This window comes from Rathayibacter tritici, from assembly GCF_001641005.1.
GTDB classification, from domain to species: Bacteria; Actinomycetota; Actinomycetes; order Actinomycetales; family Microbacteriaceae; genus Rathayibacter; species Rathayibacter tritici.
This window is the reverse complement of record NZ_CP015515.1, coordinates 966,200-1,079,453: the sequence shown is the minus strand read 5'-3', so window position 1 is coordinate 1,079,453 and position 113,254 is coordinate 966,200. Positions and strand designations below refer to the sequence as shown.

The following is a 113,254-nucleotide window of genomic DNA, read 5'->3' as shown; positions in this document are numbered from 1 at the left end:
CTCGGTTTCCTTGCGGGTGGCCACGTAGACCAGGCCCGGAGCCGTCCAGCTGCGCGCCTCCTCGACCACGGCCGCGCGCTTCTCGTTCTCGCTTTCGTGGCGGTGGACCACCAGGCGGATCTCGGGGCGGTCGACGCCATGCACCTGGATCTCGGGATCGGTCATCCGCAGCCGCTCGATGATCTCGTCGCGCACCGGCCCGGAGGCCGTAGCGGTCATCGCCAGCACCGGCGGGTCGCCGAGCTGGCCGCGCACGTCGGCCAGGCGGAGGTAGTCGGGCCGGAAATCGTGGCCCCAGGAGGAGAGGCAGTGCGCCTCGTCGACCACCAGGAGCGACACTCCCGCGGCGGCCAGACGGGCGACGTTCTCGGGCTTGGCCAGCTGCTCCGGAGCAAGCAGGACGTAGAGCGGACCGCCCTCGTCGATCCGCTCCCAGGCGCGGGCCACGGCAGCGGCGCCCTGGGCGGAGTTGATCGCGACAGCGGGCGGAGCAGCGGGCGCCGCCTCGATCGCGGCAAGCTGGTCTGCCTGGAGCGCCACGAGCGGAGAGACGACGAGGACCACTCCGCCACGCTCGGCTCCGGCGATCTGGTACACCGCGGACTTGCCGCCGCCCGTCGCCAGAACCAGCAGGGTGTCCCGGCCCGAGGCCGCCGACTCGATCGCCTCGCGCTGACCGGGGAGCAACGACGACCAGCCGAAATCCTCCCGCGCGATGCGGCTGACGGAATCGGTACGGGAGGAGTTCATAGCTCGACGCTACGACGCCTCAAGATCCGAGCGAGTCCGCTTGACAGCGTCGCGGAGCGCGGTGAAGGAGCACCGCGAGCACGCCGGCGCGGGCCCGTCGCCGCCCGCCGCCGCCCGCCGCCGTGCTGTCAATGCCCTGCCAACGGCGCTGCGTCGTGCTGGGCTGGACGCACCGACCGAGAGGAGCCGCTATGGCCGACCGCACCGTGAACCAGGACCTGCCCGGATCAGACGACGACACCGCCGCGAACACCGGCGGCGCGCAGACCGTGTTGCCCGGCGAGGATGCGGCGGACACCTCCGCTGCAGGCGCCGCTCCCGGCGGCACCGCGATCGACCGTGGCCTCGCCGACGCCATGACCGAGGGCGACAGCGGGGGCGACTCCGTCTCCGGAGACGCGGACCTGCCGGGCGAGACCGACGGCTCCGTGGCCAGCGACCCGGCGAGCGCCGGCTGACACCCCGCCCGCGCGACCTCGGGCTCGCGGAATCGCGTTCGGCTCGCGGAATCCGGTGATTTCCGCGAGCCGAACCCGGATTCACGCGCCCAAAGCCCCTCCGAGCCGGAGGGGGCCGGGCTCAGCGCCGTACGAGTACCGGGTTGAACAGTGTGCCGATCCCCTCGACGTCGACCGCGACGGTGTCACCGTTGGCGATCGGACCGACCCCCGCCGGCGTCCCGGTGAGGATCACATCGCCCGGGAGCAGCGTGAAGATGCGCGAGACGTAGGCCACGAGCTCGGGCACACCGTGGATCATGTCGCCGGTGCTGCCCGACTGCTGCACGCGGCCATTGACCCGCGTCTCGATCGCACTCTCGTTCCAGAGCAATTCGGTCTCGATCACCGGCCCGAGCGGGCAAAAGGTGTCGTAGCCCTTGGCGCGGGCCCACTGGCCGTCCGCGCGCTGGAGATCGCGGGCGGTGACGTCATTGGCGATCGTGTAGCCGAAGACCACGTCCTCGTAGTCCTCCGCGCGCACGTTGCGGGCGACGGCGCCGATCACGACCGCCAGCTCGCCCTCGAACTCCACCTGCTGGCTGTCCTCGGGCAGAACGATGGCCTCGTCCGGGCCGATCACTGACGTGTTGGGCTTGAGGAACACCAGCGGCTCGGCGGGAGCGTCACCGCCCATCTCGGCCGCGTGATCGGCGTAGTTCTTGCCGATCCCGACGACCTTCGAGCGCGGAATCACCGGCGCGAGGAGCTTCGCTTCCGCAATCGGAATCCGCTCGCCCGTGGTGTCGAACCCGGCGAACATCGGATCCCCGGCGAGCACGACCAGGTCGTCCTCGTCCACGATCCCGAAGTGGATCGCTCCCCCGTTGTCCCCGTCGCGCTGTGTGGCGAATCGTGCGATCTTCATGCGTCCAGCCTCGTCATCCATCCGTGCGTGTCCTCGCGGCGTCCGTACTGGATACCGGTCAGCTCCTCCCGGAGCGACATCGTCAGCTCGCCCGCCGGCGCGTCCTTCTGGCCGACCGTGAAGCCCTCGCCCGTGAGTTCGGCGATCGGAGTGATCACGGCCGCGGTCCCGCAGGCGAACACCTCGACGACGTCGCCCGAGGCGACTCCGTCCCGCCACTCGTCGATACTCACTCGACGGCGCTCGACGCGGTGCCCGCGGTCCTCGGCGAGCTGCAGCACGCTGTCGCGAGTGATCCCCTCGAGGATCGAGTCCGACTCCGGGGTGACGAGCGTGCCGTCCTTCTTCACCAGCACCACGTTCATCCCGCCGAGTTCCTCGATCCACTGCGACTCCTCGGAGTCGAGGAAGAGCACCTGCGCGCAGCCGTGGCGGTACGCCTCCTGCTGCGGCAGGAGCGAGGAGGCGTAGTTGCCGCCGGTCTTCGCCGCTCCGGTGCCGCCCTTGCCCGCCCGGGCGTAGGAGGTGGAGAGCCAGATCGACACGGGCGCGACGCCACCCGAGAAGTAGGCTCCGGCGGGGCTGGCGATCAGGTAGTAGCCGACGTCCTCGGCCGCGCGGACACCGAGGAACGCCTCCTGCGCGAACATGAACGGGCGCAGGTACAGGCTGGTTTCGGGCTCGGACGGCACCCAGCCGCCGTCCACCGCGATCAGCTGCCGCAGCGATGCGATGAAGAGCTCCGTCGGCAGCTCGGGCAGCGCGAGCCGACGGGCCGAGCGCTGGAGGCGGCGGGCGTTGGCTTCGGGGCGGAAGGTCCAGATCGAGCCGTCCTCGTGGCGGTAGGCCTTCATCCCCTCGAAGATCTCCTGCGCATAGTGCAGGACGGCAGCGGCCGGGTCGAGCGCGAGCGGGCCGTAGGGCTCGACGCGGGCGCTGTGCCACCCGTCGGCTCGGGTCCAGCGGAGCCCGACCATGTGGTCGGTGAAGTGCACGCCGAAACCGGGGTTGGCCAGGATGTGGGCGCGCTCCTGCTCGGAGCGGGGAGCGGGGGCCGGGGTCACCTCGAAGGCGAGGGCGGCGGGGGCGGAGTCGGCGGAGTCGGTACTCATCGTGGTGGTGTCCTTCTGCGGGGGATCAGCGGAGGCGGGCGACGACGGAGTCGCCAATCGCCTCCGTGGAGCGCGGAGTGCCGTCGCGCGACTCGATGTCGGCGGTCACGGCCGCGGTCACGCGGGCGGCCTCGTCGCTGCGGCCGAGGTGGTCGAGCAGCATCGCCGCCGACAGGATCGCAGCGGTCGGGTCGGCGAGCTGGCGTCCGGCGATGTCGGGCGCGGATCCGTGAACCGGCTCGAACATGCTGGGGAACGCGCCGTCGGGGTTGATGTTTCCCGAGGCCGCGAGTCCGATGCCGCCGCTGATCGCGCCGGCCAGATCGGTCAGGATGTCGCCGAAAAGGTTGTCGGTGACGATGACGTCGAACCTAGCAGGGTCGGTCACCAGGAAGATCGTCGCGGCGTCCACGTGAAGGTAGTCGACGGTCACGTCCTCGAAAGCGGCCCCCACCTCGTCGACGATCCGCCTCCAGAGCGAGCCGGCGAAGACGAGCACGTTCGTCTTGTGCACGAGCGTGAGCCGGGAGCGCCGCGTGCGGGCGACCTCGAAGGCGTAGCGCACGACCCGCTCAACCCCGTAGGCCGTGTTGACCGAGACCTCGTTCGCGACCTCCTGCGGGGTGCCCGGCCGGATCACTCCGCCGGTACCGACGTAGGGCCCCTCAGTCCCCTCGCGCACGACCACGAAGTCGACCTCTCCGGGGGCCGCGAGCGGTGACGGCACACCCGCGTAGAGGCGGGTGGGCCGCAGGTTGACGTACTGGTCGAGCTCGAAGCGCAGGCGCAGCAGCAGCCCGCGCTCGATGCTCGCGTCCTTCAGGCGCGGGTCGCCCGGTGCCCCGCCGACGGCGCCCAGGAGGATCGCGTCGTGCTGCGCGATCGCGGCAAGGTCATCGTCGGTGAGGACCTCGCCGGACTCGAGGTACCGGGCGGCGCCGACCGAGAACGTGGTCGTCTCCAGCACCAGGTCGGAATCGGCGGTGACGGCGGCGAGGACCTTGACGGCCTCAGCGGTCACCTCGGGACCGATTCCGTCTCCGGGGATGACGGCGAGCTTCACGGTTCGGGGCATGGCGGTCCTCAGGCGTACGGGGGTGGAGTCCCCCCAGCGTACTCGCGGCCCCTCCCCCGCCCCCGCCGCGAGATGCCACTTGCGCGGGCGACACGCCGAGGAACGCGCGCATAAGTGGCATCTCGCGGGAGGCAGCAGGGGAGCTTCAGCTTCGTCGGAGGCGCCAGGCGGCGACGGCAGCTGCGGCCAGCACGAGGACGACGCCGAGCCACGCCGACCAGCCGACGCCCGCGTCGAACGCCGAGCCCGCCGAGGCGAGCAGGCTCGCGGCGGAGTCGGCGGGCAGCTCGCCCGCGACCGACACCGCACCGCCGAGGGTCTCGCCGGCCCGCTGCACCTGCGCGGCGTCGAGGCCCTCCGGCAACACCACTCCCCCGCGGTACACCGCGGTGAGGACAGTACCGAGCGTCGCTGTGCCGAGCACGGCGCCCAGCTCGTACGCGGTCTCGGAGACGGCGGAGGCGGCTCCGGCCTTATCGGCGGGGGCGTTCGCCAGGATCAGCTCATTCGAGACCGTCTCCGCCGCGCCGATGCCCAGTCCGAGGAACGCGAAGGCGACAGCCACGGTCAGCGCCGACGCGCCGCCGGGGGCCGCGCTGCCGACGGCGAGCAGAACGTAGCCGACCGCGGAGATCAGCAGCCCGGCCGGTACGACGAGGCGCGGAGCGACGCGGCGCGCGATCGGCACCACGCCCAGCCCCGCCACGATCATCACCGCCAGGCCCGGCACCAGCACGAGACCCGCCTCCAGCGGCGACAGCCCGACCACCAGCTGCAGATGCTGCGAGAGGAAGAAGAGCCCGCCGACGAGCGCCGTCACGCTGAGCAGGTTGACCACGATCGCCGCACTGAACGAGCCGCGGCCAAAGAGCGAGAGGTCCAGCATCGGCGACGTCCGCCGCCGCTGGCGACGCACGAAGAGCACGCCCGAGACGACACCGACGACAAGCGCCGCGACCCCGACCACATCGACCCCGTGCTCGGCGAACGACTTCACCGCGTAGACGACGGGCGCCATCGTCGCCAGCGACAGGAGAATGCTGAGCACGTCGACCGGCCCGGGCCGCGGGTCGCGCGACTCCGGCACCAGGATCGGCACCAGCACCACCAGCGGCAGTAGCACCGGCACCGCGAGCAGGAACACCGACCCCCAGGCGAAGTGTTCGAGCAGCACGCCGCCGACCAGCGGGCCGATGGCAGAGCCGACCGCGAATCCGGTCGCCCAGATCGCGATCGCGAGGCGGCGCTGATCACGGTTCGGGAAGAGGCTGCGCAGGAGGGAGAGGGTCGAGGGCATCAGCATCGCGCCGAAGAAGCCCAGCGCCGCGCGGGCACCGATCAGCGCACCGGCGGTGGGGGCGAACGCGGCCACGACTGAGACGGCCGCGAAGCCGATCGCGCCGATCAGCAGGAGGCGTCGCCGCCCGACGCGGTCGCCGAGACTGCCCATCGCCACCAGCAGTCCGGCGAGCACCAGGGGGTACGCGTCCACGATCCAGAGCAGCTCGGTGCCGGAGGGGCCCAGCCCCTCGGCGATCGAGGGCAGCGCGAAGTTCAGCACGGTGTTGTCGACCGAGACGAGCAGCACCGGCAGCATCAGCACCGCGAGCGCGACCCAGGCGCGTCGCCCGACCCGGTCGGCGGCGCCGGCGGAGTCGAGGGTGGGGATGGGAGCGGTGCGCGCGGACACGGGGACGACCTTTCGAGACGGGAACGCAGCGAGTATACCGTCCAGCCGGTACAGTCCGCAGGAATCCGCCCTAGGATGGACGCCGTGCCTGCAGCCCCCGCCCGCGACCGCGTCCTCGACGCGTTCGAGCAGCTCCTGATCGAGCAGGGCGAGCGCGCCGCGACCCTCGATGCCGTCGCTCGTCGAGCCGGCGTCTCCAAGGGCGGCCTGCTCTACCACTTCCCCTCCAAGGACGCCCTCGTCGACGGCCTGCTCCTGCGCCTGGACGCGCGGCGCGAGGAGGACGTCGCGCGGAGTCTCGCCGCTCCGGAGGGAGTGGTCGCCTACCTCCTCCGCACCTCCTTCGCCGCCGACTCGGCCTTCGACCGCACCGTCCTCGCCGTCTCGCGGATCGCGCAGGGACACGACGAACGCGCCAGCGGCGGCCTCGCGCGGATCCACGACAGCTGGAACGAGGTCGTCGCCGATGCGGTGGGCGACCCACTCATCGCCCGCGCGATCGTCCTGATGAGCGACGGCCTCTACTACAACTCCGCGCTACTTCCCACTGGCCAGGAGTCGCGCGGCGAGGCCGAGGACGTCCTCGCGGTCGTCGAGCGCCTCCTCGGCAGCTGAGCCCGAGTCAGAGCCGCGTCACCAGCCGCTCCCGGTCGAAGCGCCGCACCACGGCGAAGAACAGGGCCAGGTCGACCAGCACGAGCACGACCGCGCCGACCCCGGCGACGGCGAGGTTGAAGAGCGAGAGCCCCGCCGTCTGCGCGACGACCAGCCCCACCAGCGGAAGCACCAGGAAGGCGGCGGTGCCCTGCGCGCCCTGCACCGTCGTCGCTCGCTGCGACACCGCCACGATCAGGCAGATCGCGAGGAAGGCGATCAGCGGAGCGAGTACGAATGCCGAGACGAGCCAAGTGGCGGTCGGGAAGACGAGCCCGCCGAACAGCGGGTAGCCCACCAGATTCACGACGAGGCCGTAGAGCAGGAACGCCGCCCAGGTGATGAGCACCGCGGGGATCAGCGAGACGAGGATCTTCGCCAGCACCAGTTCACTGTTGGTCAGCGGCGTGTAGAGCAGCCCCTCGATCGTCCGCTTCTCCTTCTCGCCCACGAAGCTCGCGCTCGCCGTGACGCTGGCCACCATCACCGGGATAAGGAGGAAGATCGGCGCGAAGAAGTAGATCACCATCGCGTAGGCGGTGGACTGCGCCAGGTCGTAGTCGGCGGGGACGATGCCTGCGGGCAGGTTCGCGAGGAACTGCTGCATTCCGTTGATCGACGCCATCAGCGTCTGGTTGCTCCCGAGGAGGAGCACGAGCACCGGGAGCACCGTGACGAAAAGGATCGGCACGACGATGATCGGGGCGAGTGCCTGCTTGTTGCGCAGGATCTCGCGGAAGTCCTTCTGGACGAGGGCGGTGACGCGGCGGCGGTTCATCGTTCTGCTCCGATGGTCGTGAAGTAGTACTCCTCGATGGTGTGGCGCCGAGGGAGGATCGAGGTGAGGCGGACGCCTCCGCCGACGAGCGCCTGCACCAGGGCGGGGATGTCGGCCTCGGACCGCACGCGCAGGGTCAGGACGCCGTCGTCGGAGGTGGGCGGTGCGGAGGCGGCGCGCGCGATGATCGCGAGGGCGGCGGCCGGGTCCCCGTCCACAGTGAGCTGCACCGTGGTGTCCGGCCAGCGCTGCTCGAGGAGCTGCGCGACGGGGCCCGAGGCGACCAGTCGGCCGCGGTCGAGGATCCCGATGCTGTCGCACAGCGTCTCCAGGCCCTGCAGCTGGTGAGTGCAGATCACGACCGCGACCTCGCTCGACGCGGTCAGCGACGAGAGGTGGCCGATCAGGTCGGCGGCGGCCTCGGGGTCCAGCCCTGAGGTGGGCTCGTCCAGGAACAGCACATCGGGCTCGTGCAGCATCGCCCGGGCGATCGCCACCTTCTGCCGCATGCCCTTGCTGAACGAGCCGAGCACGTCGTCCGCCCGGTCCGAGAGGCCGAACAGCTCGAGCACCTCGTCGATGCGCGCGATCCGGCGGGCCGTCGACATCCCGAACAGCTCGCCCCAGGCCGTGAGGTTGTCGCGGACGGTGAGCAGGTCGTAGAGGTTGCCGTCGGTCTGCACGCCGATCCGGTGGCGGAGGCGGTCAGCCGACTCCGCTGTGAGCGCCTCGCCGAACAGCTCCACGGAGCCGGCGGTCGGAGTGAGCAGCCCCGTCAGCAGGCGGACCGTCGTGGTCTTGCCCGCGCCGTTGGGTCCGAGCAGGCCGAACGCGGATCCGCGCCGCAGCGAGAAGGACACGTCGTCGACCACGGTCCTTGCGCCGAGGGTCTTGGTGAGGCCGTGCACGCCGATCAGCTCCTCGGAGCGGTGCGCGGTCGGCGTCTGGGTCGCTGTCTCGATCATGTGCTTCGATGTCCGTTCGATCGGATGCGGATGAGGAGGACGCTCGCGATCGCGACGGTCAGGACCGCGAGCGAGACGAGAACGGCGCCCCACTGGTCGGGCCCGTCACCGGCGATCAGGCCGGAGGGCGAGAGCAGGGCGGTCGGGGACCACTGCTGGAACCCCTCCGCGCCGGCGAAGAGCCCACCGAGGAAGACGACGGCCGCGACGGCGATCGCGGAGAGGAAGGGAGCGTTCGTCCAGCACGCCAGGACTCCGGCCAGGAGGACGAACACGACGAGCGCGCCGGCCTGCAGGGCGAGCCCTCCGACGAGGAGTCCCCCGTCGAGGTCGGGGTGCAGGACCACCGTCTCGTACCCCGCCATCAGCGCGCCGGCGAGTGCCCCGATCGAGGCGACGATCGCCGAGACCGCGAGCCGCGGGCCGAAAATCTGCCACGGACCCGTCGCCCGCGAGCGGTAGAACAGGCGCAGGCGCTCATCCGGCCCGAGCGCGCAGGCCCAGCCGACCAGGTAGCCCGAGAGCAGCAGGGCGAGCTGCGACGAGTTCTTGAAGTAGGAGTCGACGAGGTTCTGCCAGGTGGGCGCCGAGACGGTGATGGTCACGGTCTCGGTCGCCCCCAGCGCGCCGAAGATGTCGGCGCTGTACTCGGCGATGAGCGGCGACGTGATGCCGGAGAAGAGGAACAGGAGTGCCACGACCAGCAACCTCCGCGTGCGATTCCAGCGCTTGAACTCGACGGAGAGGCTCACGACCGCTCCCCCGCCCCGGCCTCGGCGAGCGCGCCGATCCGGTTCATGAACGCCTGCTGCAGCGAGTTCTCGCCGAAACTGATCGAGCGGATGTCGCCGCTGCTGCGCGCGATCACCGCGAGCAGCGGCTCGACCGACCCCATCGGCACGAGCAGCTCGCGGACGGAGCCGAGGGCCGGCTCCGACGCCACCCCTGCCGTCGCGAGGCGGGCACGGAAGGCCGACGCGTCCTCGAACGAGGACACGACGATGCTCGAGCGCACCGAGGCGGATTCGATGAACGCACCCTTGTCCCCCGCGAAGACGAGGTGTCCGTGGTCCAGGACCACGAGTCGATCGGCCACCGAGTCGACGTCGGTGAGGATGTGGCTGGAGATCACGACGCACATCTCGCGGCCGAGGCGGCGCACGATCTCGAGGATCGCCTCGCGCCCGACCGGATCGAGGGCGCTCGTGGGCTCGTCGAGGATGAGCAGCGAGGGTCGGCGCACCAGCGCGGCGGCGATCCCGAGCCGCTGCTTCATCCCGCGCGAGAACCCGCCCACCCGGCGCCGCGCGGCGTCCTGCAGCCCGACCCGCGCCAACAGGTCCCGGATCGCGCGCCGCGTGGCGACTCCGCTCGCAGGCGCGCCGAGCCGCGCCGACTGCGCCATCACCTCGAGCGGCGTGAGGAACGGCTCGAAGCTGGGGGTGTCGGGGCAGTAGGCGATCTCGCCGGAGCCGCGCTCGATCCGCCCGGAAGTGACCGGAATCAACCCCAGCAGCGCGTGGATGAGCGTCGTCTTCCCCGCGCCGTTCACTCCGATCAGGCCGTGCACACCGGTCCCCGCGAACGAGCAGTCGACGCCGTCCAGCGCCGTGAACGAGCCGAACCGTACCGTGGCACCATCGGCGCGGACCAGCACGCTGCTCCTGGGCCGCACCTCGGTCCCGCTCTGCACCTCGCTACTGGGCTGCACGCTGCTCGGTCCGGCCGAAGATAAGGTAGAGGATTCCGCCCAGGGGGATCGAGATCGCGCAGATGATCGCCCACGCCCACTTCGGCAGGTACCGGGTGCCCGCGCTGCGAATCAGATCGACGTAGCAGTAGATCAGGAACGCCAGACCGAGCAGCAGGACGGGGAGCAGGATTTCGATCTTCATGACATCACCTTCGGTCTCAGGGCTTCACTGATCTGCTGGAGGTCGTCGAGGGCCGCCTCGTCGCCGTGCACCGTGGCCACCGCCGTCGGGTTGACGACCACCTCGTCGATGCCGTGCCCGCCGATGTCGCGGATCTGCTCCGCGACCTCCTGCGCGTCGCCGACGACGAAGACGTTCCGGCGCACGAGCTCGCGCGCGCCGGAGGCGATGTCGGAGGGGTGCGCGTCGATCCCGGCGCGGCGGAGCATGTCGGAGTAGTGGAAGCGCGCCAGGTGGTTCGAGCAGCCGGCCTGCGCGAGCAGGTTCGGGGAGCGTCCCGGCCCGGTGAGGGCCACGTGCACGTTGGTCACCACCCGTGCCCGGGAGCCGTCCGCGCGCGTCAGGCGCGGCAGGAGGACGTCGCGCACGTAGGTCCGCGGCGTCATCCAGGTCACGACGAAGTCGACCAGATCGCGCGACCGCGACGCCATCCCGGGCCGCAACACCCCGGTCCCCACCTCGACCGGTCCCGTCTCGAACGCGGGGAGCCGCGCCTCACGGGCCTCCAGGCCGGGCTCGACGCTCGTCACGGAGCGTCCGGCGAGCAGGTCGCGGACCATGCCCGCGTAAGCGGCGGTGTAGCTGGCCGGGCGCTCCAGCGGAGCCCCCCTGGTCGCCATCACGAAGTCCGGGTCGGAGGCGCCATAGGCCACTGCGACGGGGCGGCCGAGGACCGCTGCGAGCGAACGCGCCTGGAGCGCAGCGTCATACGGCGTGCGCAGCGGAGCCAGCGCGGTACCGATCCCGACCGGGACCGCGTCCTCCGTCCCGCCGAGGCCGGCGAGGGCCATGTGGCTCTCGATCTGGAAGGACTGGCCCGTCCACAGGCGCGCATAACGACCCTCCCGGACGGCCCGGGCGTAGCGCCGGACGATCCCCGGACCGCTCGGCTGATGCGGGCAGAGCAGCGAGATCTCGCTCACGCGGCACGATCCCCACTCGCGCCGGGCGCGAGGTTGCGGGCGACGTCATCCGGATCGATGCCGGCCTCGACGAGCGCGTCGCGGAGGTGTTCGACCAGGGAGCCGCCCGCGGTCACGGCGGCGGCGACTCCGACGGCCAGTGCGGCGCACCGGCTCTCACCGAAGCTCTGCTCTCGCCCGGAGCGGAGCGGATCCGCGGCGACCCGCAGCCCCGGGACGACCTCTGCGCACAGCGGCGACCCGCTCGTCTCGGCTCCCGAGGATGCCACGAGAGCGCTCAGCGCCGCGGCGACCGCGTCCGCGTCGACCGAGGAGTAGTAGACGAGGGAGTCGTTGCGCGGGAACGCGTCCGGCCGCGAGAGCATCTTGGTGCGGAACGAGAGGCCGAGCCGCACGAGCTCGTGCACACTGGCGGCCCAGAACGCGAGAGCCTCGTCCGGGTCTTCGACCCGCACGTAGTGACGCAGCATCGATCCGGGGGCCGCCGGCCGGTCGGCGCGCTCGTGCACGAACATGAAGAAACCCGGAGTGAGATTCGGGCGCAGGCACGAGACGCGCGCGTGTCGGGCTCCCAGCGACTCGGTCAGCTCCTCGTCGTCGAACCGCACGCGCACACGGTGCAGCTCGACGACGCCTGCGACAGCGGCGGTTCCGAGCGGGGCCTCTACGGGCACGCTGACGCCTGGATCCGGCAGGGCCGCTCGGATCTCCTCCTCGAAGGCCTCGTCGGGAAGCAGCGACGTCGTCGCGAACACGTCCGGGTTGCCCGCGTGCAGCGTGGCGTAGAGCCAGGTCGACAGTCCGCGCCGGGGATCCAGGGCGTCGAGGTCGAGGCGCGCGTCGCCGAGCATCAGCACCCCGCGATCGGCATCCAACTCGAGGAGCCCGGCGAGTTCGGCCGCCGAGGGCCCCGCGGCGCTCATGCGCTCACCTCGCCTAGGAGGAGAGCGGCGCTGCCCGGCTCGAGCATCGCCTGGCGGCCGATGCCGGCCAGCGCTCGGTCCGAGGCCGACATCGCGTACGAGAGCATCGATCGCGCAATGACGCGCTCGATCACGTACCAGCCGACGCCCCGGGCGATCTCGTCGCGATCCAGGTCCTGGTCGGAACGGCTGCGGTATCCCGCGAGGATCGCGGCGGCCACCGGCCGCGCCCGGTCGAGCATCGTCTCGCCGCGCTCGAGCAGAAGATTGTGGAAGTCCAGCGGCGAGCTCTCCGGCGAATCGACTCCGGTGAAAGCGCGCGCGATCGCGTCGAAGAGCACCGCCCCGAGCAGCCCCGCGACATCGCGGTGCGCGGGAGCGACGGTGAACTCCTCCCAGTCGATCAGGACCGGCTCATCGTCGGCTCCGACGAGGAACTGATCCGGGCGCAGATCGCCGTGCGAGGGCACCACCTCGAATCGGCGCTGACCCGTCGTCCAGGTGCGGACGGCCTCGACCAGCTCGGCGTCGTGCTGGAACAGCCGCCAGCACTCGAGCTCGCCGCCGCTTGCCCGGGCGTAGGCGTCTGGGCTCAGCCAGTCGAACCCGTGCAACGGCTCGTCCTCCGAGCCGTCGGTGTCGAGGGAGGGATGCAGCCCCGTGATCGAGTGCAGCTCGCCGAGGATCGCGCCGGCCCGGCCGAAGAGGCGCTCGGCCTCGTCCGTGTCCTGGGCGCTGTCGAGCACCTGCTGGAGCGAGCGCGCCTCGAGCAGATAGGGGAAGACGACCGTCCGCGCCTCGGCGTCGCTCGAGAGCATCGCCGGCGAGAACGTCAGCTCCCGCGCGCGACGGACCTCTTCCCAGTGCAGGGTGTTGCGGAAGCGCCGGTCGGCGTCGGCCCGCTCACCTGAGAACACTTTGCGGAAAACCAGGCCCTCCGCAGACGTGACAACCGTGGAGCGGTTGCGCCCCACCAGCCTGTCCGTGATCGCCTCGGTCAGCATCAGATCCCCCTCGTTCCGTCGCTCCGCGACATGTCCCCCGTCGAGAGCACCGCCTCGGCACACGCGAATGCATAGACTTCCTCGATCGCGCCGAGCGGCTGATCTCCATTCAAGCAGAAAGTCAGTCCTTTCACCGAATCGGGAGTCACGAGCAGCCAGGAGCCGGCGAGCACGCCGGGTGCGGAGCCGCCTTTGAACTGAATGATCGGAGCGGTTTCCCATCGATTCTCCGTCAGCCACGGAGTCCACGGCCGCTCGGACAGGCGACGCATCACGCTGTCGATCGACTCGGGCGTCACGAAGTAGTCCAGCCCGTCCGGGTATCGGATGTCCTCGAGAGCATTCGCGCGCAGGAGGGCGTCGACAGTAGCATGATCGGCCGCGGGATCCGCTGCCGCACCCCAGGCGCGACGGTAGTAGTCCCTGGTCGAGAGCAGTGGAGTATTCAGCGCGCGAGACAGGCCGTGCGACTCGGCTGTCGCGAGTATTCTCTCCGCGCCGAGAATGCGGAGAAGAATGTCCGCCGCACTGTTGTCGGATCGCAGGACCATCAGCGAGCAGAGGTCACGGAGCGACACCGACCTGCCGATATGCGCCGGAGTCAGGCCGCTGCTGAGATACGAGATGTCCGATGCCCGGATGACGCAGTCGGTGGCGAGAGAGAACTCGCCGGACTCGACGGCACCCAGCGCCGCGTCGAGGAGGAACAGCTTCATCAACGACGATCCGGCGACGACCTCGGCACCCGAGCGGTCGAGCCGGGCCCCGTCGCGGATCAGCACCGAGACCGTTCCCGCCACGTCCGACAGCGCGCCGCGAAGGTCGTCCGCGTCGGCGAGCGGGGGAACCGCAGCGACCAGCCGGAGGCCCTCGAGGCGGCCCTCCGCGGTCTCCTGCACGTAGACGATCCCCGCGATTCCGGCCTCGGACTCGACGTGGACGGCGGTCAGCTGGTCGGATTCGCGCGTCGAGCGCACGACTCGTGGCCGGCTGAGGCGGATCGCCTGGACGGTCTGGAGCACGGCCGAGGCCGGGCCGATCCGGTGCGCAGGGCTCAGGCGGCGGTCGATGTCGTCCTGCGAGACCGGCTCGCTGGACGTGATCAGGTCGATCGCCGCGGCCGTCGTCGGGCTGGTCGTCATCACCGGAGGCCTCGCAGTTCCTGTCGTGTTTTCGGGCGGTGAGGTCTGGATGGCGCGGTGGCGGTCACCTCCCTCGGGGAAGCGCACACTGTCCGCCTCTCGCTTCTCCTTCCTCAGAGAAGGGCAGGAGAAAGGAGGCGGGTGGGAAAGAATGCTCCTCGAAGAAGCGAGTCACGAGAAGTCAGCGCCGAGCCGCCCCGGGGACGGCTCGGCGCCGATCAGGAACCCGTCCTCAGACGGATCAGGTCCAGGACCAGGACCAGGAGAACGACAGCGAGTAGCTCACGCTGACGCTGAGGCTGACCGACGTTCCCACGTCACCCAGCTCTGCGTCGTTGAGCACGATGCTCTGGATCTCCGTCGGCGATGCGTAAGCGGTGTAACCGCTCAGCAGGCTCCGTTCCATGGCTTCCCCCTTGCTTGTTTGTGAATAGGAATGCCCACTAGTTCCGACGCTTTCGCCACCCTCCCCAGCAAGCTCTCGCACACTAGCAGTACGTGACATCATCAGGTCAAGACCCGAATGGAGTAATACTTATGCGCTCACTGATCGCTACTGCTCTCTTGACAGGATTCGACACAGAGGGCATACGCGCGCTTCGCGCGCGCGCGGTGAGAAATGCCCAGGACTCGGCCGGAGAAGTCATCGTCTTCGTCGATCGCGCACTCCTCTCGGGCCCCGGGCCGACCTACGTTCTCGACACGCTCACGCGAGAACAGATCCCGACGTCGGTGCACCCGGTGAGCGGCTTTCCGACCATCGATGCCGTTCTCGAAGATGCACGCTTGCTACGAGGTTTCTCAGCTGTGTTAGCGTTGGGCGGGGGTTCGGTGATCGACCGGGCGAAGCTGGCACGAGCAGCGGCGGAGGGGGCCGACCTGCAGGCGGCGACGTCGATGGCTCCGGGACACGCTGTGCTCGAGACCGCGCGCTCACGTCTGCCGTTGATCGCGATGCCGACCACGCTCGGCACCGGATCCGAGCGCAACAGCAACGCCGTCCTCGCCGCGGGAGATCGCCGCTTCCTGGTGTCAGGATCGGTCCTGCTTCCGGAGGCAGCCGTGCTCGAGCCCGCACTGACCCGCTCCCTCAGCGCCGCCGCAGTACTCTCCGGCGTCTTCGAGGCCCTCGCGCGGACGCTCGAGCCCTACGCGAGCCCGACAACGCAGGCCGGTGCTGACCAGCTCGCGCTCGCCACCGCCGGCCGGCTCGCTGTCCTGGGCGACGCCGTCGCCTCCGGTCCGAGCGGACCAGCGGCCGAGGAGACTCGGCTCGAGATCGCCCGTCTGAGCGGCCTCAGCCACGCCCCTGCGATGCATGCGGGCCGCGCAGCGTTCGCGTTCCCCGGCTGGTTCCTGGCGCACGAGCTCGCCTCTGTCACCGGAGTGTCCAAAGTCGGCTGCCTGGCCGCCCTGCTGCCGGCGATCGACCGGCGCGCCCGGGCCGACGCGCGGGTCTGGGGAGCGCCTCGCCGCCGTGCCGCCGCGTCGATGGCGGTCCTGAGCGCACTCGGCCTCCCGTCCGGAGACGAATCGGCACTGGCCGTCCTCGCCCAGCGCTGGTCGCTGGTCGTCCCCCTGGGCGACATCGACGTCGAGGCTCTAGCCACCCGGATCCTGTCGGCGTGGGGACCGCCGTCACCGCACCTCGCCCGCGTCGGTCGAGACGAGCTCGTCGCCGTGCTGACGGAGGCGACGGACGCCACCCGTGCGCCGATCGCTCCCCGCGCGCCAATCTCTCCCCGCGCGGCTGAAGGATCAGCCACGGACGGCCGAGGACCGCGCCCGTCTTAAAGGAGCACGACCCCGTCGATCCGCGTCACCGTCGCGCCACCGACCCCGATCTCGCCGCCCGCGCGCTCGACGCGTGCCGACCTCCGGGAGGAACGCCCGCACCTCGATCGCGCACTCCGCCATCGCCGCATCCGCGATGCCGTCGCCGTCGACGACCACCGCCACCGGGTTGCCGCGGAACGGCTCGACGCCGACGACGTCGACCTAGGCGAAGCGCCGCGTGCTCACTGCTCGGTGATGTCGATCTCCTGCATGAGGTCGGCGTCGATCGCGATGCGGACCTTCTCGAGCAGGCCCTCAGGGGCGGGCGAGTCGATGGTGATCACCGAGAGGGCCTTGCCGCCCGCCTCGGTGCGCGCGATCTGCATGCCGGCGATGTTGACCGCCGCGTCGCCGAACTCGCGGCCGTAGACCGCGACGATGCCCGGTCGGTCGACGTAGCTCATCACGACAAGGTGCTTCGCGAGGGGCACTTCGACGTCGTAACCGTTGATCGCGACGATCTTCTCGACCTGCTTCGTGCCGGTCAGCGTGCCCGAGACCGAGATCTGCGAGCCGTCCGAGAGCGCCCCGCGCAGCGTGATCACGTTGCGGTACTCGTCCGAGACCGCGTCGGTGATCAGGCGCACCTCGATCCCGCGCTGCTCCGCGAGCACCGGCGCGTTGACGTAGGACACCGTCTCCGAGACCACGTTGCTGAACACGCCCTTGAGCGCCGCGAGCTTGAGCACCTTCACGTCGTAACCGGCGAGCTCGCCGCGCACCTCCACGTCGATCGACGTGACCGGCGAGTCCGCAAGACCCGAGAAGACCTGGCCGAGCTTCTCGATCAGTGGGATGCCCGGGCGCACGTACGCATCGATCACCCCGCCGGCGACGTTCACCGCGTCGGGCACGAGCTCGCCCGAGAGCGCGAGGCGCACCGAGCGGGCGACCGAGACTCCGGCCTTCTCCTGGGCCTCGTCGGTCGAGGCCCCGAGGTGCGGAGTGACGACCACGTTCTCGAGGGCGAGCAGCGGTGAGTCGGTCGGCGGCTCCTTCACGAACACGTCGAGCCCGGCGCCGGCGATGGCCTTCGCGACCAAAGCACGGTGCAGGGCGTCCTCGTCGATCAGCCCGCCGCGTGCGACATTGACGAGGAACGCCGTCGGCTTCATCAGCGCCAGCTGCTCGTCCGAGATCATGCCGGTCGTCTCGGGAGTCTTGGGCATGTGGATGGTGATGAAATCGCTCTGCGCGAGTAGCTCCTCCAGCCCCAGGAGCGTGACGCCGAGCTGCTGTGCGCGGGCGCTGGTCACGTAGGGGTCGTAGGCGACGACGGTCACGCCGAAGGCCTGCAGGCGCGCGGTGATCAGAGCACCGATGCGACCGAGGCCGATGATGCCGACGGTCTTCTCGTACAGCTCGACGCCGGTGTACGTCGAACGCTTCCAGAGGCCTTGCGCGAGCGCGCTGTGGGCGGCGGGGATGTGGCGGGCAAGGCTCAGGATGTGCCCGACGGTCAGCTCGGCGGCCGAGATGATGTTCGAGGTCGGCGCGTTCACGACCATCACCCCCGCGGCGGTCGCGGCGGCGATGTCGACGTTGTCCAGGCCCACGCCGGCACGGGCGATCACCTGGAGCGAGGGAGCGGCGGCGATCGCCTCGGCGTCGACCTGCGTCGCCGAGCGCACGAGAATCGCGTGCGCCGTGGCGAGAGCGTCGAGGAGCGCCGGACGGTCGGTGCCGTCGACGGAGCGGACCTCGAAGTCGGGACCGAGCGCGTCCACGGTGGCGGGCGAGAGTTCTTCGGCGATCAGGACGACCGGCTGTGTCACGAGAGGCGCTTCCTTCGGAGAGGGGACGGAGTGGGCACCGAGGCGGGAGCGTCGGCAGCCCCCCGTCACTGTAGCGGAGGGGTGCAGGCGTCCCGCGCCGGATGACGCGCGGAGAGTCAGCTCAGCGATGCGGACGGTCAGACCAGGGAGACCAGGCTCTCGACTCCCAGGATCAGCTGCACGTCGAGCGAGAGCACGGCCGAGAGGCAGAGCGCCGCGGCCAGCAGACCCGCCCTCGCGGCGAGGCCGCGCCGGCGACCGAGCACGAGAGCGACGACGAAGCAGACCACCGGCAGCACCAGAGCGAGCAGCAGCACGGTCCAGCCGGTCGGAGTCAGGTCGGTGTCCAGTAGCGCCGCGTAGCTGCGCAGACCGATCAGGTTGCCGATCGCCTCCCAGACGTCCCAGGCGAAGAAGAGCGCGAAGGCGACGGCGATGAGCACGGAGGCGACGAGGCGCCCGCCCCTCCGGTCGCCGCGGCCGGTCCCGCCGAGAGTGGCCCGGGTCGAGTCGGTCATCACGCCCCCTTCAGGAACGGCAGCGGAGCGAGCAGAACGAGCCCGGCAACGAGCCAGAGCACGCGGGCACGCACTCGGGAGTCGCGGGTGACGAGCAGCACGACGGCGAACCACACCGGCGGTGCCGCGACCGCGAGCCACAGTCCGAGCGTGTACATCCCCTGACCCAGCCCGTCGCCCGGCTCGAACCGCTGGACGACGGTCGGCCCCTGCCGCGTCGCCGTGATCGCCCAGGCGATGGCGTACAGGAGGTAGAGCCCGGCGGCGATGCCCGAGGCGATCAGCAGAGCGGAGGAGGAGGCCGCGTCGTCCGCGGAATCGTCGTCCCCGGAGTCGTCCCCCTCGTCGTTAGCCGCGCTGTCGCCCGCGCGGTTCGCTGAGGAGCCCGCCGCCCGCTGCGCCCGGCGCGCTCGCGCCTCGCCCGCAGCGAGGGTCGGATCCGCGCCCTCACCCGCCCACTCCAGCGCCTCGTCGTCCTCGTCCTCCATGCTCGGGACGGGTGTCTCGCCCCGGGTCGCCGGGTCTTCGTCCTCCGGGGAGCGGCCCGGTCCACCATCGATCACCGCAACACCCTAGCCGCGCGCAGCTCGCAGGAGGCTCGGAGCCCGCCGCCTCCCCGACGCCCGTCGGACACCCGGCGTTCTCCCCCGGCAGAGAGGCTGAGCGGATGGACGACCGCCGCCGCCGCTTCGTCGCCCTCGGTGACTCCTTCACGGAGGGAGTCGGCGACCCGCACCCGCGCCTGCCGAACGGTGTGCGCGGCTGGGCCGATCGCGTCGCCGAGCGCCTGGCGAAGGCCGAGCCCGGCTGGGAATACGCGAACCTCGCCATCCGCTCCAAGCGCCTCGCGCAGATCATCGACGACCAGCTCGCCCCGGCCCTCGCTCTGCGTCCCACCCTGGTCACGCTCTACGCGGGCGGCAATGACATCCTCGACCTCGGCACTGACACCGCCGAACTGATCGCCCGCTACGAAACGCTGGTCGACGCCCTCGCGACGACCGGCGCCTCCCTCGTCCTCTTCACCGGCGTCGACATCCCGGGCCTGCCCGCTCCGAAAATGTTCGTGCGCCGCAATCACCTCTACAACAGCGCCGTGCGCAGGATCGCCCGCGAGCGGGGCGCGGTCCTCGTCGACTACTGGGCGATGCAAGAGTTCCACTCCCCCATGCTGTGGTCGGCGGACCGGATGCACCTCTCCAAGCGGGGCCACCGCGTCCTCGCGGGCCGCGTGCTCGACACGCTCGGCGTCCCGCATACGATCTCGACCGGTCCGTGGAAGGCGCCCGAGCCGCTCCCCCTCCGCGAACGCCTGCGCGAGCAGCGCCGGTGGGCCGCCGACTGGGTCCTCCCCCTCGTCGGCCGCAAGCTCCGCCGGGTCACCCTCGGCGACCACCTCTCTCCCCGCTGGCCCGACCCCGTCCTCGTGCCCCCCAAGGGCGGCCTCCGCCGCCTCCCCCACCCCGCCCCCACCCCCCTCTGAACGCGAGGGAACCCCGGCCCGTCGAGGGATCCCGCAAGTGCGGGTTCCTTCGACGGACCGAGGTTCCCTCGATCGCGGCGGAGTGGCTAGCGAGTGGCTAGCGCGCGACGCTGCCGTCCGTGTAGTCCTCGTCGGTCTGCTTCCAGGCGAAGAGCTTGCGCAGCTCGCGGCCGGTCTCCTCGATCGGGTGCTTCTCGCCGCGGGCACGCAGCTCCTGGAACTCGGGCGCGCCGGCGTCCTGGTCGGCGATGAAGCGCTTGGCGAAGGCACCGCTCTGGATGTCGCCGAGGACCGCCTTCATGTTCTCTTTCACGCGCGGATCGATGACGCGCGGGCCCGAGACGTAATCGCCGTACTCAGCGGTGTCCGAGACACTCCAGCGCTGTTTGGCGATGCCGCCCTCCCACATCAGGTCGACGATCAGCTTGAGCTCGTGCAGCACCTCGAAGTAGGCGATCTCGGGCTGGTAGCCCGCCTCGACGAGGGTCTCGAATCCGTACTGGACGAGCTGCGAGGTGCCGCCGCAGAGCACGGCCTGCTCGCCGAACAGGTCGGTCTCGGTCTCCTCAGTGAAGGTCGTCGTGATGACGCCGGCGCGGGTGCCGCCGATGGCCTTCGCGTAGGACTTCGCAGTCTCCCAGGCGGTGCCGGACGCGTCGTTCTCGACAGCGATGATGTCCGGAATGCCGCGACCGGCGACGAACTCGCGGCGCACGGTGTGGCCCGGGGCCTTCGGCGCGATCAGGATGACGTCCACTCCGGCGGGCGCTTCGATGTAGCCGAAGCGGATGTTGAAACCGTGCGCGAACGCCAGCGTCTTGCCCTCCGTCAGCCTGGAGGCGATCTGCTCGCTGTAGATCGCGCGCTGGTGCTGGTCCGGCGCCAGGATCATGATCAGGTCGGCCCACTCGGCGGCGTCGGCGACACTCTTGACCTCGAAGCCGTCGTCCTCGGCCTTGGCCCTGGACTTCGACTCCTCCTTCAGCGCGACGACGACCTGCACGCCGGAGTCGCGGAGGTTCTGCGCGTGCGCGTGGCCCTGCGAGCCGTAGCCGACGATCGCGACCTTCTTGGACTGGATGATGGAGAGGTCGGCGTCGGCGTCGTAGATGAGCTCGGTCACGTGGTGAGTCCTTTTCTGTAGTGGAGTGTTCGCGTTCTGTAGTGGGAAGAGTTCGCAGTCAGTTCTTGAAGACGCGTTCGGTGATCGACTTCGAGCCGCGCCCGATGGCGAGCAGGCCCGATTGCGCGATCTCCTTGATGCCGTAGGGCTCGATCACCCTCAGGAACGCGTTGGTCTTGCCCGTGTCGCCGGTGACCTCGATCACCAGGGCGTCCGTCGCGACGTCGACCACGCGGGCGCGGAAGAGCGTCACGGCCTCGAGCACCTGCGAGCGGGTGACGTTGTCGACACGAACCTTGACGAGCAGGTGCTCGCGCTGGACCGACTGGTCGGTGTCGAGCTCGACGATTTTAATCACGTTGATCAGCTTGTTGAGCTGCTTCGTGACCTGCTCGAGCGGCAGGTCCTCCACATCGACGGCGACCGTGATGCGCGAGAGTCCGTCCAGTTCGGTCGGCCCGACCGCCAGCGACTCGATGTTGAAGCCTCGGCGGGCGAAGAGTCCGGCGACACGGGTGAGAAGTCCCGGCTTGTCCTCGACGAGCAGGGAGAGAACGTGGTGCGTCATGCGGATCTACTCCTCGTCGTCCCAGGTCGGGCTGTGGTCTTTGGCGTACTGGACGTAGCTGTTCGACACGCCCTGCGGGACCATCGGCCAGACCATCGAGTCGCGGCTGACGACGAAGTCGATCACCACGGGCCGGTCGTTGGTGGCGATGGCGAGGCGGATGGCGTCGTCGATCTCCTCCGGCTTGGTGACCCGGATACCGAGGGCGCCGTACGCCTCGGCGAGCTTCACGAAGTCCGGCACCCGGACGGTGTCGTGGCCCGTGTTGAGGTCGGTGTTGGAGTAGCGGCCCTCGTAGAACAGGGTCTGCCACTGGCGCACCATGCCGAGCGAGGAGTTGTTGATCACCGCGACCTTGATCGGGATCTCGTTGATCGTGCAGGTGGCCAGCTCCTGATTGGTCATCTGGAAGCAGCCGTCGCCGTCGATCGCCCACACGGTGCGATCGGGCTCGCCGACCTTCGCGCCCATCGCCGCGGGCACGGAGTAGCCCATCGTGCCGGCCCCGCCGGAGTTCAGCCACGAGTTGGGCCGCTCGTACTGGATGAACTGCGCCGCCCACATCTGGTGCTGGCCGACTCCGGAGGCGAACACGCCCTCGGGGCCGGTGATCTCACCGATGCGCTTGATCACATACTGCGGAGAGAGCAGGCCGTCCTCGGGCTCGGTATAGCCGAGCGGGAACTCGGCCTGCAGGCCCGTGAGGTAGCTCCACCACTCTGCGGTGTCGGCACGTCCCTCGGCGGAGGCCTTGGCAAACGCCTCGGTGAGATCCGGGAGGACGTCCTTGAGGTCGCCCACGATCGGCACGTCGGCAACCCGGATCTTCGAGATCTCTGCCGGATCGATGTCGACGTGCACGACCTTGGCGTGGGGCGCGAAGAGCGCGGCCTTCCCGGTCACCCGGTCGTCGAAGCGCGAGCCCAGCGCGAGGATCAGGTCGGCCTCCTGCAGTGCGAGCACCGCGGGAACGGTGCCGTGCATCCCCGGCATGCCGAGGTGCTGCTCGTGCGAGTCGGGGAACGCCCCGCGCGCCATCAGCGTGGTCACCACGGGGGCCCCGCACGCCTCGGCGAACGCCTTCAGCTCGGCAGCCGCGCGGGCGCGGATGATGCCGCCACCCACGTACAGCACCGGCTTCTTCGCCTCCGTCAGCAGGTGCGCGGCGGCCTGGATCTGCTTGCCGTGAGCCTTGGTGACCGGCCGGTAGCCGGGCAGGTCGATCTTCGGCGGCCAGAGGAAGGGCGCCTGCTCCTGCTGCGCGTCCTTCGTGATATCGACCAGCACCGGTCCGGGTCGGCCGGTGGTCGCGATCAGCGCGGCGGAGGCGAGGGCCGAGGGAATGTCCTCGGGGCGCGTGACCAGGATCGAGTGCTTGGTGATCGGCATGGTGATGCCGACGATGTCCGCCTCCTGGAACGCGTCGGTGCCCATCAGCGTCGAGAACACCTGACCGGTGATCGCGAGCATCGGAACCGAGTCCATATAGGCGTCCGCGATCGCGGTGACGAGGTTCGTCGCTCCGGGGCCGGAGGTCGCGATGCAGACGCCGAGCTTGCCGGTCGCCGAGGCGTAGCCCTCGGCGGCGTGGCCAGCGCCCTGCTCGTGGCGGACCAGGATGTGCCGGACCTTCGAGGAGTCCATCAGCGGGTCGTAGACCGGGAGGATCGCGCCGCCGGGCAAGCCGAAGACGTCCTCGATCCCGAGCATCTCGAGCGAGCGGACGACCGCCTGCGCTCCGGTAAGGACCTCGGCCGCGGGCGCGGCCCCCGGGGCAGGAGCGGGACGGGGCGGCTGGGGCGTCGGTGCGGGCTGCACGGCGGACGGATCCGGAGTCATGCGGGTGTCTGTTCCTTCACGAGGTGGTGCGGCGGCGAGCAGGGGCCGGAGGCGAGTGCCCGGGAGACGCGGATGCGGGGCCGGCCGGAGCGGGCCGGGTCACCCGGTGACGGCGCCCTCGGCTGCCGAGCGGACGAGCTTGGCGTACTTGGCGAGAACACCGCGGGTGTAGCGCGGGGGAAGGGGGGCCCAGCCTTCTCGGCGGGCGGCGAGCTCGGACTCGTCGACGAGTAGGTCGATCGAGCGAGCGGCGATGTCGACCCGAATCGGGTCTCCGTCACGAACGAATGCGATCGGACCTGCGTCCACCGATTCGGGAGCTATATGGCCGATGCACAGGCCGGTTGTGCCGCCTGAAAATCGCCCGTCCGTCAACAGTAGTACATCTTTTCCGAGCCCGGCCCCCTTGATGGCGGCGGTGATGGCGAGCATCTCGCGCATACCGGGGCCGCCCTTGGGACCCTCGTAGCGGATGACCACCACGTCGCCCTTCTCGATCCGGCCCTCGGTCAACGCGTCCATCGCGCCGCGCTCGCGCTCGAACACGCGGGCCGGGCCCTCGAAGACGGAGGCGTCGAAGCCCGCGGTCTTGACGACCGCTCCCTCCGGCGCGAGCGAGCCCTTGAGGATGGTCAGGCCGCCGGTCGCGTGGATCGGATTGTCGAGGGTGCGGATGACCTCGCCGTCCAACGGCGCGATGTCCATCTCGGCGAGGTTCTCGGCGACGGTCTTCCCGGTGACGGTGAGGCAGTCGCCGTGCAGGAGCCCCGCGTCCAGCAGCGCCTTCATCACGGCGGGGACGCCGCCGTGGCGGTCGACGTCGTTCATCACGTACGTGCCGAAGGGCTTGAGGTCGCCGATGTGCGGGATCGTGTCGCCGATGCGGTTGAAGTCGTCGATCGTGAGGTCGACCTCGGCCTCGTTGGCGATCGCGAGCAGGTGCAGGATGACGTTGGTCGAGCCGCCGAACGCCATCGCCACGGCGATCGCATTCTCGAACGCCTCCTTGGTGAGGATGTCGCGCGCCGTGGTGCCGGCACGCAGCAGTTCGACGACCGCCTCGCCGGACTTGCGAGCGAAGTAGTCGCGGCGGCGGTCGGCCGCGGCGGGCGAGGCGGAGCCGGGGAGGCTCATCCCGAGCGCCTCGGCGACGCTGGCCATCGTGTTGGCGGTGTACATCCCGCCGCACGAGCCCTCACCCGGGGCGAACGCGCACTCGATCCGCTTGGCGTCCTCCGCCGACATGATGCCGGCCTTGACGCCACCAACCGCCTCGAACGAATCGATGATCGTGATGTCCTTCTCGGTGCCGTCCGAGAGCTTGACCCAGCCCGGCGCGATCGAGCCGGCGTAGACGAAAACGGCGGCCAGGTCGAGGCGGGCCGCGGCCATGAGCATGCCGGGCAGCGACTTGTCGCAGCCGGCGAGCATGACGGTCCCGTCGAGACGCTCGGCCATCATCACGGTCTCGACGGAGTCGGCGATGACCTCGCGGGACACGAGCGAGAAGTGCATGCCCTCGTGGCCCATCGAGATGCCGTCCGAGACCGAGATGGTGCCGAACTGGAGCGGGTAGCCGCCGCCGGAGTGCACGCCCTCCTTCGCGGAGCGCGCGAGACGCTCGAGCGAGAGGTTGCAGGGGGTGATCTCGTTCCAGGAGGACGCGATGCCGATCTGGGGCTTCTCCCAGTCGTCATCGCCCATCCCGACCGCCCGCAGCATCCCGCGCGACGTCGTGGCCTCGATGCCGTCCGTGACGGTGCGCGAGCGAGGCTTCCAATCGATTTCCGGCATGCGACGAGGCTACCGCCTCGCGCTCCGTCCCCCTGGACATCCGGTCGGGCCGGGGAGGTCCGGGTTACGTCGAGCGCAGGTCGGCGAGCAGGCGCAGGGCGTGAGCTATCTGCTCGGGGCCGCGGACCCGGTAGGCGGCGGCGGTGGTGCCCTCGCCGCTCTTGATACCGACGTCGCCGGGGCCGAGGACGGCGAAGGCGTCCTCGTCCGTCACGTCGTCGCCGGCGTAGAGCACGGCGGTCGCGCCGGTGTAGCGGCGCAGGTGCTGCACGGCCTCGCCCTTGGTGGTGGAGCGGACCGAGAACTCCAGGACGTTCTTGCCCTCGCGCACCGTGACTCCCCGCACCTCGGCGCGCGCCTCGGAGAGGGCGACGACGTGGGCGACGCGGCTGTGGCGCTCGGTCGCGAGGCGGGTGTGCAGGGCGAAACCGGCGGGCTTGTCCTCGATCCAGACGTTGTCGATCCCGCGGGCAATGCCCTTCAGCACGTCCTCGAGCACGCCGACCTTCTCGCGCTCGTCGTCGTCGAGGCGGACCGCGTCCTCCTCCGGGTCCAGGCGGATCTCGATGCCGTGCGAGCCCACTAGCAGCGCCTCGTCCGGCAGCTGCGAGACCTCCTCCAGACTCCCGAGCGCCCGGCCCGAGACCAGGGCGACCCGGGTGGCGGGCAGGGCGAGCAGCCGCAACACGGCCTCGCGCGCCTCCGGGAGAGCCCGGGCCCGGGCGGGGTCGTCGACCTCGGGCGCGAGGGTGCCGTCGAAGTCGAGGGCGACCAGGAGCCGCTCGGTCGCTGCGAGCCCGCGCAACGCGGCGGAGAGCCGCTCGGGCACTCCCTCGCTCACCGTGCACCGCCGTCGAGCTCGCGGTCGTCGGCCGCCTCACGCTCGAGCTCGGACGCCTCGCCGTGCGCCGCGTCGTCGCGATGCTCCGCCTCCTGACCGTGTGGGGCCTCCGGGCCGCGAGCGGCGGGCCGCACGGCGAGCTGCTGACCGGCGGCGTGCTCGGCAAGCGCCGCGAGGAACGACTCCGACCACCGCGTCACGTCGTTCTCGAGCACGCGCCGCCGGAGCGCCCGCATGCGCCGCATGCGCTCGACGCGCGGCATCCGCGCCGACGCCTCCATCGCATCCTTGAGGCCCGAGATGTCGTGCGGGTTCACCTGCACGGCCTGCTTGAGCTCGTCCGCCGCTCCGGCGAACTCGCTCAGCACCAGGACACCGTCGTTGTCGAAGCGGGAGGCGACGTACTCCTTCGCGACGAGATTCATCCCGTCGCGCAGGGCCGTGACGAGCATCACGTCGGCGGCCAAGTAGAGCGCCACCATCTCCTCGCGCGGGTAACCGTGGTGCAGGTAGCTGATTGCGGGATGCCCGAGCGTGCTGTAGTCGCCGTTGATCCTGCCGACCTGCAACTCGATGTCATCGCGCAGCTGGCGGTAGGTGTCCACGCGCTCGCGGCTCGGGCTCGCGACCTGCACCAGCACCGCGTCCTCGGAGGTGAGGCGGCCGTCGGCGAGCAGCTCGCCGAACGCCTTCAGGCGGTGGCCGATCCCCTTGGTGTAGTCGAGGCGATCGACGCCGAGCATGATCGTCGCGGGGTTCCCCAGCTCGGCGCGGATCTCGGCGGCCCGCGCCTGGATCCCGGGGGTCCGCGCCATCGCCTCGAAGGAGGCCGAGTCGATCGAGATCGGGAAGTGCCGGGCAACGACCGGGCGCACGCTCGCCCCGCGCCGGGAGCGGTTCACTCGGCGGGTACCGCCGACGGCGTCCTCCTCGACCGGGACCTCGACGACCGTGCTGCGGGTGTCGTAGCCGAGCAGGCGCCGGACCGCGCGCAGGAAGCTGCCCGCGTCGCCCTGGCGCTGGAAGCCGATCACGTCAGCGCCGAGCAGGCCCTCGACGATCTGCCGGCGCCACGGAAGCTGCGCGAAGATCCCGTAGGGCGGGAACGGGATGTGGTTGAAGAAGCCGATCGTGATGTCGGGGCGCAGCTCCCGGAGCATCTTCGGGACGAGCTGGAGTTGGTAGTCCTGCACCCAGACGACTCCGTTGTGCTCCGTCACGGCCGCGGCTGCCTCGGCGAAGCGCTGGTTGACCCGAACGTAGGCGTCCCACCACTCACGGTGATAGGTGGGCGGCGCGATCACGTCGTGGTAGAGCGGCCACAGCGTGTCGTTGGAGAAGCCCTCGTAGTAGTCCTCGAGCTCCTGAGCGCTGAGGGCGACGGGCACGATCTGCACGCCGTTGTCGACGAACGGAGCGACCTCCTCGTCGGCGACACCGGGCCAGCCGACCCATGCGCCCTCGTTCGCTCGCATCACCGGTTCGAGCGCCGTGACGAGCCCGCCGGGCGAGGTCTTCCAGGAGGCGGTGCCGTCCTCGGCCACGACGCGGTCCACCGGGAGGCGGTTCGAGACGACCACGAACGAGTTGCGCTCGGTCCCTCCCGAGGCCTCGGCATCGATCCCGTCAGCGGAGGAGGAAGAGGAAGCGGAGTGCGGAGGAATGGTGGTCCCAATCGTCGGTCGAGCCGTCGTCGTGCCCGTCGAGGCTACCAGCCCGCCCCCGACGGGGGCCGGAATCAGCCCTGCACGAGGGCGAGCGCGAGCGTCGCTCCGCCGACCGTCGGGACGACCGCGACCAGGCCCAGCAGCGCGTACTGGCGCCACGAGATGTGCACGCCCAGCGCGGTCAGCCGCTGATGCCAGAGCAGGGTCGCGAGCGAGGCCCACGGTGTGATCAGCGGTCCGGCGTTCACGCCGATCAGCAGGGCGACCAGCCGCAGCGGATCCGCGGCGACCGGCTCGAGGGCAAGGTACGCGGGCAGGTTGTCGACCAGGTTCGAAGCGACCGCTCCTGAGCCGGCCAGGCGCAGCAGGTCGAGCGTCCCGCTCCCCTCGCCCGCGACCACGGCGAGCGCCGCGCCCAACCCGAGCTGGTGCGCCGCCTCCATCGCCACGAAGAGGCCCGCCGCGAAGACGACGAGCTGCCAGGGTAGGAGCGAAGCCTTCAGCGCAGAGGGTCGACGCATCGCGAAGAGCACGATCAGCGCCAGCGCGGCGACGGTCGCCGGGATCCACACCTCCAGACCCGAGACGAGCGCGGGCAGGAGCAGAGCCACCACGGTCCCTGCGCCGACGAGCAGCACCCGGTCCGCGACCGGCGTCCGCTCCCCCGGCGTGTAGCGCCCGGCGAGTTCGCGCCGGTAGCGCACCGCGAGGATCAGCACGGGCACAGCGGCCGCGACGAGCGCGGGCACAGCGGTCAGCGCGGCGAAGGCGAAGGGGCCCTCGACCCCCAGGCGCCGCTGGGCGAGCAGGTTGGTGAGGTTCGATACGGGCAGGAGGAGAGAGGCGCAGTTCGCCAGCCAGACCGTGGCCATCGCGAACGGCAGCGGTGAGACCCGCACGTGCGCCGCGAGCAGCACCACGACCGGAGTCAGGAGCACCGCGGTCGTGTCGAGCGAGAGGAAGACCGTGCTCACCAGTGCCATCGCTACGACCAGCAGCCACAGCACCGCGGTGCGCCCGCGCCCCCATACGGCAGAGCGCTCGGCGACCACCGTGAACACCCCCGCCTCGGAGGCGAGTTCGGCGACCACCGTCACCGCGACAACGAAGCCCAGGATCGGCGCCGTCCGCTCGACCAGCTCTCCCAGCGCGTCCATCGGGAGGACCCCGGCGATAACGGCCGCCGCTCCGACGACGAGCAGTACTGCTCCGATCACAGCCGTGCGCATGTCGTTCCCGTTCTCTTCGGCGAGCCCCGGCACGAGGACTCAGGTCCCGGCGGCGGTCCACCGTAGCGGGAGAACCCCTCCGTACTGTCAAGCGTTCCTCTGAGAGGTTCCGCACCCGCTAGCGTCGGAGTGGAACACGGGAGGCACACGCATGCGCAAATTCATCTTCAACTCCAGCGTCATCAGCGCGATCGTCGGCGGGTGGTCGATCCTGCAGACCACGCGCAAGGGGCCGCGGGACTGGCGTCTGGCCCTGCAGTGGGTCAGCTGGGTCATCTCGGTCACCGTCGCCCTCGGCTCCGTCTCCTACGACTCGAAGGAGATCGTCAAGGAGGAGCGCGGCAAGAAGCGCGACCGCTAGGCCCCCTCCTGGCACGTCGCCTCCCCGCGGGGCGGCGTGTCAGCCGCTCGTCAAGCGTGCTCACGGCGACACTGGTCGCAGTCGCTGCTTGCACGGGAAACGGGGTTCGTCATGAGGTTTCGTCTGAGGCGCCGCCAGCCGGCCCCCGAGGTCGTCGCGGTGGCCCCCGTACTCAGTCAGGACGAGCTCTTCGCCGTGGTGCACGAGCGCCTCGCCGCGTTCGTCGGCTCCGAGGGCTCCTGGGTCGTCACGCGTCGCAGCCACGACGACCGCGACCCGATTTTCCACGGCATGCTCGCGCGATCGCTCGCCCACGAGCTCTCTGCCGCGATCCAGGAGGAGCAGCTGCGCGCCGGCGCCGAGCGGACCTCATCCCCGCTCACTGCGGCGATCCCGGCGATGCGCGCCGCCACACCGCCGGTCGAGCCGGCCGCGCTCACCTGGGATCCGCAGCCGATCGCCGTCTGGGCCGAGCCGTCCGCCGCCGACCTCGCGGCCGACACCCCCGTCGCGACCCGCCCCTGACCCTTTTCCCGCGATCGAGGGGTCGGCAGTGTCCGCCGACCCGCGATCCCGTGTCACACCGTCGGCCACCCCTCGGGCCCGTCGCTGCCGGCCGGGTACTCGTCGAGCGGCACCGCGTCGGCGTGCCAGGCGTCGATCGCCGGCTGCACGATCCGCCAGCACTCCTCCGCCGCGTCGCCGCGCACCGAGAGCGACGGATCGTCGTCGAGAATCCCCGAGATGACCTCGCCGTACGCCAGCAGCTCGCCCGCGCCGAAGACGGCCTCCAGCGAGGCGCGCTCGAGGGTGTACGGATCTCCGGGGCCATTGATGCTGAGTTCGAGCGCCATCTTGTCGGGCGCGAGGAACAACCGCAGCACCGACGGCTCCTCCGCGCCGTGGAAGCCGCGGGGCAGATGCGGCACCGGCTTGAAGCGGATGACCACCTCGCGTCGCCGCTCCCCGAGCGCCTTCCCGGAGCGGAGCGTGAACGGCACGCCCGCCCAGCGCCAGGTGTCGATCTCGACGACGAGCTCGGCCAGCGTCTCGGTCGTGCGCGCCGGATCGACACCCTTCTCGTCCGCGTAGGACGGCAGCTCCCGCCCATCGATCGTCCCCGCCGTGTACCGGGCGCGACGCGAGCTCGATGCGGCGTCATCGCCGTGCAGGCGTGTGGCGCGCAGGACGATCGACTTCGCATCGCGCAGGTCGGCCGCGTCGAGCGTCGACGGCGGCTCCATCGCGATCACCGCGAGCACCTGCAGCAGATGACTCTGGATCATGTCGGTCAGCGCGCCCGCTGTGTCGTAGTAGCTCGCCCGTCCCTCCAGGGCCAGCTGCTCGTCGTAGACGATCTCGACGCTCGCGATGTGCTCGGCCGACCACAGCGGCTCCAGGATCCGGTTCGCGAAGCGTAGTCCGAGCACGTTCATCACCGTCGCGCGGCCGAGGAAGTGGTCGACGCGGTGGATGCGGTCCTCGGGGACGAGCGCGGCGAGGCGCTCGTTCAGTGCGTGGGCGCTGGGCTGGTCGGTGCCGAACGGCTTCTCGAGCGCCAGCACGGTGCCCTCGGGCAGGTCGTGGGCGGCGAGCGCCTCACAGGCCTTCGCCGCGATTGCCGGCGGCAGCGCGAAGTAGACCGCGACGGGCCCCTCGCAGCTCGCGAGCAGCGCGGCGAGCGCCTCCGGATCCGTCACGTCGACCTGCTGGTAGCGCGTGCCGGAGCGAAGCGCGTCCACCCCCGCACCGGTCGCCTCGACGGTGGCGAAGGAGCTGGTCAGCACCTCGCGCCAGTGCTCCTGGGTCCAGTCCTCGCGCCCGGCACCGACGAGATGCACGCGCCGGTCGCTCTCGCGGGCCAGAAGCTGGCCGACGGCGGGCAGGAGCAGCCGCGAGGACAGGTCTCCCGTCGCTCCGAGGATGAGCAGGGTCGAGACAGTCTGTACCATGCGGCTCACCCTACGGCGGCGCCGAAGAGCTCCGCTCCGCCTTGACTGGGAGAGGACAGGGGAACCTGAGAGGATCACCGCATGGTCTCCCCCATTGAGGACTACGCCGTCCTCTCCGACTGCCGCACGGCCGCTCTCGTCTCCTGCGACGGGGGGATCGACTGGCTGTGTCTGCCCCGCTTCGACTCCGCCTCCGTCTTCGGCGCCCTCCTCGGTGGTGACGACCAGGGTCGCTGGTCGCTGCGGCCCGTGGACGGCCGGGCGACGAGCGAGCGCCACTACCTCGGCGACACTCTGGCGCTGGTCACCCGCTGGACGACTCCGACCGGGGTGGTCGAGGTGGTCGACGTGATGCCGCTGCGCGACGAGCGCGCCGAACTGGTGCGCCGGGTACGCGGAGTCTCGGGAACGGTCCGGATGCGGCAGGAGCTGCGGATCCGCTTCGACTATGCCCGCACCATGCCGTGGATGCGGCAGGAGGGGACCGACGAGGACCCGCTGCTCGTCGCCGTCGCCGGCCCCGACGCGGTCGTCGTGCGCGGGGTCCGCCTGAAGGCCGTCGATCACGCCCACAGTGCCGAGTTCGAGGTCGCATCCGACGCGGTCATCGACCTCTCGATGGCCTGGTTCCCCTCGCACCAGCGCGCGCCGAAGCGCCTCGACGTGGACCGCGCGCTCGAGCGGACTCTGGCCTGGTGGTCCGAATGGGCGTCGGCGATCAGCTACGACGGCCCGCACCGCGACGCCGTCGTCCGCTCGCTGCTGACCCTCCGGGCTCTTACCGACGATGAGACCGGCGGTATCGTCGCCGCCGCGACCACCTCGCTCCCCGAGCAGTTCGGCGGCGGCCGCAACTGGGATTACCGCTACGTCTGGCTCCGCGACGCCTCGCTCACCCTGCAGGCGCTGCTCGCGCACGGGTTCGAGCGGGAGGCGCAGAAGTGGCGGGCCTGGCTGCTGCGGGCGGTGGCCGGCTCACCGGAGGACGTGCAGATCATGTACGGCCTCGCGGGTGAACGAAACCTGCCCGAGCGCGAGATGCCGAGCCTGCCCGGCTACGACGGCGCGTCCCCGGTGCGGATCGGCAACGCCGCCGTCGACCAGTACCAGGCCGACGTGATCGGCGAAGTGATGGTCGCTCTGCACGAGGCGCGCATGGCCGGAGTGGACGAGACCGAATTCTCCTGGCCGCTCCAGCGCGCCCTGCTGGGCTTCGTCGAGACCAACTGGCAGCGTCCGGACAACGGCATCTGGGAGATCCGGGGCGAGCCGCGGCACTTCACGCACTCGCGGGTGATGATCTGGGCGGCGCTGGACCGCGGCGTCCGTGCCGTGCGCGAGAGCGGCCTGCCGGGCCCAGTCGAAACCTGGGAGCGCCTGCGCGAGGAGGTGCGCGCCGAGATCGAGGCGCAGGGCTACGACGCCGAACGCGGCCACTTCGTGCAGTCCTACGGCTCTCCGGAGGTCGACGCGTCACTCCTGGTCCTGCCGATGGTTGGCTTCGTCGCGGCCGACGACCCGCGGATGCTGGGCACCGTCGCCGAGCTGGAGCGCGCGCTCCTGCAGGACGGCCTGCTGCACCGCTACCGCACCGAGTCCTCGGTCGACGGCCTCGCCGGCGGTGAGCACCCGTTCCTCGCCTGCTCCTTCTGGCTGGTGCGGCAGTACGCCGACTCCGGCCGGATCGACGACGCGCGGACGCTGATGGACCGCCTGGTCGGACTCTGCAACGACGTCGGCCTGCTCGCGGAGGAGTACGACGTCGAGGGCCGCCGGCACGCGGGCAACACTCCGCAGGCCCTCTCGCACCTCGCCCTCGTGCAGGCGGCGGATGCGATCGCGGCAGCGGGATGAGGCGTCGGCGGGTCGTGCATCGGCCATGAGGAGGCGGACGCCCACCTCGCGGACGCTCTCCTGAACTTCAGCCGCGAGCTCGGCTGAAAAGAACGGCCCCGCTTGACCTCGAGCGCACTCGACGTCGTAGGTTGACGCCATGTCCACCGCCACCGCCGCCCCGGCCGAGCCGGAGGCGCTGTCGATCTCGCAGGTCGCCGCCGTCACTGGTCTCACCGTGCACACCCTGCGCTACTACGAGCGCGCCGGCCTGATGCTCGACCCGGTCGAGCGCGCCGCGTCGCAGCACCGCCGCTACCGGCCGGCCGACGTCGGCTGGGTCGACTTCCTCACCAAGCTCCGCTCGACCGGCATGCCGATCGCGCGGATCCGGGAGTACGCCCGGCTCCTCCGGGTCGGGCCCGACACGGAGCCGGAGCGCCTCGCGCTGCTCCGGAGGCACCGCGAGGAGGTCGAGGCGCAGCTCGCCCGGACACACACCAGCCTCGCCGCGATCGACATCAAGATCGCGGCGTATCAGGAGAGGACCACCACCTAGATGAAGACGATCACCCTCGGATCCGACGTCGCCGCCCTCGAGGTCTCGCGCCTCGGCCTCGGCGCGATGGGCATGTCGGCGTTCTACACCGGCGCCGGCACCGACGACGCGGAGTCGATCCGTACCGTGCACCGCGCCCTCGAGCTCGGCGTCACGTTCCTGGACACCGCCGAGATCTACGGCCCGTATACGAATGAGGAGCTGCTGGGCCGAGCGCTAGCCGGCCGCCGCGACCAGGTCGTGCTGGCGAGCAAGTTCGGCATGATCCAGCACCGCGGCGACGGGAGCCGCGGGCTCGATGGCTCCCCCGAGAACCTGCGGCTCGCCGTCGAGGGCTCGCTGCAGCGCCTCGGCACCGACCGCATCGACCTCTACTACCAGCACCGCATGGACCCCGGCGTCCCCGTCGAGGAGACCGCCGGAGCCTTCGCCGAGCTGATCCAGGAGGGCAAGCTGCGCGGCTACGGCCTCTCGGAGGCGGCGCCCGCGACCATCCGCCGCGCGCACGCCGTGCACCCGGTCACTGCGGTGCAGTCCGAGTACTCGCTCTGGACCCGCGACCCCGAGGCGGAGGTGCTGCCGGTGCTCCGCGAACTCGGCATCGGCTTCGTGCCGTACTCGCCGCTGGGCCGCGGCTTCCTCACCGGCAGCATCCGCTCGGTCGACGAACTGGGCAGCGACGACTTCCGCCGCGACAATCCGCGCTTCGCCGACGAAGCACTGGAGGCGAACCTCCGGATCGTCGAGGCCGTCGACCGCGTGGCGGCCGAGGCGGACGCGACTCCCGCCCTGGTGGCGCTCGCCTGGTTGCTCGCGCAGGGTGAGGACATCGCTCCGATCCCCGGCACCAAACGGGTCTCGCGCATCGAGGAGAACGCCGCCGCCGACGCCCTTGTGCTCACTCCGCAGCAGCTGGACACCCTCGACTCGCTCGAGGCCCCCGTCGGCGATCGGTACGCCGACATGAGCTCCGTCAACCGCTGAGCTCCCCTCCCGCGAGATGCCACCTATGACGCGCGCCCCCGGCGTGTCGTTCTCATAGGTGGCATCTCGCGGGAGTTAGTCGCGCTTCGGAGTGTCGCGCAGGTCGATCAGACCGGTGAAGAGCGCGGCCCGCTCGTTCGAGCGCTCGTCGCCCGAGAACAGATTGTCGGGAGCCGAGGAGGAGTGTCGGCGCGGGGTCGCGGTCGGCGCGGGCTCCCGCTCCATCTCGACGCGCTGGCGTGGCAGGGCGACCGGGTCACTCTCGTGCAGCCACGAAACGAGCCGCTCCCGCACATAGCAGCGCAGGTCGAAGAGCGTGGGCGCGTCCTTCGCGGTGACCAGCACCCGGATGCGCACGAAGCCGCCCGTCGCATCGGTGACCTGCAGGACGCTGGTGCGCCCGTCCCACAGCTCGGTCTCCGCCAGCAGGCGGTGCAGCTCGTCGCGCATCTGCTCGGGGCTCACCCGCCAATCGAGGTCGAGCTCGACCGCACCGAGCAACTCGGAACCGGTGCGGGTCCAGTTCTGGAACGGCTGGGTCGTGAAGTAGTTCGTGGGCAGCACCAGCCGGCGGTCGTCCCAGAGGTGGACGACGACGTAGGTCAGCGTGATCTCCTCGATCCGACCCCATTCGTTCTCGACGATCACCACGTCGTCCAGCCGGATCGCATCACTGAAGGCGAGTTGCATCCCGGCGAAGATGTTGGTGAGGCTCGACTGGGCCGCGAGGCCCGCCACGATCGACAGCACGCCCGCCGACGCCAGCAGGCTTGCGCCGGCGGTCCGCGCCTCCGGGAAGGTCAGCAGCGAGGCTCCGATCGCGATGACGACGACGGCCGCCACAGCGACCCTCCGGATGATCGTCATCTGCGTGCGGAGGCGACGGGCGCGCCGGTTGTCGGCCGTATCGGTCCGATAGCGCTCGGCACCCAGATCCTCGAGGAACACGAACAGCGCCCCGATCACCCACGCTGCCGCCCCGATGGTCGCGATCTGGAACGTTCGTTCAATGAGCCCCGGCCAGACGTCGCCTGAGACCGTCGCGGCCAGGGCCGTCCAGACGGCAATCGTCACCAGGAGGACCCGCAGGGGGACCCGTATTCGGCGGATGAGCAGGCGCGCCCAGGTCTTGCGTCTGCCGATCGAGCGGAGGACGAGAGCGGCGAGGGCGGTCGCTACGACGGCAATCACGATCGCGATCACCACGGCGAACGCGATCGAACCGATCTCGGGGAGGACGTCTTCAGGCACAGGTGTCCTTTCGTTGGCGGGAGACAAGCGCGCACCATCGAGCGGATCGAACACATAAGCCTTCCACGAATCCGGAAGCCCGTCCGGTTCCCCTCCCCAATGCTGCGCCAACGTCCAGACCCGGAACCTGGCCCCGTGAGATGCCTCTTGGGTGCAGCTTTGTCGGCGTCTCGCTTACCCCACTGGTACCTCGCGGCGGTCGTCGTCGCGCGCCGGACGAGGCGCCTGTCGTCGCGCGCCTGCTAGCGTCCCAGCATCGAACGCGAGGGCGAATCATGTTAACGTCATCCACGATTGCCGCGCTGATCGCGGCCACCGCCGTCCTCACGGGCCGTTCCGGAGCAGGAGGCCAGACTCCGGCGGAGACTCCCTCCCCCTCGTTCTCGTTCCCGGCCGCACCAACGGCCACGGATTCGGCGAGCCAGCGCTTCGCGGGAACGGACGGGGCGGGCCTCCACGACCCGGCCACACTCGAGGGAGTCGCCGCCGCGCTCGCGGGTACCAGCGCCCTCACCTTCGACGCCGGCGCCGCCCTCTCCTCCGAGAACACGCCGAACTGGGACACCGACACGGCAGCACTCTCATCGGCCGGCCTCCAGGCGGACACCTCGAGTACGAATCCCGCGAAGGGCTACCGGACTTTCCGCAACGACGCGGGAAGGACGATCATGATCATCCAGCAGCGCGTGAAGGACAACGATCCGCGGGTCAGTGATGAGGCCGCGAGCCAGCATGTGATCGATATCTCGGGTCCTCAGGGGGAGGTGCAGCACGTCTCCCTGGCCGTGAAGGGCGGCGGAACGATCGACGCTCTGCGCGCCGCGCTGTCCCCCGCGGAGACGACGCGCTCGATCTCGCGGTCCGGTCGACCACCGTCGGATTCCACGGCGTGCTGCCCCTCGTGGGTGGCCCCACCCCCGCCCCGAGCGACCACTGACCGAGCACCACCGTCCGAGCACCACACCAAGGGAGAGCCATGACCATCCGACCCCTGTCCCGCACACTTGTGGTCGTGGCCACCGTCCTCGCCCTCGCGAGCTGCGCGAGCCCGGGGACCGCCAGCCCGGGAGACGAGACCGCCGCGGAGACTGCCGTCACGCCGTCGTTCTCCTTCCCTGCCGCGCCAGCAGCACCCGACCCGAGCGCTTCCTCAGCCACCGACGGAGCCGCCGACACCTCAACCGGCACTAACCCCACCACTTTCACCGATGGAGCCGCAGTGCATGCCACAGGCGAACCGTTCTGGACCATGAAGATGTCAATCCTGAGCGAGCACGGCTTCGAACTCGACGCCCGGGATGGCTTGCGAAGCAGTTCTTTGCGTTGCGTTTCGGCACTCACGCCGTACTCATCGCAGCCGTGAAACACGTGTTCACCGACCCGTGGCCGATGACGGCCTGGCCGAAAGACCACTTCATCGAAGTTCGCAATCCAGGCACATCGGCACCGAAATTCAGTCCCTCGGCCACAATCCTCGCCAGCGAACTCAACGACGTCGCCGAAGGCTTCGCAGATGCCGTCACTGCAGCAATGAGCTGGACGGAACGCTGAATCGGGATTCAGGCAGGAATCGGGGAACAGGCAGGAATCGGGGAACAAGGAGGCTTATGCAAAATACGATTGATCGAGATGGATTTGCGCGTGTCGGTCACGAATAACACCGGCTAATCCGCTTTGATTGAAGAGCAGCCTCTAACAGAAACTCTTCGCAAAGGAACCAGCCGGTGCGCACACAGTCTACTACGGGAATGACGGCCGAGCACTACGCGATCCTCGCCGAACGGATCGAGAACGAGTTCATGTGGCGTCGGCGGCGAGGACGTCCGCGCAGACTTTCCCTCGAGGGAGCATTGCGGGTCACTCTTCTCTATTATCGCCAGAATGTGACCGAGCAGTTGATCGCTGATGTGGTCGGTGTCAGTCAGTCGACCGTGTCGCGAACGATCGCGTCGGTTGAGGCGATGCTCAATGTCGTGATAGACGACGAGCAACCGGACGTCGAGGCCGCGCTCCGCGGGACAACGGCCGTCATCGACGGCACGCTCCTGCCGTGCTGGTCCTGGTCGGACGCGCCAGAGCTGTACTCCGGGAAACACATGACCACGGGGCACAACTGCCAGGTCCTCGCCGATCTCTCCGGTCGGTTGATCCACATTTCGGATCCGATCGCGGGCAAGCATCACGATGCCCACGCGTTTCGAGAAACCGGGTTGGCCGACACCGTTAACCTCTCGAACACGCTGGCCGACAAAGGCTATCAAGGCACCGGAATGGTCACACCAATAAAGAAGAGGCCAAGCGAAGAACATCTGCCAAATTACGCCAAACACCACAATCGCTTCGTGAACACCCACCGCTACGTGATCGAGAGAACAATTGCTAGCATCAAGACCTGGCGGATATTCCACACCGACTACCGGCGGCCACTGCGCACCTTCCGAGATGCCTTCAACGCCGTCCGCGGACTCATCTTTTTCACTCGGCAAAAAACCAATTTTGCATAAGCCTCAAGCATGAAGCGAGAGCAATCGCCCGGGCGAGATCGTTCGTCAACGTACGCTGCCGCGGCCGTATCAACGATGCTCTTTTCCACTTTCCTGCAGCTCGATGCGATTCGTGGATGGCGACCATGCGGAGGGATGCATGTCGGAGCAATTCTAGGCGAGTCAGCCGTCGCGGCTGCTCTGACGCTCATTTCCTGTTTTCTATGGCTGTGGGTCACGCGACGAGCCGAAAAGTCGTACGAAAATGTTCGGGGAGCGACATCGGCGGCGCTAGTCATTGCCGCCTTCTTGGTCGGATCCGCCTTCTTTCTCGGTGTAGTCCTGTTGTCCCCGGGAATCTCCGGCGAGTACGACACGTGCGGATTCGACCTGGGTACGGCCGTCGTTCGGGCAGTTCCCGTACTCGCGCCCCTGATCGCATTAGCCGTTGCAGTGACGACGACGCCCCGACGAAGGCGGGTGACACTACGAGGTGCTGCATGGTTCGGAGCGATCGTTCTCGGGGCGTGGGTTGGATTCGGGACTGCCGTGCTCGTGACCGTCTCAGCCTCGTGCTGCGGTAGTCGCGCCGGCTGCTGAAGAACGGCTCTTTGCGAGGCAGGGCGTATTCCGGACGGTCGCCGTTTTGGTGACGGAAGCGAACGGAGATCTTGCCACGCGAACGGGGGCCCTGCCGCATTCTGCGCCGGACGCCGTGCGGATGCTCAGGCACCTGTTAGCGTCTCAGCACCGAAGCCGAGGGAGAGTCATGTCCATCCGTTCCACCTCCGTTCCCGTGGTCGCCGTCGCCGTCGCTCTGGCGCTCGCGGGCTGCACCGCGGCGGGAGTCGACCCGTCGCCGTCCGCGTCGCCCACCCCCTCGGCAGCGCCCACGTCCGCAGCAGCCCAGTTCAGCAGTGATCCGGGCTCGGACCTGAACGACCCGGAGACGCTCAAGAAGATCGCCGGCGTGCTCGCCGGGGCGAGCGCCTTCACCTTCGAGGCGGGCGCAGCGTTCTCCCCCGACAACACCGCCTACTGGAATCTGGACCAGGCCGCGCTCACGGCGGCCGGATTCCGGGCGGTCGACTCGGGTACCGACCCGTCCACCGGACACTGGCTCTTCCGCGACGACGCGGGAACGACGCTCCTGGTCGTTCAGCAGCGCGTCCGGGACAACGACCCTGCGGTGAGCGACGAAGACGCGACCCGGCACGCCATCGAGACGTCCCGACCTCTGGGCGACATCCAGCCGGCGTCACTGACCTTCGACGGCGGCGGCACCGTCGACGCGCTGCGCGCCGACATCGCCTCGGACGACGACCTCGCCTGGACCACCGTCGCGCGAACCTTCACGCAGACGGGAATTGCGCTGAGCCTGATCGCCGCCGCCGAGGACCAGGCCGAAGCCTCCGCCGCGCTCGACGTCGGAATCCGATCGACGACCGTCGACTTCCGAGGCGTTCTGCCGCTGGTCGGTGCGTCGTCCACCACGCCGCCCACCGAGTGACCGCGATGACGTCCCTCCGTTTCACCGCCGCCCCACTCGTCGCCGTCATCACCGCCCTGGCCCTCGCGGGCTGCTCCGCAACACAGGACGGAGGCAACGCCGTGCCCTCGCCCTCCTTCTCCTTCGCGACGTCTGCACCGAATGGAGTCGGATCCACCGAAACGTCTGCGCCGACGGACGACGAGATTGCGGCCGCCGCCGACGCTCTCACCGGTTCCGGCACGATGAGCTTCGCGGCGGGAGACGATCTCGCTGCCGAGGACGTACTCTTCTGGCACATCTCGACCTCGAGTCTCGCGGATCACGGTTTCACGTTCGACCCGGACCGGAGCGACATCGCCAACGGCTGCTGGGTGTTCCAGGCGGCCGACCACACCCGCATCACTGCGCGCCAGCTGCGGCTGACCGATACGGACCGGAGTGTCGGCGACGAGAAAGCGACACGCACGGCCCTGACGACCTCCGACGTGGTCGGGGAACTGCGGCCGGCGACGCTCCCCCGGCTCGATGGCGGCACGATCGAGGCTCTGACCGCCGACCTGGTCGCCGATCCGGACGGCTCCCCCTAGCGGATTGTCGCGCGCAACCTCGCGCGACCCGCCATCTCGCTCTCGATCCTCGTCGGAGCACCGAATCACTCCCGACTGGACGACGCCCTCGCCGCCGCCACGGAAGGCCTCCAGATCGATAGCGAACGGGCCGGCCAGTAACGACCCGCCCGACCCGCCCTGCGTCGACGAACGACGGCGAGAGGCCGGAGCACTGCTCCCACAAACGACGAAGCCCCGCACCTCACGAGGAGGTGCGGGGCTGATCGTGCACCCCCTCGGACTTGAACCGAGAACCCACTGATTAAGAGTCAGTTGCTCTGCCGATTGAGCTAGAGGTGCGTTCCGGTCAGCTGATCGTGCGAGCCGAACCGAGGGATCACACTACCAGCGAGTCCCCCCGTCCCGTCAAATCGAGAGCCTCGGGGCCCCTCGTGAGCGGCGGGCCACCGGTATCGTGGGCGTGTGACCCCGCAGAGCGCTGACCCGAGCTTCGACGACGACCTCCGCCTCGCCCTCCGCCTCGCGGACGCCGCGGATGCCATCTCGCGGGACCGGTTCGGCGCTCTCGACCTCGTCGTGGACACCAAACTCGACCGCACCCCCGTCACCGACGCCGACCGAGCCGTCGAGGAGGCGATTCGCTCGCTCCTCGCGGCCGAACGTCCGGCCGATGCGATCCTCGGCGAGGAGTTCGGTACCTCGGGCGAAGCCTCGCGGCAGTGGATCCTCGACCCCATCGACGGCACGGCCCACTTCCTGCGCGGCGTGCCGATCTGGGCGACCCTGATCGCGCTCGCGGTCGACGGCGTCCCCGTGGTCGGCGTGGTCTCCGCTCCCGCTCTCGGCACGCGCTGGTGGGCCGCAAAGGGCTCCGGGGCGTGGGCCGTCGAGCTGGGCGCCGACGTCGAGCCGCGCCCGCTCCACGTCTCGGGCATCGATTCCCTCTCCTCCGCGACCTTCAGCTACAACAGCATCCAGCAGTGGGACGGCGCGGGCCGGCTCCCGCAGCTGCTCGAACTCGCCGGAGCCGTCTGGCGGGATCGGGCCTATGGAGACGCGTGGCCCTACATGCTCGTCGCCGAGGGCCTCCTCGACGGTGCGGGCGAGTTCGACGTGAAGCCCTACGACCTCGCCGCCCTGGTGCCGATCGTGCAGGAGGCGGGTGGGCGCTTCAGCTCCGCCGACGGCGAGGACGGTCCGTGGCACGGCAGCGCCGTCGCGACCAACGGTCTGCTGCACGACGCGGTGCTCGCGATCGTGGCGCGGCGATGAGGAGTCGGACGGCGGCACTTGCCGGTGCGGCGCTCCTCCTGCTCCTGTCCGGCTGCTCCTCGGTCGTCGGCCCCGACGGTCCGGAGGCGGTCCGCGACGAGGGCGGGACGGTGACCGTGGCCGGTGTCACCGACGTGTTCTCCCTCCGACGCGGCGACTGCCTCGACGACCCCGGCGACAACCGGATCGCTGACGTCGACGTCGTCCCGTGCTCCGAGGAGCACGCGCTCGAGATCTTCCACTCGTTCGCGCAGCCGGGCGAGCGCTACACCGGCCGCACCACGCTGCTCGCGCAGGCCGATGCGAGCTGCGAGCCCGAGTTCGGTGCGGTGATCGGCATCGCCTACGGCGACTCCGCTCTGGAGTACCGCTCGATGGTCCCGTCCGAGGTCGGCTGGCGCCACGGCGACCGCAGTGTCGTCTGCGCCGTCTTCGACCCGGACGACGACTCCACCACCGGCAGCCTCTTCGGCTCCGCGCGCTCACCCGGCCTGCCTGGGTAGCCGTTCAGCAGATTGACAGGCGGCTTGCGCGAGTGCACTCTGAGGGACGACCGGTGGCGCAACGGGGCGCAGACACCGGCGGCTCAGGAGTCGACATGCAGGACCAGCACGACCAGGAACCCCTCGAGCGCTGTCGCACGGCCGAGCGGCGCTGGGGCCCCGCGGACAGCCTGTTGCCGCGCCTCGACCGGCAGCGCGCGCTACTCGCAGCGGCGGACGCCCTGGCCGACGGGAAGAGCCACGTGTGGTCGCGGCTCCTCCGCGACTACACCCGCACCTCCGACCGGGTCGTCTCGGTGCACGGGGACGCCGAGGCGGCGACCCTCGGCTGGCTGAAGCCGCGCGGAGTCGTCTCGCTGCTGGTCACGGAGCGCTGTGACGACGACACCGCCGCCGAGCACCTGGTGGCCGCACTCGCAGCGATGAACGCCGTGACTCTCACCGTGGACGACGCGCGTGCCACACGGCTGCGCCCACTGCTCGATGTGCTGCACCAGCACCTGCCCGATGCCTTCGCCGAGCTGGCGGTGGATCGCCGTGCGCCCTACCCGGCGGGGGCCGCCGTAGCCGTCCTCGCTCCGGGCACCTTCTACCGCGCCTGGGCACCCCCGCTGGCCCTCGCCCCCGTGCACGATGACGACGACCGCCTCGCGCTGCTCACGCTCTACGGCAGGGTCCGGCAGCTCGACGTGCGCCCTTCGTAGGCGGGACGGACCACAACTCCCAATGTGCGACGACGACCGATGGTGGAGATGGGGGGAATCGAACCCCCGTCCATCGCTGTGATTCTGCGCCTTCTACGGGTGTAGCCGATGAGAGCGTTCTGCTCGGCCCCGACCGTTACCACCGGCGCATCGGTCGACGGGCCCAGCCCGAGTTCGAGTCCCGCGTCGCCCTCAGGCGTAACGACGCAGCAAGTCCTCTTAATGACGCCAGGATCCGGGGCGAGGACGCACCCACGGGCTGACGGACTATCTACTCTGGCTTAGGCAGCGAGAGCGAAGTCGGTGCGCTTCTGTTCGGCACCTGTGTTTTCCAGAGATCGTTAACGAGATAACCCTGGATCCTCGACCCGCTTCTCGCAGTTTCGCAGGCAATGTCGAAACCGATCATCCCCGCGAGCACTCGGCGGCCGGAGGGCCACTGGAGTGGGTCGTTCGTCGCACACTGTGGAGTTACGAGTTCAGTCTACCTCAGCTCCGCGGGCGCTCACCCGGAGCCGGCGCAGATCGATCAGACCGAGTACCAGGGCGAGGGCGATCAGTCCGAGCGTGACGATGTAGCCGTTGCGGAAGGCGTCGTGGTACCGGTCCAGGCCCTCGGCCATCCCCTGCTCACTGGCCAGCGTCGCGAAGAAGACGGCCGAGGCGCAGGCGGTGCCGACCGCAGTGCCTACCCGCTGGCCGAGCTGGCCGACGGAGCCGGCGACGCCGCCCTGCGCTGGCGGGATCTCGGCGAGAGTGAGCGTCTGATTCGGCGACACCACGAAACCGCCGCCGGCTCCCGCGACCAGCATGGCGGCGCCCATGCCGTAGGCCGCGGTCTCGGCCGGTAGGAGCTCGGCGGCGAGCAGCACCAGCGTGAATCCGATGACCACCAGCACAATGCCCAGCACCACCAGTGCACGTCCGTAGCGCTGCACCAGCTTGCCGCCGTACCAGGCGGTCACCGCCGAGGTCAGCGCGAACGGGATACTCACCATGCCCGCGAACACTGGCTCGAGCCCGAGCCCCTGCTGCAGGAAGAGCGTCGTGAGGAGGAAGGTCGCCGGGATCGCGGCGAAGTAGGAGGTCGCGACCAGGATGCCGTTCCGATACGAGCTGGTCCGGAAGATCCGGAAGTCGATGACCGGCGTCCGCCCCGACGCCGCGTAGTGCGACTCCCAGCGCACGAAGACGGCAGCGGCCACCGCGGCGAGAACCAGCCAGAACCAGCGGAACGGCGAGTCGCTCGAGGAGCCGGTCGTGAGAAGGAACGGCAGCATGAACGCAAAGATCGCGACCGCGAGCAGGAGCAGCCCGATCGGATCCAGAGACCTGTCGCCTTCCGGCGCCGAGCGCTTCGTCGGGATGAGCTTCCACGCGAAGACGAGGGCCGCGATCCCCAGCGGGATGTTCATCCAGAAGAGCAGGCGCCAGCCGTCCTGCTCACCGCCGATCGCGATCAGGAGACCGCCGAGCGTCGGGCCGAAAGCGGTCGAGAGGCCGATAGTCGCGCCGAAGACCCCGAAGGCCCGGGCGCGCTCGGCCCCGGTGAACATCTGCTGCACCAGCCCGAGCACCTGCGGCATCTGGATGCCCGCGGCGACGCCCTGCAGAAAGCGCGCCACGACGAGCATCTCGATCGAGGGGGCGACCGCGCAGAGCAGGCTCGTGATGGTGAACGCGCTCAACCCGATCAGGAACAGGAGCCGCCGCGAGCGGATATCACCGAGCCGACCGGCCGGCACGAGGGCCAGGCCGAAGGCGAGCGCGTAGCCCGCGACGATCAGCTGCAGCTGGCTGGCGTCCGCGCCGAGCGAGCGCTCGATCGACGGCAGGCCGACGTTGACCTTCGAGAGGTCGAGGATCGTGATCGCCGCCACGCCGACGCTGACCGCGAAGGCGCGCCAGCGGGTCTTCTCGTCGGCTGCGCTCAGGGCGGCGGGGGCACTGATTTCGGGAGGACACACGAAATCCAGTGTCTCAAAGAGACAGGCGCAACGGAGAGGCTTGCGCCACACCCGTCGGACATCGTCCGGACGGCGCCCCTAGTCGCCGAGGCGGCGGCGGGTCGCCATCGCGCGATCCGCCTCGCGGCGGTCCTGGCGCTCGCGGAGCACCTGGCGCTTGTCGTAGTCCTTCTTGCCCTTGGCCACGGCCAGCTCGACCTTGGCCTTGCCGTCACTGAAGTAGAGCGAGAGCGGGATCAGCGTGTACCCGCCCTCCTTCACCTTGTTGTGGATCTTGAGGATCTGCGCCTTGTGCAGCAGCAACTTGCGCTTGCGGCGCGGCGGATGGTTCGTCCAGGTGCCCTGCGCCCACTCGTTGATGTGCACGGCGTCGAGCCAGGCCTCTCCCCCGTCGACGAACGCGTAGCCGTCGACGAGCGAGGCGCGGCCGGCCCGGAGAGACTTCACCTCGGTGCCGGTGAGCACGAGGCCTGCCTCGTAGGTGTCCTCGATGAGGTAGTCGTGCCGCGCCTTGCGGTTGGTTGCGACGACCTTCTGTCCCTGTTCTCTGGGCACGGCTGCTCCTCGGGTCGCGAGCGGATGAAGTGGGGCGGGCATCATCGGGGTGATGCACCGGTGGGCCGCCCCGAACGGGACAGCCCACCAGTATACGTCCCGAGGCGGATCAGACCCGCAGATACCGCGCGATCGCCACGTTCGCCGAGACGGCAGCCAGGATGATCCCGACCACGATCAGGATCGGCACGACGACGAGCGCATCGTCCAGACCCACGAACGAGGTGAGCGGGATCCGGTACGCGAGGAAGCCCTGCACGAAGAACTGCACGATCCCGACCACCGCGACCCCCGCGAGGACCGAACCGACCAGTGCGGCGAAGACCCCCTCGAGGATGAACGGGGTTTGGATGAATCGGTTCGAGGCCCCCACGAGCCGCATAATGCCCAGCTCCCGTCTCCGCGAGAACGCCGAGAGGCGGATCGTGGTGGCGATGAGCAGCACGGCCGCGACAAGCATCAGCACCGCGATGCCGATCGCGGTGTAGCTGGCCGCATTGAGGATCGAGAAGATCTGGTCGAGGTACCGCCGCTGATCGGTGACGCTCTCGACTCCGGAGACGCTGGAGAGGCTCTCGACGATCACCTCCGACTGGGTCGGGTCCTTCAGGTTCACCCAGAACGTCTGGTTGAGCAGGTCGGGAGTGACGTATTCCGCGACCGGATTGCCCGCGAACTGCTGCTGGAAGTTCGCGTAGGCCTGGTCGTGGTTCTCGAAGTAGGAACGGTCGATGTACGGGGCGAGTGTCGGTCCCTCGAGCTGGCTCTGCACCGAGTCGATCTGCTCCTGGGTGGCGTCGGAGCCGCTGCAGTTCGAGCCGCCCGAGGTAGCGGTGCACAGATAGACCGCGACCTGTGCCTTGTCGTACCAGAAGTTCTTCATCTGGCCGATCTGCATCTGCAGCAGGATCGCCGTGCCGACGAAGGTGAGGGAGATGAAGGTCACCAGGATCACCGAAACGACCATGGAAATGTTGCGACGGAGGCCGCTCGCGACCTCCGACCAGATCAGTGCGAATCTCACTTGACGGGTCCTACGTTCTGCTGGTCGTCGCCGGTCTCGTCGCCCTCGCCCGCGTGTGCGCGGAGGCCCAGGCGCGCGGCCAGTGACTCCTCGGGCAGGGCGCCGGTGTCGGCGGGGAGGAAGATCGGACCGGTCTGGCTCTGCAGCTCGACCACGCGGGCAGTGGTCGGGCTCTCCTGAGCGGGCTCCGGCTCGTGCTCGGGCTCTGCCGGGACGGCGGCTGAGCGGCGACCCTCGGGGACGCGGGGCTGCGCGGCGGTCTGCGAGAGGTAGGCCGGCTCCGGCGCCGCGACGGGCGCCTCCTGACGCAGGTCGAGCTCGGGGACCTCGGTAGGCGCGAGCTCGCTGTCGATGATCGCCGGGGGCGACGGGTGCTCGGGGACCGCGTGGTCGTCGGCCGCCACGACCACGACGCCGTCGTGGACGACCGTGATGCTCTCGGTCTGACCGTAGCCACCCTTGCTCTCGTCGCGGACGATGCTGCCGGCCGAGAGCTCGATCACGCGGCGCTTCATCTGATCGACGATGCCGGCCTCGTGGGTGGCCATGATCACGGTGGTGCCGCCGGCGTTGATCCGCTCGAGGAGCGCCATGATGCCGGCGCTCGTGGTGGGGTCGAGGTTTCCGGTGGGCTCATCGGCCAGGAGGACCGCCGGCTTGTTGACGACGGCGCGGGCGATCGCCACGCGCTGCTGCTCACCGCCGGAGAGCTCGTGCGGCAGACGCGACGCCTTGCCGGCGAGGCCGACCATTTTGAGCGTGTCGGGGACGGCCTCCTGGATGTAGCCCTTGGACTTGCCGATCACCTGGAGGCTGAACGCGACATTGTCGAAGACGGACTTGTTGGGCAGAAGCCGGAAGTCCTGGAACACCACGCCCATGTTGCGGCGGAAGTAGGGCACCTTGCGGCTCGAAATCTTGCCGAGGTTCTGCCCGAGCACGTGGATCGACCCGGTGGAGGGGCGCTCCTCCTTGAGGATCAGGCGGAGGCAGCTGGACTTGCCGGAGCCGGAGGCGCCGACGAGGAAGACGAACTCGCCCCGGAGGATCTCGAGATCGATGGCGTTGAGGGCGGGTCTCGTGCCGCCCCGATACTGCTTGGAGACGTTGTCGAAGCGAATCATGTCGGTACGAGGGTAAGCGACGATCCCGAAGAGTCCGCCGAGAGCGCGTGCGGCGCGTCGATGCAGACGCGCACGTGGCGCGCTACGCCGATTTGCGCCAGCGAATCCCCGCGGCGATGAAGCCGTCGAGGTCCCCGTCGAACACGTGCGAGGGGTTGCCGACTTCGTGGTCAGTGCGCAGATCCTTGACCATCTGGTAGGGAGCGAGCACGTAGCTGCGCATCTGGTCGCCCCAGCTCGCGGTGATGGTGCCGGCCAGCTCCTTCTTGGTGGCCGCCTCCTGCTCCTTCTGCAACAGCAGCAACCGCGACTGGAGCACGCGCATCGCCGCCGCGCGGTTCTGGATCTGGCTCTTCTCGTTCTGCATCGACACCACGGTGCCGGTGGGTAGGTGGGTGAGGCGCACGGCGGAGTCGGTGGTGTTCACCGACTGGCCGCCAGGGCCGGAGGAGCGGAAGACGTCGACGCGAATGTCGTTGTCCGGGATCTCGATCGCCTCGGTCTCCTCCATGAGCGGGATGACCTCGACGGCAGCGAAGGAAGTCTGGCGCTTGCCTGCGGCACCGAAGGGGCTCATCCGCACCAGGCGGTGGGTGCCGGCCTCGACCGAGAGCGTGCCGAAGGCGTACGGCGCGTCGATCTGGAAGGTGGCCGACTTGATGCCCGCCTCCTCCGCATAGCTGGCGTCCATCACGGTCGCGGCGTACTTGTGCTTCTCGGCCCAGCGCAGATACATCCGCATGAGCATCTCGGCGAAGTCGGAGGCGTCCACGCCGCCCGCTCCCGCGCGGATGGTGACGACGGCCGGGCGGTCGTCGTACTCGCCGTCGAGCAGGGTCTGCACCTCGAGCTCGCCCATGACCTTCTGGAGCGACGCGAGCTCGGCGATCGCCTCCTGCTCGGATTCCGCATCCTCCGCCTCGTTCGCCATCTCGACGAGCACCTCGAGGTCGTCCAGGCGCCGGTCGATCGCGGTGATCCGCGCGAGCTCGGACTGACGGTGGCTGAGCGCGCTCGTCACTTTCTGCGCGTTGTCCGTGTCGTCCCAGAGGTCGGGGACGCCCGCCTGCTCGCTCAGCTCGGCGATCTTCGAGCGCAGGCCCTCCACATCGATGACGGCGCGGATGTCGGCGAAAGTGGAGCGGAGAGCAGTGATCTTCTCGGTGAAATCGTTGTCCAGCATGGTGAGCCCAGACTACCGGGGGCCGGCGGCCGCCCTGAGGCTCGGGCGTACGCTGAGGACGGTGACCAGCACCGCTTCGCTCCCCTTCCCGTGGGGCCGCTGCTGCTGTCGACCTTCCTGCCCACCCTGCTGTTCTCGATCGGCGAGGGCGCGATCATCCCGCTGCTGCCGGCCGCCGCCGGCGACCTCGGCGCGACGCTAGCACTGGCCGGCCTCGTGGCGGGGCCAGCCCTGAACGCCCCCGCGAGTGCGCTCAGCGCGCGGGCGCGGTGGCTGATCGGGCCATTCCTCTCGGCGGGAGCGATACACCTCACCGGATCCGTCGAGTCGGTGTTCTGGGTGCACCTCCTCTGCTGCGTCGCGGCCGTCGTGGTGCTGCTGCTGGTGCCGGACCCGGTGACGGTGCTGCGGCGGGCGCAGCGCGAGCACCGCGGGGTCCTCGCGCGGATGGGCTCCGGTGCTGCCGTGATCGGGGCGCTGCGGGCAAGCCGCACGCTGATCCTTCCGCTCTGGGCGGTGAGCATCGGGCTCGCCGACACTGGCATCGCGATCATCGTCGGCATCGCTGGCGCCCTCGACTTCGCCCTGTTCTTCTTCGGCGGGCAGCTGATGGACAGCTTCGGCCGGGCCGCCACCGCGATCCCCTCGATGATCGGGTCGGGGTTGGGACACCTGGCGCTCGCCGCCTCGCTGCTCGCCGCCGATCCGGCTCCGTTCCTCGGCGCGTTCCGGTTCACGGGTGACGCAGGGAACGCCGCCGCTCCGATCGTGGTCTCGGCCCTCACGGCCCTGGTGTCACTCCCCTTCGCCGCCGTCGCGATGGGCGTGCTCGGACTCGGCGGGGCCGGTGTTCTTGCCCGCGGGATCCCGCGCTCTCTGCCGCCGACCACCCCTCGCGGCTGAGGCGCTGCGACCTCTCTCCTACACTGGAGCCCGCACGCGGGAGTGGTGGAATGGCAGACACGCAGGATTTAGGTTCCTGTGCCGAGAGGCGTGAGGGTTCGAGTCCCTCCTTCCGCACGGGATCGGCCGGTACGCTGAGCGCGCTCGCGTGACCGCCCACCGGCCACCGGCACCTGTCGACTGGAGATCCGTTGAACCACGCCGCCCTCGTCCCCTGGCTCGATCCGGAGACGATCCTGACCTCCTTCGGCCCCTGGGGCGTGCTCGTGGTCTGCCTCATCGTCTTCGCCGAGACCGGGCTGCTGATCGGCTTCCTCTTCCCGGGCGACACGCTGCTGATCATCACGGGCCTGTTAGCTCACGAGAATGCGTCCAAGGGCGGCCTCGGCGTCCCGATCTGGCTGATCTGCCTCGCCATCGGCTTCTCGGCCTTCGTCGGCGGAGAGGTCGGCTACCTGATCGGGCACAAGGCCGGCCCGCGAATCTTCGAGCGCAAGGAGTCGGGCTTCTTCAGCATCGAGAATGTGAAGCGGACCAACGCGTTCTTCGAGCGCTTCGGCGGCCTGGCCGTGATCCTCGCGCGCTTCGTGCCGGTCGTGCGTACTTTCGCGCCGATCGCGGCGGGCGTGGCGCACATGAATTACCGCAAGTACAGCGTCTACAACCTGATCGGCGCCCTGATCTGGGGCAGCGGTGTGACCCTGGTCGGCTGGCTGCTCGCCTTCATCCCGCCGGTCGCCGACTTCGTCTCGCACTACATCGACGTGATCCTGATCGGCGCGGTCGCGCTCGCGCTGGTGCCCGCGCTCGGCCACTTCTTCCTGCAGCGGCGCAGAGCCGCATCGGCCACCGACCCCGAGACCGACGCGACCGAGGCGGCCGCCTACGTCCTCGACGCCGACACCCTCGACGAGCACCCGAAGCCCTGAGCTCCGCTCCCGCGAGATGCCACTTCGGTAGGCGACACGCCGACGGAGGCCTACCCAAGTGGCATCTCGCGGCGTGGGTCAGGGCGTTAGAGGCGGGTGGAGAGGGGGGTTAGTTCGGGGCGCAGGGCCCTGAAGGCGCGGGCGCGGTGGCTGCGGGCGTTCTTCTGCTCGGGAGCGAGTTCGGCGGCGGTGAGCGCACCCGCCTCCGGGACGAAGACCGGATCGTAGCCGTGGCCGTTCGTGCCGCGGGGAGCCGTCGCGATCACTCCGTCCCAGCGACCCTCGACCACCGTTTCCCGTCCCCCGGGGAGCACCGAATCGGGCACGACGAGCGCGATGGTGCAGCTGAAGTGCGCGCCGCGGTGCTCGGCCTTCACATCGTGCAGCTGCGCCAGGAGGAGCTGAAGATTGGCACTCGCGTCGTGCGCGCGCCCCGACCAGCGGGCCGAGAAGATGCCGGGGGCGCCGCCGAGCACGTCGACGCAGATCCCGGAGTCGTCCGCCAGCGCGACGAGGCCGGTGTGCACCGCCGCCGCGCGCGCCTTGATCAGCGCGTTCTCCGCGAAGCTCACACCGTCTTCGACCGGTTCGGGACCGTCGTAGGCGCGGACGCCCACTCCGGGGAGGGCGCCGGCCAGCATCGCGCGGAACTCCTCCACCTTGCCCGCGTTGTGCGTAGCGAGGACGACGTCCAGGCTCACGCGCCGGGCTCCGCGGCGAGCGCCTCGGCCTGAATGCGCGCGAGATCGGAGGCACCGGCGACGGCGAGATCGAGCAGCGCGTCGAGTTCGCGGCGGTCGAACGGGGCCCCCTCGGCGGTGCCCTGCACCTCGACGAACAGGCCACGGCCGGTGACGACGACGTTCATGTCGGTCTCGGCGCGGACGTCCTCGACGTAGGCCAGATCGAGCATGGGCACACCGTCGATGATGCCGACGGACACCGCCGAGAGGCTGTCGATCAGCGGCTGCGCCTTCTGCCCCACGTACTTCTTGCCGCGGGCCCACTCGATCGCATCAGCCATCGCCACGTAAGCGCCGGTGATCGCCGCGGTGCGGGTGCCCCCGTCGGCCTGGAGGACGTCGCAGTCGAGGACGAGGGTGTTCTCGCCAAGCGCCTTCGTGTCGACCACGGCGCGCAGGCTCCGGCCGATCAGCCGCGAGATCTCGTGGGTGCGCCCACCGACCTTGCCCTTGACGGACTCGCGATCCATCCGAGAGTTGGTGGAGCGGGGCAGCATCGCGTACTCCGCGGTGACCCAGCCCTTGCCCTTGCCCTGCAGCCAGCGCGGCACACCGGAGGTGAAGGAGGCGGTGCAGAGCACCTTCGTGTTCCCGAACGAGATCAGCGCCGAGCCCTCGGCCTGGGTGCTCCAGCCGCGCTCGATCGTCACGGTGCGCAGCTCGTCGGGCGCGCGCCCGTCCTTGCGCGTGGCCTTCGATGCGGTGCTGTCGCTCACTCGGGTCTCCCTCGATCGTGCGGGAGCGCGGCCCGGTCGAGCTCGCGCAGGTTGATGGTGCCGGTCTCGACGAGATGGACGCTCGAGACCTCCGGGCCGAGGAAGCGGCGGGCGAGGCGGACGAAGTCACTCGACCCCGTCTCCTCCCACCGGTATGCGGGCAGCTCGGCCGAGGTGCGCTGCAGGCCGTGCGCCACGAGCGTGCGGTAGACGTCGAGCGCGGTCTCCTCGGCGCTCGAGACGAGCCGGACGTCGGGCCCCATCACGTAGGCGATCGCGCCGCGGAGCAGTGGGTAGTGGGTGCAGCCGAGGACGAGGGTGTCGACTCCCGCGGCCTTCAGCGGCGCGAGGTACTCCTCTGCGACGGCGAGCAGCTCGTCACTCCAGGTGACTCCCGCCTCGACGAACTCGACGAATCTCGGGCAGGCGGCGGTGAACAGCTGCAGGTCGGGGGCGGCGACGAAGGCGTCGTCGTAGGCGCGGGAGCGGATGGTGCCGACCGTCCCGATCACGCCGACGCGGCGGTTGCGGGTGTCGCGCACGGCGCTGCGCACGGCGGGCTGGATGACCTCGATCACGGGGATGCCACGGCCCAGCGTGTAGCGCTCGCGCGCGTCGCGCATCATCGCGGCGGAGGCGGTGTTGCAGGCGATGACCAACAGCTTCGCCCCCTGATCGACCAGCGTGTCGAGCGTGTCGAGGGCGTAGGCGCGGACGTCGGCGAGCGGCTTGGGGCCGTAGGGCGAGTGCGCGGTGTCGCCGAGGTAGACGATCGACTCGTTCTGCAACTGATCGATCACGGAGCGGGCGACGGTGAGCCCGCCGACTCCGGAGTCGAAGATGCCCAGCGGTGCGTCCGTCACGGGGGAACAGCCTACCCGCGCCCCGGGCGACCGGCTCGGGGCGACACCGGCGAATCGTCGGCCGGGCACGCGCAGGCCCCCCTCCTCCGACCGCCGTCGTCGTGGAACACTGTCCGGATGGATTCGACGGCCTTCCTCACCGACCGCTACGAGCTCACGATGGTTGAGGGCGCCCTTGGCAGCGGCACCGCCGATCGCCGCTGCATGTTCGACGTGTTCGCCAGAAGCCTCCCGCCCGGACGCCGCTACGGCGTGCTCGCCGGCACCGGACGCCTCCTGGAACTGATCTCCCGCTTCCGCTTCGGCGACGAGGAGCTGTCCTGGCTCCGGGAGAACCGCGTCGTCGACTCCCGCACGCTCGACTGGCTGGCCGACTACCGCTTCCGCGGCGATGTCTGGGGATACCGCGAGGGCGAGGTCTACCTGCCGGGCTCCCCCGTCCTGATCGTCGAGGCGCCCTTCGCCGACGGCGTCCTGCTGGAGACCCTGGCGCTCAGCGTCCTCAACCACGACAGCGCCGTGGCGAGCGCCGCAGCCCGGATGGTCTCGGCCGCCGACGGCCGCCCGCTCGCCGAGATGGGCTCGCGCCGCGCCGGCGAGCGCTCGGCCGTGGCCGCGGCCCGCGCCGCGTACATCGCCGGGTTCAGCGCCTCCTCGAACCTGGAGGCGGGCCGCAGCTTCGGCGTGCCCACGATGGGCACCTCGGCGCACTCCTTCACCCTCCTGCACGACTCGGAGGAGGAGGCGTTCCGCGCGCAGGTCGCGGCGCTCGGCCCCGGCACAACCCTCCTGGTCGACACCTACGACGTGACAGCCGCCGTCGACCTGGCCGTTCGCGTGGCGGGCACCGGCCTCGGTGCAGTGCGGATCGACTCCGGCGACCTCCCGCAGCAAGTGGCCGCCGTCCGGCAGCAGCTCGACGCCCTCGGCGCGACCGGCACTCGCATCACCGTCACCAACGACCTGGACGAGCACGGGATCGCCGCGCTCGCCGCCTCCCCGGTCGACTCCTACGGAGTGGGCACCTCGGTCGCGACCGGCTCCGGCCACCCGACAGCGGGCATGGTCTACAAGCTGGTCGCGCACGAGGACGACGCGGGCGACTGGGTCGCGGTGGCCAAGAAGTCGGTCTCGAAGGCGTCGATCGGCGGGCGGAAGGTCGCGGGCCGCCTCCTCTCGGAGGACGGCGTCGCCGAGGCCGAGGTCGTGCACGTCGGAGCTGGCCCCGAGGGTGCTCTCGGCGAGCGCGAGCGGGCGCTGCTCGTCCCGCTGATCGAGGACGGCGTGATCCGCCCCGAGCACCTCGGTCGTGAGGGAGTGGCGGCCGCCCGGGAGCACCACGCGAACGCGGTCCTCGAACTGCCGCTCGATGCGCTCCGGCTCGGCCGCGGCGAGCCCGTCATCCCGACCCGCTACGAGTGAGCGCGAAGGAACGTCACTTCATCGTCGCGTAGATCTCCTTGCAGGCCGGGCACACCGGGAACTTCTCCGGGTCGCGGCCCGGGAGCCACTTCTTGCCGCACAGCGCTCGGACGGGCTTGCCGGTGATCGCGCTCTCGAGGATCTTGTCCTTCGGCACATAGTGGGAGAAGCGCTCGTGGTCGCCCGGCTCGATGGTGTCCTGATGGAGGAGTTCCTCGAGCTCGCGGTCGAGGGTGGCGGTTCCTCCGCCTCCCTCGAGGGGATCGGTGCTGCTGTTCTCGGCGCGCAGAATCATGCCGTCGATCCTACGCGTGGACGCTAGCGTCGATGCAGCGGAGCAGAAGGAGAACCGATGAACGTACTCTTCGTGCACGGCGCGCTGGTGCGCGACGGCGACTGGTGGTGGCGGCGAGCCGCCGCCCTGCTCGAGGAACGGACCGGCATCAGCAGCCGGGCCCTGGCGCTCCCCTCCTGCGCCGAGTCGACCGGCGACGGGGAACCCGGCCTCACCGCCGACGCCGCAGCACTGCGGGAGGCGCTGGACGGAGGCGACACGACGGTGCTCGTCGGTCACTCCTACGGCGGCACCGTCATCGCCGAGGCGGGCCGCCATCCCGCCGTCGCCGGGCTGCTGCTGATCTCCTCCTACACTCCCGAGCCCGGCCTCTCTCAGGGAGCGATCATGAGTGGCGAGCCGGATCCGGTGCGCATCGGACTGCTGCCCGACGGCTCACTGCAGATCACCGGCTACGACGCGCGGTCCTTCGCCGACCGCTTCCTCCAGGACGGCGACGAGGAGGACCGCGCGGGCGCGTGGCAGCGGGTCGGCGCGCAGGCGGCAGCCGCTTTCTCCACTCCGACCACCCGGGCGGGATGGCAGGGCGTGGACTCGACGTACCTGGTCTGCACCGAGGATCGGAGCACGAGCGTCAGGCTCCAGCGCTCCCACGCGGAGCGCGCAACACGCTCGGTGGACGTGCCGACCGGCCACCATCCGTTCCTCACCCGTCCCGACCTGGTGGTCGTCGAGCTCGAGGCGCTCGTGGGCCGCTAGTAGCGGCTGGTGAAGGCGACCAGCTCGGTCGCGCGGCGCTCGAACAGCCATCCGCCGAGCAGCACGCCGAGGGCGAAGACGACCGCCGCGCTGCCCAGGCCGACGAGCACGGCGCCGCCGGCCGTCTCCGGGTCGACGAAGAGCGCCCGGATACCGAGCACCACCGCCGGCGCCGAGAGCAGCAGGCCCAGACCGAACGCGAGCGACTGCGGTCCGGCGCCGCTGGATCCGGGCGCCTGCGGCTGCACGAACGCGCTGTCCCCCGGGCGCGGCGCCGGATAGGCGAGCCACGCCGAGATCGCGCTGGCGACTCCGGCGGGTACGAGCAGGAGGCAGAAGTTCACCGCGAGCACGACGGGCAGCGCCTCGGGCAGCCCCGCGGTCGCGCTGCTGATCAGCGAGCCGAACACCACCACCGGGACGCCGAGCAGGAGCGTCGGGAAGGCGCGGCCGAGCCGGTCGGACCAGCCGCGGACGCCGGCCGCGACGTGCAGCCAGAACGCGGATCCGTCGTAAGCGACATCGTTGTGCAGGAACCAGCCGAGGAACAGCGCGACCAACGGCACCGGGAGCAGCGAGAGCACCGGGAAGGGCACGCCGACAACGGCGAGCAGAAGCAGGGCCGCAACCGGTAACACCGGAACCGCGATGAGCGACGCCTGGTAGCGGGGGTCCCGCAGCCAGTAGGTGATGCTGCGCGCCGCGATCGCTCCGGTTCGGGTCGAGGCGAGCAGGTCGAACCAGCCCAGGCGCAGTCCGCGCGGCGGTCGGTGCGTACGCTCGGGGCGCCCGGTCAGCGTGCGGACGACGAGCCACCACAGCGCGCCGGCGGCCACGAGCGTGAGCAGGGCGAGCAGAAGCGCACCGAGCGGGTCGCCGGTCTGGGCGGCCGGCGCGAGCGCCCAGGCGGCGCCGAACGGAGTGGTTCCCATCATCGCACCCCAGCGCTCGAGCACCGGGGTGTCCCCCGTATCGAGCAGCGCTGCGGCAGCGAGGGAGGCGGGGCCGCCGAGTAGCAGCACTAGGCCGAGCACGGCGAGCAGCTCACGGGCGGTCCGGGAGGGTACGAGCGCGGCGGAGGCGGCGAGGCCGATCCGCGCGAGCAGCGACGTCGTCGCCACCGCGAGCAGCGGACCGATCACGGCGAAGGCGCCGGCGCTGGGGAACAGAGCGGCAGTGGCCAGCCCGACCACCAGCAGAGCGAGCGTCGGCACCGAGACCAGACCGGCCAGGGCGAGCGCGCCCGCCAGCCGCAGCGGCGGCAGCGAAAAGAGACGGAAGGCGCGCGGATCCATCGGGTCGAGCGGGCCGAGCAGGAAGGGCAGCACCAGGAAGCCGACCGTCACCAGCCCGCCGGCCGTCACCACGGCGCCGCCGGCCGTGTCGGAGGAGCGCAGCGCACCGAGCGCCCCGAGCAGCAGCGCCGTCACCGCGACGACCACGAGCACGCCGAGCACCGCCCCTGCCGAGCGCGCGGGTCCGGAGCGGAACGCGCCGCGGAGGACGTCGATCCTCAGCCGGAGAAGTCGTGCAACCACTGCAGCCCCTCGGCGATCTGCTTGCCTCCCGCGAGCTCGAGGAAGCGCTCCTCCAGCGTCGCGGTGCCCGCGACCTCGGCGACCGGCCCGGAGGCGAGCACCCGCCCACCGACGATCACGGCCACGTCGTCGCAGACGCGCTCGATGAAGTCGAGGCCGTGGCTGGAGAGGACCACGGTGCCCCCGCCCTCGACGAAGCGGCGCAGCACGGTGATCACGGCGGCCGAGGAGACCGGGTCGACCGACTCGAACGGCTCGTCGAGGACCAGCACGCGCGGGGCGTGGATCATCGCCCCGGCGAGGGCCACCTTCTTCGCCATGCCGGCGGAGTAGTCCGAGATCAGGCGCTCCAGTGCGTCGGTGAGGCTCAGCGCTTCGGCCAGCGCTGTCGTGCGCTGCTTCGCGGTGGCGAGGTCGATGCCGCGCAACGCCGCCGAGTAGGCGAGGAATTGCGCGCCGGTGAGCCGGTCGAACAGGCGGAGGCGGTCGGGCAGGACCCCGATCAACGGCTTCGCGGCCCTCGGGTCCTTCCAGACGTCGACGCCGTGCACGAGCACGCGTCCGGTGTCGGGGCGCAGCAGACCCGTCATCATCGACAGCGTGGTCGTCTTGCCCGCGCCGTTCGGGCCGATGATGCCGTAGAAGGTTCCCGCGCGCACGGCCAGGTCGATGCGGTCCACCGCGACCGTCCGCCCGAAGGTGCGGGTCACCTGGTGCAGCTCGAAGACGACGGGCGAGGAGCCGTCCGGATCCGCGATGCCCTGCGCGGGCTCGGCGTTCGTCGCGGACGTCATCCGGCTACGGTACCAACTCACTCGCGGCCCGCCGCCGCCGCGCCGACCGCCGACGACACGTCGAAAGGTCAACCACCCGAGCCCCGGAAGGCGGGAACAGTACACTAAGTCTCTAACCGAGGAGTCGATCCGGCCGCGACGCAGCGGTGAAATCGAGGGGAACAGATGATGGTGCACACAGGTTCGACGAGCAACACCCCCGCCACCGTCGTCATCCTCGCCGCGGGGATGGGCAGCCGGCTCGGCCGCTCCCTCCCTAAGCCGCTCACTCCGCTGAACGACGGCCGCTCGATCATGCAGCAGCAGTTCGACAACATTCACCACGCCTTCGGCACGACGATCCCGGTGAGCATCGTCGTCGGCTACAAACTCGAGCACATCATCGAGGCTTTTCCCTCGGCGACGTTCGTCTACAACGAGCAGTACGACCAGACCAACACCTCCAAGAGCCTGCTTCGCGCGCTGCACTCCGGCGGCCACGGCGGTGTGCTCTGGATGAATGGCGACGTCGTCTTCGACCCGCGCATCCTCGATCGCGCGGCCGGCCTCATCGCGAAGGACGTCTCTTTCGTCACCGTCAACACGGCGAAGGTGTCGGACGAGGAGATCAAGTACACGACGAGCGCGGAGGGCTATATCCAGGAGTTGTCCAAGACGGTGCGAGGCGGCCTCGGCGAGGCAGTCGGGATCAACTATGTGTCCGCCGCCGATAAGGCCGCGCTGGTGCGTCAGCTCGCCCGAGTCGACGCCCAGGACTACTTCGAGCGTGGCATAGAGTTGGCGATCGAGCAGGACAGAATGCTTGTCGAGCCGATGGACATCTCCGATCTTTACGCCGTCGAAGTGGACTTCGCCGAGGACCTCGAGCGGGCGAACCTCTTCGTCTGACGCTCACGGCTCCTCTGCGGCTCGGTCGGAGCCGGTCGGGAGGAGTCGCGCAGTGAGCACGGCCGATAGTCTCGCGAGCGAGCCGGAGCTGCGACACCGCCGCTCCGGAGCCTGGCGCTACCGCCACTCCCTCTGGCTGCTCACCAAGCGCGACCTCACCGTCCGCTACGCGACGAGCGCGCTCGGCTACGTCTGGTCGGTACTCGACCCGCTCGTGATGTCGGGGATCTACTTCTTCGTCTTCACCGTCGTGTTTCAGCGGACCGTCGGCGAGGACCCGTACATTGTCTTCCTGCTCGCCGGGCTCCTCCCGTGGATGTGGTTCAACCAGGCGACCTCCGACGCCACCCGCGCGTTCCTCCGCGAGGCGAAGCTGGTGCGCTCGACGTCGATTCCGCGCACGATCTGGGTGGGGCGGATCGTGCTCTCGAAGGGCATCGAGTTCGTGGCAAGCCTGCCGGTGCTGGCGCTGTTCGCCGTGATCGCCGGTGCCCAGCTGACCTGGGCGGTGCTGCTGTTCCCCGTGGCGATCCTGCTCCAGGCAGTGCTCACCGTCGGGGTGGGCCTGCTCGTCGCTCCGCTCGTGGTGTTCTTCCGCGACCTGGAGCGGGCGGTGAAGCTCCTGCTGCGATTCCTCTTCTACGCGTCGCCGATCATCTACTCCACCGCTGATCTGCCCGAGCAGATCCGACCGCTCGCCGCGCTCAACCCACTCAGCGGGATCGTCGCGCTCTACCGCTCCGCCTTCTTCGACAGCGAACTGGACATTCCGCTCATCCTCGCCTCGGCGGGGATCTCGATCCTCATGCTGGCACTGGGCCTGGTCGTCTTCCGCCGCTGCGAACGCGCAATGCTGAAGGAGCTGTGATGACCGACACTCCCGTGGTGATCGAGTGCCGCGGCCTCGGAATCCGCTTCCGTCGCAACCGGCGGGGCCGCCGCTCCTTCAAGGACCTCTTCGCCGGGCGCTCCCGCCGCTCCCGGCCGGGCGAGTTCTGGGCGTTGCGCGGCCTCGACCTGCAGGTGCGCGCCGGCGAGGCGATCGGCGTCGTGGGCCGGAACGGGCAGGGTAAGTCGACGCTGCTCAAGCTGGTTGCCGGAGTGGTCCTGCCGGACGAGGGCGCGGTGCAGGTGCGCGGTGGCGTCGCTCCGCTCATCGAGATCACCGGCGGTTTCGTCGCGGACCTCAGCGTCCGCGAGAACGTCTACCTCACCGCCGGGCTGCACGGGATGTCCAAGCGCGAGGTCGACGCGCGCTTCGACTCGATCATCGAGTTCGCCGAGATCGGCGACTTCGTGGACACCCCCTACAAGCACCTCTCCAGCGGGATGAAGGTGCGCATCGCGTTCTCAGTTGTCTCCCGGCTCGAGGAGCCGATCATCCTCGTCGACGAGGTGCTCGCGGTCGGCGACAAAGCCTTCCGCGAGAAGTGCTACGCGCGGATCGAGGAGATGCTCGCCTCCGGCCGCACCCTCTTCTTCGTCTCGCACAACGAGCGGGACCTGCGCCGTTTCTGTAGCCGCGGCCTCTACCTCGACAAGGGCCGCCTGGTGCTGGACGCGCCGATCGAGGAGGTGCTCACGCGTTACGCTGAGGACTACGCGCCGACACCGCGGAGCAGCGCGGCGCCGGCCGAGGACCTGCCCGTCCAGGGCACTGTGTCCGTCTCCGTCTCCGACGACTGACCACTCCCGCGCTCGGCACCCGAGGACGCAGGAGTGCAGGACATGGCCCAGAAGGACCGCAAACGCGAGCGCGCCGTCGAGAGGGCCGGCGGACTCGAGCCGACCGACGGATCCGAGAACGCACAGCTCGCGAAGATGCTCGACCGGCTCCTTTCGGTACAGCGCCCCGCCGTGCTGGCGAACATCCGCTTGCTGCGTCGGCGACGGCCCGGGGCGACACCGGAGCAGATCATCACGTCGCTCGAACGGCAGTACCTCTCGAGCGTGGCCGCGGGCGGCGCGGCGATCGGAGCGACGGCCGTCGTCCCCGGCATCGGCACGGCCGCCTCGGTGGCCCTCTCCGGCGCGGGAGCCGCGGGTTTCCTGGAGGCGAGCGCCCTCTTCGCACAGTCGGTGACGGAGGTGCACGGCATCCCGCTCGAGGATCCCGACCGCGCACGGGCCCTCGTCCTCACGCTGATGATGGGGTCCTCCGGCAGCGAGATGGTGCGACAGGTGGCAGGTCAGGCCGTCGGCGGGGGCACCGGCCTCAACCAGTATTGGGGCTCGGTGGTGACCAAGGGGCTGCCGTCGTTCCTGGTGGGCGAGCTGGCCGACCGAGCGAAGAAGTCATTCACCAAGCACTTCCTGGCGCAGCAGGGCGCGGGGCTGGTCGGCCGAGCGATGCCCTTCGGGATCGGGGCGGCGCTGGGCGGAGTCGGCAACGCGATGCTCGGCCGCAAGGTGATCCAGAGCGCGCGCGACGCGTTCGGGCCCGCACCGCAGGCGTTCGGCAACACGCTCGTGCTCGAACCGACGCGCGCCGAGCGCACGGCGCTGGCTGCGGCACCGACAGAACCGCTTGCGCTCTTCGTCCGCGACTACGGCGGAACGGGCGAGCGGGTCGCGCTCCTGCTGCACGGGCTCGGCGCCGACTCCCGGATCTGGTACGCCCTGGTGCCCACGCTGCACGAGCACGGCTATCGCGTGCTGGCGCCCGACCTCGCGGGCCACGGCGGGTCCCCGATGTCGCCGGTGTACTCGCCGCAGCGCTGGGCCGCAGACGTGCGAGCCTCGGTGCTGCAGACCCCCGACCTGATCATCGGACACGGTCTCGGCGCCGTCGTCGCCGCCCGGCTCGCTCCGGAGTACCGCGCCGACCGGCTGATCCTGCTCGACCCCGCCTTCTCGGACGCGCGCGGCGTGACCCGAGCTCTGCACCGCGCTGGCTCGGTCGCGCATGTCGAGAAGGGCGACGCCGACTCCCTCCGCCACCGCCATCCGATCTGGACCGACGAGCAGATCGAGCTCGATGTGTCGGCGTACGCGCTCTGGGATCAGGACTCCGCCGACGGGCTCACGGCGCGCGGCGCGGCTGACGCGCCCGACACCTTCCCGGTGCCCACTCTCGCGGTGCTGCCGGAGGACCCGCTGGGTCACGGCTCGCTGGGCGCTGTGGTGGCGGGCCGCGGCGCCGAGGTGCGGAGCGTGCCGGGCGGCGGCGCGTCGATCCTGCGCGAGGACCGCGCGGCGCTGATCGCGGCACTAAACGATCGGCTCTAGCGTTCCAGGCCTGCACAACGAAGGCTGAGCGAGAGGATCTGCGCCCTGGGGCGCGATTTCGGGCGCTCAGCCTTCATAATGACGGCTCGCGGCTCTTCGGCGCGGGGTAGTACTGCATCACGACGGGGTCGCCGAGCAGATCCGCCATCAGGGGGAGGTCCGCGTCGGTCATCTCGCGAAAGCGCAGCCGGGCGGTGGCGGAGGGGAGCATCCGCAGCAGGCTACCCGCCGGCGGTCGCGGGCCCGCTCGGAGGGCGTCCATCACTGAGGTCGAACGCTCAATTTCCCGCCCTCGGTGCTGGAAACATGACGCTCGACCTCGGTCCGATACCGGCTGCCGGTCCTGCACCGGCCGGTGCCGAGATCGCGGCCTCCGTCACGGCGCGCGCCGGTCGTCATCCCGACGCGGCCGGCCCTCTTTCTTCGCCGCAGCCGTGGCCTTCGCGGCCTGCTTGGTCGCGCGGACCTTCGTCAGCGACTCCGGCGAGACGATGTCGGCGACCGAGCGGAACGAGCCCTCCTCCCCGTAGGCACCGGCGGCCTCGCGCCAGCCCTCCCCCGTGAAGCCGCGCTGCTTGCCGAGCAGGGCGAGGAAGATCCGCGCTTTCTGCTCACCGAAGCCAGGCAGCGCCTTCAGGCGGGCGAGGACGGTGCGGCCGTCCGGGTCGTCGCGGGTCCAGAGGGCCGACGCGTCGCCGTCCCAGTCGTCGACGAGCGCCCGGCACAGCGCCTGGACGCGGCCCGCCATGTTCGACGGGTACCGGTGCACGGCGGGCGGAGTGCGGCAGAGCTCCGAGAACGCATCCTCGTCGACGCCGGCGATGGACGCGGCGTCGAAGGAGGAGCCGGCCGCCTCCAGACGCTCCTCGATCTTGCGCGGCCCCGAGAACGCTGTCTCCATCGCGACCTGCTGGTCGAGGAGCATCCCGATCAGCAGGGCGAGCGGGTCGCGGCTCAGCAGGGCGTCGGCATCGGGATCATCGGTGATGTGCAGGGCGGAGTCTCGGGTCATCCTTCAGAAATACCACGGACAGAAATACCACGGACAGAAATACCACGGACAGAAATACCACGGACGACCAGCGACCCGCGGTGCACGGCGCCGAGCCAGCCGACCGCACGCGAGCGGGCGAGCCGCTACTTCGCGTCCTGACGCGGGAAGACGACCTTCTGCACGACGATGATCACCGAGGCGGCGACCGGGATCGCGACCAGCGCGCCGAGCACGCCCGCGATCGTGCCGCCCCCGACCGCAGCGATCACGACGACAGCGCCGGGCACTGAAACGGCCCGGTTCATGATCCGCGGGCTGAGGATGTACGCCTCGACCTGCATGTAGACGAGGTAATAGATCGCGGCGATCAGCGCGGTCAGCGGTGAGGCGAGCAGGCAGGCGAGCGAGATGATCACCGCAGCCGAGAGGGTGCCGACCAGCGGGATCAGCGAGCCGAGGAACGCGACGCAGGCCAGCAGCGCCGGCACCGGCCCGCCGATCACGAGCAGCAGGATGAAGGTCAGCACGCCGTTCACGCCGGCGAGGGAGACCTGGCCGACCACGTAGCGGCCGACCGCGCCCGTGATCTCGTCCCCGACCTCGTGCGCCTTCGCCCGGTGCGAGGCGGGGGCGAAGCGGTATGCGACGGCCTTCATCGAGCGCAGGGAAGCGAGGAAGTAGAGCGTCAGGATCAGCACGATGGCGGCGCCCGTGACACCAGTGGCGATGCCGGTCCCCACGGCGATCAGGCCGCCGCCCAGTGAGAGCAGGTTGTTGGGATTGCCGATGAAGGTCTGGACGCTCCGGATCAGCTCGTCGATGTCGACTACGCCGCGCAGCTGCTGCTCGAGGTCGAGCACCCACTTCTGGGAGGCGATGTCGGTGACAATCTGCGGGGCGCTCGTGACGAACAGCGTCAGCTGCTCGACCAGGATCGGGATGATGTAGACCAGGAGCCCGGCGAAGAGCAGCACCACCGCGGCGAACACCGCGGTGATCGCCAGCGGCCGGGGCAGACGCTTGCTCTCGAGCCAGGAGACGAGCGGATCGAGGCCGAGCGCGAAGAACACCGCCACGAAGATGTAGGTCAGCACCGTACCCAGCTGCACGAGGAGCCCGCCGAGCACGAGCGCCGCCAGAACGCCGAGCGCGCCGAAGAAGCCGATGCGGAACGAGCGAATGGTGAAGACCGGCTTCTCTCGGTCGGCGGAGACCACGATGTCCGGCTCGACCGCGGGATGAGCGGCAACCGACCGGCGCCGGCGGGAGCGGGCGAAGGCGCGCGGTGTGATCATGGATCGAGCGTAGCGGGACGCTCGCAGGCCTCCTGGCGACGACGCCGGCCCTTGACGCGGCGGCGCGGGAGTAGCGCTCCCGACGACATCAGCCGTCCGGATCGTGGTCGTCGACCGCCGCATCGCTCCGGTGCAGGGCGGCGTGCCGCTGCCACTGCTCGAGCAGATGCTCGATCGCCGCGTGGAAGCGACGCGTCGACGCTCCCGGGGATGTGTCGCCGAAGGAGCGGCGCACCCAGCGTTCCAGCCGCTCGACCGCTTCCGGGTCGTGCTCGGCTCTGTCGATCCGCGAGACGATCGCCGCGGCGTCCTCTGCGCGCAGCCACTCCGCATCGCCCAGGTAGCCGCTCTCGTCGACCTCGGCCCAGGGGCTCGCCGGGCGGGTGACCAGCAGCGGCCGACCGGTGGCGAGCCGGTCGTAGACCATCGCCGAGACGTCCACGATCGCGAGGTCGGCGGCGGCGAGCTGCCAGCCCAGCTCGGCGCCGGTGTCGTGGACATGGCCGGCGCGCGCATCGGCGGCGTTGGCCGCGGTGATCATCGCGATGATCGCGCGGTCCGCCGCTGCGTACTCGGCGTCGACCGCCCCGCTCCGCGGGTGCGGCCGGTAGATGAGCCGGAACCGAGGATCGGCCAGCAGGCCCCGCACGAGTGCGACGCCGTGGCTCCGGATCGAGCCGTAACCGGCGGCCGGACGATCGCCCTCCCAGGTCGGCGCGTAGAGCACGACCCGGCGCTCGTCGGGGGTGAATGGCACGGCTGCGGCGAAGTGGTCGGCCTGCGGGCGCCCGATCGCGAGGGCACGCTTGTCGAAGTCGTAGTCCCAGAGCACGCGGTGCAGTCGGGCGAGCGCGGCGTCCCCGGCGATCAGGCTGTAGTCGTACGCCTTGAACTGGTTCGTCGTCATGTACATCTTGTCGCTCTCGCCGTGGTTGACGAAGACGTGCCAGCGGCGCCCGTAGCGCATCATCTGGAAGTTGCGGGCGTTCTGGTTCACATAGAGCACGATCTGCAGCGGCTGGCTCGCAATGGTGCTCTCGAGATCGGCGACCGAGCGGACGTAGGCGACCGGCACCGGGCTCTCGCGCAGCAGCACCTCGGCCGCGCTCGCGTTGCGGCTGAGCAGTACCACCGGATGCGTCTGCGCCAGCTCGGCGAGCGGCCGGTACCACTGCCGCAGCTGGTACAGGTTGATGTCGCCGTCCGCGAAGTAGACGCCGATCTCGAAGCGGCCCTCCGGCAGCGCGCCGCGCTCGGTGAGCAGGCGGGTCACCGCGCGACGGGCTCGGCGGGCCGCGAGCAGCTCACCGCCGACCGTCCGCGTGAGTCGCGCGTCGGTGCGAAGGCGAGCGAGCAGGGCACGGGGAGCGGGAGTCATCCGCTCCAGGGTAGCGGCGACCACCCCCGGACCGGGGGGTGTCGCCGACCGCGGATCAGGCGGCGGACACCCGCAGCCAGAGGAACTGCAGCGGAGCGAGCCACAAGCCCTCGCGAAGGTCGACCGCGATCTCGGTCACCAGATCGACCGCGTCCGCCGCGAAGGCACCGAACCGCTCAGCCGCGACCTCCTGCACCTCGTCGGACACGTTGGCGAGCACGAGCACCGCCTCCCCGTCGCCGGGGCGCTGGTAGCCCAACACCTGGTTGTTCACCGGGTCGAAGACGCACAGCTCGGTGCCCGCGAACAGCGCAGTGGCCTTGCGCACGGCGATCAGGTGCAGCAGCCCCCCGAAGACCTCACTCGCGGCGGTACCCGGCAGCTCCCGCTCGTCGTAGCGCTCCGTGGGGCGGCGCGGCCGGTTCACCCAGCGCGAGTCGCCGGCCGTCGTCGGATCGTCCAGGTACCCGTGGTCGTTGAGCTGTGCGACCTCGTCGCCGAGGTAGAGCAGCGGCAGCCCGCCGGTACTCAGCGCGATGGAGTGTGCAAGCAGCACCCGGTCGATGCCGTAGGGGTCGCCGGCCTCGACGCCCGCGAGCGAGGCGGTCGTGCCCGAGACTCGGCGGTCGCCGGTGCGCGGGTTCTCCTGGAACGGCACTCCGCGGGCGAACGTGCCGTCGAAGTGGCCGGTGTAGAAGTCGTTGAGGAAGCGGCGGTGGCCGGCCGCGTCGATGCCCAGTTCGGCCGCGTCCTCGTCGGCGAAGGTCCAGCCGATGTCGTCGTGCCCGCGCACATAGTTCACCCAGGCCGTCCCCTTCGGCAGCGCATGGCGGCGCTCCAGCGCCTGCGCGAGGAGGCGGACATCGCGGGTGGCGAGCGCCTCCCAGGTGAGCGCCATCTGCAGGGGGTTGTACGAGAGCTGGCACTCCTGGACGTCGATGTACTCGATCACCTCGTCGGGATGCACGATTGCCTCGGACGTGAACAGCAGCGCCGGAGCAGCCAGGCGGCAGACCTCATTGAACGCGCGCACCAGCAGGTGCGCCTCCGGCTGCGACTCGCAGCTCGTACCCAGCTCCTTCCAGATGAACGCGACCGCGTCCATCCGGAGGGCGTCGACGCCCTGATTGGCGAGGAAGAGCATCTCGCCCGTCATGGCACGGAAGACCTCGGGGTTGGCGTAGTTGAGGTCCCACTGATAGCGGTGGAAGGTCGCCCAGACCCAGCGGCCGTCCTCCAGCTGCACGAAGGAGCCGGGGTGGTCGTCGGGGAAGATCTCGCGGGTGGTGCGCTCGAACGCATCGGGCTGCTCCCGGTCGGGGTAGATCCAGTAGTAGTCCTCGAAGCGGTGCTCGCCGGCGAGAGCCCGCTTCGCCCACTCGTGCTCGTTCGAGGTGTGGTTGAAGACGAAGTCCACCATGAGCGCAATGCCGTGCTCGTGCAGCTCCGAGGCGAGAGTGCGCAGCTGCTCCATGTCGCCCAGGTCCGGGCGTACGCGCCGGTAGCTCGATACCGCATAGCCACCGTCCGACTCCCCCTCCGGGGCGTCGAAGAGCGGCATCAGGTGCAGGTAGTTCAGTCCGATGTCACGGAAGTACGGGATCTCGGCGCGCAGGCCCTCGAGGTCGCCGGCGAAGCGGTCGACGTAGCAGACGCCTCCGAGGGCCTTGTTCGAGAGGAACCAGGTCGGGTGCTGCTCCCGAGTGCGGTCGAGTGCGCGCAGCTCCTCGGGTCGCTCCTCCCACGAGGCGGCAGCCACCTCGACGATCGCGACGAGCTGATCGACGAGGTCGGCGCGGCCGGCGTACACCGTGGACAGCAGCTCCACGAGTCGCGGGAGGTGCGCGTCGAGGCGCTCGGCGAACTCGTCGTCGACGGCGCAGAGGCGCCCGCGGACCGTCGCGAGGAGGTCCGGCCCGGCGGGCGGCGACTCCGCCTCAACGCGCTCGGGCGGGGAGAGCTGGGTCGAATCGAACACCGTCGTCCTTTCGGGGCCCCGGCGGGGGCGGATTCCCCGATGCTAGACGATCGGCGGGCGCCCGGCGAACGCCATCCGGAGCACCGTGCGGGGCGAGAGGACGCGGCGGCCTCCTGGATCCCGGCGCCAGCCCTCCCGCCAGCCGGCGAACCAGGCACGCAGGGCGACGGGGTCGCCGCGCCAGCGGAGGCACTGGATCGCGCTCCAGGAGGCCACGTAGGCGACGGCCAGAGGCACGGCGAGGTTCCGCCGCGCGAGCCAGACGCGGTTGCGCGCGTTCAACCGGTAGTAGTCGGCGTGGCGGGTCGGCTGGATCACCGGGTGCTGCGCCACCAACTCGCCCGCGTACCAGACGGCGCGACCGGTGTCCCATACTCGCCAGGCCAGCTCGATGCCCTCATGGGCGTAGAAGAAGGGAGCGGCCCAGCCGCCCGCCCGCGTGAACACGTCGCGGCGCAGCACGACCGCTCCCTCCCAGACCGAGAAGACCGGGCCGGAGCGGCGCGGGTCGCCCTTGAGGATGCGCGGGATCCAGCGCCGCGGGCTCGGCGAGCCGTCGGTGCTGTCGACCCGGGGCTGCACCAGCCCGATGCGGCGGTTCGAGGAGAGCAACGCGACCGCGTCGAGGAGGAAGCGGGGAGACGGCACCCGGGCGTCGTCGTCGAGGAAGAAGAGGTAGTCCCCCTCGACGGCATCGACGCCCGCGTTTCGCCCGGCCGGGATGCCGAGGTTCTCAGGGAGCGCGACCGCGCGGACCGCGTCCGGCAGTCCTTCCGGCTCCCAGCCGTTGCCGACGCAGACGACGTCGAGCGCGACCCCCTCCTGCGCGAGAACGCTTGCGAGGCCGGCGGCGAGGTCCTCCGGCCGGGTCCCCTGAGTGAGGACGACGACGCCGACCCGTGGCTCAGGAGCGGACACGCTTCGAGGCCATGATCGCGACGAAGTGGCCCGCTACTGCGAGCAGGGCGAGCGGGACCAGAGCCCCCACGAGCACGCGGTCGGCGGTGCCCGCACCGACCACGAGGCCGACCAGCGCGGCCGCGAAGGCCAGCATCGTCAGCTCGACGGAGTGATAGAGGCGGTGGAACGGCAGGAAGCGCGCTGCACGGCGCAGGCGCGCGAGACCCGACGAGGACGGAACGGCTTCGCCCTTCGTGTCGGCCAGCTTCGTCAGGCCGGCGTTCGCTCGGGCCACGTGCACCATGTCGTTCAGCGCCTTGTTCAGCACGATCACCAGCGCCAGCGCGAAGCCGAGCGTGGTCCAGAGGAAATCCTCCGGCGCGTCGAAGGGCGCACCGGCTGCCCGCACGCCCAGGGCGATCGGGATCAGCGCCTCAGTCGTGTAGTGCCCGACCTTGTCCAGGAACACACCCGCCGGCGACGACGTGCGGCGCCAGCGCGCGACCTCTCCGTCGCAGCAGTCCACCAGCATCTGCAGCTGACCCAGGAGGAGCGCCAGCGCGGCCCCGCCGATGCCGGGAATCAGCAGCGCAGCGGCTGCGCTCCACCCGACCAGGATCATCAGACCAGTGACGCCGTTCGCCGAGATCGAGGTCTTCAGCAGCAGCCAGGTCAGGTACGGCGAGAAGCGGCGCAGGTAGAGCGAGGCGGTCCAGTGCTCGGCGTTGCGGCGCCCGCGCACCTCCGGCGGTTGCGCGACGGCGCGCAGCTCGGCGAGGGAGCGGGGTCTCGTCGTCGTGGTCATGCGCCCCTCGGCGAGTCGGACCGCGGCTGGTGGCGGTGGGCGGAAATGGTGCTGGTCAGCCCAGCGAAGCCGAGCACGAAACCCGTCCCCCAGGCCAGGTGGACCGCCGGGATGACCACGGCGAACCACAGCATGGCACGCGCGCCGTCCCGCCGCGCGATCGCAAGCGTCGCGGTGGCCACCAGGAGGAGGTACCCGGCGGGAGCCACGAAGCCGAGCAGAAGCCAGGGCGCTGCTCCTCCGAGTTCCTGCACGACTCCGGCCAGCCCGGCCAGCAGCCCGAGCACGAGCAGCATCACGAGCAGAGGCGGAGCGAAGTACCGCAGCGAGCGTGACGCGGGGAACATCCGGGTGAGTTCGCCGCGCCACATCCCCGTCGAGAGGAACTGCCGCAGCAGGGCAGGCATCGATGGCCGCGGGCGGTACGTGACGGTGAGCCGCGGAGTGAACCAGACCACGTCACCGTGCTCGCGCAGCCGCCGGTTCAGCTCCCAGTCCTGCCCGCGCTTGAAGCGCTCGTCGAACAGGCCCACGCTCTCCAGAGACGAGCGGCGGAAGACGCCCAGGTACACCGTGTCGGCCGGACCCTCCTCGCCGCCCACGTGGTGCGGCGTGCCGCCCAGACCGATCCGCGAGCCGTATGCGCGGGCGACGGCGCGCTGGAACGCGGTGAGCCCCTCCGCCGCCATCACTCCGCCGACGTTGGCCGCGCCGGAGCGCCGCAGCACCTCGACGGCCGTCCGCGCGTACTCGGGCGGCAGAATGGAGTGCGCGTCGACCCGCACGACGACCGGATGACGTGATGCGCGGATCGCCGCGTTCAGGCCCGCCGGAGTGGAGCCGGCCTCGTTCGGTACGACGCTGATCCGCGGATCGGCCGCGCTGAGTTCGGCGACGAGCTCCTCCGTGCCGTCGATGCTCGGGGCGAGGGCGAGGACGATGTCGAAGGGCCCGGTGTAATCCTGGTGCAGCAGCGAATCGACCGCGGCGCGCACGTGGGTGACCTCGTTGAGCACGGGCACCACGTAGGAGACGCCGGGCAGATCGGAGAGGTCGTCCGTCGGGGTCTCGGGCTGCATGGGTCCAGTTCGTGCGGGAGGAGCGCGGGCGCAGGGACCCACCACACTATCAGCGGGGGCGCGCCCGGCCCCCGCACGCGCAACAGCCCCCGGGGACGGATCCTCGGGGGCTGCGGGTGGTGCTGCGGCTCAGCTGGTGGCCATCTGGCCCAGCGTCGCCTTCGCCTGGTAGCTCTGGCCGCTGCGGTTGTAGGTCAGCTCGACCTCGGAGTTCGCGGCCAGCGCGCGGACCTGCGCGGTGAGGTCCGACGCGCTCGTGATCGGAGTGCCACCGATCGCGGTGATGATGTCGCCCTTGGCGAGGCCGGCGGCCTGAGCGGCGCCACCGCCGGAGACCTCCTCGATGCGCGCGCCGAGCACACCGGCGGTGGAGTTGGAGACGCTCGCGCCGAGCAGCCCGTGCGATGCCGAACCGTCGGCGATGATCTCCTTCGCGATGCGCTCGGCGAGCGCGCTGGGGATCGCGAAACCGACTCCGATGTTGCCGGACTGCCCGCTCGAGGAGGACTGGCCGGCGCTCGCGATCGCGACGTTCACGCCGATCAGTTCGCCGTCGCTGTTGAGCAGTGCGCCTCCGGAGTTCCCCGGGTTGATGGCCGCGTCCGTCTGGATGACCGGGAGCGAGATGGTGCTCTTGGCCTGAGTCGGCTGCTGCTGTCCCGGGATGTCGAAGTTGAACGGGCTGTCGGTGCTGCCGCTCGAGCTGTCACCCGACTGCTGGGGAGCGGCCGAGGAAGCGACCTGGATGCTGCGGTTCAGCGCACTGACGATGCCGTCGGTCACGGTGCCGGAGAGTCCGAGCGGAGCGCCGATAGCGACGGCCGTGTCGCCGACGTTGATCGTGGTGGAGTCCGCGATGGTCATCGGGCTGAGGTCGGTCGCACCGCTCAGCTTGATCACGGCGAGGTCCAGCGTCGGGTCGGTGCCCACGACGGTCGCGTCGAAGATCCGGCCGTCGCTGGTGGTGACCGAGACGGTGCCGTTGGAGATTTCCCCGTCGAGCGTGACGACGTGCGTGTTGGTGAGGACGTAGCCGTCCTTCGAGAGCACGATGCCCGAGCCGGTACCGGCGGAGGAGCTGCCGCTCACCGCGATGGTGACGACGCTCGGAGTGGCCTTGGCGGCGACCGCGGTGGCGGTGGTGGCGGCGTCGGCGTTGTTGACCGTGATCGTCTGCGAGCCGCCGGAGGACACCACGCGGGTGGCCGAGCCGTTGGACGCGGACCAGAGGCCGAACACACCGGCTCCGGCGACTCCTCCGACGACCGCACCGATGGCGAGCGCCGCGACGACGCCCACTCCGGCCCGTCGCTTGGTGGCGGTGGGAGCCGGCGTGTACTCGGCAGCGGGCCCGAAGGAGTTCGAGCGGGGCGGCTCCTCGGAGCCGTGCAACGTGCTCGCGGCGGGCGGCGCGAACTGGCCGTAGCGGGCGGGCTGCGCCTCGTTGCCCGCCGTCGCGTTCGGCGTGTACGGCGGCTGCGGGGCGGAGGAGGAGGGGTACGGGACGGTCGGGTTCTCACCCTCGCGGTGCGCTGCGCCCTGGTGGATCGGCTCGGTGGGCCCGGTGGTCGAGGACGACGCTCCGGAGCTCTCGCCGTGGGTGCGCTCGGACGCCTCTCGGGCGCCGGACTCCGTCGGCGTGGTGGGTTCCTCCGGCTGACGAGGACCCTCGTGACTCTCGGTCATGGGTGCTGCTCCTTCCAAGCGAGGTTAGCTTGGCGATCGTACCTGGTGGTTTCTTATGACCGACCTGCGAGCGGGAAATGAAAGCGGTCGCGCCGCCCGACCGGGCACACTGGTGGCGTGAGCATTCCCGGATCCTGGACCCGTGCCGCCGCAGGAGCGGGTCTTCTCGCCCCCGACGGCGAGGTCGCCGCCACCATCTTCAGCGAGATGAGCGCCCTCGCCCTGCGCACCGGAGCAGTGAACCTCGGCCAGGGCTTCCCGGACGAGGACGGCCCGCGCGAGATCCTCGACGCCGCTCGCGACGCCATCGCATGCGGGCTGAACCAGTACCCGCCGGGGCCGGGCTTCCCCGTCCTGCGCGAGGCCATCGCCGCACATCAGCTGCGCTTCGGCGCGATCGCCCTCGACCCCGACGGCGAGGTCCTGGTCACCACGGGCGCGACCGAGGCCCTCGCCGCCGCGCTGCTGGCCCTGCTCGAACCGGGCGACGAGGTCGTCACCTTCACCCCGCACTACGACGCCTACGGTGCCCTGATCGCTCTCGCCCGCGGGGTCCACCGCACCGTGCTCCTGCGCGGCCCCTCGTTCGCGGTCGACCACGACGAGCTGATCGCTGCCGTGACCGACCGCACCCGCGTCATCCTGGTGAACGACCCGCACAACCCGACCGGAGCCGTCCTCCCGGCCGAGACCCGCGAGCTGATCGTGCGGCTCGCCGAGCGGCACGACGCCGTGATCGTGACGGACGAGGTCTACGAGCACCTGCGCTTCGACACCCCGCACGTCCCGCTCGCGACACTCCCCGGGGCCTTCGACCGGACGCTCTCGATCTCCTCCGCGGGCAAGACCTTCAGCACGACGGGGTGGAAGATCGGCTGGGTGACCGGCCCGCGCGAGCTGATCACGGCCGTGCTCGCGGTGAAGCAGTTCCTCACCTACGTCAGCGGCTCGCCGTTCCAGGGGGCCGTCGCCCTGGGGCTCGGGCTCCCCGACTCCTTCTTCACCGGGGTCGCGCAGACCCTCTCGGTCAAGAAGGACCTGCTGTCCTCGGGCCTAGCAGCGGCGGGATTCGGAGTCGCGGGGTCCTCGGGCGGCTACTTCGTCGTCGCGGACGCCGCGCCGCTGGGCTACGACGACGGCGTCGCGCTCTGCCGGGCACTCCCGGGGCTCGCCGGAGTGGTGGCGGTGCCGGTGTCGGCGTTCTGCCGCCCCGAGGACGCCGCTGCATACCGCTCGCTCGTGCGCTTCGCGTTCTGCAAGCGGTTCGAGGTGCTGGAGGCGGCTGTCGCCGGCCTGGCGCGGATGGCGCGCTGAAGCCGCGAGGCGCCGGCGAGGAGTCAGAGCGGCTGCACTCGGAAGCGTCGGAGCGAGAGCGCCGGGTTCTTCTCGCGTGCCGCGTCGATCCGCTCACGTGAGACCCAGGCGACCGCCACGTCCTCGACCTCGCCGAGGGTCGCGATCTCGACGCCCATCGGATCGACGACCATGCTCGTGCCGACCCCGATCGGCGGCGTCTGGTCGGCCGCGACGACGTACACCGTGTTCTCCAGGGCGCGTGCGGTGACCAGCGTTCGCCAGTGCGCCTCCTTCAGCGGACCGCGCACCCACTCGGCGGGCGCCGCGATGACATCGACCCCGGCATCGACCAGCCAGCGGCTCACCTCGGGGAAGCGCAGGTCGTAGCAGGTCTGCAGCCCGACGAGGAGGCCGCCGACCTCGAACGTCTCGGGCGCCGCGATCTCGCCCGGCGCGACCCACTCCGACTCCGTCTGCCCGAACGCGTCGTAGAGGTGCAGCTTGCGATAGCGGGCGACGAGGGCGCCCTCGGGGTCGAGCGCCACGAGAGTGTTGGCGATGCGGCGGCCGTCGACGGCCTCGACCATGCCCGCCACCAGATGGATTCGGAGCTCGCGGGCGAGAGCGGCGAGAGCCTGCACGAATGCTCCGTCGAGGCTCTCGCCGGCGGCGACCAGCTCGGGGCCGAGCGGATCCGTGAAGGCGGAGCTGTACTCCGGTAGCACCACCAGGCTCGCGCCGCGCGCGACCGCGACCCGGGCCAGCCGCTCGATGACGGCGAGATTGGTGCGACGGTCCCGAGTCGGGGCGAACTGCGCGACCGCCATGCCGACGGCGCCGGACATCAGCTCGGCGGGTAGAGGAACAGCGCGACCTGCGAGGCCGGGATGGTGCGCTTGTGGTACGCGTGGTCGTTACCCCAGTTGTACTCCTCGAGGGAGACCGTGCCGTCGGAGTTGACCGCCTGCACATACGCGACGTGGTTGCCGGTGAACCAGGCGACCGCTCCCGGGACGGGTGTGCTGCTGGTCACCCAGCCGTGGGAGGCCCACTGGCCAGCCCACGCATACGCGCTGCCGCCGCCCGGCGTCATGTTGCCCCAGGTCCATGTGAAGGGTGCGCCCGTCGAGCCTTGGTCGCGGTTGATCCGCCAGGCGACGAAGTCGACGCACTCGCGGTAGTAGTACCGCAGCGGCGAGAGGCCGCCGCCCTGGTTGTCGGTGAGCTGGTCGCGCCAGGGGTAGTCGTCGCCCTCCTCGCGCGGGGTCACCGAGGTGCTGGAGCCGCCACTGCCCGCCGAGGTGCTGGAGCTTCCCCCGGTGGTGGTCGCCGTGCCGGCCGCAGCCTGCGCCTCCTGAGCAATGCGGGCGGTCTCAGCGTCGCGCGCGGCCTGCTCCGCCGCGGCAAGCGCACGCGCCTGAGCGGCGGCCTCGTCGAGCTGGGCCTGAGTCGGCGCGGTGAAGGAGTCGCGGATCACCTGCTCCTGCAGCGCGGTCGGCGCGACAGTGAGCTTCTGGTTGCCGAGCGCCTGCACTCGGGCGGCCGCTTCGACGGCGGCCTGCGAATCGGCCGCGGGGGTGAACGAGTAGGCGGGGAGCGCCGAGACGGCGACCAGTCCGGCGATCGCGGCGAGGGCGACGGTGCTGACCGTGCTGCGGAAGACGCGGCCGCGGCGGCGCCGGACGGGACGCACCGGGGTGAGCACCGGGGTGGCGACCCGTGGAGCGGGGAGCGCGTGCGGCGCCTGCCGCAGGCTCCGGCGGGTCGGCTGAGAGCCGACTGCCTCGTTGAAGCCGTCGACTCCGTGTTCGTCCCTCACAGCAGTACCCCTCGCATCGCGACCGAGCCTAACGTGCGGGCCGCTTCGACACACCAGATGGCACGGTGCGTCGGGAGGTGTGGTGCGCTGCCGAGCGCTCGATCGGAGTAGCGTCCGGGGCGGAGCGGATGCGACGGCGCGGCCGCGGAACGGAGGACGGCGATGATCCGGAGCGAGCGAGCGTTCAGCGGCTTCAGCGTGGACGATGTGGCGGCTGCCCGGGCCTTCTACGGCGGAGTGCTCGGACTCGAGGTCGAGGTGAACGCCGTGGGGGTCCTCCAGATCGAGCTGCCGGGTGGCGGGCGGGCGATCGCCTATCCGAAGCCGGATCACGAGCCGGCGTCGTTCACGATCCTGAACTTCTCGGTCGAGGACGTCGACGCCGCGGTAGCCGAGTTGAACGCGGCGGGCGTCATCACGGCGATCTACGACGATCCAGCCCTGCCGACCGACGCGACGGGGGTCATGCGCGGCCACGGGCCGACCATCTGCTGGTTCCGCGATCCGGCCGGCAACGTGCTGAGCGTGATCGAGGGCGGGTGACGGCCCCGTCATGCCCGCACGGCGCGAGCGGGGTCGATCGACGCGGCCCGCAGCGCTGGAGCCACCGACGCGAGCGTCCCGGTGACCAGACCCGCGACGATCCCGAGCAGTGGTGCGGAGGAGGAGAGCACCGGCTCCCAGCCGTGACCGGCGCTGACGAGCAGCACCGTCAGAAGACCGCTTGCCGCCCCTGCCGCTCCCCCCGCGCCTCCGATGAGCGCCCCCTCGAGGAGGAAGAGCACAGCAGTCGCCGCCCTACTCGCGCCCACGGCGCGGCGGAGTCCGATCTCGGCGACCCTGGACTGGACCGAGACGAACAGGATCGCAGCGGCGCTCACTGCCGCCAGCCCGAGCAGAACGAGCGAGATCGTTGCGACCAGGGCGCTCAGATCGGTGGCCACCCCTCGACGAAGGTTTCGCAGGTCGGCGACCGTCTCCACGGTCACCGATCCGGGGGCTCCTGGAGCGACGGTGACAGGGACCGCTTCCGCGACCGCGGCCGGCAGGCCCGGCTCAGTGCGGACGATCAGTGAGTAGTCGGCCCCCGGCACATCATCGGTGACCGCCGCGGAGACGAAGACCGCGGAGTCGAGATCCGCGCGGCCGGAATCCTCGATCAGTCCGACGACGGCGACGGGTCGGCCGCCGACCCAGACCTCGACGCCCGGAGCTGCTGCCCCGACGCCGAGGACGTCGGCGGCGTGCGCGCCGAGCACAGCGAAGCGACCTGGCACAGCCGGATCGAAGAGCGAGCGCGCCGTCGACGGCCGGGTGCGCACGTCGTCGAGCACGAGACGAGCGGAGTCACCACCGACGACCTGAACGGGCGCACTCTGATGAGCCGAAACGGAGCCGGGACGGAACCTGGCAAGATCCGCGTCCGCTGCGGAGACGGAGACGCAACGCGCGACCCCGACCACCCCGGGCAGAGCGTCGATCCGCTCGACGGCGGTCCGCTCAGCGCTCACCCGGTCGGCCGTGCTGTGTTCCTCCGGGAGCGACACCGTGACCTCATCGAGTGCGGCCCGAACCAGGCGCTGCGAGATCTGCTGCGACGCGGTCTCGGCGAGGCCCGTTGCGGCGACCAGTCCCCCGGTCCCGACGAGGAAGGCGAGGAGGAGGAGTGCGGTCCGACCCGGGCGCAGCGTGATAGCGGAGAGCGCGTCCCCGATGATCCCCAGGAGTGCTCGCCCCCGGTGCCGAGCCGCGCCCCGCTCCGCTCGGGGCGGAGGAGCGAGGCGGGAGCAGTGACCTCCGGTATCGGCGACGACGGTCCCGTCGGCGACCTCGATCCTCCGAGTCGCGGCACGTGCCACTCGTTCATCGTGGGTGACCACCACCACTGTCCTGCCCTGGCTGTGCAGCTCCTGCAGGAGCCGAATCACCTCGAGGCCGTTCGCCGAGTCGAGGTTGCCGGTCGGCTCGTCCGCGAGGACCACCTCCGGGTCGGTGCTGACCGCGCGGGCGATCGCGAGCCGCTGGCGCTCGCCGCCGGAGAGCGACCTTCCGGCAGCCCTGCACCGATGCAGCAGGCGAAGGCGTGCGAGCGCCGTCGTCACGCGCTCGCTCTGCTCCTGAGCGCTCCGGCCACCGATGCGCAGCGGGACCGCGACGTTGCGCTCGACCGAATCATCGGGCAGCACGTGGGAGGCCTGAAAGACGAAGCCGAACACTCGGGACCGCAACTCGTCACGGCGGTGCTCCCGCAGTGCGCTCACCTCAGTGCCGTTGATGCGGTAACTGCCCGAGGTCGGCTGATCGAGCAGGCCGAGGACGTTGAGGAGAGTCGACTTCCCCGACCCTGAGGGACCGATCACCGCCACGAACTCTCCGCGTTCGATCACCAGATCGACCGCGGACAGCGCGGTCGTTGCGGAGTGACCGTTCCCGTATCGGCGTCCCCCACCCCGCAGTTCGAGCAGCGCGGTCACCTCGGCACCCGGACAAGTGCGCCCACGGGGAGCGCGTCGGTCGGGTCGAAGGAGGCCCAGCCGTCCGCCTGCTCGCGCACGCCGATCTCGATTCGGGGCGGCAGCGTCGCCTCCGGATCGCCCGTCGGTTGGACGAAGGTCTTCCCGTCTTCCTGGAGCACCGCAACGAGGGGAACGGCCGGAACCGGCTCGCCCGTCCGACCGGTCGCGACACTCACGGGACGACCGATCGCGAAACCCTGCTCCGGCCTCTGCGCGAAGGTCACCTGCACGTCATAACCGGCGCCGGAGGAGGAGTCGGTGGAGAAGGCTCCGATCGAGGACACGGTTCCGGTGGCGGATGCTCCCGCCTCGCCCGTCAGTGTCACGTCCGTGCCGACAGTGAAGTCGTCCACGCTGATAACGCTCGCCCGCGCGCGGACAGCGTCAGGAGCCGTTCGGAGCTCGGCCAGGGTCGGCCCGCTTCCCCCGCTGGGCTGACCGGGAGCCGCGGACGCGGCGGCCGTTGTCGAGGAGCCTGCGCCGGAGGCGCCCTCCGACAGGACGGTACCCACGGCGGCGACCGAGGCGACGACGGCACTCGGGCCGGGAAGAATGACGAGCTCACCGAGGTCGACGCTCGTTCCGGGCCCGATGCCGCCCGGTGGCTCCGCGTCCGCCCGGTCGTAAAGGTCGCGGATCGCCCCCTGCGTCTGCTCGTCGACGACACCGCTGTCTACGACGTCCAGGCCGGCCTCCGCGAGCGCCTCCTGGAAACGCGTGACGTCCTCTCCCCTTTCGCCCGCCGTGAGCGCGCGATAGGGAGGGACGTCCATCGACAGCACGAAGACGGGTCGGTCCGAGACCTCGGCGAGGAGCATCCCGGCGCCGACCTCCTGCCCGACCTCGACGTGGACTGCGGTCACCACGGCCCGGGCCGCCGACCGCGGCCGGACGGCTTCGACGGGAAGAGTCGTACCGGCGACCACTTCTCCCTGAAGGCGAGCGGATTCGGCGACCACGCGGGACTCGACCGCGACATCGACGGGCACCACGGTGGTGGACGCGTCGACAGCCACCGATTCAGGAGTCCGAAGTGACCGGCCCCACCAGAAGGCGCTGCCGGCGACGAGGAGCACGACGGCGACGAAGACCCCGATCAGAGCGGGACGCGCGACCCATCCTGGCCGGGCGACGGCATCGCCGTCCGGCTCAGCCGCCACGCTCTGCGATCACCTTCTTCGCTCGCTTGATGCTCCCTTCGTTCGACATGACGGATCGTCATGTGCGAGGAGGCTACGCAGAAGTGACGTGCGGGCGGCAGCGGTGGCGCGAGATGCGGGGCCGTCCCGCGGTGGAGCAGGGAGAGTGCAGCGCGGTGCGAGTACAGACGCGAGCACCGTTAACGACGAAAGCCGGCCCCTCTCGGGACCGGCTTTCGCTTTCTTGTTGCGGGGGCAGGATTTGAACCTACGACCTCTGGGTTATGAGCCCAGCGAGCTACCGAACTGCTCCACCCCGCGGCACAAGAGAAGACATTACACGCGTCCTCGCGCCGGTGCAAATCGGCGGAGCGACGAGAGGTGTCTCCAGCGTCAGGCGGGCTTCGCGGCGCGCAGAATGGCGTCGCCCTCAACGGTTAGTCCGACGGCCGTCAGTGCAGCGGTGAGGTCGCCGGACGAGCGGCTCCAGGTTCGCACCTCAGCACCCTCCTGCGGAGCGGAAGACGCCGGACCGACGAGGACCGCGCCGCCCGGCGCGACGAACCACTCCACGAGCCGCGCCCACTCCTCCAGGTCGGGGAGCCACGAGACGACTCCTGCGCTGCACAGCACGACGTCGAAGGAGTCCGGCTCGGGCAGCATGTGCCGCAGCTCGTAGAGGTTCGAGCAGACGAAGCGAGTGGAGCCGGTGAGGTCGCGCTCAGCTGCGGTAGCCCGGGCTCGCCGAACGGCGGGCATCGAGAAGTCGACGCCGACCACCTGGGCGCCTGCTTCCGCGAGCGCGAGCGCGACGAGCCCGTCTCCCGAGCCGAGCTGCAGGATCCGGCGCACGCCAGTGCCCAGCGCCGCTGCGGTGAACTCCGGATGGGACGCACCCTCGCCGGCGCGCCCCTCCCAGTACGTGCGGTTGAGCTCGAGCCACTCCCCCGAGCGGAGGTGCTCGCCGCGGTCGACCTGCACCACGCCTGCTACTGGCCGCCCTCGGCCTGCAGCGCCCGCGCGAGCGCCTCCGTCAGCCGCTTGTCGGCTGCCGCGAACGCGGTCAGGTCGCCCGATTTGAGCGCCGTCTCGCGAGCGGTGAGGGCGTCGCGCGCGTCGTTGAGCGCCTGCTGGAGCGCCGTCGGATCACCGGTCGCAGTGCCCGTCCCGCCGGTGGTACCACCCGCATCGCCGCCGGTGTCACCGCCCGAGGTGCCGGTGCCGGCGTCCGGGGTCGTCGGCGTGCCGGTGTCGCCCGCGTTCGCTCCCGAGTCGCCGCCGAAGAGGCTATCGAGGGCCGCGTCGAGGGTGTCCTCGAAGGCGATATCGTCACCGAACGCGACGAGCACCTTCTGGAGCAGCGGGAAACTCGTGTCGCCGTTGGAGCGCACGTAGATCGGCTGGACGTAGAGCAGACCGCCGCCGACCGGCAGGGTGAGCAGGTTGCCCCTCGTGACGGTCGTGTCGCCGCGGGAGAGGATGTTCAGCTCGTTCGCGACGGTCGGGTCCGTGGTGAACGCGTTCTGCACCTGCCCGGGGCCGGGGACCGTGTCGTCCTTCGGCAGCTCGAGCAGGCGGAGGGTGCCGTAGCCGTCGGCCACTGAGCCCGCCGTGGAGCCGGCGTCGGAGTCGGCGACGAGGTAGCCGGTCAGCACGTTGCGGCTGGCCTGCGCGCCCTGGACGCTTGCCGGGATGTAGGTCGAGTACAGCGAGTACGACGGAACGTCCTGATCCGGAGTCTGCAGCGTGAGGTAGTACGGGGGCTGCAGGCTGGTGCCGGTCGCAGCGGCCGTGGTCGCTGCTCCGCTGGTCGGGTCGTTCGGCGTCGCCCAGGCGTCCTCACGGGAGTAGAACGATCCGGCATCGGTGACGTGGTAGGTGCCGAGGACCGCGCGCTGGACCTTGAACAGGTCCTCCGGGTAGCGGACGTGGCTGAGCAGCTGGGCGGACATGTCACTCACCGGCTTGACGGTGGCCGGGAAGATCTTCTCCCAGGTCTGCAGGATCGGATCCTCGGTGTCCCACGCGTAGAGCGTGACCTTGCCGTCGTACGCATCGACGGTGGCCTTCACCGCGTTGCGGATGTAGTTCACGTCGTCGGTCGGGAACTGCTGCTGCGTGCTCGTATCGGCGATGGCCTGCGAGAGGCTCTGCACCTCGGAGTACGGGTAGTCGGCCGAGGTCGTGTACCCGTCGACGACCCACACCACGCGGCCGTCGACGACGGTCGGGTAGGCGTCGGAGTCGAGCTTGAGGTAGGGCGCCACCTTCTGCACGCGCTGCACGGGATCGCGGTCGTAGAGAATTTGCGAGTCGTCGTTCACGCCGTCCGAGAGGAAGATCTGCTCGGACTGGAACTTGATGGCGTAGACGAGCTTCTTGAAGATGTTGTCGAGCGCGGGCCCGCCGTTGCCGTCGAAGGTCGTGTAGGTCTGCTGCGCGCCGTCGGTGCCCGAGGGGTAGTCGAGCTCGATGTCACGCGAGTCGTTGCCGCCGACGATCGAGTAGGGCGGCGAGTTCTCGCCGAAGTAGACGCGGGGCTGGTAGTCGCCGAGGCTTCCGGTGGTCGGGACGCCGGACTCGATGAACACGGGCTCGCCGTCGGCAGAGCGCTGGTTGCCGTACGCGGCGACCAGGCCGTAGCCGTGGGTGTAGACGAGCGTCTGGTTGTACCAGGTCTGGTTGGTGCCCAGCCCGTTGAGGTTGAGCTCGCGCACGCCGACAACGGCGTCCTGCGTCGAGCCATTGATCGAATAGCGGTCGACGTCGAGCGCATTCTGCGTGTCGCCGAACTTGTAGTACTGGCGGAACTGCTGCAGCTGCGAGAACGCATCGGTGACAACGGCGGGGTCGAGGATACGGATGTTCGCCGTCGTCTCGGCGTCGGAGCGCAGGGCGCCCGGCTCGGCGTCGGTGGTCGCGTCGTAGGGGATGACGTCGACATTGCTGACCCCATAGGCCTGGCGGGTCATGTCGATGTTGTTCTGGATGAAGGGCTGCTCGAGCGTGCGCTCATTCGGTTCGACCTGGAACTTCTGCACGATCCACGGGTAGAGAGAGCCGACGAGCAGACTCGACACGATGAGCAGCGCGGTGCCGATGACCGGGAAGCGCCAGCGGCCGACGAAGGCGGTGACGACGAAGAGGATCGCGACCAGCGCGGCGATACCGGCCAGGATCTGCAGGCCCGGGATCGTCGCGTTGACGGTCGAGTAGGTGGCTCCGGTGATGCGCGGGCCCTGCTTCGCGAGCGTCGCGTACTGGTCCAGCCACAGGCTGACGGCCTGCACGGCCAGGTAGAGGGCAGCGATGATCGCCAGCTGGATGCGCGAGGCCTTCGAAATGCGGATCTCGCGGCCGTTGATCCGGATCGCCCCGTAGAGGTAGCCGGTGGCGAGGGTCGCGAACGCCGAGATCAGCAGGACCGCCGAGGCGAAGCCGACGATGCTCTGGTAGAAGGGCAGCTCGAAGAGGTAGAACGACGTGTCGAGGCCGAACTGCGGATCCGTCTGGCCCGAAGGCGTGCGGTTCCAGAAGGTGAGGCTCGTCTGCCAGCGGGTGGCGGAGGAGACGCCGGCGAAGAGACCGAGCACGGCGGGAATCCCCAGCGTGGCCAGACGCCGCAACGGCTCGACGACCTGCTGGTAGCGGTCGATCTGCGAGTTGAGCTTCGCGTAGACCGGCCGGAGCCGGTACGCCAGCATCAGGCTGACGAACACCGGTACGGCCATCGCGACGAAGCCGATGACGAAGAGTCCGCCCGCAGCCGCCCACTGCGTCGTGAGCACGGAGAGGAAGCCGAGCTGGTCGTACCAGAGGATGTCGGTGTACAGACCGGCGAAGACGAAGAACGCCACCACCAGGACGGCCACCACCACGACAGTGACGGCGAGGGCGCTCCGTCTCTTCCGCGGCGGGGTTTCGGTTGCTGTGGAACTCACGTAAGGGCCTCTTGCTGTCGAGATGTGAGGGGAGGCCCCCCATGCTATGCGACGGGTGTCCGGCTCACCTGAGCGTCGACCGCGGGCTCGACATCCGGGTGTCAGTCGATCGGAGCGGCGGCGCTGCAGTCCGGGAGGCCGGAGGTGTCGCCTGCGGCAATGCCTCTCAGCGCGGCGAGGGCGTCGTCGAGGGTGGACACCGCCAGCACGATGAGCCCGCCGGGAACGTGTCCGACGACCTCGCTGCAATTGCTGCTCGGCGCGAGGAAGTACTGCGCGCCGGCGTCCTTCGCTCCGTAGAGCTTCTGGCGGATGCCGCCGATGGCGCCGACCTCACCGGCCGCGTCGATCGTGCCGGTGCCCGCGACGTTCTGCCCGCCGTTGAGTGCGCCGTCGGTGAGCTTGTCGATGATCCCGAGCGCGAACATCATGCCGGCGCTGGGCCCGCCCACGTCGTCGAGCTGGATGTCGACCTGGAAGGGGAAGTCGAATGCGGCGCCGGGGAGGACGCCGATCACCGCCGCTCCGTTGGAGTCGCGGGGCGTGACCTGCACCTCCTGCTGCGCGCCGCCGCGCTCGATACTGATCCGGACCGGGGAGCCGGTGCCGAGGGTCTGCAGGGTCGCGCGCAGGGCGGTCGCGTCGGCGACGTCGGTGCCGGCGACGGCAAGGACCTGGTCGCCCGGCTCCAGGACGCCCTCGGCTGGTGAGCCCTTCGGCACCTGGACGACCGAGACGTGCTTCTCGACGGAGTAGCCGAGCGCGGTCAGTGCGGCGGCGATCGCCTCCTGCTGCGAGTCGGTCATCTCGGCCTGGTTCGCCGCGTCGCGCTCCTCGACAGTGGAGGAGGGCGGGAAGATCGCATCGACGGGGACGACGGCCCTGGTGCGATCGAACCACGCGCTCGCGACCTCGACCCAGGTGGGCAGGCTCTGCGGATTCCCGACGACCGAGACCGTCAGCATGTCGAGCGTGCCGGCCGTGGGATAGGTGGTGCGGTCCGGGATCGAGATGAGCGGGACGTCCTTGCTGCTGCCCAGGGTGTTGAAGACGGGGCCGGGCTGCTCGATCACGTACGGGGCCGGCGTGACGCCCAACCCGACGACGAGGGCGACACCCGAGAGGAGGACGACCGGTCCGACCCACGGTCGGCGCAAGGAGGAGGAGGGGCGCGGGTCGTCGGAGAACAGCGACACGGTGGCCTTTCTGACAACGGGTGGAGCAGCTCCGCCGGGATGTTCGCGGCGGGCGGAAGCGAGCTGGGCCCGAGCGGTGCTCTGCACGCCGAGGCCCCGGGCGCTCGGGCTAACGTAGCTTGCACGACTGGGAGTCGCGCCGGAACCGGTGCCCTGTGCAGGGCCGCGGACGCGGTACGGCAACCGGAACCACGTGAGCGACGAAAGGCTGATCCCGATGGCCGATGGCGACAGTGCGGACCGAGCGGGCGGCGGCTCCGAAGACGAGTTCCGGGAGATGCTCCGGCAGTTCCTCTCGGGGAACGGCCCCGTCGATCCGTCGCAGCTCGCGGGTGCCGCGGGACTGCCGAACGATCCGGTGGCCCTGCAGAACCTGCTCTCGCAGCTGCAGAGCGCGATGCAGCACAACGGCGACGGCGGCGTCAACTGGACGCTCTCACTCGAGCAGGCGAAGCAGCTGGCACGCGCCGAATCCGCGCCCGTGTCCGACTCCGTGCGCGCGCCTCTCGACGCCGCCTTCGGGGTCGCGGCGCTCTGGCTCGACGAGGTGGCGTACGTCACGGAGCTCAGCCGCACGCCGCGCTCGATCAGTCGAATCGAGTGGATCACGCTCACTATGCCTGTGTGGACGCAGCTCGCCGAGCCCGTTGCGCTGAGCATCTCGGACGCGCTGACCCGTGTGCTCCGCGAGCAGGCCCCGGAGGAGATGCAGGCGATGATCGCCGGCGCCGAGGGCATGATGCGCGGGATCGGCGGGACCCTGTTCGCCTTGCAGCTGGGCCAGGTCGTCGGTCAGCTCGCCGCCGAGGTCGTCTCCGGCGGCGACATCGGCATCCCGCTGCTGGAGGAGAACGACGCCGCGATCCTGCCACAGAACGTCGCCGCGTTCGGTGAAGGCCTCGACATCCCGCTCGACCAGGTGCAGCTCTACCTGGCGGTACGCGAGCTCGCGCACGCCCGCCTCTTCCGCCACGGCAAGTGGCTCCGCCTGGCCCTCATTTCGCAGATCACCGACTTCGCGCGCGGCATCAGCATCGACACCACGCGCCTCGAGGAGCTGGCCGAGAACTTCGATCCGGCCAACCCCGAGGAGCTGCGCGATGCGATGACCTCCGGCGCGCTCATCCCGCCGAAGACGCAGGAGCAACTCGCTGCGCATGGGCGCCTCGAGACCGTGCTCGCCCTGATCGAGGGCTGGGTCGATGTCGTCACGGCAGCAGCGACCACCCGGCTGCCCAGCGCCGGGGCGATCGCCGAGACGGTCCGCCGTCGTCGCGCGTCCGGCGGGCCCGCGGAGTCGGCGTTCGCGACGCTGGTCGGCCTGGAGCTGCGCCCGCGGCGCCTGCGTGACGCCGCCGTGATGTGGCAGGCCGTGACGGACGCGGTCGGGCCCGAGGCGCGCGACTCCCTCTGGTCGCATCCTGATCTCCTTCCCGGTTCGGATGATCTCGACGACCCGAGCGCGCTCGTGGCCCGGCTCACGGCCGAGGCGCGCGGCGAGACTCCGGAGCCGGACGAGATGGACCGCGCGCTGGAGGACCTGCTCAACGGGACGATGCCGAGCGAGGGCGGCGATGCCTCCGGTGCGTCCGGCGACACTTCCGGTGCCTCCGGCGACACTTCCGGTCCCCCCGACGACGACGATCGGGGCTCCGCGCCGACAGGCGACCGCCCCGTCTGAACGCCCGCCCGGCGCCCGCCTGTGGACAACTCGCGCGGCGCCGGGCCGGTTTCAGACATGATCGGCCGATGGTCCTTCGGCTCGACCCCCGCTTCCCCCTCCTCTGGCGCTCGGCGACGGCCGTGCAGATCGGCCTCGACCGGCCCTACGCGGTCCTGGACGGCATCGGCTACCCGGAGGAGCTGCTCCTCGACGCCCTGCGGCTGGGCACGAGCGCCGGAACCGTCCGCCTGATCGCGATGCGAGCCGGAGCGAGCGGAGCGCGGGTCGACGAGGTACTCGACGCGCTACGGCCCGTGCTGCTACGCAGCGTCGAGCCCGCCCCTCCTCCGGCACCCCGAGTCGTCGTCGAGGGGGCCGGCGCGGCGTCGGACGCGCTGCGGACGCTGCTCCGAAGCGAGGGCTGCGACGTGCTCGCCGAAGACGCGGTGCCGGAGCTCGCGGTCCTCGTGGCCGACTTCGCTGTCGCTCCCTCCCGCGCCGCGCACTGGCTGGCGGCCGACGTGCCGCACCTGGCCGTCGTGTTCGGCGACGACTCGGTGCGCCTGGGGCCGCTCGTCGAGCCGGGCCGGGGCCCGTGCCTGCACTGCGCCGAGCGCCACCGGATGGACCTCGACCCCGACCGCGCGCGCCTGGTCATCCAGGTGCTCGGCCGCACGGCACCCACCCGCACGCCCCTGTCGAGCGCGGCGATCGCCGTGGCCGCCGCCGACGTCGCCCTGCGGCGGCTGATCGTCGGCTGGCGCGGACTGCGCGCGACCGAGCGCAGCTACAGCGACGCCTCCGGAGCATTCACCGTGCGGGAGCGGGAGCCGCACCCCGAGTGCGCGTGCCGAGCTCTTCGAGGAAACGCGACGGCTCCCTCCGAGTGACGCGACCGGCACTCGAGCGCGCCCAGGAGAGGCGCAGGCGTCGGCGGGCGCGGGTGATCCCCACGTAGAGGAGGCGGCGCTCCTCGTCGATCGCCTCGAGCCCGGCGGCGTACGAAATGGGCAGCAGACCCTCCGCGAGCCCCATCAGATGCACCGACTCCCACTCCAGACCCTTGGCCGAGTGCAGTGTCGCGAGAGTGACCGCGGCTCGGTCGGGCTCGTGGTGCACCTGCTGGCGGGCGATCAGGTCGTCGGTGAACTGGCGGAAGCTCCAGTCCGCCGACGCCTCATCGACGAGCCGGGCCAGCGTGTCCAGCGACTCCCAGCGATCGCGCACCGCGCCGGGAGCGGTGGGCGGTTCGGCGCTCCAGCCGAGTGAGCGGAGGACGTCGCTCACCGACTTGAACAGCGGCTCACCGCTGATCGAGACGGAGGCGGCGCGCAGCTGCATCACGGCCTGCTTCACCTCGGGCAGGTCGAAGAAGCGCTTGCCGCCGCGCATATGCGCACTCACGCCGCGCTCGTGCAGCGCGTGCTCAATGACGGCGGACTGGCTGTTGGTGCGAAAGAGCACCGCGATGTCGGAGGCGCGCGCTCCCGCCTCGATGTCGGCCGCGACCCGCGCCGCGATGCCGCGCGCCTCCGCGATGTCGTCCGGGTAGGCGTCGATCGCCGGCTCCACCGCCTCGGCCGCCGCCACCGCATGCAGGGAGAGGGCGCCGGGCCGCCCGCGCATCAGCCGATTCGCGGTCTGCACGATCGGCACGGCGGAGCGGTAGTTCTCCTCCAGGCGCACCACTGTGGCGGCCGGCCAGCGGGCCGGGAAATCGAGGAGGTAGTCGGCTCGGGCGCCCGCGAACGAGTAGATCGTCTGGCTGGCGTCGCCGACGACGCAGAGGTCGCTCCGATCGCCCAACCACAGCTCGAGGAGCCGCTGCTGCAGGGGCGAGACGTCCTGGTACTCATCCACGACGAAGAAGCGGTACTGCTCCCGCACCTGCATCGCCATCGCGGGCTCCGACTCGAGCATGCCGGCCGTGACCAGCAGCACGTCCTCGAAGTCGATCTGGCGGCGCTGGTCCTTCAGCCCCTCGTACTCGTCCACGAGCGCGACGGTCTGCTCCAGCGTGAGCTTCCCGGGCAGCGGGCGGGTGCGCGCGGCGACGGCGTACTGCTCGAGGGAGAGCGCGGACACCTTCCGCCACTCGATCTCGGCCGACAGGTCGCGCAGTGCGGCGGTGTCGAGCTTCAGGCGGAGGCGCTCCGCCGCGTGCCCGAGCAGGCGCGCCTTCCCGTCGAGCAGCTGCGGCATCGTCCCACCCACCAGCTGCGGCCAGAAGTAGCCCAATTGCGAGAGCGCTGCGGCGTGGAAGGTACGTGCCTGGACTCCGCCGGCTCCGAGCACCCGCAGGCGCGAGCGCAGTTCGGCGGCGGCACGGCTGGTGAACGTAAGGGCCATCACCCGGCCGGGCGTGTAGACGCCGGTCGCGACTCCGTGCGCGATGCGGTGGGTGATGGTGCGGGTCTTTCCCGTGCCCGCGCCGGCGAGAACGCACACGGGGCCCAGGAGCGCCTCCGCCGCCTCGCGCTGCCCCGAGTCGAGTCCGTCGAGCAGGCTCACGCGATCGGGCCGTTCTCCAGCTCGCCCCCGTACCAGTCCTCGATCAGTGCGCGAGCGATCGACGAGCGCCCGGGCAGGAGCACCGAGTCCAGGGAGTCGTGCAGCTGCTGCCGGGTGAACCAGCGCAGCTCCACGATCTCCTCGCCGTCCGGGAGCAGGTCCTCGGGCGACTGGTCCTCCGCCAGGCGCGCGGTGAAGCCGACCATGAGGGAGGCGGGGAAGGGCCAGGGCTGCGAACCCAGGTACCGAGGGTCGACGACGCGCAGCCCCGATTCCTCGCCGATCTCCCGGATCACCGCGGCCTCCAGCGACTCGCCCGGCTCGACGAAGCCGGCCAGCAGCGAGAAGCGGCCGGTCCCCCACATCGCATTGGAGCCGAGGAGGAGGCGGTCGTCGGCGTCGAGCACGCAGACGATGATCGCCGGGTCGGTGCGCGGGAAGACCTGGCTGCCGTCGGTCGGCGAGCGCCGCACCCAGCCGCCCTGCTCGACGACGGTCGGGTCACCGTTGCGCGGCGAGTAGCCGTGCGAGGCGTGCCAGTTCGCGAGGGCGAGCGCCTCGGTGAACAGCCCGGCGTCGCGATTGCTGAGGCGCTCGGCGATCGCGCGCAGGCCGCTCCAGCGATCCTCGTCGGGCTCCAGCTCAGCGGCGGCCGCATCCGTGAGGACGGTGGCGATGACGGGGGTGCCCGCGGGCTCGCCCGGCGCCGCGGCGGTGGTGCGGCCGAGGTAGATGCGCAGGGTGCCGGCGGTCACCTCGTCGGGTCGGCGCAGCACCAGGCGGTCGGCGTCGACGAGGGTGCGATCGTGGTGCACAACGAGCACGCGGGTGGCGGAGTCGGCGAGCAACTCGTCGAAGAGCGCCGGCCGCGAGCGCCCGACGCCGTCGCGGTCGGCCGCCTGTCGTGAGAGCGGAAGGCGATCGGCGAAGGGCAGTGACATCCGGGGCTCCTTTCGTGACGGGGCGGCGAGAATCGCTGTCGCGGGCCTTCGACGGCATCGGCGGGACAGCGCGTGGCGGCGGGCCGACCGGGCGCGATCCGCCTACCCTGGAAATCATGGCCAGATCCCCTCTCACTCTAGCCGCGCTGGCCACCTCGGCCGTCGAGGGCCTCGACGTCCGCTCCGCGCGCCCCTTCACCTCCTCGACGCACGGCGACTTCGACTCCGCGTTGCTGACCACGCGCGACGGCGCCCGTCTCCTGGTTCGCGTGCCCACCTCCGCGCTCGCCGAGCAGGAGCAGCTGGGCGACCTCGTCGCACTCCGGGCGTTGACCGCCGGAATCCGCAGCCGCCTGCCGTTCGATGTGCAGGAGAGCGTGGGGCAGACGCCGTTCGACGGTACTCGCGCCGTGGTCTACGAGTACCTCGCGGGAGAGCGGGTCCTGATCGACGATGTGGCCGCGCAGAGCGGGCTCGCCGACTCGGTCGGCCGCGCTATCGGGGCAATCCACTCGCTGCCGGCGTCCTTCGTGCAGGAGGCGGGGCTGCCGATCGCGACGGCCCGCGAGAGCGTGAACGAGACGGTCGCGGTGATCGAGCGCGCAGCCGACACCGGCCAGGTCCCGGCGGCGCTGGTCGCCCGCTGGGAGTCGGCGTCCTCGGACGAGGCGCTCTGGCACTTCGACCCGACTGTGGTGAACGGCTCGATGACGGCCGATTCCTTCCTCCGCTCGGGCGATGTCGTCGCCGCCGTGCTCGGCTGGGCGGCGCTGCGGGTCGGCGACCCGGCCCGCGACCTGCACTGGCTGCTGAGCGCCCCGGGCTCCGAGACGGCGCTCTCGGCCTACTCACGGATGCGCGCGGGAGCGGTGGACCGCACGATCCGCCAGCGCGCCCAGCTCTACGCCGAGCTCGAACTCGCGCGCTGGCTGTTGCACGGCACCGAGACCGACGACTCCGCGATCGTCGATGACGCGGTCGCGATGCTCGACACGCTCGTCGACAGCGTGCTCGGCGACCTCTCCGCACCGCTCTCGACCGACACCGGACCGGTGCTGGAGGTCTCGGAGGTCGAGGAGCTGCTGAACCGCACGCCGGGGGCCCACACCGGCTCCTCCGCTCACGGCCGCGGGCTCGCCCCCGTCGCGGAGGAGAGCGACTCCGCCAGCTCGCGCTCGGAGTAGAACCGCTCGGGTCGCAGCACGAGGTTGTCGGCCACGAAGTAGAACACCGCGTCGACGTTCTCGAGCGGCATCCCCTGCCAGCGGGAGTAAGCGAGGCGGTACAGCGCGAGCTGGAACTGCTTCAGCTCGAGGTCTGCGGCATTCTTCGATGCGCGCCCGGTCTTCCAGTCCACGATCTGAACGCCCTCCTCGGTCGGGTAGACCGCATCGAGCTTGCAGACCACGACGTGCCCGGCGAGCTGGAGGTGGATCTCGATCTCAACCGCCTCCGGGCGCCGGTCGGCCCACTCCGAGCGCTCGAAGGTCGCGATCAGAGCATCCAGCCGCTCCTGCTCGACGCTCGCGGGGCCCGCGTCATCGAGTTCGTCGGGGAACGTGTCGACCGCCTCCGCCCCGCCCTGGATGCCGAACCGGTTCTCGACCCAGGAGTGGAAGGTGGTGCCCAGCCGGGTCTGACGGTACGGGCGCTCGGGCATCGGCCGGCGCAGCTGAGCGGCGACCTCGTCGGGCGCGCTGACGATGTCCTTGAACCGCGACGCGGGGATGCGGGTCGGCAGCGGGGTGCGCTCGCCCCCGGCCAGGCGCACCGCGCGCTCGGCGAGCAGTAGGCGGATGTCGTCGCCGCGAGATCCGAGCAGGGCGGGCTCGGCGCTGCGCACCCGGGCGGCGGCGGCGCGCACTCGGTCGCCGCGGGAGCCGAGCGGATCGTGGGGCCAGCGGAAGGTGCGCGGGGCGCGCTCGAGCGGGTTCTCCTCGTTCGCAGGCTCGGTCGGCAGCGGCGGGATCGCGTCGGCGCGCTCAAGGTCGCGCAGGAAGACACCCGGCCCGCGCGGTTTCGCCTGACCCGCCCACCACGAGCCGCTGAGCAGGAGGTGGTGGCGCGCGCGGGTGACGGCGACGTAGGCGAGCCGTCGCTCCTCCGCCTCGTTGCGCTCGCGGAGGGTGTCGCCGAAGACGCCGATAGCGTCGACGACCTCCTTCTGGGTGCCGCAGCCGCGCCAGGCCAGGTCGGGGAGCTCGGCGGCGTCGCCGCGGAAGGCGTACGGCATCGCGCCCAGGCGAACCCACCCGCGGAAGCCCTCGACCGGGGTGCCCGGCAGCTCGCCCTCGACCATCCGCGGGACCGCGACCAGATCCCACTCCAGCCCCTTCGATCCGTGGATCGTGAGCAGTTGCACCGTGCCGGGCTCCGGGTCCTCCGGACGCGGGGCGAGGCCGTCGCGCTTGTCGGCGAGGACGAGCCAGCGGAGGAAGCCGCGGAGGGAGGAGCCGGTGCCCGCACCGCGGTCATCGGTCTGCAGGTAACCGGCCACCGCCTCCCGGAACGCCTCGAGATTGGCGCGGCCGTCACCACGCGACTCGTTCGCCTCGACCTCCATGTCCAGGCCCAGCTCCTGCTCGACCAGGGTGACGAAGTCGAGCAGGTCCAGGCCCGCCCTGGCCCGCAGCCGGGCGAAGAGGGTGCCCGCCTCGTGTAGTCGACGCAGGCCCTCGGCGCTGAACCCGGTGAGCGCGGAGTGGTCGATCCGCCCGTCCTCCCCCGGGCGCCGTGCGGCGACGAAGTCGAGGGCCTCGACGATGGAGCCGCCCTCGCCCTCGGTGACGGAGGCGCGCATCCGCTCGCGCACCTCCTCCGGGAGAAGCCGGTGCGCGTGGTCGCGGGCGGCGAGCCACGACGCGAGGTCGCGCAGCGCCTTGAGGTCGCGCACTCCCAGGCGCCAGCGCGCACCCGCCAGAAGCCGGACCAGCTCGCTGCCCGCTGCCGGGTCCTCCACCACCGTGAGTGCGGCGACGAGGTCGGCGATCTCGGGCTGGCGCAGCAGACCCCCGATACCCAGGATGTGGTAGCGGACGCCGTGCTTCGCCAGGGCGGCGGCGAAGCGGTCCATGTGCGCCCGCACCCGGAACAGCACCGCGGCCGAGGGCGGCTCGGCGATCACGCGCAGGCGCCCGGCGAACCAGCGCGCGACGTCGTCCGCCTCCTCCTCGATCGTCTCGGGGAAGGTGAGCTCGACCGGATGCTCGGAGGCCTGCGGCCCCGCACTCAGGGTGTCGACGGCGACGGCGCTGCCCGCTGACAGCGGCTCGACGATCGCGTTGGCCGCGCCCAGCACGCGACGTCCGTTGCGCCAGCTGGTGCTGAGCGAGAAGCTGCGCGCTCCCTGGAAGTCGGTGCCGAAGCGGCCGAGCCCCTCGGCGCTCGCCCCGCGCCAGCCGTAGATCGACTGGTGCGGGTCGCCGACAGCCATAACGCCCTGCCCGGTGAACAGGCGCGCGAGCAGCCGCGTTTGCAGTACGGAGGTGTCCTGGTACTCATCGAGAAGCACCACCCGGTACCTCGCGCGGTGCTCGTCCACAATCCGCGGGACCCGGTCGAGGATCCGCAGCGCCAGTGCGACCTGGTCCGAGAACTCGACGAAACCGCGCTCGGCCTTCGCCTCCTGAAACCGCTCGGCCAGCGCGGTCAGCACGGGCAACGCGCCGACCGCCTGAAGAGCCTTCTCGAGCTCGCGGTAGAGCCCCGAACCGCTGCCCCCGCGCGGCAGATCGCCCAGGCGGAGGAAGTCCTCGGCGAATGCGGCGACGGCGGCCGGATCGGCGAGGTTGTCGGCGAGATCGTGCGCGAGCGAGACGACGAGGTCGGTCAGGCGGTCGATACCCGCCTCAACCTCGAGGATCCGTGGGTCGGCCGTGTCGGCCACCACGCCCCGCGCGAGGTGCCAGGCCGAGGCCTCGGAAAGCACAGTCGCGTCGCCCTCGCGGCCGATCAGCGCAGCGTTGTCGCGGAAGATCGTGTTCGCGAAGGCGTTGTAGGTCGAGACAGTGGCGGCCTCGAAGGGGTCGGGCGCGGTCTGCCCGGGCGGGAGCGGGAGCAGGCCCGCCGCGCCGAGCTGGTCGATCCGCCGCCCGATGCGCTCGCCGAGTTCGGCCGCCGCCTTGCGGGTGAAGGTGAGGCCGAGCACCTCCGACGGAGCCGCGTAACCGTTCGCGAGCAGCCAGAGCACGCGATTAGCCATCGTCTCGGTCTTGCCGCTGCCTGCGCCAGCGACGACGAGGGCGGGCTCGAGCGGCGCCTCGATGACGGCGCGCTGCTCGGCGGTGGGCGGGCGCAGGTCGAGGCGCTCGGCGATGGTCAGGGCGTCGATCACGGCAGATCCTCCTCGGGGTCTCCGGGGTCCTCGGCGTCCTCGGGGTCTCCGGGGTCCTCGATCGCCAGGAGTCCGTCGCCCGGCACCTCGGGCACGGCGTGGATGCGGTAGCGCAGCGCGTCGCCGGGCGAGAACGGTGTCGCGTCGAGCAGGCCCGAGAAGCCGGCCGCCGCCATGCCCAGCGCTGCGGAGCGGACGCGCTCGCGCAGTCGCTCCAGCTCCTCCTCGCCGAAGCGCTCCTGCACCACCTCGCGGTACGGCTTGCCGCGCACGCCCGTCGCCACGAAGAGCAGCTTCGCACCGCCCCCGTCGGCCGGGTCGGCCGCCTCGATTGCTCCCTCGGCGACCGCGAGCTGGTAGCTGCCGAGCTGCGCGTGCTCGGCGATGTCGTCCCTGCGCGGCGTGCTGCGGCCGGTCTTGAGGTCGACGATCGTGACGGAGCCGTCGGCGGAGCGCTCCACCCGGTCGATGGAGCCGCGCACGCGGGCGGGCGGCACGTCGAGCTCGAACTGCTGCTCGCGGCCGAGCACCACGCCTCCCCCGCGCTCGAAGTCGGCGAGGTAGCCCGCGAGGCCGTCGATCAGCCGCCGCGTCACGCGCTTCTGCCGCTCGCCCAGCCACGGCGACTCGAAGACCAACTCGGGCCAGCGCGACTCGAGCGCCGCCCACAGCTCCTGCGGATCGGGCCGCTCGGCGTTCTCGAGGACCCAGTGCACGAGCGTGCCGACCCCCATCGCCGTGCTCGTCGTCGACCCGGAGACGGCGTCGACGAACCAGTCCAGCGGCGAGCGCTCGAACGCCTCCAGGCGGCTCGGCGAGACGGAGACGGGCCGCTCGGGGTCGCCGATGTCGAACAGCGGCTCCGTGGTCGAGGGCTCCAGCACCCCCGACCAGGAGGACGGATCGGCGCCGGCCACCCCGGCGCGCGCCAGAGCGCTGAGCCCGCGGATCGCGGCGGGCGCCTCCGTCGAATCCGGCGTGGTGGCCGTCCGGCGCAGGGCCGCGACCGCCCCGCGGAGTGTCAGCGGCACCGCGGAGGCAGGATCCAGCCGCGGCGCGTCAGGCGGGCTGAGGCGGAAGAAGAGGGAGGGCGTCTCGTCCTCCCCCGCTACGGAGCTGAGCACCAGCTGACGGCGGGCGCGCGAGGCGGCCAGCGCGAACATCCGCAGCTCGTCGTCGAGAGTGGCCTTCCGGGTGTCGAGCGGAAGACCGCCCTCGCCGCGGGCATGCCGCAGCAGGCCGTCCGGGTCGAGCAGCGAGCCGCGCTGGCGGAGGTTGGGCCAGACGCCGTCCTGCAACCGCGCGACCACCACCACGTCGAACTCGAGTCCGACGACAGAGGAGGGCGTGCCGATCAGCACCGCGTCCTCCACGGAGCGCGCCGCGAGCGTGTCCTCCGGCACCTCGGCCTCGAGGATCTCGGTGACGAAGCCGACCGACGAGTGCCCGGTCGCTCGCTCCACGAACCGCCGCGCGGCGCTGAAGAGGGCGACCACGCCGTCGAGGTTGCGATTGGCCTCGGCGGCAGTCAGCCCGGTACCGAGCGCGAACTCACGCCAGGAGGTGGCGACGCGGCTCGATTCCCACGCCGACCAGAGCAACTCCTCGATCGAGCCGCCCTCCTCGTGCAGGCGGCGGACCCGGTCGATCGTGACGGCGAGCCGTTCAGCCTGGCGGGCGGGAGCGGAGTCGATGGTGGCGAAGCGGCCGGGCGCCGCGAGAGCCTCGACCAGGAGCGGGTCGCTCGCACGGATTCCGTCGGCAGCGAGCTCCTCCGCCCGGAGCGCGAGCCGGAGCCGGCGCAGGCCCAGCCGGTCTACTCCGCCGAACGGGCCGAGCAGTAGCTCCGCCGCGAGCTCGGCATCGAGCGGCCGCTCGCCGATCGCGACTCCGACCAGCACGAGTAGCGAGCGTGCCGCGTGGTCGTCGCGGAGAGCGCGCCCGGCGAGCACGGAGCGGGTGGGCACCTCCGCGACCGCGAGTGCCTTCACCAGCGGCTGCACGGCGGCTCCGGAGCGCACCACGAGCGCCATCCGCCGCCACGGGATCCCGTCGCGCAGCCGCCGCTCACGGAGCAAGCGCGCCACGGTCGCCGCCTCGCGCGCCGCCGTCGGAGCGTGCAGCACCAGCACGGGCGCCGGAGCGCCCTCGGGAGTCGGAGCCGCGAGGGCCGACCGCTGCCGCCCGGCCGCCGCAGTGCCGATCCGCTCCGTCGCCGCCGACACCACCGCCCGCAGTGCCGCGGAATGCCGGTGCACGCGGGAGAGGACGAGAGTCTCGACTTCGGCCACCCCGAGGCTCGCGGCGAAACGGCCGAGAGTGTCAGAGGCCGCCCCCCGGAAGGCGCTCGTGGCGACGTCTGGATCGCCGAGCGCGATCACCGTCACCCCGCGCTCGGCCAGCGCCCGCAGCAGCACGAGGGTGGACTCGCTCGCCTCCTGGAGGTCGTCGACGACGACGAGCCGCAGCGCGTCGATCCGCTCGCCTGCCTCGCCCGCTCGGATCGCCTCAGCCGCGAAGGCCGCGAACTCCGCCGCGTCGAGCCGGGTGCCCGCCTCGGGCGCCATCCACTCGACCACCTCGCGCAGCTCGTCGAGCACATCGGCCGCGGCACTCCACTCGCCGCGCTCGGCGTCCACCCCGAGCGCGCGGACCGCGTCCGTGTCGAGTCCGTGCTCGGTGGCCCGCATGCCGAATTCGCGCAGCTCGGTACGGAAGGTGCGCAGCCTCAGCACCTCCGGGCTGAACTCTTCGGGCCAGCGCGGACCCGTGCCCTCCTCGAGGTGGCCCTCGATCAGCTCGGAGAGCAGGGCGTCCTGCTCGCCGCCGGTCAGGAGGGTCGGCCGCTCCAGTCCGCGCGCCTTGGCGGAGGAGGTGACAGCCTCGAACGCGAGCGAGGTAGCTGTGCGGGCGAGCGGGCCTCGGGTCGGCACACCCAGGCGCAAGGCGAGGACGTCGCGCAGGGCGGTGGCGGCGGTGCGGCTGGCCGCAAGGACGACGAGAGACTCGGGCGAGTAGCCCCGCCCGAGCACGCGCTCGGCGACCAGCTCGATCACCGTGGTGGTCTTGCCCGAGCCGGGCGCCCCGAACACCGCGGCACTGCGTCCCTCCGGCAGTGCGAGCACCGCCCGCTGGGACGCGTCGAGCACGGCCCGAGGCGCGCCCGGCCGCTCCACGCCGTCGGCCGGGGCGGTGGAAGGAGCGGAGGTCGCGGGAGTCGTCACACGACCACGGTAGCCAGAGGGTCCGACACTCCCGTCGGCGCTCGGCGGGGGGCCGCTGCCGCCCACTCCGCTCACCGCGAAACGCGCGCCGTCGGCAACACGCGGTCCCGTATCCTGGCAGCTACGTCCCCTCCCGAAAGGCACTGCTGGTGGAAATCCGTATTGGAATGGTCAACACCCCGCGCGAACTCAACTTCGAGTCGTCGATGTCCGTGACCGAGGTCGAGAAGACGGTGACCACCGCCCTCGAGGCCGGCACCGCTGTCCTGCGTCTGCGCGATGAGAAGGGGAAGATCTACATCGTCCCGACTGACACCATCGCCTTCGTGGAGGTCGGCTCCGAGGAGTCGCGCCGCGTCGGCTTCGTCGCCTAGCCCCTGCCCGCGAGTACGTCGTGGAGCTCCTCTTCATCACTCTGTTCGGGGTCGTGATCGGTCTCGCCGCGCGGTACGGGCTGCCGCATCGGCACCTGCACGGCTCGGTGCTCGTCCCGGCGCTGGGCGGCCTGGTCGCCGCGGTCATCTGGGTTGCGCTGACCTGGGCGGGCCTGCCGTGGGACGGCGGCCTGATCTGGGTCATCGCCCTCGTCGTGACCGCTGGGGCCGTCGTTCTGGCTGACCTCTCGCTCGGACGCCGCCGCGCCCGCCGCGACGAGGCGTCGCTGCAGGCGATGCTGTCGGGCCGTGTCGCTCCCTGATCGTGCTGAAGGGGCGGGAGTCCTCAGCTCCCGCGCCTTTGTCGTCCACGAGGTGCGACACGGCGTGATGATGATGTGCCAGTCTCCGGTCACAGCTCCCGCGGACGGTGACAAACACCGACAATCGTCGGACAATCACCTTCCCTGGGGGTAGAAATGCTGGCTGAACGTGGAAATGCCGTCACCGCCACCCGGCGCGCGGTGCTCGGCGCTGCCGCTGCAGGGCTGGCCGGAGCCGCGGTCGCTCCGGCCGCCGATGCCGCTGTCCCGACGGCACCGGACCTCGCCGTCACCCGTGTCGTGCCCGTGCGGAGCGCCGCGCTCTCCCTGACCGGAGCGCGACTGCCGCAGTCGACCTCTCTCTTCACGCCGATCCGCTCCGACGCCGACGCCGTCTACGTCGCCGACTCGATCCCCGAGCCGCAGTGGTGGACGATCACCGACCGGCATCCCCGCGCCCGCTCGGGGATCTGGCGCCTCCCGAAGAACGGATCAACGGCCTCCTTCACCGAGACCGCTGCCGCAGTCGAATTCGACGGCGTGAATCCCGGCCATCGCGGCGCGAGCGTGACCGTCACCGACGGGGGCCGTGTTCTCGTGCAGCCTCCGCTGCACAAGCTGGTGTCCCGAGGAGGGGCGGGCTGGCGGAATGCCCCGCTCGCCGTGGCCGCCTCACGGTCGTCGCACGACGTCTCCTCCTTCTTTGCCGTCCCCGCGCCCGCCGGCGCGCGGACCGGCGTCTCGTACTCGCGCTTCTTCCGCGACTCGGCGTCGGCGACCACTTACCTCCTCACCCGTGGCTCCGACTACCAGGCGCTCCTGTGGACCTGGGACGAGACAGCGCGGGTCCTGCGCCCGCTGCACCGCGAGGACACCCGCTACGACCCGGCGCAGCCCGACGGCTACGGTGTGCGGGACGGGCTCAGCGTGCATCCGACCACGGGCCTGCGCACCGGCGCGTACGGGCACGAACTCGCCTTCTCCCGCCCCGCCGGTGCGACCACGAGCACGATCTGGTGCGCGGCCGAGTTCCGGATCAACACGGACGCCGACCAGTCGGGCTTCCCGCGGCGCGACATCGCGCTTGCTCGCAGCGACGACCAGGGCCGCACCTGGCAGCATCCGCGAACCGGGGCCACCGCCGCACAGCTCTTCCGACCCTCGGTGCCGGCGCCCGCGAACGCGAACGTCCTGGTCGTCTTCGACGGGCCCGCCTACTCCGCGAGCGCTTCGGATGACGCCCGCCACGACAGCGTGGGTGCGCGCGTCGGCGTCGCGAGTGGCGGACGAGTGGTCGTCGTGGCGGCCTGGTCGAGGCGGCCCGCCGACTCCTCCGACACCGGCCTCGCCCTAGGCACCCCCGTGTCGACCGACTACCGCTCCCTCTGGGCCGCGGTCTGGGACCCAGCCACCAAGACCCTGGAGCGGACCTGCCTCTACAACCCCGGCTCGCGCCGCTCGGACGGCACCTGGACGTCGAATCATCACGCGGGCATGCCCTCCCTCGTGTACTCCCGCTCCGGCACCGTCGTGGTGGTCGCCTCCAGCCACGACGACCACGAGCACTGGCCGGGACGGGAAAACTGGGGGCTCGTCTCGGACGACGGCCGCCCGACCACTTTCCCTGCCGACGCGCGCCTGCATGTCTACGCGACCAGTGACGGGCGGAGTTGGACCGACTCCGCCGTCGCGGGTCCGTCGGGCCTGACCACCACCGGCACATCCGGCGCCTACCTCGACCCGGAGTGCCTCGACGGCGACGGACTGCTGCGCCTCTACCCCGCCTTCCCCAACGATCCCGCGCGTGCCGAGGTGTGGGAGCTGCCTGCGCCCTCCGTGCCGACGCTCTCGCGCCGCCTCGACCGCCCCGTTCTCACCGCACGCGCTCTCTCGGGAGGCGTCGCCGTCAGCTGGACGCCGCCCGCCTCCGACGCCGGCTCGTCGATCTCGCAGTTCGTCCTGCACGCGGCCGACGGCACCCGGGCCAACAGCGCCTCGCCTGCGGTCGCCGTGCTCGACGGCGCGACCCGCGGTTGGATCGACCGCAGCGCTCCTGCGGGGGCCCCGCGCAGCTACGTCGTCTTCGCCCGAAACGCGGCGGGCACCTCCCTCGCCTCGAACACCGCAACAGCGACGAGCGGTGCCGTCGACGTCGTGCGTCCCCCGGATCCCGCTCCGCAGTACTGGTTCCGCGCGAGCGACCTGCCGCTGCGCGCCGGTGACCGGGTCGCCTCTGTTCCGGCTGCTCCGGGCGCCCTCGTGCGCACGGCCGCCGTGCAGAGCGTCGCCACTCGACAGCCGCGGTTGATTGCGGACGGACCGGGCGGGCTGCCGGCGCTGCGGTTCGAGCGCGCGGCCGCGAGCGGCCTGCTCCTGCCCGCCCCGCTGCGCTTCGGCGGCACCACAACGGTGCTGATGGTCGCGCGCGTCCGCGACGAGGAGTGGTCGCACCTCGCGGCGGCAACCGATGCGGAGGGCATGCTCCTGGTGCGCGCGCCCTTCTCCCGGGTGTCCGCCGGTGCCCACGAGACTCGCTCGGCGGGAGCAGCGGCCGACGGCACGCAGGGTCTCGCGACGACCGACACCCGCCTCGAGGTCGTCCACCGAGTCGAGAGCTCGACGGGGATCGGCGCGTGGAAGGTGTATGTGTCGCAGTGGCGCGTCGATCCGTGGTCGAAGCTGCGTGTCAGCGGCCAGATCAACCGCTGCGGGAGCTCGCAGATCGAGCTCCCGGCGACGGCGGGAGCGATCCTCACCGGGGCGGACGAGCCCACGTCGGCGCAGATGACCATCGGCAGCGCCCGCGCCCGGACCGGGGACGTGCTCGCCAGCGCGGTCGACATCGCCGAAATCCTCCGCTTCGACGGGTCCATGCCACGAGAGCGGATCCAGGACGTAGTCCTGTACCTGCTCGCGCGGCATCGCCTCCCGTCGACGAACGTCGTCGAGTCGGAGCTGCGGCGCCGGTGGGATCGCGGGACGCCTCCCGACTGCCTCGACGTCGTCCGCACCGACGCGGCGATGGCCGGCGGATCCACGGCGGGAGCGCTCCAGCACGACTCCTGCTCGCGGCTACTCCCGACGGGCACCTACGTCCCGGCCTGAGCGCTCGGTCAGGCCGTCAGGCCCAGGGCGTCCATCCGCCGCGTGTGCGACGCGATCAACTCGGTGAAGACGGGCTCGATCCGTGATTCGTCGGAGTCGTGGTTGCCCGACCCCATCAGCGCGGATCGGGCAACCAGGAGGGTGTCGCCGACAAGACGGCGGCCCCAGACGGCGAGCCGAGAGCCCAGGCGCTCGTCGGCGGCGATCTCGCGGCGCAGGATAGCGACCACGTCCTCGGCGCCCGTATCGGCGCCGAGAGTCTGCGCGATGCGCGGCCCCACATCGGTGGGGAGCCCGCCAGTGAGGCGGATGAAGAAATCATCGAGCAGGCCGGCTGTGATGTAGGCCGAGAGCAGCGTCTCGTGCAGGTCGGCACCCCGGGTAAGGCGCTCGAAGGTGTCGATCGCGGGGCGGAAGGGAGCCATCGCCTCGCCGGGCTCGACGTCGCGGCGGCGCAACTCGGCGACGACCGCGTGGTGCTTGGCGAGCGCCGTACCCGCGGCGGAGGAGATCGCCTCCTTGTCGGCGAGGTCCTCGGTCTCGGCGACGGCGCGGGCCAGCACCTCGAACACGGCGAGCTGGAGGTAGGCGACCTGACCGAGGTAGGGCAGCACCTCGGGAGTGAGGTCGGCGAGGTCGACACGGTCGCGCTTCCGGGGCGACTCTCCGCGGGGCGTCAGGCGGGGCAGGTCGACCAGGGGACGTCGACGTCGGAACCAGGCAGCCATTTCTTCAGCATAGGGCGCCCGAGGAGTGCGGTTCCGGGGCCGACGCGGCAGGGAGCAGTAGACTCGCCGAGATGTCACCGGCGCTGGATCGGTGGCCCTGCGCCCGGAGTCGTACAGGGGCGTAGACCGTTCGACACGACAGGCGCTTCACTCCGTGACTTTCTCCGATCTCAACATCGACGACGACATCGTCGCCGCACTCGCGGCCCAGGGCATCCTGGAGCCTTTCCCTATCCAGGAGCAGACGATCCCCCTGGCCCTGCAGAAGCAGGACATTATCGGCCAGGCCAAGACCGGCACCGGCAAGACGTTCGGCTTCGGCCTCCCGCTCATCCAGGCCCTCGGCACTGAGCCGGAGCCGGGCGTCAAAGCTCTCATCGTCGTGCCGACGCGCGAGCTCGCCGTCCAGGTCACCGAAGACATCGAGCTGGCCGCCTCCAATCGGCCGACCAAGATCGTGTCGATTTACGGCGGGAAGGCCTACGAGGGCCAGATCGAGCAGCTGAAAGCCGGTGCGCAGATCGTCGTCGGCACCCCGGGGCGCCTGCTGGACCTGGCCGGGCAGCGCCTGCTCTCGCTCGCGAAGGTGCAGGTGATGGTCCTCGACGAGGCAGACAAGATGCTCGACCTCGGATTCCTCTCGGACATCGAGAAGCTGTTCGCGCAGACTCCGCCCACCCGCCACACCATGCTCTTCTCGGCGACGATGCCGGGGGCGATCGTCGCCCTCGCCCGCCGCTTCATGAACAAGCCCATTCACATCCGCGCGACGGACCCCGACGAGGGCATCACGCAGGCCAACATCAAGCACATCGTCTATCGGGCGCACTCGCTCGACAAGGACGAGGTCATCGCGCGCATCCTGCAGTCCGAGGGCCGCGGCAAGACCGTTATCTTCACCCGCACCAAGCGCGCCGCCGCCCGCATCGTCGAGGAGCTCAACGACCGCGGCTTCAACGCGGCGGCCGTGCACGGCGACCTCAACCAGGAGCAGCGCGAGCGCGCGATGGCGGCGTTCAAGGCCGGCAAGAAGGACATCCTGATCGCCACCGACGTCGCGGCGCGCGGCATCGACGTCAACGACGTCACCCACGTGATCAACCACACCATCCCGGATGACGACCAGACCTATCTGCACCGCGTCGGCCGCACCGGGCGCGCGGGAAAGACCGGTATCGCGGTCACCTTCGTCGACTGGGAAGACCTGCACAAGTGGGCCCTGATCAATCGGGCCCTCGAGTTCGGCCAGCCGGACCCGGTCGAGACCTACTCCTCGTCGCCGCATCTCTACACCGACCTCGACATCCCCGCGGGCACCCGGGGCCGACTCAAGCCGACTCCGATCCCCGCTGAGGCGAAGGCCGATGCCCGCCCCGAGCGCGGCGAGCGCCCCGAACGCGGCGACCGCCCGCCGCGCCGGCGCACCCGCTCCGACTCCGCTGACTCGACCGCCCCGCAGCAGACCGGCCCCGCCCCCTCGAGCGAGAGCAAGGAACACCACGACGGCAACAGCGAGCCGCGCCGCCGCACCCGCTCGCGTCGCCGTTCCCCCCGCCCCGACGGTCAGGCCTGAGCCGTAGCGCACCGAGCCCACCCCCTCGCGATTCGTCGCGTGGGGGTGGGCTTGTCCGCGGGTCAGCGGGCGGAGGAGCGGATCGCGTCGACAGCGGTGCGCGTGGTCGTGTTCTCGCCGAGGCGGTTCGGCTTGCCGGTGCCGTGGTAGTCGCTCGAGCCCGTGGTGACGAGGGAGTAGCGCGCAGCCAGCTCGCGCAGGCGCCGCTTGCCGGCGGCCGTGTTCTCTCGGTGCTCGACCTCGAGGCCGAAGAGGCCGGCGTCGACGAGCTGCGGGAGGATCGACTCCACCGCGATTCCACGCGCGCTCGCCGCGGGGTGGGCGATGACCGGGACGCCGCCCGCCGCTCGGACCAGGCGGACCGCGTCGAGCGGATCGGGGGCGTAGTGCGGCCGGTAGTAGCCGCCCCGCCAGTCGAGGATGCCCGCGAAGGCAGCGGAGCGGTCGGTCGCCAGGCCACGAGCGACGAGCGCGTCGGCGATGTGCGGCCGCCCGATCGTCGTCCCCGGACTGGTCTGGGCAAGCACATCGTCCCAGGTCAGGTCGTAGTCGGCGGCGATGGCGGTGACGATCGCCTCCGCGCGGTTCATGCGGGCCGAGCGAATGCGCGCGGTTTCGGCGACGAGGCCGGCGTCCGTCGGGTCGACGAGGTAGGCAAGTACGTGCACGCTGGCCCAGCCCACCCGCGAAGAGAGCTCCATGCCCGGAAGGAGGTCGATGCCCGCCTCCTCCGCGGCGGCGAGCGCCTCGGTCCACCCGCCGGTGCTGTCGTGGTCGGTGAGCGCCACTCCGGCGAGGCCTGCGGCGGCAGCAGCCCGCACCAGATCAGCGGGCGCCTCGGTGCCGTCCGAGACGACGGAGTGGGTGTGGAGGTCGTACCCGCCTCCGTCGACATGCATACCCCCCATCGTAGCCGCGCCGCCTGCGAGCCCTGCGATGCCCTGCATGCCCTGCACGCCCTGCACGCCCTAGTAACCTGAGCCGCGATGGGGACGAGACTGGTGAAAACCGCTGTGGCGGTGGTCGTGGCGATCGCGCTGCTGGTGCTCGCGGCTCCGAGCTTCTTCGGGATCGCCCGCGAGGCGCCGTTCGCCCAGCTGGTGCCGTTCCGGCTCGCGACCGGTCTGGCCGCCGTCGGGATCGCCGCCGTCTTGGTCGTGATCGCAGCGCTCGTCGCCCCGGTCCGCCGCCTCGCACTGGTCCTGGCCGCGCTGGCGGTCGTCTTCGCGGTTGTCCTCGCCGGCGTGCAGGGAGTGCGCGGCTACGACTCCGCTCCCCCGCGTGCCCACCGGCTGGCCGACCTGCGGCTCGCAAGTTGGAACGTCCTGCACGACGGCGTGCCGGTCGAGGCGATCGTCGCCCTGTCGCAAGAGAAGACGGTCGACGGGCTCGCCCTCCTCGAGGTGTCGCGGACGCGCGCGCAGGACGTCGTCGACGCGCTCGGTGCCGAAGGTGTGCCGATGACCCTGCATTACGCCGGGTCCGGCGGCGACGACGGCACCGCGCTGCTGCTCTCGCCCTCACTCGGCGCTTACAGCGTCGACACGTCCGCCGTCGTCACCGGAGTAACGCCCTCGCTGGTCGCGCGCCCCGACACCCCCGAGCGCCCCGTCCTCGCCGCCGTGCACACGATGGCGCCGGTCCCCTCCCGCCTCGCTGAATGGCGCAACGACCTGCTCTCGGTCGCCGCGCTCTGCTCCGCGGAGGAGGACGTCGTCGTCCTCGGCGACCTCAACTCCACCATCGACCACTGGGCGGGGCTGCCCGGCTCGGCGGCTCTGGGCGGCTGCCGGGACGCCGCAGCGCTGGCGGGCGGCGGCGCACTGGGCACCTGGCCCACGTCCGTCCCGACAGCGCTTGCCGCCCCGATCGATCACGTCCTCTTCTCCGGGCGCCGGGAGGTCTCGGGCTACCACGTGGTCGAGGACCGCGACGACGCCGGCAGCGATCACCGCCCCCTGGTCGTGCAGCTCTCGGTCCGCGGGCTGGTCAAGGATGCATCCTGATGCTCCTCCACAGGCCCTGACACCCGGTCGGCTTCCGCGGCGGCGGCCACGGCCGCCCCGCCGGGTAAGCGGAGGAGGACAATGGAGGGCATGACGAACACGGAGGAGCGGACCGCCGCTCAGACGCCCGACCCCGCCGCCGCTCCCCGCCCCCGCGCCACCGCGAACCGCTCCACGACCCCCGCCTCCGACCGCTTCCGCGACTTCATCGCCTCCGGCTGGGCCGAGCGGGAGGAGCCACTGCCCGCCCCGCGCGAGCAGGCGTCGTTCGCCGCCGCGCGCCGCAAGCGCCTCTCCGCCCTGTATTCCGGCGTCCGGGTGATCGTCCCCGCAGGGCGGCTCAAGCAGCGCGCGAATGACACCGACTACCCCTTCCGCGCGCACTCGGCCTTCACCTGGCTGACCGGCTGGGGCTCCGACTCCGAGCCGGGCGCCGTCCTCGTGCTCGAACCCGTCGAGTCCGGCCACAGCGCGACGCTCTACTTCCGCGAGCGCGCCGGCCGCGACTCCGACGAGTTCTACGCGAACCCCGAAATCGGTGAGTTCTGGATCGGGCCGCGTCCATCGCTGGCGCAGGTCGCGAGCGACCTCGGCTTCGCCGCGCGCGGGATCGACGAGCTCGACTCCGTCCTCGATGCCCAGGACGGCGTCCCGCTGGCCGTGCTGCGCGAGGCCGACCCCGCGGTGTCCGGCCGCCTTGACGCGGTCGATGCCGACGAGCGGGCCGACCGCGACGCCGCGCTGGAGCGCGACATCGCCGAGCTCCGCCTGGTGAAGGATGCCTACGAAATCGCCGAGCTGCGCGCCGCCGTCGATGCGACCGGCCGCGGCTTCGAGGACGTCCTCGCCGACCTGCCCCGCATTGTCGCCCACGAGCGCGGCGAGCGCCTGATCGAGGGCGTGTTCAACGGCCGCGCCCGCGCCGACGGCAATACGGTCGGCTACGACACCATCGCCGCCGCCGGTCCGCACGCCTGCATCCTGCACTGGACCCGAAACGACGGCCCGGTGCGCCCCGGGCAGCTGGTGCTACTGGACGCCGGGGTGGAGCAGGACAGCTACTACACGGCCGACATCACGCGCACCTTCCCGGTCGACGGCCAGTACACACCCGCGCAGCGCCAGGTGCACGAAACCGTACGCGAGGCCGCCGACGCCGCTTTCGCGATCGTCCGCCCCGGCATCCGCTTCCGCGAGGTGCACGCCGCGGCGATGGCGGTCATCGCCCGTCGCACCGCCGAGTGGGGCCTGTTGCCGGTCAGCGCCGAGGAGGCGCTCGAAGCCGACAACCAGCAGCACCGCCGCTACATGGTCCACGGCACCAGCCACCACCTCGGGCTCGACGTGCACGACTGCGCGCGGGCTCGGCGCGAGATGTACCTCGACGGCCTGGTTGAGGAGGGCATGGTCTTCACGATCGAGCCGGGCCTCTACTTCCAGCCCGACGACCTCACCGTTCCGGAGGAGCTGCGCGGCATCGGCGTCCGGATCGAGGACGACGTGCTCGTCACGGCCGACGGCGCCGAGAACCTCTCGGCCGGCATCCCGCGCTCGGCCGACGAGATCGAGGCGTGGATGGCGCGACTGGCCCGCTGAGCCGCCCGAGCGGGCGAGCCGCCGGCACGGGAAGCGACGTCTGCACAGAATCGGCTCTTTTTGCCGAGCAGACCTGCAGAGGAGAGAGGCGAAGACCTTGCCGCGCAACTGATCTTCACCGGCCAGTCTTCACGCTCGTCGGCGCCTCGGGTGTCCGCGCCCTCAGGCGGCGAGGCGCAACGCGAACTCCCCACGAGCGGCGGCCAGCGCCAGCCGGTCGAGCAGTGTCGCGAGCTGACCCGCGGGAGCGTCCGGATCCTCCGGATGCCACTGCACCCCGAGGAGGGGCGCGCGGCCGTGCTCGACAGCCTCGACCACCCCGTCCTCTGCGCGTGCCACGACCCGCAGGCCGGGAGCCAGCACGTCCACGGCCTGGTGGTGCGCGCTCTGCACCGCGAGCGCCTCAGCTCCGAAAAGCCCACCCAGTACGGACCCCGCCACGAGCCCGACCTCGTGCCGGTGCATGCGCTGGTGCGCGGGAGCGGCCGCGTTGACGTGCTTCGCCTCCGGACCCAGGTCCTGGATCAGCGTGCCGCCCAGGGCGACGTTCATGATCTGGAGTCCGCGGCAGATGCCGAGCAGGGGCGTGTGCCGTGCCAGCGCCCGGTGCACCACGGCGATCTGCGCGGCGTCGGCATACTCCGCATGGGGGCCCTCGGCCGGGTATCCGCGCTCGGCCCCGTACTGCTCAGGAGCGATGTCCTCGCCGCCCGCGAGCACCAGCGCGTCCGCCCCCGCCGTGCGGGCCAGCAACTCCGCCGTGCCCAGCTCCTCGGCCGCGAAGCGCTCGGCGCGCCAACCCCGCTCGCGGGCGAGGGTCAGGATGCGGCCGTTCAGGATCTGCACGTAGGCGTGGTACTCCTCGCGGCCCGGCCGCGCGCGGGCGACCTCGACGATGGCGAGCGAGCGAGTCATGACTCCATCTTGGGGAGGGTGCCGCCGCCGGTCGAACCCCGGCGTCACGCGGTGTCACACTCCGGCCGTACGATCACGGAGTGACCCCGCCGAGCCCGTCCCTTCCGGAGCGTCTCCAGCACGCACGCGCCGAGGTCTCCGTCCTCGCGGGCACGACTCCGGAGCGCCGCGTCCGGCCGCTGCGCGAGGCGACCGAACTCGTGGCTCGGGGCGACACCGCCGATCCCGCCGCCCTGCTCGATGCCGTCGACTCGCTGATCGGACTGGTGACCCGCGCCGAGGTGCAGCTCAGTACGGTCGAGCGCTCGGTGCGCGACGACCTGGACCGGGCCGCGACACTCTCCGACCTGCGCACCTCCGCGCAGCTCGCCTCCGCCGCCGACGTCGCGACCGCCTGCGCAACGGCGCAGTCCCTCCTCCTCGATGCCGACGAGGCCCGGTCGGCCGGCGCCCGCCACGATCCTGCCGCGCTGCTGGTCCTGCTGCTCGACGCCGACTCCGCCCTCGACGCCGTCGTGGCCGGCTACCGGAAGCCGCGCGCCCAGGCCGAGCGTCAGCTCCTCCTGCTCGATGCGGCGCGTACCGCGGCCCGGCTAGGCGCGGAGTCGGTGCTGCTCCTGGCCCGGGTCCACGGTGGTCGCGTGAGCGCGGCGCCGCGGATTCTGGCGGAGGAGACGCTCGCCCAGCTCGACGCCGTCGCTCGGCGCGCCGCAGCGGATCCGAGCGGGGCTCTGCTCGACGCCCGATCCGCGGCGGACCGCGCCTGCTCCGCGCTCGATGAGACGCTGATCGACCTGGACGGCGCGCCCCCGTCGCCGCGCCCCTCGGCCGTGCCAGGAGGCCTACCTGCCGCGTGAACGCGGGGGCGCCCGGCCCCGGCGCTCATGCCATAGTGAGATGCATGGCCTCCTTCCTCGTCGTCCCCCAGTGGCAGGGCTCGGCATCGACGCGCGCGATGCGCCTCGTCGACGGAGCTGAGGCGATCAGGGGCGATCTACCCTCCTCCGCCACCACCGCCCTCGAGGTGCCCACCGAGGCGGGCGACGCGCAGGACACCGGCGTCCGCCGCTACGCCTCGATCGCGACCGTCGCCGAGCGGGTGCGGGAGGCTCTCGCCGGTCGCACCGAGCCCGTGATCACGATCGGCGGCGACTGCGGCGTCGAGTTCGCGGCGATCGGGCACGCCGTCCGCACTGCTGCGGGCCCGGTCGCGCTGGTGTGGCTCGACGCGCATCCGGATGCACACACGCCCGACTCTTCCAGCAGCGGTGCGTTCTGCGGCATGGTCCTCGCGGCGGCGCTGGGCCGTGGCGTGGGCGTGCTGAGCGCCGGCGCCGACGAGCGGGTGGCAGACGAGAACGTCGTCCTCGCCGGAGTACGCTCCGCTGACGAGGGAGAGCTCGAGCCCCTGGTCGAGCGCGGCGCCGCGGTGATCGCCGCCGACGCCCTCGGCCCCGAGTCGTTGGTCGCTGCCGTCGAGGCCACGGGTGCCGCCTCCGTGTACGTGCACGTCGATCTGGATGTGCTCGACCCCGCTGATCTCGCCGGCCTGTTCGACCCGGTGCCCTTCGGAGTCCCCGCCTCCCGGCTCGTGGCGAGCCTGGACGCTCTGCGGGCCCGCTTCCCGCTCGCGGGCGCCGGAGTCACCTCCTTCGCTCCGTCCTCACCGGCCGCGGCCGAGGAAGACCTACCCACGATCCTCCGCCTGCTCGGCGCTCTGTCCCGCGGGGCCTGAGAGACGGCTGCCCATCGACGCGCAAGCCCCGGCGCGTGTCGGTGGCACCCGGCAAGATGGTCGGACGCGACCGAGCGGAGGAACGATGAGCGACGAGAGACCGCGCGTGCGCACGGAACACCGCGGGGCCGTGCTCGCGATCGTGCTCGACCGGCCGGAGAAGCGCAACGCCGCCGACCTGAGGCTGCTCGCCGAGCTGGCCGCCGCTTACGGCGAACTCGACCGCGATCCGCAGCTGCGGGCAGGCGTGCTCCTCGCCGAGGGCGAGCACTTCACGGCCGGGCTCGATCTCGCCGACATCGGACCACGCCTGGGCACCGGAGGGCTCGACTTCGTGCCAGAGGGTGGTCTCGACCCGTGGGGGCTGCGCACCCGCCCGGTGAGCAAGCCGGTCGTCGTCGGGCTCCAGGGCACCTGCCTCACTCTCGGCATCGAGCTCGCCCTCGCGAGCGATGTCGTCCTCGCCGAGCGGTCCACCCGATTCGGACAGATCGAGGTCACCCGCGGCATCCTGCCCTTCGGCGGAGCGACGCTGCGGTTCCCGCGTGCGGTCGGCTGGGGCGACGCGATGCGCTGGATCCTCACCGGCGACCTCTTCGACGCCGAGGAGGCCCACCGCATCGGCCTCGTGCAGGAGGTGGTCCCCGACGGCACCGTCGCTGACGCCGCCTCCGCCCTCGCGGCACGGATCGCCGCACAGGCGCCGCTCGCTGTGCAGGCGGCGCTTGCGAACGCACGGCTCGCGGTCTCCGCCTCCGACGCCGAGGCCGCTGCTGCACTCCCCGGTGCGCTCGCCCGTCTCGCCGCGTCCGAGGACGCCCGCATCGGCGCCGAGGCGTTCCTCCGCCGCACGAGTGCGGACTTCACCGGCCGATGAGCGAGGAAAGCACCGCCGTCACTGCGCCCGGCAGTTCCTCGCTGGACGCACAGCGGGCGCGGGCGGCGCAGCAGCTCGAGATCCGGCTCCGCTACGGCGACCAGGTGTGGGAGCTGCGCGAAGTCGACCACTTCGCCGTGTTCTCGCGCCGCAGTACCGCGCGCCGCGCCGGACGCGTTCTCGTGGCCTACGGCTATCAGATCGCTCTCTCACGGCTGCGCCTGCGTCAGGTCCTCGTCGCCAGCCACTACGCCGCGGTAGACGAGGAGTCGACCACCGCGTTCCTCCGCCAGGTGATCGACGCGGTCGAGAGCCACGGCGGGCGCTACGACGGTTGGCGCGCCGAGATCGTGCCGGCGCATTGAGCGCCGCGCATTCACCCATCGCGGGGCTGGAGGCCTCCGAGACCCTCAGGGAGACAGCATGAGTAGCACGACGACCGACGAGTTCGACGTCATCGTGATCGGAGCGGGCCCGGTCGGCGAGAACCTCGCGGACCGGGCGGTGCAGGGCGGGCTCACCGCCGCTGTCGTCGAGAGCGAGTTGGTGGGCGGCGAATGCTCCTACTGGGCGTGCATGCCCTCGAAGGCGCTGCTACGCCCGCCGATGGCCCTGCGTGCCGCACGCGATCTGCCCGGCGCCGCGGAGGCCGTCAGCGGAGGCGTCGACGTCGCCGCGCTCCTGGCTCGCCGCGACTCCTTCACCAGCCATTTCGACGACCACGGCCAGGTGCAGTGGCTCGAGGGGGCGGGCATCGAACTCGTCCGCGGGCACGGCCGCTTGAGTGGCGAGCGCGAGGTGACCGTCACCGGACCCGACGGCGAGGTGCGCGTGCTCCGCGCTCGCTCCGCCGTCGCTGTCGCGACCGGCACCACCGCCGTCGTCCCCGACATCCCGGGCCTGCGCGCCGCTTCCCCGTGGACGAGCCGCGAGGCCACCTCGGCCGAGGAGGTGCCGCCGCGACTCGTCGTGATCGGAGGCGGAGTCGTCGCCACCGAGATGGCGACGGCTTACGCGGGCATGGGCTCCTCCGTCACCCTGGTCGCGCGCAGCGGGCTCCTCGCGCCATTCGAGCCGTTCGCCGGCGAGCTCGTGGGCGATGCGCTCCGGGGACTCGGCGTCGACCTCCGCCTCGGCGACTCGCCCTCCTCGGTCGGACGCCGCTCCGACGGCACCGTCGCAGTGACCCTCGAAGGCGGTGACGTGATCGAGGCCGACCAGGTCCTCGCCGCGACCGGGCGCGCCCCGCACACCCGCGACATCGGCCTCGAGACGGTCGGGCTCGAGCCCGGCTCGTCGTTGACCGTCGACGACACGATGCTCGTGCTCGCCGCCGACGGCACTCCCCTCAGCGGCGACCGTCCGTGGCTCTACGGAGTCGGCGACGTCAACCGCCGCGCTCTACTCACCCACCAGGGCAAGTACCAGGCCCGCGCGGCCGGCGACGTGATCGTCGCCCGCAGCACGGGCGCGGAGGTGCAGGATGCACCCTGGGGTGCGCATGTCGCGACCGCCGACCACGAGGCCGTGCCGCAGGTCGTCTTCACCGACCCGGAGGTCGCCTCCATCGGCCTCACCGCCGAAGCGGCGGAGAAGGCCGGCTACCGTACCCGCGTCGTCGACTACGAGATCGGCTCCGTCGCCGGTGCCGCACTCGCCGCGGACGGCTACACGGGCACGGCGCGGATGGTCGTCGACGAGGACCGGAAGGTCGTGCTCGGTGTCACCTTCGTCGGCAAGGAGGTCGGCGAGCTGATCCACTCCGCGACCATCGCCGTGGTCGGTGAGGTGCCGCTCTCGCGCCTCTGGCACGCGGTGCCGTCCTACCCCACGATCAGCGAGGTCTGGCTTCGGCTGCTCGAAACCTACGGACGCGACAGCGCGTGAGCGCCCTCCGTCGGACCGTCGCGAACATCGCCCTGGACCCGGCGATCACTCGGCCGGGCTACCTCTTCGCCTGCGCGGTCGGGCTCGTCTGGGGCGCCCTGTGGAGCACGGGACCGATCCGGCGCAGCCACGGCCTCGTCGTCTTCACCGGGCTGCCCTCGTGGGCATTCGGCCGCGGCGGGTCCTGCGTCGGCACCAGTTACCTCACGGGGACGAATGTCTCCGAGCAGGTCCTCGAGCACGAGGCCGTGCACAAGGAGCAGTGGCAGCTGTATGGGATGTGGTTCCCGTTCGTGTACACCGTGGCGGGCCGTGATCCGCTGCGCAATCGATTCGAGATCGAGGCAGGCCTCGAGAAGGGCGGGTATCTCCGTGGTCACTGACATGACGGGGCGCGTCGTCGTCCTCACCGGTGCAAGCTCCGGCATCGGCCGGGTCGCGGCAGGGGCTCTGGCCTCAGCCGGCGCCCGGGTGGCGGTGGTCGGTCGCAATCCCGAGCGCACCCGCGCGGTCGCCACCGAGGTGGGCGGTGATCCCTTCCTCGCCGACTTCGACCGGCTCGACGACGTCCGCGCGCTGGCCGACGGGATACTCGACCGGTACGAGCGGATCGATGTGCTCGCGAACAATGCCGGCGGACTCGTCTCGCGCCGCGCCGAGACGGTCGATGGCCACGAGCGCACGGTCCAGAGCAACCATCTGGCGCCCTTCCTGCTCACTCGCTTGCTGCTCCCGCGAATGATCGAGACCTCGCGGGAGCGTGCGGGCGTGCGGATCGTGTCGACAGCGAGCCTGGCGAACCGCTTCGGCCGGCTGAAGCTCGACGACCTCGACAACCGTCGCGGCCCGTGGTTCGGCGGCTGGCGCGCCTACGGCACGTCGAAGCTGGTGACGATCCTGTTCATCCGGGAGCTGGCGGAGCGCCTGCTGACGACGTCGGTCGACGCGTACTCGTTTCACCCGGGCGTCGTCTCGACGGGGTTCGGCGCTGACAGCACGATGATGAAGCTGATGACCAGTCTCTCCGTCGGCTCCTTCGGCATCTCCGCCGAGGCGGGTGCGGTGCCCCTGATCACTCTCGCCTCCGAGCCCGACGTCGGCGCCGCCAGCGGCACCTACTTCGACCAGCTCACCCCTCACGGCTCCCTGAACCCTCAGGCCCGCGATCGCGCCCTCGCTCACGACCTGTGGACCCTCTCCAGCCGCCTGGTCGGTGTCTCCCCCACCCTTTAACTTCCCCGCGCCACCGCGCACCCGTGTCCAAGGACCTGGCCCTCCGCACGGCCTACTCGACCGCATGATCCCCCCGACCCGGTCGCGCCCCTGGCGCGCCGCCCCTCCCTCCGAGACCCCGGAGCGCCGCAGGGCGCCGTTCTGCAAGGCGGAGAAGGAAGCGATACCGGCGGTATCGCGCCCGCCGACAACGCCGCAGAACGGCGCCCTGCGGCGCTCCGGCTGTTTAGGATTCGGGGCGGCCGAGGCGCCAATAACCCATAAACGCCACCCGCTTCCGGTCGACTCCGAGTTCGGTGACCAGGCAGCGACGGATGAGCTTGACC

Annotated in this window: 106 protein-coding genes, 3 tRNA genes and 1 other RNA gene (2 of these 110 cut by a window edge); 45 read left to right on the top strand and 65 right to left on the bottom strand. The window is 70.9% G+C overall.

The genetic code is table 11. The features are described from left to right. Window positions 1–750 carry the beginning of a RecQ family ATP-dependent DNA helicase gene (locus A6122_RS04825; RefSeq protein ID WP_068252221.1) on the bottom strand. Its footprint begins 885 nt before the window's first position, so only the first 750 of its 1,635 coding nucleotides appear in the window; it begins with the start codon at window positions 748–750; the stop codon falls past the left edge of the window. 191 nt (window positions 751–941) lie between these two features. On the opposite strand from A6122_RS04825, the gene A6122_RS04820 reads away from it, so the two are divergent. Continuing rightward, the gene (locus A6122_RS04820; RefSeq protein ID WP_068252218.1) at window positions 942–1,208 is read left to right on the top strand and encodes a hypothetical protein; all 267 of its coding nucleotides are present in this window, start codon (window positions 942–944) and stop codon (window positions 1,206–1,208) included. Window positions 1,209–1,329: 121 nt separating this feature from the next. Here A6122_RS04820 and A6122_RS04815 read toward each other — a convergent pair whose 3' ends face one another. From A6122_RS04815 to A6122_RS04800, 4 genes are all read right to left on the bottom strand, one after another. Continuing rightward, the gene (locus tag A6122_RS04815; RefSeq protein WP_068252216.1) at window positions 1,330–2,115 is read right to left on the bottom strand and encodes a fumarylacetoacetate hydrolase family protein; all 786 of its coding nucleotides are present in this window, start codon (window positions 2,113–2,115) and stop codon (window positions 1,330–1,332) included. Next, entirely contained in the window at window positions 2,112–3,227 is a 1,116-nt protein-coding gene (locus A6122_RS04810) for a branched-chain amino acid aminotransferase (protein ID WP_068257055.1), read from the bottom strand. The genes A6122_RS04815 and A6122_RS04810 overlap by 4 nt, the downstream gene beginning before the upstream one ends. A gap of 25 nt (window positions 3,228–3,252) precedes the next feature. Then, complete coding sequence (locus A6122_RS04805) at window positions 3,253–4,302, bottom strand: 3-isopropylmalate dehydrogenase (protein WP_068252214.1); 1,050 nt, start codon at window positions 4,300–4,302, stop codon at window positions 3,253–3,255. A 145-nt stretch (window positions 4,303–4,447) separates the two neighbouring features. After that, the gene (locus A6122_RS04800) at window positions 4,448–5,992 is read right to left on the bottom strand and encodes an MFS transporter (RefSeq protein WP_237358235.1); all 1,545 of its coding nucleotides are present in this window, start codon (window positions 5,990–5,992) and stop codon (window positions 4,448–4,450) included. Between the two features lie 75 nt (window positions 5,993–6,067). Here A6122_RS04800 and A6122_RS04795 point away from each other — a divergent pair, with 75 nt between their 5' ends. Continuing rightward, a complete protein-coding gene (locus A6122_RS04795) occupies window positions 6,068–6,607 on the top strand; it encodes a TetR/AcrR family transcriptional regulator (protein WP_068252211.1) in 540 nt (179 codons plus the stop codon). A gap of 7 nt (window positions 6,608–6,614) precedes the next feature. On the opposite strand, the gene A6122_RS04790 is transcribed toward A6122_RS04795, so the two are convergent. The 10 genes from A6122_RS04790 to A6122_RS04745 all read right to left on the bottom strand — a co-directional run bounded on the left by A6122_RS04790 (window position 6,615) and on the right by A6122_RS04745 (window position 14,721). Continuing rightward, a complete protein-coding gene (locus tag A6122_RS04790) occupies window positions 6,615–7,424 on the bottom strand; it encodes an ABC transporter permease subunit (protein ID WP_068252208.1) in 810 nt (269 codons plus the stop codon). Then, on the bottom strand, window positions 7,421–8,389 hold the full coding sequence (locus A6122_RS04785; RefSeq protein WP_068252205.1) for an ABC transporter ATP-binding protein: 969 nt from the start codon (window positions 8,387–8,389) through the stop codon (window positions 7,421–7,423). The genes A6122_RS04790 and A6122_RS04785 overlap by 4 nt, the downstream gene beginning before the upstream one ends. Then, on the bottom strand, window positions 8,386–9,141 hold the full coding sequence (locus A6122_RS04780; protein WP_068252203.1) for a hypothetical protein: 756 nt from the start codon (window positions 9,139–9,141) through the stop codon (window positions 8,386–8,388). The genes A6122_RS04785 and A6122_RS04780 overlap by 4 nt, the downstream gene beginning before the upstream one ends. After that, a complete protein-coding gene (locus tag A6122_RS04775) occupies window positions 9,138–10,046 on the bottom strand; it encodes an ABC transporter ATP-binding protein (protein WP_068252201.1) in 909 nt (302 codons plus the stop codon). The genes A6122_RS04780 and A6122_RS04775 overlap by 4 nt, the downstream gene beginning before the upstream one ends. A gap of 40 nt (window positions 10,047–10,086) precedes the next feature. After that, window positions 10,087–10,284, bottom strand: a complete 198-nt coding sequence (locus A6122_RS04770; RefSeq protein WP_068252199.1) for a PLDc N-terminal domain-containing protein — start codon at window positions 10,282–10,284, stop codon at window positions 10,087–10,089. After that, window positions 10,281–11,246: an LLM class flavin-dependent oxidoreductase gene (locus A6122_RS04765; RefSeq protein ID WP_068252196.1), complete on the bottom strand. Its 966-nt coding sequence runs from the start codon at window positions 11,244–11,246 to the stop codon at window positions 10,281–10,283. The genes A6122_RS04770 and A6122_RS04765 overlap by 4 nt, the downstream gene beginning before the upstream one ends. Then, window positions 11,243–12,169: a T3SS effector HopA1 family protein gene (locus A6122_RS04760; protein WP_068252194.1), complete on the bottom strand. Its 927-nt coding sequence runs from the start codon at window positions 12,167–12,169 to the stop codon at window positions 11,243–11,245. Before A6122_RS04760 ends, A6122_RS04765 begins: the two co-directional genes overlap by 4 nt. After that, window positions 12,166–13,173 (bottom strand): phosphotransferase, encoded by a 1,008-nt coding sequence (locus tag A6122_RS04755; RefSeq protein ID WP_068252192.1) that lies wholly within the window; start codon window positions 13,171–13,173, stop codon window positions 12,166–12,168. Before A6122_RS04755 ends, A6122_RS04760 begins: the two co-directional genes overlap by 4 nt. Beyond that, window positions 13,173–14,315, bottom strand: a complete 1,143-nt coding sequence (locus A6122_RS04750; protein ID WP_068252189.1) for a serine hydrolase — start codon at window positions 14,313–14,315, stop codon at window positions 13,173–13,175. Before A6122_RS04750 ends, A6122_RS04755 begins: the two co-directional genes overlap by 1 nt. A gap of 241 nt (window positions 14,316–14,556) precedes the next feature. Beyond that, a complete protein-coding gene (locus tag A6122_RS04745) occupies window positions 14,557–14,721 on the bottom strand; it encodes a signal protein (protein WP_068208500.1) in 165 nt (54 codons plus the stop codon). A 131-nt stretch (window positions 14,722–14,852) separates the two neighbouring features. Here A6122_RS04745 and A6122_RS04740 point away from each other — a divergent pair, with 131 nt between their 5' ends. Continuing rightward, window positions 14,853–16,109 carry an iron-containing alcohol dehydrogenase gene (locus A6122_RS04740; protein WP_068252187.1) on the top strand — a complete coding sequence of 419 codons (1,257 nt, stop codon included), beginning with the start codon at window positions 14,853–14,855 and terminating at the stop codon, window positions 16,107–16,109. Window positions 16,110–16,333: 224 nt separating this feature from the next. Here the strand turns inward: A6122_RS04740 and serA are convergent, their stop codons facing one another. From serA to A6122_RS04725, 3 genes are all read right to left on the bottom strand, one after another. Further along, window positions 16,334–17,926: a phosphoglycerate dehydrogenase gene (gene serA, locus A6122_RS04735; RefSeq protein WP_068252185.1), complete on the bottom strand. Its 1,593-nt coding sequence runs from the start codon at window positions 17,924–17,926 to the stop codon at window positions 16,334–16,336. Between the two features lie 137 nt (window positions 17,927–18,063). Then, a complete protein-coding gene (locus A6122_RS04730; RefSeq protein WP_084415822.1) occupies window positions 18,064–18,444 on the bottom strand; it encodes a hypothetical protein in 381 nt (126 codons plus the stop codon). Beyond that, window positions 18,444–19,007, bottom strand: coding sequence for a hypothetical protein (locus A6122_RS04725; RefSeq protein WP_068252182.1), 564 nt, complete (start codon window positions 19,005–19,007; stop codon window positions 18,444–18,446). The genes A6122_RS04730 and A6122_RS04725 overlap by 1 nt, the downstream gene beginning before the upstream one ends. Window positions 19,008–19,111: 104 nt before the next feature. Here A6122_RS04725 and A6122_RS04720 point away from each other — a divergent pair, with 104 nt between their 5' ends. Then, window positions 19,112–19,927 carry an SGNH/GDSL hydrolase family protein gene (locus A6122_RS04720; protein WP_068252180.1) on the top strand — a complete coding sequence of 272 codons (816 nt, stop codon included), beginning with the start codon at window positions 19,112–19,114 and terminating at the stop codon, window positions 19,925–19,927. Between the two features lie 97 nt (window positions 19,928–20,024). Here A6122_RS04720 and ilvC read toward each other — a convergent pair whose 3' ends face one another. The 7 genes from ilvC to A6122_RS04685 all read right to left on the bottom strand — a co-directional run bounded on the left by ilvC (window position 20,025) and on the right by A6122_RS04685 (window position 28,988). Further along, a complete protein-coding gene (gene ilvC, locus A6122_RS04715; protein WP_068252178.1) occupies window positions 20,025–21,050 on the bottom strand; it encodes a ketol-acid reductoisomerase in 1,026 nt (341 codons plus the stop codon). Window positions 21,051–21,108: 58 nt separating this feature from the next. Next, complete coding sequence (gene ilvN, locus A6122_RS04710) at window positions 21,109–21,618, bottom strand: acetolactate synthase small subunit (protein ID WP_097166525.1); 510 nt, start codon at window positions 21,616–21,618, stop codon at window positions 21,109–21,111. A gap of 6 nt (window positions 21,619–21,624) precedes the next feature. After that, window positions 21,625–23,457: an acetolactate synthase large subunit gene (locus A6122_RS04705; protein WP_068252173.1), complete on the bottom strand. Its 1,833-nt coding sequence runs from the start codon at window positions 23,455–23,457 to the stop codon at window positions 21,625–21,627. 99 nt (window positions 23,458–23,556) lie between these two features. Next, window positions 23,557–25,251 carry a dihydroxy-acid dehydratase gene (ilvD, locus tag A6122_RS04700; RefSeq protein ID WP_068252171.1) on the bottom strand — a complete coding sequence of 565 codons (1,695 nt, stop codon included), beginning with the start codon at window positions 25,249–25,251 and terminating at the stop codon, window positions 23,557–23,559. 64 nt (window positions 25,252–25,315) lie between these two features. Next, the gene (gene otsB / locus A6122_RS04695) at window positions 25,316–26,092 is read right to left on the bottom strand and encodes a trehalose-phosphatase (RefSeq protein ID WP_068252168.1); all 777 of its coding nucleotides are present in this window, start codon (window positions 26,090–26,092) and stop codon (window positions 25,316–25,318) included. Then, window positions 26,089–27,714, bottom strand: coding sequence for an alpha,alpha-trehalose-phosphate synthase (UDP-forming) (locus A6122_RS04690; RefSeq protein ID WP_167542404.1), 1,626 nt, complete (start codon window positions 27,712–27,714; stop codon window positions 26,089–26,091). Before A6122_RS04690 ends, otsB begins: the two co-directional genes overlap by 4 nt. A 116-nt stretch (window positions 27,715–27,830) precedes the next feature. After that, window positions 27,831–28,988 carry an ArsB/NhaD family transporter gene (locus A6122_RS04685; protein ID WP_068257046.1) on the bottom strand — a complete coding sequence of 386 codons (1,158 nt, stop codon included), beginning with the start codon at window positions 28,986–28,988 and terminating at the stop codon, window positions 27,831–27,833. Between the two features lie 151 nt (window positions 28,989–29,139). On the opposite strand from A6122_RS04685, the gene A6122_RS04680 reads away from it, so the two are divergent. Together A6122_RS04680 and A6122_RS04675 are read left to right on the top strand one after the other, a co-directional pair. Further along, window positions 29,140–29,349: a hypothetical protein gene (locus tag A6122_RS04680; RefSeq protein WP_068252165.1), complete on the top strand. Its 210-nt coding sequence runs from the start codon at window positions 29,140–29,142 to the stop codon at window positions 29,347–29,349. 111 nt (window positions 29,350–29,460) lie between these two features. Then, a complete protein-coding gene (locus tag A6122_RS04675; protein ID WP_146076702.1) occupies window positions 29,461–29,874 on the top strand; it encodes a hypothetical protein in 414 nt (137 codons plus the stop codon). 53 nt (window positions 29,875–29,927) lie between these two features. On the opposite strand, the gene A6122_RS04670 is transcribed toward A6122_RS04675, so the two are convergent. Further along, window positions 29,928–31,301, bottom strand: coding sequence for a glucose-6-phosphate dehydrogenase (locus A6122_RS04670; protein ID WP_181137211.1), 1,374 nt, complete (start codon window positions 31,299–31,301; stop codon window positions 29,928–29,930). Between the two features lie 81 nt (window positions 31,302–31,382). On the opposite strand from A6122_RS04670, the gene A6122_RS04665 reads away from it, so the two are divergent. The 3 genes from A6122_RS04665 to A6122_RS04655 all read left to right on the top strand — a co-directional run bounded on the left by A6122_RS04665 (window position 31,383) and on the right by A6122_RS04655 (window position 34,677). Then, window positions 31,383–33,155, top strand: coding sequence for a glycoside hydrolase family 15 protein (locus tag A6122_RS04665; protein WP_068252157.1), 1,773 nt, complete (start codon window positions 31,383–31,385; stop codon window positions 33,153–33,155). A 139-nt stretch (window positions 33,156–33,294) separates the two neighbouring features. Continuing rightward, window positions 33,295–33,693, top strand: coding sequence for a MerR family transcriptional regulator (locus A6122_RS04660; RefSeq protein WP_068252155.1), 399 nt, complete (start codon window positions 33,295–33,297; stop codon window positions 33,691–33,693). Continuing rightward, window positions 33,694–34,677 (top strand): aldo/keto reductase, encoded by a 984-nt coding sequence (locus A6122_RS04655; protein ID WP_068252152.1) that lies wholly within the window; start codon window positions 33,694–33,696, stop codon window positions 34,675–34,677. A gap of 75 nt (window positions 34,678–34,752) precedes the next feature. Here the strand turns inward: A6122_RS04655 and A6122_RS04650 are convergent, their stop codons facing one another. Further along, the gene (locus A6122_RS04650) at window positions 34,753–35,928 is read right to left on the bottom strand and encodes a mechanosensitive ion channel family protein (protein ID WP_237358233.1); all 1,176 of its coding nucleotides are present in this window, start codon (window positions 35,926–35,928) and stop codon (window positions 34,753–34,755) included. Window positions 35,929–36,203: 275 nt separating this feature from the next. Between A6122_RS04650 and A6122_RS04645 the strand changes: the two genes are divergently transcribed. The 6 genes from A6122_RS04645 to A6122_RS04630 all read left to right on the top strand — a co-directional run bounded on the left by A6122_RS04645 (window position 36,204) and on the right by A6122_RS04630 (window position 40,490). Beyond that, window positions 36,204–36,908, top strand: coding sequence for a hypothetical protein (locus A6122_RS04645; protein ID WP_068252147.1), 705 nt, complete (start codon window positions 36,204–36,206; stop codon window positions 36,906–36,908). After that, window positions 36,905–37,291, top strand: coding sequence for a hypothetical protein (locus tag A6122_RS16415; protein WP_157593783.1), 387 nt, complete (start codon window positions 36,905–36,907; stop codon window positions 37,289–37,291). The genes A6122_RS04645 and A6122_RS16415 overlap by 4 nt, the downstream gene beginning before the upstream one ends. Then, window positions 37,288–37,479: a hypothetical protein gene (locus A6122_RS16410; protein ID WP_146076700.1), complete on the top strand. Its 192-nt coding sequence runs from the start codon at window positions 37,288–37,290 to the stop codon at window positions 37,477–37,479. The genes A6122_RS16415 and A6122_RS16410 overlap by 4 nt, the downstream gene beginning before the upstream one ends. Before the next feature lie 197 nt (window positions 37,480–37,676). Next, window positions 37,677–38,432, top strand: a complete 756-nt coding sequence (locus tag A6122_RS04640) for a transposase family protein (protein WP_084415693.1) — start codon at window positions 37,677–37,679, stop codon at window positions 38,430–38,432. 748 nt (window positions 38,433–39,180) lie between these two features. After that, on the top strand, window positions 39,181–39,921 hold the full coding sequence (locus A6122_RS04635) for a hypothetical protein (RefSeq protein ID WP_068252145.1): 741 nt from the start codon (window positions 39,181–39,183) through the stop codon (window positions 39,919–39,921). Window positions 39,922–39,926: 5 nt separating this feature from the next. Then, a complete protein-coding gene (locus A6122_RS04630; RefSeq protein ID WP_068252142.1) occupies window positions 39,927–40,490 on the top strand; it encodes a hypothetical protein in 564 nt (187 codons plus the stop codon). A 248-nt stretch (window positions 40,491–40,738) separates the two neighbouring features. Here the strand turns inward: A6122_RS04630 and A6122_RS04625 are convergent. Then, a tRNA-Lys gene (locus A6122_RS04625) sits at window positions 40,739–40,811 on the bottom strand. Window positions 40,812–40,934: 123 nt separating this feature from the next. Between A6122_RS04625 and A6122_RS04620 the strand changes: the two genes are divergently transcribed. The 3 genes from A6122_RS04620 (at window position 40,935) to A6122_RS04610 (ending at window position 42,951) form a co-directional block, all read left to right on the top strand. Continuing rightward, complete coding sequence (locus A6122_RS04620; RefSeq protein ID WP_068252139.1) at window positions 40,935–41,744, top strand: inositol monophosphatase family protein; 810 nt, start codon at window positions 40,935–40,937, stop codon at window positions 41,742–41,744. Beyond that, entirely contained in the window at window positions 41,741–42,247 is a 507-nt protein-coding gene (locus tag A6122_RS04615) for a septum formation family protein (protein ID WP_068252136.1), read from the top strand. Before A6122_RS04620 ends, A6122_RS04615 begins: the two co-directional genes overlap by 4 nt. Before the next feature lie 95 nt (window positions 42,248–42,342). Next, window positions 42,343–42,951, top strand: coding sequence for a hypothetical protein (locus tag A6122_RS04610; RefSeq protein WP_068252133.1), 609 nt, complete (start codon window positions 42,343–42,345; stop codon window positions 42,949–42,951). Between the two features lie 40 nt (window positions 42,952–42,991). On the opposite strand, the gene ssrA is transcribed toward A6122_RS04610, so the two are convergent. The 6 genes from ssrA to prfB all read right to left on the bottom strand — a co-directional run bounded on the left by ssrA (window position 42,992) and on the right by prfB (window position 48,804). Continuing rightward, window positions 42,992–43,364, bottom strand: a transfer-messenger RNA (tmRNA) gene (gene ssrA / locus A6122_RS04605). Between the two features lie 66 nt (window positions 43,365–43,430). Continuing rightward, window positions 43,431–44,918, bottom strand: coding sequence for an MFS transporter (locus tag A6122_RS04600; protein WP_104259539.1), 1,488 nt, complete (start codon window positions 44,916–44,918; stop codon window positions 43,431–43,433). 78 nt (window positions 44,919–44,996) lie between these two features. Further along, window positions 44,997–45,473, bottom strand: a complete 477-nt coding sequence (gene smpB, locus A6122_RS04595; protein ID WP_068252130.1) for an SsrA-binding protein SmpB — start codon at window positions 45,471–45,473, stop codon at window positions 44,997–44,999. A 109-nt stretch (window positions 45,474–45,582) separates the two neighbouring features. Further along, window positions 45,583–46,497 carry a permease-like cell division protein FtsX gene (gene ftsX / locus A6122_RS04590; protein WP_068252127.1) on the bottom strand — a complete coding sequence of 305 codons (915 nt, stop codon included), beginning with the start codon at window positions 46,495–46,497 and terminating at the stop codon, window positions 45,583–45,585. Then, window positions 46,494–47,621, bottom strand: coding sequence for a cell division ATP-binding protein FtsE (gene ftsE / locus A6122_RS04585; protein ID WP_068252124.1), 1,128 nt, complete (start codon window positions 47,619–47,621; stop codon window positions 46,494–46,496). Before ftsE ends, ftsX begins: the two co-directional genes overlap by 4 nt. 82 nt (window positions 47,622–47,703) lie before the next feature. After that, on the bottom strand, window positions 47,704–48,804 hold the full coding sequence (gene prfB / locus A6122_RS04580; protein WP_068252121.1) for a peptide chain release factor 2: 1,101 nt from the start codon (window positions 48,802–48,804) through the stop codon (window positions 47,704–47,706). Window positions 48,805–48,894: 90 nt separating this feature from the next. Here prfB and A6122_RS04575 point away from each other — a divergent pair, with 90 nt between their 5' ends. From A6122_RS04575 to A6122_RS04565, 3 genes are all read left to right on the top strand, one after another. After that, window positions 48,895–49,707: a hypothetical protein gene (locus A6122_RS04575; protein ID WP_104261914.1), complete on the top strand. Its 813-nt coding sequence runs from the start codon at window positions 48,895–48,897 to the stop codon at window positions 49,705–49,707. A 36-nt stretch (window positions 49,708–49,743) separates the two neighbouring features. Beyond that, window positions 49,744–49,824, top strand: a tRNA-Leu gene (locus tag A6122_RS04570). 74 nt (window positions 49,825–49,898) lie between these two features. Continuing rightward, on the top strand, window positions 49,899–50,636 hold the full coding sequence (locus A6122_RS04565) for a DedA family protein (protein WP_068252118.1): 738 nt from the start codon (window positions 49,899–49,901) through the stop codon (window positions 50,634–50,636). Window positions 50,637–50,722: 86 nt separating this feature from the next. Here the strand turns inward: A6122_RS04565 and rdgB are convergent, their stop codons facing one another. The 3 genes from rdgB to murI are packed head-to-tail and all read right to left on the bottom strand — an operon-like array spanning window position 50,723 to window position 52,958. Then, window positions 50,723–51,337 (bottom strand): RdgB/HAM1 family non-canonical purine NTP pyrophosphatase, encoded by a 615-nt coding sequence (gene rdgB / locus A6122_RS04560; RefSeq protein ID WP_068252116.1) that lies wholly within the window; start codon window positions 51,335–51,337, stop codon window positions 50,723–50,725. Continuing rightward, complete coding sequence (rph, locus tag A6122_RS04555) at window positions 51,334–52,095, bottom strand: ribonuclease PH (protein ID WP_068252114.1); 762 nt, start codon at window positions 52,093–52,095, stop codon at window positions 51,334–51,336. The genes rdgB and rph overlap by 4 nt, the downstream gene beginning before the upstream one ends. Then, window positions 52,092–52,958 carry a glutamate racemase gene (murI, locus tag A6122_RS04550; RefSeq protein WP_068252112.1) on the bottom strand — a complete coding sequence of 289 codons (867 nt, stop codon included), beginning with the start codon at window positions 52,956–52,958 and terminating at the stop codon, window positions 52,092–52,094. Before murI ends, rph begins: the two co-directional genes overlap by 4 nt. 117 nt (window positions 52,959–53,075) lie before the next feature. Here murI and A6122_RS04545 point away from each other — a divergent pair, with 117 nt between their 5' ends. Beyond that, complete coding sequence (locus A6122_RS04545; RefSeq protein WP_068252109.1) at window positions 53,076–54,380, top strand: nicotinate phosphoribosyltransferase; 1,305 nt, start codon at window positions 53,076–53,078, stop codon at window positions 54,378–54,380. Between the two features lie 13 nt (window positions 54,381–54,393). On the opposite strand, the gene A6122_RS04540 is transcribed toward A6122_RS04545, so the two are convergent. Beyond that, window positions 54,394–54,675, bottom strand: a complete 282-nt coding sequence (locus tag A6122_RS04540; RefSeq protein ID WP_068252108.1) for a DUF3039 domain-containing protein — start codon at window positions 54,673–54,675, stop codon at window positions 54,394–54,396. Window positions 54,676–54,732: 57 nt separating this feature from the next. On the opposite strand from A6122_RS04540, the gene A6122_RS04535 reads away from it, so the two are divergent. Then, window positions 54,733–55,434, top strand: coding sequence for an alpha/beta hydrolase (locus A6122_RS04535; RefSeq protein WP_068252107.1), 702 nt, complete (start codon window positions 54,733–54,735; stop codon window positions 55,432–55,434). Here A6122_RS04535 and A6122_RS04530 read toward each other — a convergent pair. Both A6122_RS04530 and A6122_RS04525 read right to left on the bottom strand, forming a co-directional pair. Next, on the bottom strand, window positions 55,431–56,972 hold the full coding sequence (locus A6122_RS04530) for a hypothetical protein (RefSeq protein ID WP_068252101.1): 1,542 nt from the start codon (window positions 56,970–56,972) through the stop codon (window positions 55,431–55,433). The two genes, A6122_RS04535 and A6122_RS04530, sit on opposite strands and share 4 nt — an antisense overlap. Then, window positions 56,948–57,766 carry an ABC transporter ATP-binding protein gene (locus A6122_RS04525; protein ID WP_068252098.1) on the bottom strand — a complete coding sequence of 273 codons (819 nt, stop codon included), beginning with the start codon at window positions 57,764–57,766 and terminating at the stop codon, window positions 56,948–56,950. Before A6122_RS04525 ends, A6122_RS04530 begins: the two co-directional genes overlap by 25 nt. Window positions 57,767–57,934: 168 nt before the next feature. Between A6122_RS04525 and A6122_RS04520 the strand changes: the two genes are divergently transcribed. From A6122_RS04520 to A6122_RS16405, 4 genes are read left to right on the top strand one after another with little or no spacing between them, the layout of a single operon-like run. Then, window positions 57,935–58,654 carry a phosphocholine cytidylyltransferase family protein gene (locus tag A6122_RS04520; RefSeq protein WP_068257032.1) on the top strand — a complete coding sequence of 240 codons (720 nt, stop codon included), beginning with the start codon at window positions 57,935–57,937 and terminating at the stop codon, window positions 58,652–58,654. Between the two features lie 52 nt (window positions 58,655–58,706). Beyond that, the gene (locus A6122_RS04515) at window positions 58,707–59,522 is read left to right on the top strand and encodes an ABC transporter permease (protein WP_373408572.1); all 816 of its coding nucleotides are present in this window, start codon (window positions 58,707–58,709) and stop codon (window positions 59,520–59,522) included. After that, a complete protein-coding gene (locus A6122_RS04510) occupies window positions 59,522–60,340 on the top strand; it encodes an ABC transporter ATP-binding protein (protein WP_068252096.1) in 819 nt (272 codons plus the stop codon). Before A6122_RS04515 ends, A6122_RS04510 begins: the two co-directional genes overlap by 1 nt. A 42-nt stretch (window positions 60,341–60,382) precedes the next feature. Continuing rightward, window positions 60,383–61,882: an alpha/beta fold hydrolase gene (locus A6122_RS16405; protein WP_068252093.1), complete on the top strand. Its 1,500-nt coding sequence runs from the start codon at window positions 60,383–60,385 to the stop codon at window positions 61,880–61,882. 73 nt (window positions 61,883–61,955) lie between these two features. Here the strand turns inward: A6122_RS16405 and A6122_RS04500 are convergent, their stop codons facing one another. From A6122_RS04500 to A6122_RS04460, 9 genes are all read right to left on the bottom strand, one after another. Further along, window positions 61,956–62,093: a GNAT family N-acetyltransferase gene (locus A6122_RS04500; RefSeq protein ID WP_181026379.1), complete on the bottom strand. Its 138-nt coding sequence runs from the start codon at window positions 62,091–62,093 to the stop codon at window positions 61,956–61,958. Window positions 62,094–62,258: 165 nt separating this feature from the next. Beyond that, window positions 62,259–62,894, bottom strand: coding sequence for an HhH-GPD-type base excision DNA repair protein (locus tag A6122_RS04495; RefSeq protein ID WP_068252087.1), 636 nt, complete (start codon window positions 62,892–62,894; stop codon window positions 62,259–62,261). 125 nt (window positions 62,895–63,019) lie between these two features. Further along, window positions 63,020–64,171: an AI-2E family transporter gene (locus A6122_RS04490; RefSeq protein ID WP_084415820.1), complete on the bottom strand. Its 1,152-nt coding sequence runs from the start codon at window positions 64,169–64,171 to the stop codon at window positions 63,020–63,022. 88 nt (window positions 64,172–64,259) lie between these two features. Next, on the bottom strand, window positions 64,260–65,549 hold the full coding sequence (locus A6122_RS04485) for a hypothetical protein (protein ID WP_068252085.1): 1,290 nt from the start codon (window positions 65,547–65,549) through the stop codon (window positions 64,260–64,262). 55 nt (window positions 65,550–65,604) lie between these two features. Continuing rightward, a complete protein-coding gene (locus A6122_RS04480; RefSeq protein WP_068252082.1) occupies window positions 65,605–67,527 on the bottom strand; it encodes an amylosucrase in 1,923 nt (640 codons plus the stop codon). A 42-nt stretch (window positions 67,528–67,569) separates the two neighbouring features. Further along, window positions 67,570–68,445: a glycosyltransferase family 2 protein gene (locus A6122_RS04475; RefSeq protein WP_068252079.1), complete on the bottom strand. Its 876-nt coding sequence runs from the start codon at window positions 68,443–68,445 to the stop codon at window positions 67,570–67,572. Continuing rightward, complete coding sequence (locus A6122_RS04470; RefSeq protein WP_068252076.1) at window positions 68,432–69,232, bottom strand: CDP-alcohol phosphatidyltransferase family protein; 801 nt, start codon at window positions 69,230–69,232, stop codon at window positions 68,432–68,434. Before A6122_RS04470 ends, A6122_RS04475 begins: the two co-directional genes overlap by 14 nt. Further along, a complete protein-coding gene (locus tag A6122_RS04465) occupies window positions 69,229–70,311 on the bottom strand; it encodes a glycosyltransferase family 2 protein (RefSeq protein WP_068252074.1) in 1,083 nt (360 codons plus the stop codon). The genes A6122_RS04470 and A6122_RS04465 overlap by 4 nt, the downstream gene beginning before the upstream one ends. 129 nt (window positions 70,312–70,440) lie before the next feature. Continuing rightward, complete coding sequence (locus tag A6122_RS04460; RefSeq protein WP_068252068.1) at window positions 70,441–71,997, bottom strand: S1C family serine protease; 1,557 nt, start codon at window positions 71,995–71,997, stop codon at window positions 70,441–70,443. A 117-nt stretch (window positions 71,998–72,114) separates the two neighbouring features. On the opposite strand from A6122_RS04460, the gene A6122_RS04455 reads away from it, so the two are divergent. Continuing rightward, complete coding sequence (locus A6122_RS04455) at window positions 72,115–73,311, top strand: aminotransferase class I/II-fold pyridoxal phosphate-dependent enzyme (protein WP_068252067.1); 1,197 nt, start codon at window positions 72,115–72,117, stop codon at window positions 73,309–73,311. A 23-nt stretch (window positions 73,312–73,334) separates the two neighbouring features. Here the strand turns inward: A6122_RS04455 and A6122_RS04450 are convergent, their stop codons facing one another. Both A6122_RS04450 and A6122_RS04445 read right to left on the bottom strand, forming a co-directional pair. Continuing rightward, complete coding sequence (locus tag A6122_RS04450) at window positions 73,335–74,138, bottom strand: carbon-nitrogen hydrolase family protein (RefSeq protein ID WP_068252066.1); 804 nt, start codon at window positions 74,136–74,138, stop codon at window positions 73,335–73,337. Beyond that, window positions 74,138–75,112: a CHAP domain-containing protein gene (locus A6122_RS04445; RefSeq protein ID WP_068252064.1), complete on the bottom strand. Its 975-nt coding sequence runs from the start codon at window positions 75,110–75,112 to the stop codon at window positions 74,138–74,140. Before A6122_RS04445 ends, A6122_RS04450 begins: the two co-directional genes overlap by 1 nt. Before the next feature lie 162 nt (window positions 75,113–75,274). On the opposite strand from A6122_RS04445, the gene A6122_RS04440 reads away from it, so the two are divergent. Beyond that, on the top strand, window positions 75,275–75,655 hold the full coding sequence (locus A6122_RS04440) for a VOC family protein (RefSeq protein ID WP_068252062.1): 381 nt from the start codon (window positions 75,275–75,277) through the stop codon (window positions 75,653–75,655). Between the two features lie 8 nt (window positions 75,656–75,663). On the opposite strand, the gene A6122_RS04435 is transcribed toward A6122_RS04440, so the two are convergent. The 6 genes from A6122_RS04435 to A6122_RS04410 form a co-directional block, all read right to left on the bottom strand. Then, window positions 75,664–77,586 carry an ABC transporter ATP-binding protein/permease gene (locus tag A6122_RS04435; RefSeq protein WP_068252060.1) on the bottom strand — a complete coding sequence of 641 codons (1,923 nt, stop codon included), beginning with the start codon at window positions 77,584–77,586 and terminating at the stop codon, window positions 75,664–75,666. Beyond that, window positions 77,583–78,788, bottom strand: coding sequence for an efflux RND transporter periplasmic adaptor subunit (locus tag A6122_RS04430; protein ID WP_068252057.1), 1,206 nt, complete (start codon window positions 78,786–78,788; stop codon window positions 77,583–77,585). Before A6122_RS04430 ends, A6122_RS04435 begins: the two co-directional genes overlap by 4 nt. A 226-nt stretch (window positions 78,789–79,014) precedes the next feature. Next, window positions 79,015–79,088 (bottom strand) — tRNA-Met (locus A6122_RS04425). Window positions 79,089–79,160: 72 nt separating this feature from the next. Continuing rightward, window positions 79,161–79,751: a class I SAM-dependent methyltransferase gene (locus A6122_RS04420; RefSeq protein ID WP_068252054.1), complete on the bottom strand. Its 591-nt coding sequence runs from the start codon at window positions 79,749–79,751 to the stop codon at window positions 79,161–79,163. 5 nt (window positions 79,752–79,756) lie between these two features. Further along, window positions 79,757–82,708, bottom strand: coding sequence for a UPF0182 family membrane protein (locus A6122_RS04415; protein WP_181137215.1), 2,952 nt, complete (start codon window positions 82,706–82,708; stop codon window positions 79,757–79,759). Between the two features lie 101 nt (window positions 82,709–82,809). Then, window positions 82,810–83,904 (bottom strand): YlbL family protein, encoded by a 1,095-nt coding sequence (locus A6122_RS04410; protein ID WP_068252051.1) that lies wholly within the window; start codon window positions 83,902–83,904, stop codon window positions 82,810–82,812. A gap of 217 nt (window positions 83,905–84,121) precedes the next feature. Between A6122_RS04410 and A6122_RS04405 the strand changes: the two genes are divergently transcribed. After that, entirely contained in the window at window positions 84,122–85,585 is a 1,464-nt protein-coding gene (locus tag A6122_RS04405; protein ID WP_068252048.1) for a zinc-dependent metalloprotease, read from the top strand. Window positions 85,586–85,653: 68 nt separating this feature from the next. Next, a complete protein-coding gene (locus tag A6122_RS04400; RefSeq protein ID WP_068252047.1) occupies window positions 85,654–86,457 on the top strand; it encodes a hypothetical protein in 804 nt (267 codons plus the stop codon). Here the strand turns inward: A6122_RS04400 and A6122_RS04395 are convergent. Together A6122_RS04395 and nudC are read right to left on the bottom strand one after the other, a co-directional pair. Next, on the bottom strand, window positions 86,378–88,114 hold the full coding sequence (locus A6122_RS04395) for an ATP-dependent helicase (protein ID WP_373408573.1): 1,737 nt from the start codon (window positions 88,112–88,114) through the stop codon (window positions 86,378–86,380). The two genes, A6122_RS04400 and A6122_RS04395, sit on opposite strands and share 80 nt — an antisense overlap. Next, on the bottom strand, window positions 88,075–89,019 hold the full coding sequence (nudC, locus tag A6122_RS04390; protein ID WP_068252045.1) for an NAD(+) diphosphatase: 945 nt from the start codon (window positions 89,017–89,019) through the stop codon (window positions 88,075–88,077). Before nudC ends, A6122_RS04395 begins: the two co-directional genes overlap by 40 nt. Window positions 89,020–89,135: 116 nt before the next feature. Here nudC and A6122_RS04385 point away from each other — a divergent pair, with 116 nt between their 5' ends. After that, entirely contained in the window at window positions 89,136–90,203 is a 1,068-nt protein-coding gene (locus A6122_RS04385; protein WP_068252044.1) for a phosphotransferase, read from the top strand. Here the strand turns inward: A6122_RS04385 and A6122_RS04380 are convergent. Then, window positions 90,140–93,352 (bottom strand): ATP-dependent DNA helicase, encoded by a 3,213-nt coding sequence (locus tag A6122_RS04380; protein ID WP_068252038.1) that lies wholly within the window; start codon window positions 93,350–93,352, stop codon window positions 90,140–90,142. The genes A6122_RS04385 and A6122_RS04380 overlap by 64 nt on opposite strands. Next, a complete protein-coding gene (locus tag A6122_RS04375; protein WP_068252035.1) occupies window positions 93,349–96,576 on the bottom strand; it encodes an ATP-dependent DNA helicase in 3,228 nt (1,075 codons plus the stop codon). Before A6122_RS04375 ends, A6122_RS04380 begins: the two co-directional genes overlap by 4 nt. Before the next feature lie 149 nt (window positions 96,577–96,725). Between A6122_RS04375 and A6122_RS04370 the strand changes: the two genes are divergently transcribed. The 3 genes from A6122_RS04370 to A6122_RS04360 all read left to right on the top strand — a co-directional run bounded on the left by A6122_RS04370 (window position 96,726) and on the right by A6122_RS04360 (window position 100,378). Next, window positions 96,726–96,950: a DUF3107 domain-containing protein gene (locus tag A6122_RS04370; RefSeq protein WP_068212463.1), complete on the top strand. Its 225-nt coding sequence runs from the start codon at window positions 96,726–96,728 to the stop codon at window positions 96,948–96,950. Between the two features lie 20 nt (window positions 96,951–96,970). Continuing rightward, a complete protein-coding gene (locus tag A6122_RS04365) occupies window positions 96,971–97,273 on the top strand; it encodes a hypothetical protein (protein ID WP_068252030.1) in 303 nt (100 codons plus the stop codon). Window positions 97,274–97,429: 156 nt separating this feature from the next. Continuing rightward, window positions 97,430–100,378, top strand: coding sequence for a hypothetical protein (locus A6122_RS04360; RefSeq protein ID WP_068252023.1), 2,949 nt, complete (start codon window positions 97,430–97,432; stop codon window positions 100,376–100,378). Between the two features lie 8 nt (window positions 100,379–100,386). Here A6122_RS04360 and A6122_RS04355 read toward each other — a convergent pair whose 3' ends face one another. Beyond that, window positions 100,387–101,106: a ferritin-like fold-containing protein gene (locus A6122_RS04355; RefSeq protein WP_068252021.1), complete on the bottom strand. Its 720-nt coding sequence runs from the start codon at window positions 101,104–101,106 to the stop codon at window positions 100,387–100,389. A gap of 154 nt (window positions 101,107–101,260) precedes the next feature. Here A6122_RS04355 and A6122_RS04350 point away from each other — a divergent pair, with 154 nt between their 5' ends. After that, window positions 101,261–102,679, top strand: coding sequence for a DEAD/DEAH box helicase (locus tag A6122_RS04350; protein ID WP_068252020.1), 1,419 nt, complete (start codon window positions 101,261–101,263; stop codon window positions 102,677–102,679). A gap of 62 nt (window positions 102,680–102,741) precedes the next feature. Here A6122_RS04350 and A6122_RS04345 read toward each other — a convergent pair whose 3' ends face one another. Further along, the gene (locus tag A6122_RS04345) at window positions 102,742–103,578 is read right to left on the bottom strand and encodes a PHP domain-containing protein (protein WP_084415818.1); all 837 of its coding nucleotides are present in this window, start codon (window positions 103,576–103,578) and stop codon (window positions 102,742–102,744) included. A gap of 87 nt (window positions 103,579–103,665) precedes the next feature. Between A6122_RS04345 and A6122_RS04340 the strand changes: the two genes are divergently transcribed. Together A6122_RS04340 and A6122_RS04335 are read left to right on the top strand one after the other, a co-directional pair. Further along, on the top strand, window positions 103,666–104,685 hold the full coding sequence (locus tag A6122_RS04340) for an endonuclease/exonuclease/phosphatase family protein (RefSeq protein ID WP_146076746.1): 1,020 nt from the start codon (window positions 103,666–103,668) through the stop codon (window positions 104,683–104,685). A 90-nt stretch (window positions 104,686–104,775) separates the two neighbouring features. Next, the gene (locus tag A6122_RS04335; RefSeq protein ID WP_068257017.1) at window positions 104,776–106,281 is read left to right on the top strand and encodes an aminopeptidase P family protein; all 1,506 of its coding nucleotides are present in this window, start codon (window positions 104,776–104,778) and stop codon (window positions 106,279–106,281) included. 162 nt (window positions 106,282–106,443) lie between these two features. Here A6122_RS04335 and A6122_RS04330 read toward each other — a convergent pair whose 3' ends face one another. Then, on the bottom strand, window positions 106,444–107,196 hold the full coding sequence (locus A6122_RS04330; RefSeq protein ID WP_068252017.1) for a gamma-glutamyl-gamma-aminobutyrate hydrolase family protein: 753 nt from the start codon (window positions 107,194–107,196) through the stop codon (window positions 106,444–106,446). Between the two features lie 80 nt (window positions 107,197–107,276). Between A6122_RS04330 and A6122_RS04325 the strand changes: the two genes are divergently transcribed. From A6122_RS04325 to A6122_RS04295, 7 genes are all read left to right on the top strand, one after another. Beyond that, entirely contained in the window at window positions 107,277–108,053 is a 777-nt protein-coding gene (locus tag A6122_RS04325) for a hypothetical protein (protein ID WP_068252014.1), read from the top strand. A gap of 44 nt (window positions 108,054–108,097) precedes the next feature. Then, window positions 108,098–108,931: an arginase family protein gene (locus A6122_RS04320; protein ID WP_068252011.1), complete on the top strand. Its 834-nt coding sequence runs from the start codon at window positions 108,098–108,100 to the stop codon at window positions 108,929–108,931. Between the two features lie 85 nt (window positions 108,932–109,016). After that, window positions 109,017–109,808, top strand: a complete 792-nt coding sequence (locus A6122_RS04315; protein WP_068252008.1) for a crotonase/enoyl-CoA hydratase family protein — start codon at window positions 109,017–109,019, stop codon at window positions 109,806–109,808. Further along, a complete protein-coding gene (locus tag A6122_RS04310) occupies window positions 109,805–110,173 on the top strand; it encodes a ribonuclease E inhibitor RraB (protein WP_068252005.1) in 369 nt (122 codons plus the stop codon). The genes A6122_RS04315 and A6122_RS04310 overlap by 4 nt, the downstream gene beginning before the upstream one ends. Before the next feature lie 58 nt (window positions 110,174–110,231). Next, window positions 110,232–111,695, top strand: coding sequence for a dihydrolipoyl dehydrogenase family protein (locus A6122_RS04305; protein WP_068252002.1), 1,464 nt, complete (start codon window positions 110,232–110,234; stop codon window positions 111,693–111,695). Further along, entirely contained in the window at window positions 111,692–112,078 is a 387-nt protein-coding gene (locus A6122_RS04300) for a Fe-S oxidoreductase (protein ID WP_068252001.1), read from the top strand. Before A6122_RS04305 ends, A6122_RS04300 begins: the two co-directional genes overlap by 4 nt. After that, a complete protein-coding gene (locus A6122_RS04295) occupies window positions 112,068–112,928 on the top strand; it encodes an SDR family NAD(P)-dependent oxidoreductase (protein WP_237358232.1) in 861 nt (286 codons plus the stop codon). Before A6122_RS04300 ends, A6122_RS04295 begins: the two co-directional genes overlap by 11 nt. A gap of 226 nt (window positions 112,929–113,154) precedes the next feature. Here A6122_RS04295 and A6122_RS04290 read toward each other — a convergent pair whose 3' ends face one another. Continuing rightward, window positions 113,155–113,254 carry the final stretch of a siderophore-interacting protein gene (locus A6122_RS04290; RefSeq protein ID WP_068251993.1) on the bottom strand. It continues 842 nt past the right edge of the window, so 100 of the gene's 942 nt are visible here — the last part of the coding sequence; its start codon lies beyond the right edge, outside the window; its stop codon occupies window positions 113,155–113,157.

What these genes read in the sequence shown, in the direction of transcription:
- A6122_RS04460 (WP_068252068.1), bottom strand. Translation starts at nt 71,997, where the DNA reads ATGACCGAGAGTCACGAGGGTCCTCGTCAGCCGGAGGAACCCACCACG.
- A6122_RS04335 (WP_068257017.1), top strand. Translation starts at nt 104,776, where the DNA reads ATGACGAACACGGAGGAGCGGACCGCCGCTCAGACGCCCGACCCCGCC.
- A6122_RS04305 (WP_068252002.1), top strand. Translation starts at nt 110,232, where the DNA reads ATGAGTAGCACGACGACCGACGAGTTCGACGTCATCGTGATCGGAGCG.
- A6122_RS04635 (WP_068252145.1), top strand. Translation starts at nt 39,181, where the DNA reads ATGTCCATCCGTTCCACCTCCGTTCCCGTGGTCGCCGTCGCCGTCGCT.
- A6122_RS04385 (WP_068252044.1), top strand. Translation starts at nt 89,136, where the DNA reads ATGGCCAGATCCCCTCTCACTCTAGCCGCGCTGGCCACCTCGGCCGTC.
- A6122_RS04730 (WP_084415822.1), bottom strand. Translation starts at nt 18,444, where the DNA reads ATGACCGACTCGACCCGGGCCACTCTCGGCGGGACCGGCCGCGGCGAC.
- A6122_RS04320 (WP_068252011.1), top strand. Translation starts at nt 108,098, where the DNA reads ATGGCCTCCTTCCTCGTCGTCCCCCAGTGGCAGGGCTCGGCATCGACG.
- A6122_RS04645 (WP_068252147.1), top strand. Translation starts at nt 36,204, where the DNA reads ATGTTAACGTCATCCACGATTGCCGCGCTGATCGCGGCCACCGCCGTC.
- A6122_RS16405 (WP_068252093.1), top strand. Translation starts at nt 60,383, where the DNA reads ATGGCCCAGAAGGACCGCAAACGCGAGCGCGCCGTCGAGAGGGCCGGC.
- prfB (WP_068252121.1), bottom strand. Translation starts at nt 48,804, where the DNA reads ATGCTGGACAACGATTTCACCGAGAAGATCACTGCTCTCCGCTCCACT.
- A6122_RS04355 (WP_068252021.1), bottom strand. Translation starts at nt 101,106, where the DNA reads ATGGCTGCCTGGTTCCGACGTCGACGTCCCCTGGTCGACCTGCCCCGC.
- A6122_RS04545 (WP_068252109.1), top strand. Translation starts at nt 53,076, where the DNA reads ATGGATTCGACGGCCTTCCTCACCGACCGCTACGAGCTCACGATGGTT.
- A6122_RS04450 (WP_068252066.1), bottom strand. Translation starts at nt 74,138, where the DNA reads ATGTCCGGCGCCGTCGGCATGGCGGTCGCGCAGTTCGCCCCGACTCGG.
- A6122_RS04510 (WP_068252096.1), top strand. Translation starts at nt 59,522, where the DNA reads ATGACCGACACTCCCGTGGTGATCGAGTGCCGCGGCCTCGGAATCCGC.
- A6122_RS04525 (WP_068252098.1), bottom strand. Translation starts at nt 57,766, where the DNA reads ATGACGTCCGCGACGAACGCCGAGCCCGCGCAGGGCATCGCGGATCCG.
- A6122_RS04705 (WP_068252173.1), bottom strand. Translation starts at nt 23,457, where the DNA reads ATGACTCCGGATCCGTCCGCCGTGCAGCCCGCACCGACGCCCCAGCCG.
- A6122_RS04810 (WP_068257055.1), bottom strand. Translation starts at nt 3,227, where the DNA reads ATGAGTACCGACTCCGCCGACTCCGCCCCCGCCGCCCTCGCCTTCGAG.
- A6122_RS04745 (WP_068208500.1), bottom strand. Translation starts at nt 14,721, where the DNA reads ATGGAACGGAGCCTGCTGAGCGGTTACACCGCTTACGCATCGCCGACG.
- A6122_RS04820 (WP_068252218.1), top strand. Translation starts at nt 942, where the DNA reads ATGGCCGACCGCACCGTGAACCAGGACCTGCCCGGATCAGACGACGAC.
- ilvN (WP_097166525.1), bottom strand. Translation starts at nt 21,618, where the DNA reads ATGACGCACCACGTTCTCTCCCTGCTCGTCGAGGACAAGCCGGGACTT.
- A6122_RS04740 (WP_068252187.1), top strand. Translation starts at nt 14,853, where the DNA reads ATGCGCTCACTGATCGCTACTGCTCTCTTGACAGGATTCGACACAGAG.
- A6122_RS04360 (WP_068252023.1), top strand. Translation starts at nt 97,430, where the DNA reads ATGCTGGCTGAACGTGGAAATGCCGTCACCGCCACCCGGCGCGCGGTG.
- ilvD (WP_068252171.1), bottom strand. Translation starts at nt 25,251, where the DNA reads ATGCCGGAAATCGATTGGAAGCCTCGCTCGCGCACCGTCACGGACGGC.
- A6122_RS04630 (WP_068252142.1), top strand. Translation starts at nt 39,927, where the DNA reads ATGACGTCCCTCCGTTTCACCGCCGCCCCACTCGTCGCCGTCATCACC.
- A6122_RS04535 (WP_068252107.1), top strand. Translation starts at nt 54,733, where the DNA reads ATGAACGTACTCTTCGTGCACGGCGCGCTGGTGCGCGACGGCGACTGG.
- A6122_RS04310 (WP_068252005.1), top strand. Translation starts at nt 109,805, where the DNA reads ATGAGCGAGGAAAGCACCGCCGTCACTGCGCCCGGCAGTTCCTCGCTG.
- A6122_RS16415 (WP_157593783.1), top strand. Translation starts at nt 36,905, where the DNA reads ATGACCATCCGACCCCTGTCCCGCACACTTGTGGTCGTGGCCACCGTC.
- A6122_RS04795 (WP_068252211.1), top strand. Translation starts at nt 6,068, where the DNA reads ATGGACGCCGTGCCTGCAGCCCCCGCCCGCGACCGCGTCCTCGACGCG.
- A6122_RS04665 (WP_068252157.1), top strand. Translation starts at nt 31,383, where the DNA reads ATGGTCTCCCCCATTGAGGACTACGCCGTCCTCTCCGACTGCCGCACG.
- A6122_RS04760 (WP_068252194.1), bottom strand. Translation starts at nt 12,169, where the DNA reads ATGAGCGCCGCGGGGCCCTCGGCGGCCGAACTCGCCGGGCTCCTCGAG.
- nudC (WP_068252045.1), bottom strand. Translation starts at nt 89,019, where the DNA reads ATGTCACTGCCCTTCGCCGATCGCCTTCCGCTCTCACGACAGGCGGCC.
- A6122_RS04520 (WP_068257032.1), top strand. Translation starts at nt 57,935, where the DNA reads ATGGTGCACACAGGTTCGACGAGCAACACCCCCGCCACCGTCGTCATC.
- A6122_RS04540 (WP_068252108.1), bottom strand. Translation starts at nt 54,675, where the DNA reads ATGATTCTGCGCGCCGAGAACAGCAGCACCGATCCCCTCGAGGGAGGC.
- A6122_RS04685 (WP_068257046.1), bottom strand. Translation starts at nt 28,988, where the DNA reads ATGCGCACGGCTGTGATCGGAGCAGTACTGCTCGTCGTCGGAGCGGCG.
- A6122_RS04675 (WP_146076702.1), top strand. Translation starts at nt 29,461, where the DNA reads ATGAGGTTTCGTCTGAGGCGCCGCCAGCCGGCCCCCGAGGTCGTCGCG.
- A6122_RS04790 (WP_068252208.1), bottom strand. Translation starts at nt 7,424, where the DNA reads ATGAACCGCCGCCGCGTCACCGCCCTCGTCCAGAAGGACTTCCGCGAG.
- A6122_RS04680 (WP_068252165.1), top strand. Translation starts at nt 29,140, where the DNA reads ATGCGCAAATTCATCTTCAACTCCAGCGTCATCAGCGCGATCGTCGGC.
- A6122_RS04755 (WP_068252192.1), bottom strand. Translation starts at nt 13,173, where the DNA reads ATGCTGACCGAGGCGATCACGGACAGGCTGGTGGGGCGCAACCGCTCC.
- A6122_RS04805 (WP_068252214.1), bottom strand. Translation starts at nt 4,302, where the DNA reads ATGCCCCGAACCGTGAAGCTCGCCGTCATCCCCGGAGACGGAATCGGT.
- A6122_RS04655 (WP_068252152.1), top strand. Translation starts at nt 33,694, where the DNA reads ATGAAGACGATCACCCTCGGATCCGACGTCGCCGCCCTCGAGGTCTCG.
- A6122_RS04470 (WP_068252076.1), bottom strand. Translation starts at nt 69,232, where the DNA reads ATGACCACGACGACGAGACCCCGCTCCCTCGCCGAGCTGCGCGCCGTC.
- A6122_RS04610 (WP_068252133.1), top strand. Translation starts at nt 42,343, where the DNA reads ATGCAGGACCAGCACGACCAGGAACCCCTCGAGCGCTGTCGCACGGCC.
- ftsE (WP_068252124.1), bottom strand. Translation starts at nt 47,621, where the DNA reads ATGATTCGCTTCGACAACGTCTCCAAGCAGTATCGGGGCGGCACGAGA.
- A6122_RS04660 (WP_068252155.1), top strand. Translation starts at nt 33,295, where the DNA reads ATGTCCACCGCCACCGCCGCCCCGGCCGAGCCGGAGGCGCTGTCGATC.
- A6122_RS04345 (WP_084415818.1), bottom strand. Translation starts at nt 103,578, where the DNA reads ATGCATGTCGACGGAGGCGGGTACGACCTCCACACCCACTCCGTCGTC.
- A6122_RS04500 (WP_181026379.1), bottom strand. Translation starts at nt 62,093, where the DNA reads ATGCTCCCCTCCGCCACCGCCCGGCTGCGCTTTCGCGAGATGACCGAC.
- A6122_RS04465 (WP_068252074.1), bottom strand. Translation starts at nt 70,311, where the DNA reads ATGCAGCCCGAGACCCCGACGGACGACCTCTCCGATCTGCCCGGCGTC.
- A6122_RS04400 (WP_068252047.1), top strand. Translation starts at nt 85,654, where the DNA reads ATGGTCCTTCGGCTCGACCCCCGCTTCCCCCTCCTCTGGCGCTCGGCG.
- A6122_RS04720 (WP_068252180.1), top strand. Translation starts at nt 19,112, where the DNA reads ATGGACGACCGCCGCCGCCGCTTCGTCGCCCTCGGTGACTCCTTCACG.
- A6122_RS04770 (WP_068252199.1), bottom strand. Translation starts at nt 10,284, where the DNA reads ATGAAGATCGAAATCCTGCTCCCCGTCCTGCTGCTCGGTCTGGCGTTC.
- A6122_RS04785 (WP_068252205.1), bottom strand. Translation starts at nt 8,389, where the DNA reads ATGATCGAGACAGCGACCCAGACGCCGACCGCGCACCGCTCCGAGGAG.
- A6122_RS04815 (WP_068252216.1), bottom strand. Translation starts at nt 2,115, where the DNA reads ATGAAGATCGCACGATTCGCCACACAGCGCGACGGGGACAACGGGGGA.
- A6122_RS04330 (WP_068252017.1), bottom strand. Translation starts at nt 107,196, where the DNA reads ATGACTCGCTCGCTCGCCATCGTCGAGGTCGCCCGCGCGCGGCCGGGC.
- A6122_RS04495 (WP_068252087.1), bottom strand. Translation starts at nt 62,894, where the DNA reads ATGACCCGAGACTCCGCCCTGCACATCACCGATGATCCCGATGCCGAC.
- A6122_RS04670 (WP_181137211.1), bottom strand. Translation starts at nt 31,301, where the DNA reads ATGGTACAGACTGTCTCGACCCTGCTCATCCTCGGAGCGACGGGAGAC.
- A6122_RS04640 (WP_084415693.1), top strand. Translation starts at nt 37,677, where the DNA reads ATGACGGCCGAGCACTACGCGATCCTCGCCGAACGGATCGAGAACGAG.
- A6122_RS04440 (WP_068252062.1), top strand. Translation starts at nt 75,275, where the DNA reads ATGATCCGGAGCGAGCGAGCGTTCAGCGGCTTCAGCGTGGACGATGTG.
- A6122_RS04615 (WP_068252136.1), top strand. Translation starts at nt 41,741, where the DNA reads ATGAGGAGTCGGACGGCGGCACTTGCCGGTGCGGCGCTCCTCCTGCTC.
- A6122_RS04485 (WP_068252085.1), bottom strand. Translation starts at nt 65,549, where the DNA reads ATGACTCCCGCTCCCCGTGCCCTGCTCGCTCGCCTTCGCACCGACGCG.
- A6122_RS04405 (WP_068252048.1), top strand. Translation starts at nt 84,122, where the DNA reads ATGGCCGATGGCGACAGTGCGGACCGAGCGGGCGGCGGCTCCGAAGAC.
- A6122_RS04340 (WP_146076746.1), top strand. Translation starts at nt 103,666, where the DNA reads ATGGGGACGAGACTGGTGAAAACCGCTGTGGCGGTGGTCGTGGCGATC.
- A6122_RS04490 (WP_084415820.1), bottom strand. Translation starts at nt 64,171, where the DNA reads ATGATCACACCGCGCGCCTTCGCCCGCTCCCGCCGGCGCCGGTCGGTT.
- A6122_RS04315 (WP_068252008.1), top strand. Translation starts at nt 109,017, where the DNA reads ATGAGCGACGAGAGACCGCGCGTGCGCACGGAACACCGCGGGGCCGTG.
- A6122_RS04750 (WP_068252189.1), bottom strand. Translation starts at nt 14,315, where the DNA reads ATGACGACCAGCCCGACGACGGCCGCGGCGATCGACCTGATCACGTCC.